104 protein-coding genes, 6 tRNA genes and 1 pseudogene (1 of these 111 only partly in view) are annotated in these 113,768 nt (G+C 41.4%); 86 read left to right on the top strand and 25 right to left on the bottom strand.

Features of this window, described 5'->3' with window-relative positions; translation table 11 throughout:
• The 5 genes from fadI to AUR67_RS18545 form a co-directional block, all read left to right on the top strand.
• On the top strand, nt 1-1,039 hold a 1,039-nt coding region (gene fadI, locus AUR67_RS18565), incomplete at its 5' end, for an acetyl-CoA C-acyltransferase FadI (protein ID WP_058586354.1).
• Nucleotides 1,039-3,264, top strand: coding sequence for a fatty acid oxidation complex subunit alpha FadJ (gene fadJ, locus AUR67_RS18560; RefSeq protein WP_058586353.1), 2,226 nt, complete (start codon nt 1,039-1,041; stop codon nt 3,262-3,264). The genes fadI and fadJ, both read left to right, overlap by 1 nt.
• Nucleotides 3,265-3,398: 134 nt before the next feature.
• Nucleotides 3,399-3,749 carry a type II toxin-antitoxin system RelE/ParE family toxin gene (locus tag AUR67_RS18555; RefSeq protein ID WP_058586352.1) on the top strand — a complete coding sequence of 117 codons (351 nt, stop codon included), beginning with the start codon at nt 3,399-3,401 and terminating at the stop codon, nt 3,747-3,749.
• Between the two features lie 5 nt (nt 3,750-3,754).
• The gene (locus tag AUR67_RS18550; RefSeq protein ID WP_054553216.1) at nt 3,755-4,057 is read left to right on the top strand and encodes a helix-turn-helix domain-containing protein; all 303 of its coding nucleotides are present in this window, start codon (nt 3,755-3,757) and stop codon (nt 4,055-4,057) included.
• Nucleotides 4,058-4,171: 114 nt separating this feature from the next.
• Nucleotides 4,172-4,702, top strand: coding sequence for a GNAT family N-acetyltransferase (locus AUR67_RS18545; protein ID WP_058586351.1), 531 nt, complete (start codon nt 4,172-4,174; stop codon nt 4,700-4,702).
• Nucleotides 4,703-4,715: 13 nt separating this feature from the next.
• Here AUR67_RS18545 and AUR67_RS18540 read toward each other — a convergent pair whose 3' ends face one another.
• The gene (locus tag AUR67_RS18540; protein ID WP_058586350.1) at nt 4,716-5,102 is read right to left on the bottom strand and encodes an MmcQ/YjbR family DNA-binding protein; all 387 of its coding nucleotides are present in this window, start codon (nt 5,100-5,102) and stop codon (nt 4,716-4,718) included.
• Nucleotides 5,103-5,292: 190 nt separating this feature from the next.
• On the opposite strand from AUR67_RS18540, the gene yeiP reads away from it, so the two are divergent.
• The 7 genes from yeiP (at nt 5,293) to AUR67_RS18505 (ending at nt 12,571) form a co-directional block, all read left to right on the top strand.
• A complete protein-coding gene (gene yeiP, locus AUR67_RS18535) occupies nt 5,293-5,865 on the top strand; it encodes an elongation factor P-like protein YeiP (RefSeq protein WP_055020721.1) in 573 nt (190 codons plus the stop codon).
• Between the two features lie 146 nt (nt 5,866-6,011).
• Nucleotides 6,012-6,740 (top strand): RDD family protein, encoded by a 729-nt coding sequence (locus AUR67_RS18530; protein WP_058586349.1) that lies wholly within the window; start codon nt 6,012-6,014, stop codon nt 6,738-6,740.
• Nucleotides 6,737-7,687, top strand: a complete 951-nt coding sequence (locus AUR67_RS18525; RefSeq protein WP_058586348.1) for a stage II sporulation protein M — start codon at nt 6,737-6,739, stop codon at nt 7,685-7,687. Before AUR67_RS18530 ends, AUR67_RS18525 begins: the two co-directional genes overlap by 4 nt.
• Complete coding sequence (locus AUR67_RS18520; protein ID WP_058586347.1) at nt 7,677-9,137, top strand: hypothetical protein; 1,461 nt, start codon at nt 7,677-7,679, stop codon at nt 9,135-9,137. The genes AUR67_RS18525 and AUR67_RS18520 overlap by 11 nt, the downstream gene beginning before the upstream one ends.
• On the top strand, nt 9,127-10,275 hold the full coding sequence (locus AUR67_RS18515) for a DUF4350 domain-containing protein (RefSeq protein ID WP_058586346.1): 1,149 nt from the start codon (nt 9,127-9,129) through the stop codon (nt 10,273-10,275). The genes AUR67_RS18520 and AUR67_RS18515 overlap by 11 nt, the downstream gene beginning before the upstream one ends.
• Nucleotides 10,272-11,255 carry an AAA family ATPase gene (locus AUR67_RS18510; RefSeq protein ID WP_058586345.1) on the top strand — a complete coding sequence of 328 codons (984 nt, stop codon included), beginning with the start codon at nt 10,272-10,274 and terminating at the stop codon, nt 11,253-11,255. Before AUR67_RS18515 ends, AUR67_RS18510 begins: the two co-directional genes overlap by 4 nt.
• Nucleotides 11,252-12,571 (top strand): DUF58 domain-containing protein, encoded by a 1,320-nt coding sequence (locus AUR67_RS18505; protein WP_058586344.1) that lies wholly within the window; start codon nt 11,252-11,254, stop codon nt 12,569-12,571. Before AUR67_RS18510 ends, AUR67_RS18505 begins: the two co-directional genes overlap by 4 nt.
• A gap of 75 nt (nt 12,572-12,646) precedes the next feature.
• On the opposite strand, the gene AUR67_RS18500 is transcribed toward AUR67_RS18505, so the two are convergent.
• Complete coding sequence (locus tag AUR67_RS18500) at nt 12,647-13,123, bottom strand: DUF4234 domain-containing protein (RefSeq protein ID WP_058586343.1); 477 nt, start codon at nt 13,121-13,123, stop codon at nt 12,647-12,649.
• 222 nt (nt 13,124-13,345) lie between these two features.
• On the opposite strand from AUR67_RS18500, the gene AUR67_RS21305 reads away from it, so the two are divergent.
• Nucleotides 13,346-13,540, top strand: coding sequence for a hypothetical protein (locus AUR67_RS21305; protein WP_058586342.1), 195 nt, complete (start codon nt 13,346-13,348; stop codon nt 13,538-13,540).
• Here the strand turns inward: AUR67_RS21305 and AUR67_RS18490 are convergent.
• Nucleotides 13,537-15,651 (bottom strand): EAL domain-containing protein, encoded by a 2,115-nt coding sequence (locus AUR67_RS18490; RefSeq protein WP_370317884.1) that lies wholly within the window; start codon nt 15,649-15,651, stop codon nt 13,537-13,539. The two genes, AUR67_RS21305 and AUR67_RS18490, sit on opposite strands and share 4 nt — an antisense overlap.
• Nucleotides 15,652-15,827: 176 nt before the next feature.
• Complete coding sequence (locus AUR67_RS18485) at nt 15,828-18,548, bottom strand: insulinase family protein (protein WP_058586340.1); 2,721 nt, start codon at nt 18,546-18,548, stop codon at nt 15,828-15,830.
• A 195-nt stretch (nt 18,549-18,743) separates the two neighbouring features.
• On the opposite strand from AUR67_RS18485, the gene sixA reads away from it, so the two are divergent.
• Genes sixA through AUR67_RS18465 form a run of 4 tightly spaced genes read left to right on the top strand, consistent with a single transcriptional unit; the run spans nt 18,744 to nt 20,811 of the window.
• Nucleotides 18,744-19,220 carry a phosphohistidine phosphatase SixA gene (gene sixA, locus AUR67_RS18480; RefSeq protein ID WP_058586339.1) on the top strand — a complete coding sequence of 159 codons (477 nt, stop codon included), beginning with the start codon at nt 18,744-18,746 and terminating at the stop codon, nt 19,218-19,220.
• Between the two features lie 49 nt (nt 19,221-19,269).
• Complete coding sequence (locus tag AUR67_RS18475; RefSeq protein ID WP_054562122.1) at nt 19,270-19,620, top strand: RidA family protein; 351 nt, start codon at nt 19,270-19,272, stop codon at nt 19,618-19,620.
• A complete protein-coding gene (locus tag AUR67_RS18470) occupies nt 19,604-20,080 on the top strand; it encodes an ASCH domain-containing protein (RefSeq protein WP_058586338.1) in 477 nt (158 codons plus the stop codon). The genes AUR67_RS18475 and AUR67_RS18470 overlap by 17 nt, the downstream gene beginning before the upstream one ends.
• Nucleotides 20,077-20,811: an SDR family oxidoreductase gene (locus AUR67_RS18465; protein WP_058586337.1), complete on the top strand. Its 735-nt coding sequence runs from the start codon at nt 20,077-20,079 to the stop codon at nt 20,809-20,811. Before AUR67_RS18470 ends, AUR67_RS18465 begins: the two co-directional genes overlap by 4 nt.
• A gap of 2 nt (nt 20,812-20,813) precedes the next feature.
• On the opposite strand, the gene AUR67_RS18460 is transcribed toward AUR67_RS18465, so the two are convergent.
• Entirely contained in the window at nt 20,814-21,734 is a 921-nt protein-coding gene (locus AUR67_RS18460) for an AEC family transporter (protein WP_058586336.1), read from the bottom strand.
• Nucleotides 21,735-21,758: 24 nt separating this feature from the next.
• Complete coding sequence (gene smrB / locus AUR67_RS18455) at nt 21,759-22,316, bottom strand: endonuclease SmrB (RefSeq protein WP_054562116.1); 558 nt, start codon at nt 22,314-22,316, stop codon at nt 21,759-21,761.
• A 101-nt stretch (nt 22,317-22,417) separates the two neighbouring features.
• Here smrB and prmB point away from each other — a divergent pair, with 101 nt between their 5' ends.
• Together prmB and aroC are read left to right on the top strand one after the other, a co-directional pair.
• Entirely contained in the window at nt 22,418-23,353 is a 936-nt protein-coding gene (gene prmB / locus AUR67_RS18450) for a 50S ribosomal protein L3 N(5)-glutamine methyltransferase (protein WP_058586335.1), read from the top strand.
• A gap of 65 nt (nt 23,354-23,418) precedes the next feature.
• Nucleotides 23,419-24,516 (top strand): chorismate synthase, encoded by a 1,098-nt coding sequence (gene aroC, locus AUR67_RS18445; RefSeq protein WP_058586334.1) that lies wholly within the window; start codon nt 23,419-23,421, stop codon nt 24,514-24,516.
• A gap of 68 nt (nt 24,517-24,584) precedes the next feature.
• Here aroC and AUR67_RS18440 read toward each other — a convergent pair whose 3' ends face one another.
• The gene (locus AUR67_RS18440) at nt 24,585-26,585 is read right to left on the bottom strand and encodes a fused MFS/spermidine synthase (RefSeq protein WP_058586333.1); all 2,001 of its coding nucleotides are present in this window, start codon (nt 26,583-26,585) and stop codon (nt 24,585-24,587) included.
• Nucleotides 26,586-26,715: 130 nt separating this feature from the next.
• Here AUR67_RS18440 and AUR67_RS18435 point away from each other — a divergent pair, with 130 nt between their 5' ends.
• A complete protein-coding gene (locus tag AUR67_RS18435) occupies nt 26,716-28,719 on the top strand; it encodes a winged helix-turn-helix domain-containing protein (RefSeq protein WP_058586332.1) in 2,004 nt (667 codons plus the stop codon).
• 13 nt (nt 28,720-28,732) lie between these two features.
• On the opposite strand, the gene AUR67_RS18430 is transcribed toward AUR67_RS18435, so the two are convergent.
• Complete coding sequence (locus AUR67_RS18430; protein ID WP_058586331.1) at nt 28,733-29,572, bottom strand: LysR family transcriptional regulator; 840 nt, start codon at nt 29,570-29,572, stop codon at nt 28,733-28,735.
• A gap of 101 nt (nt 29,573-29,673) precedes the next feature.
• Between AUR67_RS18430 and AUR67_RS18425 the strand changes: the two genes are divergently transcribed.
• The 8 genes and pseudogenes from AUR67_RS18425 (at nt 29,674) to AUR67_RS18390 (ending at nt 41,280) form a co-directional block, all read left to right on the top strand.
• A complete protein-coding gene (locus AUR67_RS18425) occupies nt 29,674-30,324 on the top strand; it encodes a glutathione S-transferase family protein (RefSeq protein WP_058586330.1) in 651 nt (216 codons plus the stop codon).
• A gap of 175 nt (nt 30,325-30,499) precedes the next feature.
• Entirely contained in the window at nt 30,500-31,663 is a 1,164-nt protein-coding gene (locus tag AUR67_RS18420) for a GGDEF domain-containing protein (protein WP_058586329.1), read from the top strand.
• A 944-nt stretch (nt 31,664-32,607) separates the two neighbouring features.
• Nucleotides 32,608-34,200: pseudogene (locus tag AUR67_RS18415) on the top strand (HD-GYP domain-containing protein); the annotation flags it as partial.
• A 122-nt stretch (nt 34,201-34,322) separates the two neighbouring features.
• Entirely contained in the window at nt 34,323-37,499 is a 3,177-nt protein-coding gene (locus tag AUR67_RS18410; RefSeq protein WP_058586327.1) for an HD domain-containing phosphohydrolase, read from the top strand.
• Between the two features lie 90 nt (nt 37,500-37,589).
• On the top strand, nt 37,590-38,159 hold the full coding sequence (locus AUR67_RS18405) for an elongation factor P hydroxylase (RefSeq protein ID WP_058586361.1): 570 nt from the start codon (nt 37,590-37,592) through the stop codon (nt 38,157-38,159).
• Nucleotides 38,149-39,291: an ATP-NAD kinase family protein gene (locus AUR67_RS18400; RefSeq protein WP_058586326.1), complete on the top strand. Its 1,143-nt coding sequence runs from the start codon at nt 38,149-38,151 to the stop codon at nt 39,289-39,291. Before AUR67_RS18405 ends, AUR67_RS18400 begins: the two co-directional genes overlap by 11 nt.
• Before the next feature lie 2 nt (nt 39,292-39,293).
• Nucleotides 39,294-39,572 (top strand): YfcL family protein, encoded by a 279-nt coding sequence (locus tag AUR67_RS18395; protein ID WP_054553188.1) that lies wholly within the window; start codon nt 39,294-39,296, stop codon nt 39,570-39,572.
• A gap of 148 nt (nt 39,573-39,720) precedes the next feature.
• The gene (locus AUR67_RS18390) at nt 39,721-41,280 is read left to right on the top strand and encodes an AbgT family transporter (RefSeq protein ID WP_058586325.1); all 1,560 of its coding nucleotides are present in this window, start codon (nt 39,721-39,723) and stop codon (nt 41,278-41,280) included.
• Between the two features lie 150 nt (nt 41,281-41,430).
• Here the strand turns inward: AUR67_RS18390 and AUR67_RS18385 are convergent, their stop codons facing one another.
• The 3 genes from AUR67_RS18385 to AUR67_RS18375 form a co-directional block, all read right to left on the bottom strand.
• Nucleotides 41,431-43,227, bottom strand: coding sequence for a DEAD/DEAH box helicase (locus tag AUR67_RS18385; protein WP_058586324.1), 1,797 nt, complete (start codon nt 43,225-43,227; stop codon nt 41,431-41,433).
• A gap of 147 nt (nt 43,228-43,374) precedes the next feature.
• On the bottom strand, nt 43,375-43,638 hold the full coding sequence (locus AUR67_RS18380) for a GrxA family glutaredoxin (protein ID WP_054553185.1): 264 nt from the start codon (nt 43,636-43,638) through the stop codon (nt 43,375-43,377).
• A gap of 118 nt (nt 43,639-43,756) precedes the next feature.
• Nucleotides 43,757-44,275 carry a TlpA family protein disulfide reductase gene (locus tag AUR67_RS18375; protein ID WP_058586323.1) on the bottom strand — a complete coding sequence of 173 codons (519 nt, stop codon included), beginning with the start codon at nt 44,273-44,275 and terminating at the stop codon, nt 43,757-43,759.
• Nucleotides 44,276-44,544: 269 nt separating this feature from the next.
• Between AUR67_RS18375 and AUR67_RS18370 the strand changes: the two genes are divergently transcribed.
• Entirely contained in the window at nt 44,545-44,991 is a 447-nt protein-coding gene (locus tag AUR67_RS18370) for an Hsp20 family protein (RefSeq protein ID WP_058586322.1), read from the top strand.
• 63 nt (nt 44,992-45,054) lie between these two features.
• Here the strand turns inward: AUR67_RS18370 and AUR67_RS18365 are convergent, their stop codons facing one another.
• The gene (locus tag AUR67_RS18365) at nt 45,055-46,605 is read right to left on the bottom strand and encodes a cryptochrome/photolyase family protein (protein WP_235591858.1); all 1,551 of its coding nucleotides are present in this window, start codon (nt 46,603-46,605) and stop codon (nt 45,055-45,057) included.
• Nucleotides 46,606-46,733: 128 nt separating this feature from the next.
• Here AUR67_RS18365 and AUR67_RS18360 point away from each other — a divergent pair, with 128 nt between their 5' ends.
• Nucleotides 46,734-47,507: a DUF4124 domain-containing protein gene (locus AUR67_RS18360; protein WP_058586321.1), complete on the top strand. Its 774-nt coding sequence runs from the start codon at nt 46,734-46,736 to the stop codon at nt 47,505-47,507.
• On the opposite strand, the gene AUR67_RS18355 is transcribed toward AUR67_RS18360, so the two are convergent.
• Entirely contained in the window at nt 47,502-47,963 is a 462-nt protein-coding gene (locus AUR67_RS18355; protein WP_058586320.1) for a globin, read from the bottom strand. The genes AUR67_RS18360 and AUR67_RS18355 overlap by 6 nt on opposite strands.
• A 243-nt stretch (nt 47,964-48,206) precedes the next feature.
• On the opposite strand from AUR67_RS18355, the gene AUR67_RS18350 reads away from it, so the two are divergent.
• From AUR67_RS18350 to purF, 22 genes are all read left to right on the top strand, one after another.
• Nucleotides 48,207-48,283 (top strand) — tRNA-Met (locus AUR67_RS18350).
• A 289-nt stretch (nt 48,284-48,572) separates the two neighbouring features.
• Nucleotides 48,573-49,028, top strand: a complete 456-nt coding sequence (gene rimP / locus AUR67_RS18345) for a ribosome maturation factor RimP (protein WP_054562099.1) — start codon at nt 48,573-48,575, stop codon at nt 49,026-49,028.
• Between the two features lie 38 nt (nt 49,029-49,066).
• Nucleotides 49,067-50,566 (top strand): transcription termination factor NusA, encoded by a 1,500-nt coding sequence (gene nusA / locus AUR67_RS18340; protein WP_058586319.1) that lies wholly within the window; start codon nt 49,067-49,069, stop codon nt 50,564-50,566.
• A gap of 25 nt (nt 50,567-50,591) precedes the next feature.
• A complete protein-coding gene (gene infB / locus AUR67_RS18335) occupies nt 50,592-53,249 on the top strand; it encodes a translation initiation factor IF-2 (protein ID WP_058586318.1) in 2,658 nt (885 codons plus the stop codon).
• Between the two features lie 110 nt (nt 53,250-53,359).
• On the top strand, nt 53,360-53,764 hold the full coding sequence (gene rbfA, locus AUR67_RS18330; protein WP_054553174.1) for a 30S ribosome-binding factor RbfA: 405 nt from the start codon (nt 53,360-53,362) through the stop codon (nt 53,762-53,764).
• A complete protein-coding gene (truB, locus tag AUR67_RS18325) occupies nt 53,764-54,708 on the top strand; it encodes a tRNA pseudouridine(55) synthase TruB (protein ID WP_054553173.1) in 945 nt (314 codons plus the stop codon). Before rbfA ends, truB begins: the two co-directional genes overlap by 1 nt.
• A gap of 110 nt (nt 54,709-54,818) precedes the next feature.
• Nucleotides 54,819-55,088: a 30S ribosomal protein S15 gene (gene rpsO / locus AUR67_RS18320; RefSeq protein ID WP_054553172.1), complete on the top strand. Its 270-nt coding sequence runs from the start codon at nt 54,819-54,821 to the stop codon at nt 55,086-55,088.
• 242 nt (nt 55,089-55,330) lie between these two features.
• The gene (gene pnp, locus AUR67_RS18315; RefSeq protein ID WP_054562096.1) at nt 55,331-57,460 is read left to right on the top strand and encodes a polyribonucleotide nucleotidyltransferase; all 2,130 of its coding nucleotides are present in this window, start codon (nt 55,331-55,333) and stop codon (nt 57,458-57,460) included.
• Nucleotides 57,461-57,588: 128 nt separating this feature from the next.
• On the top strand, nt 57,589-58,467 hold the full coding sequence (nlpI, locus tag AUR67_RS18310; protein ID WP_055021724.1) for a lipoprotein NlpI: 879 nt from the start codon (nt 57,589-57,591) through the stop codon (nt 58,465-58,467).
• A gap of 31 nt (nt 58,468-58,498) precedes the next feature.
• Nucleotides 58,499-59,653, top strand: coding sequence for a hypothetical protein (locus AUR67_RS18305; protein WP_161936945.1), 1,155 nt, complete (start codon nt 58,499-58,501; stop codon nt 59,651-59,653).
• A gap of 211 nt (nt 59,654-59,864) precedes the next feature.
• Nucleotides 59,865-62,657 (top strand): monovalent cation/H+ antiporter subunit A, encoded by a 2,793-nt coding sequence (locus AUR67_RS18300; RefSeq protein ID WP_058586316.1) that lies wholly within the window; start codon nt 59,865-59,867, stop codon nt 62,655-62,657.
• Nucleotides 62,657-63,001, top strand: a complete 345-nt coding sequence (locus tag AUR67_RS18295) for a Na+/H+ antiporter subunit C (protein ID WP_054553167.1) — start codon at nt 62,657-62,659, stop codon at nt 62,999-63,001. Before AUR67_RS18300 ends, AUR67_RS18295 begins: the two co-directional genes overlap by 1 nt.
• Nucleotides 62,998-64,515 (top strand): monovalent cation/H+ antiporter subunit D, encoded by a 1,518-nt coding sequence (locus tag AUR67_RS18290; RefSeq protein WP_058586315.1) that lies wholly within the window; start codon nt 62,998-63,000, stop codon nt 64,513-64,515. The genes AUR67_RS18295 and AUR67_RS18290 overlap by 4 nt, the downstream gene beginning before the upstream one ends.
• Entirely contained in the window at nt 64,515-65,051 is a 537-nt protein-coding gene (locus AUR67_RS18285; RefSeq protein WP_054553165.1) for a Na+/H+ antiporter subunit E, read from the top strand. Before AUR67_RS18290 ends, AUR67_RS18285 begins: the two co-directional genes overlap by 1 nt.
• A complete protein-coding gene (locus tag AUR67_RS18280; protein ID WP_054553164.1) occupies nt 65,045-65,314 on the top strand; it encodes a K+/H+ antiporter subunit F in 270 nt (89 codons plus the stop codon). The genes AUR67_RS18285 and AUR67_RS18280 overlap by 7 nt, the downstream gene beginning before the upstream one ends.
• 8 nt (nt 65,315-65,322) lie before the next feature.
• Nucleotides 65,323-65,655, top strand: coding sequence for a Na+/H+ antiporter subunit G (locus tag AUR67_RS18275; RefSeq protein WP_054553163.1), 333 nt, complete (start codon nt 65,323-65,325; stop codon nt 65,653-65,655).
• A 141-nt stretch (nt 65,656-65,796) separates the two neighbouring features.
• A complete protein-coding gene (gene truA, locus AUR67_RS18270; RefSeq protein WP_058586314.1) occupies nt 65,797-66,591 on the top strand; it encodes a tRNA pseudouridine(38-40) synthase TruA in 795 nt (264 codons plus the stop codon).
• A 158-nt stretch (nt 66,592-66,749) separates the two neighbouring features.
• On the top strand, nt 66,750-67,625 hold the full coding sequence (gene accD, locus AUR67_RS18265) for an acetyl-CoA carboxylase, carboxyltransferase subunit beta (RefSeq protein ID WP_058586313.1): 876 nt from the start codon (nt 66,750-66,752) through the stop codon (nt 67,623-67,625).
• Between the two features lie 25 nt (nt 67,626-67,650).
• Nucleotides 67,651-68,916, top strand: a complete 1,266-nt coding sequence (gene folC / locus AUR67_RS18260; RefSeq protein ID WP_058586312.1) for a bifunctional tetrahydrofolate synthase/dihydrofolate synthase — start codon at nt 67,651-67,653, stop codon at nt 68,914-68,916.
• 11 nt (nt 68,917-68,927) lie between these two features.
• Complete coding sequence (locus tag AUR67_RS18255) at nt 68,928-69,581, top strand: SPOR domain-containing protein (protein ID WP_054562088.1); 654 nt, start codon at nt 68,928-68,930, stop codon at nt 69,579-69,581.
• Nucleotides 69,582-69,895: 314 nt separating this feature from the next.
• The gene (locus AUR67_RS18250; RefSeq protein ID WP_036969851.1) at nt 69,896-70,390 is read left to right on the top strand and encodes a CvpA family protein; all 495 of its coding nucleotides are present in this window, start codon (nt 69,896-69,898) and stop codon (nt 70,388-70,390) included.
• Nucleotides 70,391-70,408: 18 nt separating this feature from the next.
• Nucleotides 70,409-71,935, top strand: coding sequence for an amidophosphoribosyltransferase (gene purF, locus AUR67_RS18245; protein WP_054562087.1), 1,527 nt, complete (start codon nt 70,409-70,411; stop codon nt 71,933-71,935).
• Between the two features lie 82 nt (nt 71,936-72,017).
• Here purF and AUR67_RS18240 read toward each other — a convergent pair whose 3' ends face one another.
• Nucleotides 72,018-72,617, bottom strand: coding sequence for a Yip1 family protein (locus AUR67_RS18240; protein WP_058586311.1), 600 nt, complete (start codon nt 72,615-72,617; stop codon nt 72,018-72,020).
• Between the two features lie 230 nt (nt 72,618-72,847).
• Between AUR67_RS18240 and miaE the strand changes: the two genes are divergently transcribed.
• From miaE to AUR67_RS18225, 3 genes are all read left to right on the top strand, one after another.
• Nucleotides 72,848-73,606, top strand: a complete 759-nt coding sequence (gene miaE / locus AUR67_RS18235) for a tRNA isopentenyl-2-thiomethyl-A-37 hydroxylase MiaE (protein WP_058586359.1) — start codon at nt 72,848-72,850, stop codon at nt 73,604-73,606.
• A gap of 239 nt (nt 73,607-73,845) precedes the next feature.
• A complete protein-coding gene (locus AUR67_RS18230; RefSeq protein ID WP_058586310.1) occupies nt 73,846-76,068 on the top strand; it encodes an EAL domain-containing protein in 2,223 nt (740 codons plus the stop codon).
• Between the two features lie 67 nt (nt 76,069-76,135).
• Nucleotides 76,136-77,974: a sensor histidine kinase gene (locus tag AUR67_RS18225; RefSeq protein ID WP_058586309.1), complete on the top strand. Its 1,839-nt coding sequence runs from the start codon at nt 76,136-76,138 to the stop codon at nt 77,972-77,974.
• Here AUR67_RS18225 and AUR67_RS18220 read toward each other — a convergent pair.
• From AUR67_RS18220 to AUR67_RS18210, 3 genes are read right to left on the bottom strand one after another with little or no spacing between them, the layout of a single operon-like run.
• A complete protein-coding gene (locus AUR67_RS18220; protein WP_058586308.1) occupies nt 77,967-78,764 on the bottom strand; it encodes a transporter substrate-binding domain-containing protein in 798 nt (265 codons plus the stop codon). The two genes, AUR67_RS18225 and AUR67_RS18220, sit on opposite strands and share 8 nt — an antisense overlap.
• 50 nt (nt 78,765-78,814) lie before the next feature.
• Nucleotides 78,815-79,549, bottom strand: a complete 735-nt coding sequence (locus AUR67_RS18215; protein WP_058586307.1) for a UDP-2,3-diacylglucosamine diphosphatase — start codon at nt 79,547-79,549, stop codon at nt 78,815-78,817.
• Between the two features lie 54 nt (nt 79,550-79,603).
• Nucleotides 79,604-80,095 (bottom strand): peptidylprolyl isomerase, encoded by a 492-nt coding sequence (locus tag AUR67_RS18210; RefSeq protein WP_054562080.1) that lies wholly within the window; start codon nt 80,093-80,095, stop codon nt 79,604-79,606.
• Nucleotides 80,096-80,272: 177 nt separating this feature from the next.
• On the opposite strand from AUR67_RS18210, the gene cysS reads away from it, so the two are divergent.
• Nucleotides 80,273-81,652 carry a cysteine--tRNA ligase gene (gene cysS / locus AUR67_RS18205; protein ID WP_058586306.1) on the top strand — a complete coding sequence of 460 codons (1,380 nt, stop codon included), beginning with the start codon at nt 80,273-80,275 and terminating at the stop codon, nt 81,650-81,652.
• 135 nt (nt 81,653-81,787) lie between these two features.
• Nucleotides 81,788-82,672 carry a DMT family transporter gene (locus AUR67_RS18200; RefSeq protein ID WP_058586305.1) on the top strand — a complete coding sequence of 295 codons (885 nt, stop codon included), beginning with the start codon at nt 81,788-81,790 and terminating at the stop codon, nt 82,670-82,672.
• A gap of 53 nt (nt 82,673-82,725) precedes the next feature.
• Here AUR67_RS18200 and folD read toward each other — a convergent pair whose 3' ends face one another.
• On the bottom strand, nt 82,726-83,580 hold the full coding sequence (folD, locus tag AUR67_RS18195; protein ID WP_054553151.1) for a bifunctional methylenetetrahydrofolate dehydrogenase/methenyltetrahydrofolate cyclohydrolase FolD: 855 nt from the start codon (nt 83,578-83,580) through the stop codon (nt 82,726-82,728).
• Nucleotides 83,581-83,921: 341 nt separating this feature from the next.
• Between folD and AUR67_RS18190 the strand changes: the two genes are divergently transcribed.
• From AUR67_RS18190 to AUR67_RS18125, 13 genes are all read left to right on the top strand, one after another.
• Nucleotides 83,922-83,998: transfer RNA gene (locus AUR67_RS18190), tRNA-Pro, on the top strand.
• Nucleotides 83,999-84,048: 50 nt separating this feature from the next.
• A tRNA-Arg gene (locus AUR67_RS18185) sits at nt 84,049-84,125 on the top strand.
• A 23-nt stretch (nt 84,126-84,148) separates the two neighbouring features.
• Nucleotides 84,149-84,224, top strand: a tRNA-His gene (locus AUR67_RS18180).
• Nucleotides 84,225-84,240: 16 nt separating this feature from the next.
• Nucleotides 84,241-84,317 (top strand) — tRNA-Pro (locus AUR67_RS18175).
• Between the two features lie 42 nt (nt 84,318-84,359).
• Nucleotides 84,360-84,436 (top strand) — tRNA-Pro (locus AUR67_RS18170).
• Between the two features lie 409 nt (nt 84,437-84,845).
• Nucleotides 84,846-86,150, top strand: a complete 1,305-nt coding sequence (gene tig, locus AUR67_RS18160) for a trigger factor (protein WP_058586304.1) — start codon at nt 84,846-84,848, stop codon at nt 86,148-86,150.
• A 273-nt stretch (nt 86,151-86,423) separates the two neighbouring features.
• Nucleotides 86,424-87,041, top strand: a complete 618-nt coding sequence (gene clpP, locus AUR67_RS18155) for an ATP-dependent Clp endopeptidase proteolytic subunit ClpP (protein WP_054562075.1) — start codon at nt 86,424-86,426, stop codon at nt 87,039-87,041.
• 135 nt (nt 87,042-87,176) lie between these two features.
• Nucleotides 87,177-88,460 (top strand): ATP-dependent protease ATP-binding subunit ClpX, encoded by a 1,284-nt coding sequence (gene clpX / locus AUR67_RS18150; RefSeq protein ID WP_058586303.1) that lies wholly within the window; start codon nt 87,177-87,179, stop codon nt 88,458-88,460.
• A gap of 143 nt (nt 88,461-88,603) precedes the next feature.
• On the top strand, nt 88,604-90,964 hold the full coding sequence (gene lon / locus AUR67_RS18145) for an endopeptidase La (RefSeq protein ID WP_058586302.1): 2,361 nt from the start codon (nt 88,604-88,606) through the stop codon (nt 90,962-90,964).
• A 197-nt stretch (nt 90,965-91,161) separates the two neighbouring features.
• On the top strand, nt 91,162-91,452 hold the full coding sequence (locus tag AUR67_RS18140; RefSeq protein WP_175580427.1) for an HU family DNA-binding protein: 291 nt from the start codon (nt 91,162-91,164) through the stop codon (nt 91,450-91,452).
• Nucleotides 91,453-91,610: 158 nt separating this feature from the next.
• A complete protein-coding gene (ppiD, locus tag AUR67_RS18135) occupies nt 91,611-93,512 on the top strand; it encodes a peptidylprolyl isomerase (RefSeq protein WP_058586301.1) in 1,902 nt (633 codons plus the stop codon).
• An 83-nt stretch (nt 93,513-93,595) separates the two neighbouring features.
• Nucleotides 93,596-93,994, top strand: a complete 399-nt coding sequence (locus AUR67_RS18130) for a GNAT family N-acetyltransferase (RefSeq protein ID WP_058586300.1) — start codon at nt 93,596-93,598, stop codon at nt 93,992-93,994.
• Nucleotides 93,991-94,332 (top strand): cupin domain-containing protein, encoded by a 342-nt coding sequence (locus AUR67_RS18125; protein WP_058586299.1) that lies wholly within the window; start codon nt 93,991-93,993, stop codon nt 94,330-94,332. The genes AUR67_RS18130 and AUR67_RS18125 overlap by 4 nt, the downstream gene beginning before the upstream one ends.
• Nucleotides 94,333-94,451: 119 nt before the next feature.
• On the opposite strand, the gene AUR67_RS18120 is transcribed toward AUR67_RS18125, so the two are convergent.
• Genes AUR67_RS18120 through pspF form a run of 6 tightly spaced genes read right to left on the bottom strand, consistent with a single transcriptional unit; the run spans nt 94,452 to nt 100,818 of the window.
• The gene (locus tag AUR67_RS18120; protein WP_054562070.1) at nt 94,452-95,213 is read right to left on the bottom strand and encodes an ATP-binding cassette domain-containing protein; all 762 of its coding nucleotides are present in this window, start codon (nt 95,211-95,213) and stop codon (nt 94,452-94,454) included.
• Nucleotides 95,213-96,205, bottom strand: a complete 993-nt coding sequence (locus AUR67_RS18115) for an oligopeptide/dipeptide ABC transporter ATP-binding protein (RefSeq protein WP_058586298.1) — start codon at nt 96,203-96,205, stop codon at nt 95,213-95,215. Before AUR67_RS18115 ends, AUR67_RS18120 begins: the two co-directional genes overlap by 1 nt.
• Nucleotides 96,206-96,207: 2 nt before the next feature.
• Entirely contained in the window at nt 96,208-97,101 is an 894-nt protein-coding gene (locus tag AUR67_RS18110; protein ID WP_058586297.1) for an ABC transporter permease subunit, read from the bottom strand.
• Nucleotides 97,088-98,122 carry an ABC transporter permease gene (locus AUR67_RS18105; protein WP_058586296.1) on the bottom strand — a complete coding sequence of 345 codons (1,035 nt, stop codon included), beginning with the start codon at nt 98,120-98,122 and terminating at the stop codon, nt 97,088-97,090. Before AUR67_RS18105 ends, AUR67_RS18110 begins: the two co-directional genes overlap by 14 nt.
• Nucleotides 98,122-99,729, bottom strand: a complete 1,608-nt coding sequence (locus AUR67_RS18100; RefSeq protein WP_054562066.1) for an ABC transporter substrate-binding protein — start codon at nt 99,727-99,729, stop codon at nt 98,122-98,124. The genes AUR67_RS18105 and AUR67_RS18100 overlap by 1 nt, the downstream gene beginning before the upstream one ends.
• A 15-nt stretch (nt 99,730-99,744) precedes the next feature.
• On the bottom strand, nt 99,745-100,818 hold the full coding sequence (pspF, locus tag AUR67_RS18095) for a phage shock protein operon transcriptional activator (RefSeq protein WP_054562065.1): 1,074 nt from the start codon (nt 100,816-100,818) through the stop codon (nt 99,745-99,747).
• 188 nt (nt 100,819-101,006) lie between these two features.
• Between pspF and pspA the strand changes: the two genes are divergently transcribed.
• From pspA to AUR67_RS18010, 16 genes are all read left to right on the top strand, one after another.
• Entirely contained in the window at nt 101,007-101,669 is a 663-nt protein-coding gene (gene pspA / locus AUR67_RS18090) for a phage shock protein PspA (protein WP_054562064.1), read from the top strand.
• Between the two features lie 57 nt (nt 101,670-101,726).
• Nucleotides 101,727-101,960 (top strand): envelope stress response membrane protein PspB, encoded by a 234-nt coding sequence (gene pspB / locus AUR67_RS18085; protein WP_036969793.1) that lies wholly within the window; start codon nt 101,727-101,729, stop codon nt 101,958-101,960.
• Nucleotides 101,957-102,358, top strand: a complete 402-nt coding sequence (gene pspC / locus AUR67_RS18080) for an envelope stress response membrane protein PspC (RefSeq protein WP_054562063.1) — start codon at nt 101,957-101,959, stop codon at nt 102,356-102,358. The genes pspB and pspC overlap by 4 nt, the downstream gene beginning before the upstream one ends.
• Before the next feature lie 62 nt (nt 102,359-102,420).
• Nucleotides 102,421-103,833, top strand: coding sequence for a YcjX family protein (locus tag AUR67_RS18075; protein WP_058586295.1), 1,413 nt, complete (start codon nt 102,421-102,423; stop codon nt 103,831-103,833).
• Complete coding sequence (locus tag AUR67_RS18070; RefSeq protein WP_058586294.1) at nt 103,830-104,864, top strand: TIGR01620 family protein; 1,035 nt, start codon at nt 103,830-103,832, stop codon at nt 104,862-104,864. Before AUR67_RS18075 ends, AUR67_RS18070 begins: the two co-directional genes overlap by 4 nt.
• Before the next feature lie 134 nt (nt 104,865-104,998).
• The gene (gene megL, locus AUR67_RS18065) at nt 104,999-106,180 is read left to right on the top strand and encodes a methionine gamma-lyase (RefSeq protein ID WP_058586293.1); all 1,182 of its coding nucleotides are present in this window, start codon (nt 104,999-105,001) and stop codon (nt 106,178-106,180) included.
• A 226-nt stretch (nt 106,181-106,406) separates the two neighbouring features.
• Complete coding sequence (phhA, locus tag AUR67_RS18060) at nt 106,407-107,204, top strand: phenylalanine 4-monooxygenase (protein ID WP_054553132.1); 798 nt, start codon at nt 106,407-106,409, stop codon at nt 107,202-107,204.
• A gap of 9 nt (nt 107,205-107,213) precedes the next feature.
• Complete coding sequence (locus AUR67_RS18055) at nt 107,214-107,558, top strand: 4a-hydroxytetrahydrobiopterin dehydratase (RefSeq protein ID WP_058586292.1); 345 nt, start codon at nt 107,214-107,216, stop codon at nt 107,556-107,558.
• Nucleotides 107,559-107,678: 120 nt separating this feature from the next.
• The gene (locus tag AUR67_RS18050; RefSeq protein ID WP_058586291.1) at nt 107,679-108,248 is read left to right on the top strand and encodes a hypothetical protein; all 570 of its coding nucleotides are present in this window, start codon (nt 107,679-107,681) and stop codon (nt 108,246-108,248) included.
• A 124-nt stretch (nt 108,249-108,372) separates the two neighbouring features.
• The gene (locus AUR67_RS18045) at nt 108,373-108,771 is read left to right on the top strand and encodes a hypothetical protein (protein WP_152996546.1); all 399 of its coding nucleotides are present in this window, start codon (nt 108,373-108,375) and stop codon (nt 108,769-108,771) included.
• A 479-nt stretch (nt 108,772-109,250) separates the two neighbouring features.
• Nucleotides 109,251-109,637: a hypothetical protein gene (locus AUR67_RS18035; RefSeq protein WP_058586288.1), complete on the top strand. Its 387-nt coding sequence runs from the start codon at nt 109,251-109,253 to the stop codon at nt 109,635-109,637.
• A 133-nt stretch (nt 109,638-109,770) separates the two neighbouring features.
• On the top strand, nt 109,771-110,055 hold the full coding sequence (locus tag AUR67_RS18030; RefSeq protein ID WP_058586287.1) for a hypothetical protein: 285 nt from the start codon (nt 109,771-109,773) through the stop codon (nt 110,053-110,055).
• An 83-nt stretch (nt 110,056-110,138) separates the two neighbouring features.
• A complete protein-coding gene (locus AUR67_RS18025) occupies nt 110,139-110,804 on the top strand; it encodes a hypothetical protein (protein ID WP_152996545.1) in 666 nt (221 codons plus the stop codon).
• A 139-nt stretch (nt 110,805-110,943) separates the two neighbouring features.
• Nucleotides 110,944-111,231: a DUF6959 family protein gene (locus tag AUR67_RS18020; protein WP_058586285.1), complete on the top strand. Its 288-nt coding sequence runs from the start codon at nt 110,944-110,946 to the stop codon at nt 111,229-111,231.
• A gap of 618 nt (nt 111,232-111,849) precedes the next feature.
• The gene (locus AUR67_RS18015) at nt 111,850-112,620 is read left to right on the top strand and encodes an RHS repeat-associated core domain-containing protein (protein WP_058586284.1); all 771 of its coding nucleotides are present in this window, start codon (nt 111,850-111,852) and stop codon (nt 112,618-112,620) included.
• Nucleotides 112,613-112,906 (top strand): hypothetical protein, encoded by a 294-nt coding sequence (locus tag AUR67_RS18010; RefSeq protein ID WP_058586283.1) that lies wholly within the window; start codon nt 112,613-112,615, stop codon nt 112,904-112,906. Before AUR67_RS18015 ends, AUR67_RS18010 begins: the two co-directional genes overlap by 8 nt.
• Nucleotides 112,907-113,688: 782 nt before the next feature.
• Here the strand turns inward: AUR67_RS18010 and AUR67_RS18005 are convergent.
• Nucleotides 113,689-113,768, bottom strand: partial view of an efflux RND transporter periplasmic adaptor subunit gene (locus AUR67_RS18005; protein ID WP_408003014.1) — the final stretch only. It continues 1,012 nt past the right edge of the window; 80 of the gene's 1,092 nt are visible here — the last part of the coding sequence; its start codon lies off the right edge, out of view; its stop codon occupies nt 113,689-113,691.

Raw genomic sequence — 113,768 nt, 5'->3', positions numbered from 1 at the left:
TGCTTATTCTGTTTCGCGTGCGTGTGCGACAAGTTTCCAAGCCATTGCTAACGTAGCCGAGTCAATTATGGCAGGCTCAGTGCAAGTAGGTATCGCTGGTGGTGCTGACTCATCGTCTGTATTACCTATTGGTGTTAGTAAAAAATTAGCGGGTAGCCTTGTTGATTTAAACAAAGCACGTACGCTTGGTCAGCGATTAAAGATTTTCTCTAAACTACGTTTAAAAGATTTACTTCCTGTACCGCCTGCGGTCGCTGAGTACTCTACTGGCTTATCTATGGGTCAAACAGCAGAGCAAATGGCGAAAACACATAGCATTAGCCGTGAAGATCAAGATGCCTTAGCTCATCGTTCTCACACCCTTGCAAGTCAGGCGTGGGCAGATGGTAAACTGAAAGACGAAGTAATGACTGCCCATGTTGCACCTTATAAGAGCTTTATTGAGCAAGACAATAACATTCGTCATAACTCAACAGTTGAAGGCTACGCGAAATTAAAACCAGTATTTGACCGTCAGCACGGCTCTGTTACCGCAGCTAACGCAACGCCATTAACTGATGGTGCCGCTGCGGTATTAATGATGAGCGAGAGTAAAGCAAAAGCATTGGGTTACGACATTCTAGGTTATGTACGCAGTTTTGCTTTCTCAGCAATTGGTGTACATGAAGATATGCTAATGGGTCCGGCGCACTCAACGCCAATTGCCCTAGATAGAGCAGGTATCACATTAGCTGATTTAGATTTAATCGAAATGCATGAAGCATTTGCAGCGCAAACACTGGCTAATATGAAGATGTTTGCGTCAGATAAATTTGCACAAGAAAAGCTAGGTCGCAGCAAGGCGATCGGCGAAATAAACATGGACAAGTTCAATGTATTAGGTGGCTCACTTGCATACGGTCACCCATTTGCGGCAACAGGTGCGCGCCTGATCACGCAAAGCTTACATGAACTTAATCGTCGCGGTGGCGGCTTAGCGCTTACGACTGCGTGTGCAGCGGGTGGCTTAGGCGCAGCCTTTGTATTGGAGAGTGCGTAATGACAGATTCAGTATTTAGTTTATCAGTGGCAGATGATGGCGTAGCCGTTGTAACCATTGATGTGCCGGGTGAGAAAATGAACACCCTGCGCAGCAGTTTTGCAGAAGATTTAAAAACCTTACTTAAAGACGCACAAGCGCAAGCAGTAAAAGGCATGGTATTTATCAGTGGTAAAAGCGATAACTTTATCGCCGGTGCTGATATTAAAATGCTTGATAGCGCCAATAGCCGTGAAGATGCATTAGCGTTAAGCGAAATGTGTCAGCAAGCATTTTTTGATATGAAAAAGCTGCCTTTCCCAACAGTAAGTGCTATTCATGGTGCAGCATTGGGTGGCGGTTTAGAGTTTGCTTTAGCGTGTGATTATCGCGTGTGTTCAGACAGCGATATCACTAAGCTTGGTTTGCCAGAAGTACAGTTAGGCTTATTACCTGGTGGTGGCGGTACTCAACGTTTACCAAAATTAGTTGGCTTGCAAAAAGCACTTGAGTGGATGCTTACAGGTAAGCAAGTGCGTGCTAAGCAAGCGAAGAAAACAGGCCTAGTAAATGATTGTGTACCACACAGTGTATTACTTGACGTTGCTAAAGAGTTTGCTCTGAAAGGTAAGGCGAAGGCTACTAAACCTAAGCTAGACCGTTTAAGTCAATTACTTGAGTCAAACCCATTTGGTCGCAATATTATTTTCAAAAAAGCACAAGAAAACGTGCTGAAGAAAACAGGCGGTCACTACCCGGCACCTTTAGCCATTATTAAAGCCGTTCGTGCAAGTGTTGAACTTGATCAGTTAAAAGCATACAAAACTGAAGCTGAAGGCTTTGCCACGCTGGTAATGAGTGATGAGTCAAAAGCATTACGCGGTATTTTCTTTGCAACCACTGAAATGAAAAAAGAGTGGCGTAATGATGATGCCCCAGCAATCGCTAAAGCGGCTGTATTAGGTGGCGGCCTCATGGGCGCGGGTATTGCCCATGTTAGTGCTGTAAAAGCGGGTGTTCCAGTGCGCATTAAAGATGTGGCTGAAAAGGGCATCAGCAATGCAATGAACTACAGCTACAAGATTTTAGATAAAAAGCAAAAGCGTCGTATTTTATCTAAAGCTGATCTACAACAAACCATGAACCGCATTACCGGTACCACCGATTACAGCGGCTTTAAACACATTGATATCGTTATCGAAGCCGTGTTTGAAGATCTTGCTTTAAAGCAGGGTATGGTGGCTGATGTAGAACGTGAGTGCCAAGACAACACGATTTTTGCAAGTAATACCTCATCATTACCAATTGCACAAATTGCTGCTGATGCAGCACGCCCAGAAAATGTAATTGGTCTGCATTACTTCTCACCTGTTGAGAAAATGCCACTTGTTGAGATCATTCCACATGAAGGTACGTCTGAAGAGACTATCGCACGCGTTGTTAACTTTGCCCGTAAGCAAGGTAAAACACCAATTGTGGTTAAAGATATGGCTGGTTTCTATGTAAACCGTATCTTAGCGCCTTATGTAAATGAAGCGGCTAATTTACTGCTAGCAGGTGAGCCAATTGAAAAGATTGACCAAGCATTGGTTGAGTTTGGATTCCCGGTAGGGCCTTTAGCGCTTCTTGATGAAGTAGGGATTGATATCGGTTCTAAAATTGCGCCAATCCTTGAAAAAGAATTGGGCGAGCGCTTTAAAGCCCCGGATGCCTTTAATCGCTTAATCGATTCTAAGCGTTTAGGTCGTAAGACTGGCCGTGGTTTTTATCTTTACGACAAGAAAGATAAAAAAGTGGATGAGTCAGTTTACGAGCTACTTGGTGTTACGCCATCACCTCGTTTAAACAAGAGCGAAATAGCTAAACGTTGTGTTGCGCAAATGCTAAACGAAGCGGTGCGCTGTTTAGATGATGGCATTATTGCAAGCCCGCGTGATGGTGATATTGGTGCTATTTTTGGTATTGGTTTCCCACCATTCTTAGGCGGTCCATTTAGCTATATGGATAAACTGGGTGCAGCACAAGTGAGCTCTGAAATGGCGACTTTTGCTAACTACAACCCAATTTTCACACCTTGCGATACGTTAAAAGCAATGGCTGAAAAAGGTGGTCGTTTTTACCAAGCAGAAAGCGAAGAGCCAGCAGTAGTTCAAGCTACGCCTGTCGATCCGGTTGAAGTAACCAAAGAAGTAGTTGAAGACGAGCAAGCGTCAGAAGATGCTGATACAGAAACGACTAAAAGCTAATTCTTTAAATTAGTTAATTTTAAAAGCCCTGCTCATTGAGCGGGGCTTTTTATTGGTTAGAAGTTGAGCGGATTAAATCTTGACTATAGGTTATTATCTATATAGATTTAAATCTATGGTCAAGGAGGGCTTATATGTGGTTAGTTGAAACAACCGACAGGTTCGATAATTGGTTTGACGCCTTAGATGACACAGACCGAACTAATGTACTTGCGTGTTTATTGGTTCTTCAGGAGCGAGGTCCTATGCTAGCAAGACCTTATGCAGATACAGTGTATGGTTCTTGTTTTAGTAATATGAAGGAGTTAAGGATTCAAAGTAAAGGGATTCCGATACGTGCTTTTTTTGCTTTTGATCCAAACCGTAAAGCGATTGTTCTCTGTGCGGGTAATAAAAACTCAAATGAAAAAAGGTTTTATGAGCAAATGATCCCGATAGCTGATAGTGAATATTCGGCTCACCTAGATAAGTTAGAAAAGAGGTAAATATAATGGCTAGAACACTGGAAAAGTTATTGGCGAATGAAAAACCAGAAGTGGTAGCCAAAGCTAAGAAAGCGGCGTCAGATATGCTTCTTAATATTCATTTAGCAGAGCTTCGTGAACATATGAAACTAACACAGGGCGAGATGGCGAAAGAGCTTGGCGTCAAGCAGCCAACGATATCTGACATGGAGAAACCAGGTCGTGACGTTAGATTATCATCATTAAAGCGTTATGTTGAAGCTGCTGGGGGTACCTTAAGACTTGATGTCGAGCTCCCGGACGGGAGTCATTTTGGCTTTGAAGTTTAACTAAGTTAAGTCTAAAAAATGTGGGCTTTTTTCTTCTATATTGGCCATAAGTGGTATTTAACTCACGAAATCAGTTTGTTATAACTAGGTTTATTTAATAAGCGATTAATCACCATGACTCTCACCACTGCGCGATTAACATTACGGCTGTTAAATGCCGATGATTGGCCATTGTTTTATACTTTGCATAATGATGCCGAAGTTATAGCTAAATGCTTCGATAAGCCCTCAGAGGCGCAGCTGCGAGCTAAGTTTAATGAACGCTTAAAGCCTTGGCAGCCAAACTCGAATTCACCTCTTTGTTTAGTTATTGTTGAAACCAGTACTGGTAAAGAGGTGGGTATAACGGGGTTTACCTCATCAACAGTGCCAGATAGTCAAGAAGTCGGTTATTTGTTGCTGCCTAATTTTCATGGTCGTGGCTATGCCACAGAGTCTTTGCAAGCAGTGCTTGATTACGCCAAATCAGAACATGCTGTACGTGAATTTAAAGCGGTTGTCACCGAGGGTAATATCGGTTCAGAAAAAGTACTTGAGAAATGTGGTTTTCAGTTAGTCGATAAGCAGCTAGATGCGTATGCTATTGGCGGTGTTTTGTATACCGATCATCATTTTCATTTAAGTTGCACTGATCACAGAGCGTGATCAGTGCGCAATTTTACAGATGAAGCTCAATCGCTTTTCTGTCTTTTTCTGGCATATTCGCAACCACTAAATCAAACGAATTATCAATCATTCGTTCAATCTCTCCTTGTGGTACGGTGCCGTCTAAAATAACCGTATTCCATAAACGTTTGTTCATGTGATAACCCGGGATCACCGACGGGAAAATATCACGCAGTGCTTGGGCTTCATCTGGGTCGCATTTCAGATTTAGCCACCATACAAGGTTTCCATCATCGTCTGTTTGGCCTTCTTTGCCCTCGGCAAGGGTGGCAAACATTTTATGATTCACCTTGTAAACGTCGACATCTTGGCCAAATGGTTGGGTGATCATCACCAATGGCTTTTTCATTAAATACTCGTGTACTGTGTGTTGATTCATGATCCAATCCTTGAAGTCATTTTTCGTAGTTATAAAGATAGCAGCTTTTTCGTAGTTTTGAGACAACTATTGTCATAATTTGCTGAAAAATCGAATAAATAACGGCTGCGAGTCAAAACTGTAAATTTTTATTGAACAAAAGCCATTACGTGGTAAATTTCTGTCATCAAAAAACGATAGGAATACACCCATGCCTAAGGCAAGTGAAGTTAAAAAAGGCGCCGCTATCGAGCATAACGGCCGTGTTTTAGTAGTTAAAGATATTCAACGTTCAGTACCACAAGGTCGTGCTGGTGGCAGTTTATACCGTATGCGTTTATACGATGTGGTAACAGGCGGTAAAGTTGATGAAACATTTAAAGACAGCGACATGCTAAAGCTTGCTGATCTCATTCGTCGTGAAGCTATGTTTTCTTACATCGACGGTGAAGAGTATGTTTTCATGGATAACGAAGACTACACGCCATATAACCTAAATAAAGAAGCGATCAGCGAAGAGATTTTATTCGTTAATGAAGAAACTCAAGGTCTTCACGTTATTGTGATTGATGGCTCGCCAGTTGGCTTAGATTTACCATCGAGCGTTGAGCTTGTAGTTGAAGAAACTGACCCTTCAATCAAGGGTGCTTCAGCAAGTGCACGTTCAAAGCCTGCACGTTTAACAACGGGTTTAACGATTCAAGTTCCTGAGCATATTTCAACAGGCGACCGTATTCGTATTAATACCGTTGAGCATAAATTTATGGGTCGCGCAGAAAAGTAATTTTGTAACCCCTTTGAAAACCGGCTTATAGCCGGTTTTTTTGTTTTGTTTGTAACGCGCTTATAACAAAATTCATTGAAAAAGGAACGAAAAACGCGCATTATTATTGGCTTACGAAAACAATAATAAATACCAGTAGTAGATTAATGTTGAACCACGGATTGGAAAACAGAGAATACATCAAACTCCCCGAAGGCGTTGATATCGCCATTACTCCCGCTGGCGTTGTTGCCCGAAGCTATGCCTACATCATCGATTTTATTATCCGTAGTTTGGTTTTACTTGCTGTAGGTACTGTATTTGCCTTTTTTGGCGATGCTGGGCAAGGACTTATATTAATTGCTTACTTTTTAATTTCATGGGGCTATAACATCCTGTTTGAAATGGAAAGTGGCCAAACGCCGGGTAAAAAACGCCTAAAAATTCGTGTTGTGCAAGACAATGGTTTACCAGCAAGCTTTTCGCAAATTGTAGTGCGTAACTTACTACGCCCAGCCGATATGCTACCTATAGGCTATTTCTTAGGCCTTGTGGTTATGTTGTTTAACAACCGTTTTAAACGCATTGGTGATTGGGCTGCAGGCACCATGGTTATTTACGACGATGAGTTAGCTACGCGCCCTGAATTATCTCAAGGTGAAGTGCATATTCCTACCATTAGCTTAACCACCGAAGAGCAATTAGCGGTGCTTGCTTTTGCAGAGCGTCATGATGAATTATCTGATGCAAGGCGCCGTGAGTTGGCAGCTATTTTAGCTGCACCGTTTTCTGCCGCAGAGCATGAGATTGAGGCGCAGCTCGTTAGCTATGCGCGCCAATTTGCTGGGCAAGTTCAACACGATAACGATTACCCGCAGCAGGAGGGTAAGCAATGAAGCAAGCTCAATTTGTAAAATCAAATAGTGTCAGTTGGGATGAGTTTGAAGCGCTTTGCGAACAAAATAGTGCAGAGTCTTTACCTGTTAATTTTCCTAACTTGTATCGCAAAGTCTGTAATGATTTAGCCATTGCGCAAAGTCGTCAATATAGTCCAGTGTTGATTGAGCAAATAAACAGGCTGGTGCAGTTAGGGCAGAAGCGCCTTTATTTATCTCGAAGCAATCAATTTTCTGAAATATGGCATGTGGCCCGCACGGCATTTCCGCGTGCACTGTATGAAAATCGTTTAATGCTTGGTATTAACTTATTGGCATTTTGGGGATTGGCCTTAATTGCTTTTATTTGGGTGACAATAGACCCTGATGCTGCGTATACATTTTTAGGGCAAGGCACTGTCCTTAATATCGAACAAATGTATAACCCTAGTGGTAGTGTTCAATCGGCGGAGCGCGGCGCATCGCAAGATCTGATGATGTTCGGGGTCTATATCTACAATAACATTGGTATCGCATTTCAGATGTTTGCAGGTGGCGTATTGTTCTGTGTTGGAGCTGCTTTTTTTCTATTGTTCAATAGTTTTTATTTTGGTGCTGTTGCTGCTCACATTGTGAATGTTGGATTTGAAGGGCCGTTTTTTTCGTTTGTAATAACCCATGGCTCATTTGAGTTAACCGCTATCATTATTGCCTCAGCGGCCGGGTGTCAAATAGGTTACGGCTTGCTAAACCCCGGGCAGTATACCCGTGCATATGCGATGAAACAGGCCGCACAAAAAGCGCTTCCACTGATTGTTGGCGCATTTTTGATGTTAGTCATTGCCGCTTTTATCGAAGCATTTTGGTCACCCCGTGATATTGCTAACGAAGTTAAATATTTAGTTGGCAGCGGTTGTTGGGCTTATGTTATTTTTCGCTTATACAGGGGAATGCGCTATGGAGCTTAATCGTCTTAGCTTCAATCCTCGCAAGCGCAGTGCTTACGAAACCTTTGATTTAACAGTGTTGCTAGTTAAGCAGCATGCTGTGGCATTGGTCTCTTTGTATTTGATGATGGTAGTACCCGTATTTTTGATTGTCGGTTTTTTATTAAGCTGGGGTATAGGTGGCTTTGTTGTTTGGTGGCTTAAACCTGTATTTGAGCGACCTTTGCTCGATTACATGTCAAAAGCGGTTTTCAATCAGCCAGTCAACATAATGAGTAGCTTAAAGTCACTCAAGCAGTTAAAAATCGCTGATATGTTAGCGCATTTAACCGTTTTTAGGCTCAGCCCAAACAGAGCATTTTTAGCCCCTGTAGAGCAACTTGAACGACTATCAGGTGAGCGCAAAACTAAGCGTAAGCAGGTGTTGTTTGCTTCAACTAAGCCTAAGCAAACATTGTGGATGCTGTTCTGTGTACATTTTGAGTTTATCTTATTGATGGGAATATCGGCACTGACAATTGCACTTGTGCCCCATTCATTCTCAGCACAAGAAGCCATGTACCAAATATTCGAAGCGCCAATCTGGGTTGAGATAGCGTTTAACTTTATTTATATCATCAGTATCTCGTTAGTGGCGCCGTTATTTGTTACCGGTGGATTTCTTGCTTATTTACACCGCCGAGTTGAACTAGAAGGCTGGGATATAGAGCTGGCATTTAAAAATATTCGCACCCGTCTTGCAGGCGTAGTGAGTGCTGTAGCATTACTTATGCTGACAACGTTTACACTACAACCATCAACAAGCTACGCCGAGCAAATCGATAAGCAAGCGGTAAAAGAGCAAGTTACTGCTCTTTATAATGAGCCTAATGTTATTGAAACTGAGACCACATGGGTGCCAAATATCGAAGCAAAAGCGAGTTCATCAGATAGTGACTGGTCATGGCTTATCGATGTGTTTACTGCCATTGGCGAAGTGTTTGGCGTGTTAGTTTGGGTATTGGTCGGCTTATTAGTTATTTGGCTAGTTTATTACCTGATGCAAAAGCGTGGCTTTTTTGCCAACTTAAGCTTGCCTGAGCGCAGTAAAGTGAATGAAGAGCCTGTTATCCCAACCTTATTTGCAGAAATTAAAAGCAAAGATTTACCTACAGATTTAATTGCCGCAGCAAAGCAGTGTTTTGAGCAAGGTGAGCACCGCTTGGCGCTGGCGTATTTGCTTCATCATGCGCTGAGTTGGGCGCAGCAACAACATGAAGTGCGCTTGCACCGCTCGATGACTGAGCGCGAATGTAAACGTGCAATCGATGCTAGGGTGCCAAATCAAGGGCAAGCAATTTTTGACCGCTTATTTTCTGCGTGGGTTACGGTTGCTTGGGGCCATAAAACCCCTGATATCGACTTTATCGAGCTGACAGAGCAAATTACGGCAATGACAACAGAGGCTAAGGAGCAAGCCCATGAAGCTTAAGGTTGTGCTCATAGCGGTGCTAGTGGTGTTTAGCTTATTTGTTATTGCTGGTATTGCTTCTTTAGATTGGCAGAAAAAAGAAATAGAAATTGGCTTTCATAGTGATGTGGCCAAAGATAACTTTACGATGGCTAAACGGCTACTTAAAGCCAACGGTATCGATTGGAATAAAAACAAACGCTTGGCAGAGCAAGCACAAAGTGATGAGTTAAACATAGACCCACAAAGTATCTTAATTTTGGATGAGGCGGTGCTTGCTGACTCTTACCAGTTAGATGTACAGCTTGCTGATTGGGTCGCTGATGGCGGACGTTTAATTTATGTATTAAACAGGCAACGTGATGAGCTGGCGATTGATAGCACAGTATTTTTTAGTCAGCTTGGCATCAATGTACAAAGTCAAGAAGATGTTTTTGAATATGATTTTGCGATGCTCAAAGAAGGGAATAAAAATAGTAATTTATCAATTGATGGAAACACTCAGCTTGACCTTGAGCTAAGCCGTGCCTTTTTTATTGAAAACTGCCCCGGTGTGAGTACCAATAATGATAACGGCGATACCTTGATGTGTGACTTTGCATTTGGTCAAGGTCGGGTCATTGTGATGCCATCGCTGTTACCTTTTACCAATTACCGACTTCGCCATCTGGATCATGGCAGTTTATTGCTTTGGTTAAGTAAAGGGGCTGAAAAAGTAACCTATGTACCTTACCTGACTTACCCAAATTGGTTTGCCAAATTATGGCACTGGAGCTGGCAATTTGTGGTGACGTTGCTGTTATTAATTGTGCTTGCGGTGTGGCATATCAGTAGTCGTATCGGCCGCTCTTATGCTCCTGACTTCGATATAAAAACCAGCTTTAATCAGCATATTCGAGCAGTAGCAAACTTTTATTCAGAGCATGGTCACGAAGCCGTGTTATTTACTGCACTCAAGAAAGATTTTTACGCCAAAGTAGAGTCGCGAGTGCCTAACTTTAAGATGCTTAGTGCTGAAAAGCAGGCGCAGATCATCGCTAATTTAACTCATTTTGAAAAACAACAGGTGGCTGAGTTGCTTGCTAGCAAGTTGCCTGAGTCTAAAGAACAACGAACAGAATATATAAAACGATTTAAACAATTAAGGAATGCCTTATGAGCACGGAATTAGACACTAATCGCATGAGCTTAGTTGAGGCAGCTGATGCAGTAAAACAAGTAAAGCAAAACATTTCGCGTGTGTTAGTTGGTCAAGATGCCATTGTTGAAGATGTGCTTACGGTGCTCTTTGCGGGTGGTCATGTGTTACTTGAAGGGGTTCCAGGGCTTGGTAAAACGCTACTGGTTAGAGCCTTAGCAAAAAGCTTAAATGTAGACTTTTCGCGCGTGCAGTTTACACCGGATTTAATGCCTTCAGATGTTGTTGGCCATAGTTTGTATGATATGAAATCAGGTGAATTTAATATCAAAAAAGGCCCAGCATTTACTAATATTTTGCTGGCTGATGAAATCAATCGTGCACCAGCTAAAACGCAATCAGCTCTTCTTGAGGTGATGCAAGAGCAACAAATTACCATTGATGGCGAGTCATTATCTATTGATTCACCGTTTATGGTATTAGCGACTCAAAACCCATTAGATCAAGAAGGGACGTACCCACTGCCTGAGGCTGAATTAGACCGTTTTATGATGAAAGTGGAGCTTGGTTTTCCTTCTCATGAATCGGAAGTTGAGCTTTTAAAACTGAATACACAAATTGTCTCTAATGAAACCAAAGTAGAGCAGCTCCCAGCGGTATTGGATGCTGATCGTATTGCGGAAATTAAACAGCTTTGTGCAGATATCCTAGTAGACGAACAAATACTGAATTATGCCGTCGATATCGTGCGTAGTTCACGAACTTGGCAAGGCGTATTGCACGGCGCAGGGTTACGTGCCTCAATTAATATCATTAAAGCGGCAAAAGTAATGGCATTAATGAATGGCCGTGACTTTGTAACTCCTGATGATGTGAAGTCAGTGTCTGTGAATATTTTAAGACACCGATTAATTTTATCGGCTGATTTGGAGCTGGAAGGGGTGTCATTTGATGAAGTGATCAATGCCATTTTAGCCAGTGTTGAAGCACCACGCTCATGAATCGCATTAAGCATAGACCTGCAAAACGCTTAGTACAATTAACAGCTTTGTTGCTGTTATTGCTGCTTGTCTGTGCCATTGCATCAGTTGACAGCTTAGTGCTAACGGCCTTGCTTTTAGTGCCTTTATTGCTCGCATTTGTAGATTATATGGCAGCGAAGTCAGAGCCTTTACTTGAAGTAAGTGCACAAACGAGTCTCAACATGGCTTTGTATCGCCGCCAAGCATTGCAGCTAGTGATTAAAAATAAAGCGAAGCATGCGACCATGCTAGATGTCAGTGTTCATTTAAGTAATTCAATTGAGCTGCAAAAGCCACAGCAAACGGTGTTTATAGATGCAATGCAACAAGCAAAGCAGAGCTTTAGCTTACGTGCTCACAAACGAGGCGATGCGCAGATCAGTGCCATTGAACTTAGGGTAGGGTCGCCATTTGGCCTTTGGCAAACAAACTGGTTAGCTGAGCAAGCAATTCAATTAAAAGTGTATCCAGATTTTAGCCGGGTTACTTCAAAGCAGCATTTAAATGGCGTAGTGAATAAGCCTATTTCAGGCTTAAAGCTCACTAAAAAGCGCGGTGATGGTATCGAATTTCAGCAACTACGCGAATATCGCCAAGGTGATAGTGTTAGGCAGATAGACTGGCAGGCGACCAGTAAGCGTCGAAAACTCATTTCTCGTGAGTATCAAGAAGAGCAAAATCAACATGTCATAGTGATGCTAGACGCTTCTAAAAAAATGGCCATAGAAGCCAATGAAGGCAGCCACTTTGATCATGCTTTAAATGCATTATTACTGCTGTCGCACACAGTTTTAAAGCAAGGTGATTGGTTTAGCATGCAAAGCTTTAATCAAAATCTGCGTTGGTTACCTGATGTAAAAGGTGCGCAGAATGTATCACGGGTAATGAATCACTTTTATGATCTATACCCAGATAAGAGCAGCAGTGACTATTTAGTGGCTGTGAACCAATTAATCGCTAAACGCAGTAAACGTTCTTTAGTGTTATTAGTTACCACCCTTGATGAGCAAAGCATTGATGAGTTAATGCCTGCAATTAAGCTACTACAAAAACACCACTTAGTGGCACTTATTAATATTAATAACCGTGCTGTAAATGAGGTGCTCGATGAGCCTATTGAAAAGTACGAAGATGCAACCAGTTACTGTGCAGCATTAGCACTACTAAATTCACATAAAGCCAATATGGCTAAGCTGAAAAAACAAGGTGTAATAGCCATAGACTGTAACCCTGAGCAGCTACTACCGCATGTGCTTAACACCTATTTAAATGTGAAGCACTCCGGGGCATTGTAATACCCCCTGATAGCAACCCGCAATAAAAAAGGCATTGAATTCAATGCCTTTTTTATTAGCTAATAAGCGAAACGATTATTTTTGATTATCAATAGCTTCGTTAATTTTGTATTGGAAATAAATAGCATAAAAGAAAAATGTCAGTATGCCACTTAAATGTACAGGCTCATTGCTACCTTCATTGATTAACTCTTTTAATGAAGTACGTAACGAGAAAATGAATACCAGACCAACAATAAGAGTAATCATTGAAATAATAGTAGAAAATACTTCAGGTATTGATGTAAACGCTACCGCAAAGTTGATTACGTAAAGGGCAATGTAACCATAAACTAGGTTTTGGTTAACTTGATGTTTAGCAAGCGCGTTTGCTTTGTTTGTGCGGCTTACTAGCCAGTAAATTGAGTAAATACCTAATGTGATAAGACTCAAAAAGAACACGCCCCAAGCAGAGAAGCGGTCAAAGTTTAAAATAGGTTTATTACCACCATTATTTTGCTGAGTAAGCTCAGCTTCTGGCGCTTCATAGATGTTGGCTGATTCTTCAGACATAACGATTCCTCATAATTATTTTTGTATATTCCTTTGTGCTGATAGCACGTTCCGATAATAGCAAAAAAGATTGGTTTTTGTACATCATTTCAACAGCCTAGCAAGTAAGGCTAAGTAGCATAAAGGTCAGTATAAATAAGCCTTATAGAGGGCATAGCATGAGTGAAGTTTTAAAGCCTGCTGAAATTATGTACACTGCCGCTGATTTTAATGAGGTGCTGTGTGTTATTTGTATTTTTGAGCTGTGTATTTATTTTAGTGATGTATTTAGAGTCTCTGTCTAAAGGGATGCCGGTAAAGCGTTGGATGCTGTTAGGTGGAGTGCTTGGGCCTGTCGCTTGGTGTTTGTTTAACGTGCATTATCGCCGCGCATTTGTGCGCCATGTTGGCCGCCAATCTTGTGGCTGGCGACCTTAAATTTCTGCTGTTTTTAACAGGCTCGGCGCAGATTTATCGAGTTGTTTTTGTAGGAAGGCGGTAAATTCAGGCTGAGACAGTGGCTTAGAGTAATAGTAGCCTTGAACCGTCTGGCACTTTAACTGCTCTAACATCACAACCTGTTCGGCTTGTTCAACCCCTTCTGCAACTACATGCAAATCAAGGTTATGGGCAATGGTCACAATTGAGTCAACCATATTGCGGCCACGCTCTGATTGCATATCATCAATAAAGGCTTTATCAACTTTCAAGGTATTAAGCGGGAACTGCTTAAGATAAGCTAATGAAGAGTAACCCGTACCAAAGTCATCCATCGCAAGGTGAATACCACGAGCACTGAGTGAGCGCATGACTGCAATTGCTTCGTTAGGGTCGTCCATAACCGTACCTTCGGTGATCTCAAGTTCGAGGAAGTAAGAGGGCAGTTCATTCTTTTGCAAAATCACATCAATACGAGTGGTTAAATCAGGTAAGCTAAACTGCTTAGCTGATAAGTTCACAGCAACACGACCGTTGAATAAGCCTTGATCTATCCATGCTTTTACATCGCGGCACGCTTTGTTTAAAACAACTTCACCAATTTCGATAATTTGCCCAGTTTCTTCAGCGATAGGAATAAACACTCCTGGGCTGATCACACCTTTTTTCGGGGTAATAAAGCGCACAAGAGCTTCCATACCATCGAGTTTACCTGTACGAATATTCATCTTCGGTTGGTAATACACTTCAAAGTGATCTTCTTTTAGGCCGTAACGCATTAAGTTTTCGATTTGTAAGCGTTTAACAGCTTCACGGTTCATAGTGTCGTTGAAAAACAGATAGCTATTGCCTTTTTTCTTGGCGTGATACATGGCAGTATCCGCATTTTTAAGTAATAGCTCTGGGGTATTGCCATCTTCAGGGAACAGCACGATCCCGACACTTGAGGTGATCACTAGCTCGTGACCCGCCATATTAAAAGGTGTGGCAATGGCGGCTAAAAAGAGTTTAGCCATGCGAGTAATGGTATGAATATCGTTGGTACCCGACATTACCAGTGCAAACTCATCACCGCCTAGGCGATAAAACACATCTTTTTCGCGGGTTAACTTATTAAGGCGCATCGCAAGCTTAGATAGCAAGCTATCACCAAGTTGGTGACCTAGAGAGTCGTTAATCTTTTTAAAGTTATCTAGGTCAAATACTAATAAAGCGTGATGGTTATCTTGTTTAGCGAGCTTTTTCAGGTTGGTGAAAAATAAGTTTCGGTTAGGTAAGCCTGTTGTGCGGTCGCGGTTCGATAAGTTATGTAATTGTGATTCGGCTTTTTTACGCTCAGTTTGATCAGAAAACACAACGACATAGTTACATATTTGGTTGTGCTCATTTTTGATTTCATCAATTGAAATTTCAATCGGTAACAGCTGCCTTTTCGCATTGCGAAGTTTAACCTCTTGCTGCCAATGCTCCGTGGCTTTTACGGTGGCTTTAATTTCATCCACATAGCTTTGGTCATAGCCATTTAAGGTAAAATCTTTCTTTAAATATTGCTCTCGGGTACCACCAAATAGCGTTAAGAAGCTTGGGTTTAAGTCAACCAACTTAAAGTTTTTATCGAAAATGGCGATGGCGTCAGTTAGCGACTCAACGCATTTAGCGAATAGGTTTAAACGGGCTTCTGTTGATTTAAGCTGAGAAATATCTCTTACAGTGCCTGTCATACGCAAAGGGTTGAGGTTTGCGTCTTTTTCGATGATCTTGCCGCGATCTAGTACCCAATGCCAACGACCGAGGCTGTCTTTAATCCGGTAACTTGCTTCAAAAAAGGCGGTGTGTTCGGCAAAGTGTTTTTTTAGGGCTGTTTCAACGTGTTGTAAGTCGTGTGGGTGAATCAATTCGCGGTTAGGGGGAAAGCCGCTGCTACTGTTTGTATCTGAGGTGTATTTATCATTAATTCGCAGCACTTCTCCGGTTTTAATATTCCAATCCCAGAGGGTATCGCCACTACCTTCTACGGTACTTTTTAAGCGATGTTCTGAAATACGCAGTTGTTTTCGAGAGCGCTTTAATTTGAAAATTATAAATAATAGGTACGGCAATAACAGCATCATAATAGCACTTGGAATAAGCAGCAATGTGCTCTGTTCAAGCTCTATGGGGCTGGCGGATGCTGAAAAAATCCCAGCCATACTTATTGTTAAAAAAGCAGAAATCATTTTTATTATTTTTATCATTAATGCATTACCGTAATTCGCACCAATTAATCTAATCTAAGCTCGCGTTCGAGTCAAAGAGAATGCGAAGAAAGGCTTGCTTTTGGCTGTTTTTTAGCCTTTGGCTCACTTAAAAGTTCTATTCTTGGCCTGTTTTCACTGAACGTTTCGGTAATATACTGCTGCATTTGAGTAAGGCTTAACTTATCAAGTGCCTCTAAAAGCTGTTGTTGCATATTAAATTCAGTATCGCGATTACCGATTGCTAACCATAAACGTTGCGAACGTAAGCGTAAATTTTTATCTTTCTCAGCAATGTGTGTAACAAGGCCTGCTTTGGTATCGAGCCATTGCTGCTCAGAAATGTTGTTTACTTGTGACACATAATTATTAATAAATTGCTGGTGACGCTGAAGTATCTCATCAGCACTATGCATAGGTGACTGCACGTAAAAAGCAATACCTGCACGGGTATTGAAAGGCGCATAGCCTGCACCAACTAAATAGCCGAGCTGTTGCTTGGTTCTTAACTCATTAAAATAATCTTGGTTTATTAAATGATTAAGTACCATCATTTGCACCTTTTCGGTGGTGTCATCCGTTTGTGCTTGATAGTAAAGCACCATCGCATGATCGCTGCAATTTAACGTGAAGCGCTGTTGATCTACTTCGGTTATATCGTTTAGTGGTCGCGTTAAATCAATAATTGTTGTGCTGTCGGCTAGGTGTTTAGTCACTTGCTTTTGGAACTTGAGTGCATCACTACGTTGCCAGTTACCATGTAAAAAAGACTCAACGTGCAAGGCTTTAAAAAACTCATTTCTAAAGCAATTAAATTGATGGAAACTCGTATCCTTTAAAGCTTGTGCTAAGGCATTAGGCTCTGGGTTCCATGGCATGATTTGCGCACCCAAAATACTAAATAGCTCACTAACAGGTTTGTTTTGATTGCTGTTTCGCCAGTGTCTAACGAGCTGCTTTTTATACTCTGCAAAGCGTTTTGCGCAGATTTCAACATTAAAGAGTGCTTCAAGTAACTCATTAACCAGCTCTAACTGACTCGATGAGAGACCCGCAGTATGAAGGGTTAAGCCACCTTGGTGCGAGGTTAAGTGATAACTAAGACCAGCCAATTCTGCTGGATAAAATTGCTCAGCAACACTGTCCATAAACAGGTCTGCAAATAAGCGGGTAAGGGCCATGTGTTTAACATCTTTAATCGCAAAGGTTGAGTCCATTGCTAAGTAAAAATGCCCTTTAGCTACTCTGAAAGTCGCGTCTTGCTTAAACCAAAAATCAAAGCCGTCTCTTGTGACTAAAAGCTCAGGTGATTTATTTGGCTCGTCTAATGGTAATAGTTCAACATCTTTTGTGAGGTATGGGTTAGCACTTGGTAAGCACATCTGTGGTAATGGCGTGTTTATTTCACTAAGCGCTTCTAACCAACTTGCTGAGATGTCTTCTACTTTATATGGGGTGTTGTACCAAGCTGTAGTGTGCTCAGGCTCAACACCAGGATGAATCAATACCAAGCGCATGTTATCAGGTGTTAGCCATTGCATGGCAATTTCATGAGCGCAGCGGTTAAAGCCTTCCATTAAATAATCGCCTTGCACATAGTTGGCTTCATCGTAATGCTGCATATTAATGCTTAAGTTACTCACCCAATCAATTAAGCGCGCTTTTTCTTGATTATCAAAGGCAATTTGCAAGAGGTTCTTTTTGTCTTGATAAAGACGCGGCAATTTATCGCAGTTTTGGTTAATTAAGCAGATATACTCAAACACCATTTCGACGATATCTTCATAGTATTCAATACCTTCATCAGTTAACGCCATACTGATGTTAAAATCTTTGAAATTACTGCCATTAATGCCACCACCCGCTGAAAGGGCATTGATCCAGCCTTGCTCTTTTAAAATAGAGTACAGTGACCCTTTGCCTTCGTAGCCAAGTAAGTGGGCAATAAAACTAACGGTTTTGTGACGATAAAAGTCATCTATATTTGGCATCGCAAAGCTAATAATGAGCTTTTGCATATGTTTATGTGGCTCAATATGTAACACCTTACCTAAGTCTTGTTTACGGTAAAGTGGTTGCTCTATGATCTCTTTACTTTTTGGCTGACCTTTAATTTCGCTAAATAACTGTTTTACCCAGGTGGTCATGGTCGCAATATCTTCATTGCTACATATCACCAGTGTCATCCACTGAGCCTGATAGTGGCTATCGAAAAAAGCACGTAGCTCATCACTGATACAGCCCTCACGATCCGCGAGGGTTTGCTGGTTACCGACCGAAAACTTTGCAAAAGGGTGCGCTGGGTTAACCGTTTCTTTATGAGCCTGATAAATACGGCGGCCGTCATCTTTTATTTTTAGTTTAAATTCTGCGTCTATAGCATTACGTTCTTTAGTTGTCTCTTTAGGATTTAAGAGTGGGGCAATAAAAAAACGACTGAATTGTGCCAGTGCCTCAGCAAACTGTTGGTTATTAATATCAAAGAAGTAGCAAGTGTGCTCAGTGCCAGTCCAGGCATTGGTGTTGCCACCAGATTGCGATACAAAATTAGAAAAACCGCCCGATTCTGGGTACAGGTCAGTGCCTAAAAAAAGCATATGCTCTAAAAAGTGCGCGAGACCTTGCCTATCAAGGGGGTCATCGAAATGGCCTGCGTTAATAGCCATTGAAGCCGCTGATTTTGTTGACTCTAAGTCTTGCACTAAAAGTACTTTTAGACCATTGTCCAGTGTTAGGGGTTGGTATGTTCTGTTATCATTGCGGCTGATATTCAAAAGATGCTCCTGAAAGAGTGCGTTAATGTCCTAACAACAGATGATATTTTCAGGAAAGCTAAAAAAGACAGAGCTACGAAAATCTACCTGAATATCATAAGCGGATGTTTAATGTATCTAGTGATGATATTCTAATATAGCGAACAATCAAGCAAACTGGCTACTGTTTTATATTCTTTAATCGGTTGATTTTTTATGAAAACAATCTTAATCATGCGCCATGGCGAAGCTACGCCAATGCAAGCAGATGATGCAGCAAGACAACTGACCGAGACCGGTCACCAAGAAGCCAGTCGAATGGGGCAGTGGTTAGCGACACACCATAAACCTGATGCTCTGTTGGTAAGTCCTTACATTCGCGCACAACAAACTGCTTTGGATGCGACGCAACATATTTCGTTACAATTTAATGAAACCTGCAGTGATATTACCCCTGATGGTGTACCGCAAATTGCTGCTGATTACCTAGAAACCCTGATTGCTATGCATCCAGACTGCAATACCTGGTTAGTCGTTGCCCATATGCCAATTGTTAGCTACTTAGTTGACCAGTTAAGCCCTGGTCACATGCCAATCTTCAATACTGGGGCGGTTGCTGTTATCGAATATGATGAACACAAACAGCGCAGTCACTACCTCAGTATTCACTCGCCAAATAACGTCGAAATCTAACAGTGGATTTGCTAAATTAGCGCCACTGTTAATTTTTTAAGTTCTTACTATGACAATCGAACGTTTACAAACCGGTGCGCGTATGAGCCGCATCGTTAAGCATAACGGCACAGTATACCTATGCGGCCAAGTTTGTGCTGATGCCGAAAAAGATATCACCGAACAAACTCAAACCATGCTAGATAAGGTCGAAGCGCTACTTATTGAAGCAGGTAGTAGCAAAGAGCACATGCTAAGTGCCACAATTTACCTGAAGAGCATGGAATACTTTGCACAAATGAACGCTGTTTGGGATGCATGGGTGCCACAGGGCCATGCACCAGCTCGCGCTTGTGTTGAGGCAAAAATGGCGCGCGATGCATTATTAGTTGAGATTTCTGTCGTTGCAGCCGTTAAGTAACGAGCAGCGTATCGCGCAGATGATTGCTCGCTTTAATGAGCAATCAGGGCGCGAAGTGATTGAACTGCCACATTGGCATTTTTGCGACAATGAGCAAGATGCCAATGACTGCGCATTGCTGGTTTTAAATGGCGTAAAACAAGCAACAACCCCTTCACTTTATTGGTTTAAAGCCAATAATGAAGCCCTTCCAGAAGTTGGTGATTTAGCCATTTTTACCAATTGGCAGGGACAGCCTCTCGGCATTATTGAAACCGTCTCTGTAACTATCACCCCATATAATCAAATAAGCGCCGATTACGCCGCATTAGAAGGCGAGGGCGACAAAAGCCTTGAGTACTGGCAGCGTGTGCATTGGGATTATTACCAGCGAGAGCTCGCAGGTACAGGCTATCAATGTCACCCAGAGATGCCATTGGTGTGTGAGCAGTTTAGGTTAGTTTACAAGGAGTCAGAATGAGCAAGAGTCCAGTGGTTCTTATTACCGGAGGCGGCCGCGGTATAGGTGCAGCGACAGCAAAACTGTTTGCTAAACATGGCTATGATGTGTGTATTAACTATAAGTCAGATCAAGCAAGTGCAGAGCAGGTCGCTGATGAGATAAATGCGCTTGGCGTGAATGCCTATTTGTTACAAGCTGATATTGCCGATGAGCAGCAAGTGCTCGCTATGTTCGCTAAATTAGATGCTCAGGTTTCGCGGTTAGATGTGTTAGTTAATAACGCAGCGATGATGATGCCGCAAATGCCGTTATTAGAGGTGGATGCTAAGCGTATCAACGCTATTTTAAGTTGTAATGTTACTGGCGCCTTTCTGTGCGCGCGAGAAGCAATAAAGCGTATGGACAAAGGCAGTATTGTCAATATTTCATCGGGTGCGTCGCGAACAGGCTCGCCAAATGAATACTTAGATTATGCCGCATCCAAAGGAGCACTTGATACCTTCACGATTGGCCTTGCTAAAGAACTGGCGAGTAAAGGTATTCGAGTTAATGGGGTGAGGCCAGGTCTTATTTATACCGATATGCACCGCGATGGCGGTGAGGCAAACCGAGTTGATAGGTTAAAATCTAAGTTGCCGCTAGGACGCGGTGGTGAGGCTGATGAGGTTGCCTCAGCGATTTACTTTTTGGCAAGTGAGCAAGCCTCATTCACAACGGGCAGTTTTATCGATGTATCCGGTGGCTTATAAAACTAAAGTAAAATACTTAACCAAATACTAAAGCTCACCACACTCAATACAGTTGAAAGAACGACGCTACTTGCCAGTGTCGCTTGGTGTTGCTTAATTTGATTGGCGATTAGATAAGCGTTGACCCCTAAAGGAGAGGCGCTTAAAAGTACTAACACGTGCAGTAATGATTGCTCTAGGTTGAATACGTTGCCTGCAAAAAAGTAGACCCCGCACGGTAATACAACTAGCTTGATGATGGTTGCAATGAGTGAGGCTTGTAAGTTGTCGGCCACTTTATAAAACGCAAGGTTCGCCCCTAATACAAATAACGCACAGGCAATGGCAGGTTTGGCAAGTAGACTCAGGCCATTTGCTAAATCATCAAAAAGTGTAAAGCCAAGTAGGTTAACAGCCAAGCCGCTACTTATGCTTAACACGACTGGATTCAGCAGCATGTTTTTAGCAAATGCTCGCCAAGAAAATGTTTGCTGCGATTTAGCGCTGAGCAAAAAGGTGAGGGTAAACAAAAGTGCGCTATGAAAAGTGATGATCATAAACACAATGCCGACCATCTGCTGCCCAAGTGCAGCAATAATAATAGGTAAACCTACCAGTACTGTATTTGAGTAACTACTGCCAAGGGCAAATACAGCATGACGTGACGGCGCAGATTGCTTGCTAATGAGATAGCGGTCAAGAACATAGCCGAGGGCGTAAATGGCCAATACCGGAATGTAAAAGCTCAAAAAGCCTGCAATAGACACACTATTTTGTAAATCGGCTTGGGCCATATTTAAAAATAGAAAAGCAGGCACACTGATATAAAAAGTAAACTTACTTAACCCTGCTATATGCTCTTTCGATAAAAACTTGCTTCGCGAGCTAATGTAACCACTTAACACGATAAAAATCAGTGGAAAGATAATCGAAAAAATATGCACTTTAGGCCTTATGATAAAAAGACGTTAGCGTCTGAACTCATCACTTTGTGGAAGATTAATTAAAATAAGTACTGCACCTTTACCACCAAATTCAAGAGGCGCTTGGTGCATAGCAATCACATCAGGGTGTTGAACTAAATATTGCGGTACCTTGTGTTTAAGTATGCGCTCACCAATACCATGTACAACACAAGCGCAATAGTAATGCTGCTTTTTACACTCATGAATTAAACCCGCCAACTCATCTTTGGCTAATTCTTTATTTAGGCCATGTAAATCAAGGGTTAAATCAGGTGGGTAATCTCCACGGCGAAGTTGCTTTGCTAAAAAGCTATCGTGACCTGGTTTGACATAACTTACGGTGCCATGAGTGTCGATGTCTGGTACATATTCATCAGAAAAGAAAAATTCTGCCTGATGTTGCTTTTTTTGCTGGGAAAATTGCTTCGCTTGTGACACTTTAGGCTTATTGGTGAATCGAATAGTGTCTTGTTTAAATGCTTTGGCACCACTGATACTCTGACGAAATAAGTCAATATCGTCAGTGCTAATGTGGTTGTTGGCGTGGGGATCTTTTTTCATGGCGGCAGTCTAAACAAAAAAACGCTAAAAATCGAGTAAAAACCAACTGAAAAGACGGTACAATACGCGTCAGAACAGACTTTGAAAGTTAAGGAACATACATGAACCATTTCCAGATAGAAGACGCAATTTTAGACGAGGCAATTGCAGAACTTTCAACGTTGCATGATTGGTTACGTTGGACAACCAGTCAATTTGCCAGCAGTGGTATTTTCTTTGGGCACGGCACAGACAATGCGTGGGATGAAGCAGTTAGCTTACTATTACCAGCATTAAGTTTGCCAATAGATGCGCCAAAAGAGTTAATGCATGCGCGTTTAACCAGCACCGAGAAAAACCGTTTAGCTGAACTAATTGCAGAGCGTATTAATGATTGTACGCCAGTACCGTACCTGACCAACACAGCGTGGTTTGCAGGTATGCCGTTTTATGTTGATGAGCGCGTGTTAATTCCACGTTCGCCATTTGCAGAGTTAATTAATAATCGCTTTGCACCTTGGTTAGAAGAGCCAAGCTCAGTAACGCGCATTCTTGATTTATGTACCGGCTCTGCATGTATCGCTATTGCACTTGCACAAGCATTTGAAGATGCACAGGTCGATGCGGTTGATATTTCATATGAAGCGCTCGAAGTTGCTGATATTAATATTAGCGATTACATGCTAAATGACCGTGTACTGCCAATTCAGTCAGACGTGTTTAGTGGTATTCCGGGTCAAAAATATGACCTGATCGTAGCAAACCCACCGTATGTTGATGCTGAAGATATGGCTGATTTACCTCGTGAATTCCATCATGAGCCAGAGCTTGGTTTAGCATCGGGTCATGATGGTCTTGATGTTACTCGTACCATCTTAGCTGAAGCTGCCGAGCATCTAACTGATAACGGTTTGTTATTTGTCGAAGTTGGCAACTCTATGGTACATATGGAAGAGCTGTACCCAGGCGCACCATTTGAGTGGGTTGAATTCGAACAAGGTGGTCTTGGTGTGTTTGTGATCAGCAAACAGCAACTTGTTAAGTATTTCGCAGATTAACAGCAGATTTTAAAAGCCGAGCCTGAGGGCTCGGTCTCAGTAGTCATTAGGAATGAGGAAAATTAATGGCAGGTAATAGCATCGGGCAACTATTTAAAGTGTCCACCTTTGGTGAGAGCCACGGCGTTGCATTAGGCGGCGTTGTAGATGGCACACCAGCAGGTCTTGAAATTAGTGAGGCCGATTTACAAATTGATTTAGACCGTCGCAAGCCGGGGCAAAGTCGTTATACAACACAGCGCCGCGAAAGTGACGAAGTAAAAATTCTTTCTGGTGTATTCGAAGGTAAAACCACAGGTACTAGCATTGGTTTACTGATTGAAAACACCGACCAACGTTCAAAAGATTACGGCAAAATTGCCGATGTATTTCGCCCAGGTCATGGTGATTATACCTATTGGCATAAATACGGTATTCGTGATTACCGAGGTGGTGGTCGCTCTTCTGCCCGTGAAACGGCGATTCGTGTAGCGGCGGGTGCAATTGCAAAAAAATACCTTAAACAATTTCATGGTATTGAAGTACGTGCTTGTTTGAGCCAGCTTGGGCCAATTAAAGCTGAAGATTACAACTGGGATGAAGTGGAAAACAATGCATTTTTCTTCCCTGATCCGAGTAAATTAGACGCGCTTGATGAATACATGCGCGACCTAAAAAAACAAGGTGATTCTGTAGGCGCTAAAGTTAAAGTGGTTGCTAAAAATGTGCCTGTTGGTCTTGGTGAGCCAGTATTTGATCGCTTAGATGCAGAGCTTGCACACTCATTAATGAGCATTAATGCAGTAAAAGGCGTTGAGATTGGTGACGGCTTTGATGTGGTTGAGCAAAAAGGCTCTGAGCACCGTGATGAATTGACTCCTGATGGTTTTACATCTAATCACGCGGGCGGTGTGCTTGCAGGTATTTCGACAGGGCAAGATATCATTGCTTCTATCGCACTTAAGCCAACCTCAAGCATTACCATACCGGGTAATAGCATTAATACCAGCAACGAAGCGGTAGAGATGATCACCAAAGGACGTCATGACCCATGTGTGGGCATTCGTGCAATTCCTATTGCTGAGGCGATGATGGCGATTACCTTAATGGATCACTTATTGCGCCAACGAGGTCAAAACCCACATGTAAGCCACGAACATGGACCAATCAAAGGTTCGATTTAAGCGCGACTTTAAATAAAGTAAACGCAGTTAATGAGCGCGATGATTATCATCGCGCTTTTTTATGCCTGTTAGAATTTTAATAAGGGGAGTAGACTGTGTTTGCTATCAGTCCACATTGCCAACTCGCTATGTGGGTAGCGTTTAATAGGCGACAAATCACTGATAGATACACGATTTAAAAAAGCCTGATTATCAGTTAACACCACCCAGTCTGAGCCTATGTCTGATGGGCTATGGCCTTGATAGCTAAACTTTAACATTGCCTTATTAAAATGTTGGCTATGTGCCTGTAATACAGGCAGTAAGTCGATATGATTATTTGAGATATGCACAATCAATACGCCATTTTCATTGAGCCTTTGCCAATAAAGTGACATTGCTTCTTGGGTTAGCAAATGTGCAGGAATTACATCACTGGAAAATGCATCAATAATTAAAACATCAAATACTTCGTTCGCATTATTTTTTAGCGCAATACGACCATCCCCTAAGCTGACTGTGAGCTTGGCTTCACTGTTTTCTAAATATGAGAAATAACGCTTTGCCATCTTGTACACATCAGGGTTTAGCTCAAAAAAGTGAATACTATCCTGTTGGTCTGCAAACCGAGCTAAAACGCCCGCACCTAAACCAATCACGCCAATGTTTAGTGCGCTGTGTTGCTTTAGTATGGCAAGTGACTTAGCGACACCAGTATGCTGGTGGTAATAACTTTGCCCAAACTGTTGGCTTGGATTTAGTGGCTCTGAGCCATGAATCGTGGTGCCGTCAATTAAGCGCCTTTCTTTTATTGATTGAGTGTTTATATCTTTAACCGCTAAATAGCCATAAAAGTTGCGGCTAGTTGCAACGTTATATTGGTTAAAGTTTACCGCTAAAAAACAATAGCATGCTAACCAAGTAACTGAGCTGGTTGCGAGAGTGAATTTGAGCTGTTTTGTTTTAGCTTTTGTTTGGTAGTAACACACAAAACTAAAAATAACCGCTAATGTAAGTAAATACTCGTCAATCTGGACAAATAGCAATGGGGCAATGAGCGTACTGAAAAGCGAACCTAACACACCGCCAAGGGCGATATAAAAATAAAAAATGGTAAATTGCTCGTTTTCAGGGGCTTTGTTTCTCAGTTCACCATGACAGATCATACCGGCGGTTAATAGAATCAGGCTGTAAATTATAAGCTGGGCTAGGGCATTGAATAAGCTGCCAAAATAAAACATTAACAGACCTGCAAAAGCCGAAAATATAAACACATATGCCCACACATGACGATGATAATTTGCTTTATTGGCAAACGTATAACTAAAGGTGAGCAAGTAAATTACAAGAGGTAACGACCAAAGTAATGGCATGGGAGGAATATTAGTGCTGATCATATGCGTGGTAGATACCAACATGGCTGAGCTTAAGGCACTTAATAACAGCCATTGACCTTTACCTTTTAAAAGCGTGAAAGGCCTAGTTTGAATAGATGCTCTTGATAAATCGGGTATTTTTTTTAGTAAAAATATTACTAGAAGTGCTAATAACAAGCAGTAGCTGATAAGTCCAAATAGCCAGTATGTAGTTTGCTGCTCTAAAGAAAATAGTAATTCATAAACGAGCGGGTAGCTCATTAATGCCAGTAAAGAACCCAAGTTTGAGATGGAATACCAATGGTAAGGCACCTGGGCTGAAGCAGTTTGCACATACCATCTTTGTAAAAGTACGCTAGTAGCGCTCAGTAGAATAAATATTGGACCAATTTCTATAAATAAATTAACAAACACCGCAAGCGTAGGCGGCCAATTTGTGAGATTTGGAGCTGCAAATTGTGTCACAACAATGAGTGTGGCAAAGGTGACTAAAACTATATGGGTGACTACCTGCAACTTAATATGAAAGCGACCCATTTTATGCGCATAGAAATAGCCAATAAGTAACATGACTTGATAAAACACTAAACTTGCTGACCAGATAGAGGCACCGCCACCAAATTGCGGGAGAAGTTGCTTTGAAAGCATCGGCTGAATTTGAAAAATTAAAAAAGCACTGATGAAAATAGAGAGCGTTGATAAATATTTATACATTGTTTTTATTACCTATTTTGAGATAGCAAAAACAATCCAATAGCCAGAGCAAAGTGACAATGGAGTAACCCTTGAGTTTCTCTTAAGAAAACCTTAATCTTTGATTCGTAAATATTTATTGGAGAAGTAAGTGGCGCGTTATCGAATCGGTAAATTTGCAATTGATGAGAGTCGATGTTTAATTTCATCGCAAGATTATGAGCAAATAGTCGAGCCAAAGGTCATGGATGTATTACATACCCTTTATTTAAATAAAGGTGAAGTTGTAAGCCAAGAAGTAATCTTTGCAAAAGTGTGGCCTAATGCTACCTATAACCCCAGTTCGGTACAGCGTTGTATCGCATTACTACGAAAAGCACTTCAAGAAGATGCCAAAAATCCGCAGTATATAATTACACACCCTAAGCGCGGTTATAGCCTTGAAAAAGTAACACAGGGGCAAAGCAAAAAACTAAAAGGGCAACATCTTGGGTTGCTGTTTGTTTTATTAATAAGCCTTATTGCTATTGCGTGGCAACTAATCCCTAAACAGCAAGATACTGCTCACTTTACCCAGTTGATGCCACTCACTTCGAGTGAACTAAATGAAGCTAATTTGTCACTTTCACATAGTGGTAAGTACCTTGCTTTTGTTCGAGGTAATAAAGGAAGTCAGCAGATTTGGATTAAAGAGCTTGCGACTGAGCGAGAGGTGAAGCTAACTGAAGACGCAGCAAGCTACTACGCTTTGGGGTGGTCTAACTCCGATAATGCGATTGCGTTTGTGAAAAGCGCAGAGCAGAAACAATATCTGAACACATTAAGCATTGATTTATCGAAATTTCAGCCGTTAGAACAAGCGACGGTGAGTGTTTTTAATGACACCGTTGTAACTAGTCACCACATCGATTGGCATGCTGATAAGCTGCTCTTTTACATAGAAAAAGATAAACTAAACAACGATACTCGACTCGTTTCACTTAACTTAGAATCTAAACAAAAGACACATTTACTAGCTGCTACACAGCAAGATTGGTTACTTGTTAATGCGTTATCGAAAGATGGCCGTAAAGTCGCAATGGGTATTGAAGCGGGGCAAAACAAATACCGTATTGATGTACTCGACCTTGGCAGTAAAAAAATACAAACTATTGCCATTATAGAAAACGGTATTCAAGGGTTAAGTTGGCACCCGAACAATCAAGCGCTATTAATTAGCCAACGAAATCAGCTTGTTAATCTAGAGCTAGATGGTGAGCTTCAGCTAATTTCATTTAATAATTATCAAATAATTCGTGATGCACAGTACACACCTGACGCTGAAGCCATTTTGATGGAGCTAGTGAATGTTGATGTAGATATTGTTAGCCAAACACGTGCTAACCCTGACACTCTGACCAAACTCGTAGATACCTCATCAATCGACTTTTTACCCGTGTTTTCGCCAGACTCAACGAAATTTGTTTTTGAGTCTCATCGTTTTGGATTAAAACAATTGTTTTTATACGATAATGGCAAGCAAACGCGCATTTTTGCTAACCCTGATAATCATGAGTTATTTGGCATTGTTTGGAGCCAGGACGCACGGCAGGTTTACACCGCAAGTAAAGATACATTGTTTAAAATTGATTTAAGCAGTGGTACTTATGAAACAATTCCTCACGGCAATCATTCTTTCTATTTGAGAGAAATGTATCACAATGAAGATGCGGTTTTAGTTTCATATCGAGCAGAGGATGGACAGACATTTCACCCTGCAAAATTCGATTTAACAAGCCTAACTTTGACACCATTTACTGGCTCAGGGAAACGTTTAAGCTGCTATGGCATGGATTTAGATGAGCAAGACCAGATCTATTTTTCAAATAGCAACGAAGTGTTCCGAGTTAATAGCCGAGGAGATACTGAGACTGTTTGGCAGGCAGCTAACAATGACATCATTGGTATATCTGTAAGTAATCAGCAATTAGCGGTCACTATGGAACATGCTGATACTATTAATTTCCAGCGTATTGATTTGGCAACCGCTGCAACAGAAAGTTGGCAACTAACTCAACCTAAGCAACATATGTTGATCAACAGTGCCCATGATTTAACAGAGTTTTTATACCTTACAGAGCCTAATAGAACTCGTAAGTTAGTAAAGCTTCTATAGCTTGGTATGCTTTTTACGTCTTAATCAAATCAACAAGCTGCTTAAGTTGCTCATGACAGAGTGGGTTGTGGGCGTGATTACCGTATAGCAGGACGATATCAATAACAGGCAGTACCGGAAGTGAGGTACCGCAGATCTCTTCCACACCCGATTGCATGCTTATTCGCGCCATACTGCCAATTGCCAGTCCCTGTTTAATCAAGCCATGTAACGCTCCCGCTGAGCCACAACAGGCAATAATATTAAAACGGCGTTCGGCTTTTAATAAACCCTCAATACTGGCTTGGTGAAACTTACAGTCTCGTTGAAACAAGGCGATAGGAAGTGGGGTTGAATCGTTAATCTCAAAAGTGGGGCTTTTCACCCATACGCCTTGGCTTGATTGTAATAAGTAGCCTTCTTCGCTGTCTGGCGAGCGAGTGGCAATCACTAAATCGAGCATACCTTGGTCTAGCTTGGCTCTAAGCTCAGTACTTGGGGCGCAGCTTATTTGTACATCCAGCGCATTAAACTGTTGGTGTAAGGCATCAACCAGCTCTGGTAGCAAAGAGTGGGCATAGTCGTCAGGACAACCAATGCGCACACGTAAATTGCCAGTGCCTGCTTTTAATTGCTTAAAGGCTTCATCATGAAGCGCTATTAATTGCTTTGCATAGCTTGCTAGCTGGTGGCCTTGATGGGTTAGCACCAGTTGACGACCTTGCTTTTCAAATAGCGGACTTGCAATGTCTTGTTCAAGCTTTTTCATTTGCATACTTACCGCAGATTGGGTTCTGCAAATTTGTGCTGCAGCGCGGGTGAAACTGCCTGTATCAACAAAGGCACAAAAAGTCCTGAGGGCATCAATATCCATAATGTATCAGCTTTTCTTATAGGTAGCATAAAAACAATTGGCGAGTAATTACCCAATTGCTGTTTTATAGTGAGCCTAATCTAAACGTTAAAGGAAGCACAATGCAATTATTTATTGGTAATAAAAATTACTCAACTTGGTCATTGCGGGTCTGGTATTTACTGAGTAAATTCAATATCTCTTTTACAGAGCAACAATTGATATTAGATACGCCTGAATTTTATGCAGCATTAAAAAGTAAGTTTCCAGTGCAAAAAGTGCCGGCTCTTATTGATGCTGAGTTAACCGTATGGGATTCACTTGCTATTTGTGAATACATCAATGATGCTTATCTAAATGGTGCTGCTTGGCCTAGTGAAATAGCCCAAAGAGCAAAAGCACGCAGTCTCGCGGCTGAGATGCACTCTGGTTTTGTTGCACTTCGTAATGAAATGCCAATGAATATTCGCGCTAAAAGGCATGTTGAATTATCAGAGCAAGCTAAAAAAGACATTGCGCGTATCGATGAGATATTTTCTGCTCAGCAGCAAAGTTACCCTAACGCATGGTTATTTGGTGAGTTCTCTATTGTTGATGCGATGTTTGCACCTGTGGTGCTGCGCTTCAAAACGTATCAGGTGGAGCTTTCGCATGTTGCACAAGCATATTGCCAGCACGTACTTAGTTGCCCGGTAATGCAAAATTGGATCAGCGAAGCCCTTAAAGAAACGGATATTGTAGACTGTGATGAAGCAGGTGAAGAAATCAACTAACTGAAATTTAGAATATTTTCCTATTTAATTTATTGCCTACTATACTTTTATTTGGGTTTTTTTGTCGTATTTTTATACAAAAATACTAGTTTAATTAATGAGCATACACTCTATACTAGAGTAGTTGCTCTTTAATCTAACACCCCTCACTTCCTTTCGTAGTAGGCATTTATTTATGGGCGCTTTTGCAGCAAAATTATTAAATCAAGATATGACGATAGAGCGCTATGCTTGCCAATTTAAATCGTTACAGGTTGAGCAAGCATTTTTGCAAAGTAAATTTGCTCAAGATAAAAAAATAGCTCAGTTTCTTACCTGTTTGATTGCAGTTGTTACTTTTTTGGTTACATTCTTTGACAAGATGATCATTCAAGCGAGCTTTTGGCCCGATATTGCCCTGATCGGTAGAGCCGTTACTATATCAGTTTGTTTACTAAGCGCTTTTGGTTTAGGTTTTATAAAAACTCCAGGGCAGTTAAAACCCGTGATTGTCGTGTTTATGGTGTTTTTATTTTTGAATATCCAGTTCATGGTTGTCACCTATGAGCGAAATTATATTTTGCACATGTTTTTTGATGTGATCATTTTGATCACCTTTTACTTTTCAACATTGTTATCTTTGAAGTTATCTTTGTTTTTAGGTGTTGCTTACAGTGTGTTCGCTGTGATTGTTATTTACTCCTATAAAGATATATCTATTCACTCATTTTATGTGGTGATCTTAGCGCATGTTGCGGCCAACTTAGCAGGCATGATCATGGCTGCTCATGAGCATATTATCCGTAGGGAGCTGTTTGTAAGGAATACTCAGCTTGCGCAACTTGCTCACGAAATGAAAACCCAAGCACTCAAAGACTCACTCACTCAACTGCCTAACCGCCGCGCTTTTGATAATGCTTTCCCAGAGTACCAAAGGCTCACTCAGCAGCAACAAGGTGAGCCAAAACAGGTCTGTGTTATTTTGGCTGATATTGATTATTTTAAACGTGTGAATGATACCCACGGCCACGAGGTGGGGGATGTTGTATTACAACGTTTTTCTGCTTTTTTAACTCACTCACTACGTACCTCTGATGATGTGTATCGCTTTGGCGGAGAGGAGTTTGTAATTGTACTACCACTATGCTCTGTGCCAGATGCAACGGTTATTATTAATAGTATGATCTCAAGGTTGAATAGTGAAATGTGCGAAGTTGGTGAGTTATCTTTACCAATTCGCGCAAGTTTTGGTTTAACTGTGATGAGAGAAGAGGAGCAAAAATCAGTTATCTCAAGAGCTGATGCTGCACTTTATCAGGCTAAAGATGCAGGACGTAATCAATTAGTTATTAAACTTTAATAGCTTAATTATGCGTTAAAACATGTACCTTATAGTCATTTCGGTATAATCTTTAATCATATTATTTTCTTATATTAGCAAGCAAGGAGTCGCGAATGCTAACACGCCACGATAAAGGGTATAAAATTTCAATTAGAGCCAGTGTCTTGCTGGTATTTGCCCTTGCAAGTTTACTCACAGGCGTGGTGGCGATTAGTTTGCATTATTACTTTAGTGAAAAGCTGATACTGCAAACTAAATCAGAACAATTTAAACAAACTAGCCAGCAAATAGCCGATCACATCACCCGAATCAACCAGCGTGCCGACAATACCTTAAGCGTGATGATCCACGACACGCGATTATTTTCGAATAGCCAAGATAATAAAGAGATTTTACAGCATGTATTGCTCGAAATTTTAACGCGCCATCCAGACTTTTATTCGCTTATTCTTGGTCATGCTAATGGCGACTTATTACAGGTTATTAATTTAAAAGGCTATGCCAAGCTTCCTTCATCGTTTCAACTTGATGAAGACGATCATTGGCTGGTGTATCAAATTACAGGGCAGGGCAGCGATCGTAAGCAAGTAACCACGTATTTAGACGAGTCGCTCAACGTTCGTAAAAGAGACATTAAAGCGACAGATTACGACCCGCGAACCCGTGTTTGGTTTCAGGATGCAATCAGTACTTCGGTGACGAAAACTGAGCAGTACGTGTTTAACGTATTTGATGTACCAGGTTATACCTATGCAATTAAATCAGCGCAAACAGGCGATGTATTAGCGATTGATATTGCCAGTGCAAGTTTGAATCATTTTTTAACCGCGCAACAAACTAAAATGAAGCACTTGGTTGAAAGTGAAATGTATGTTTATCGGGGTGATGGCGAGATTATTGCGAGCAGTAAAAATCAAAGCCATCAGCATAGTTTTGCTGATTTATCCCAGTTAGTTAAATTAGATGAGCAGCAATCTGGGCTTGCTAATAAAGCGCATCAATTTGGTAAAATGCTAAGCGTCCATGAAAAGGGTATAGAAAAGTACATGTTTGTGCTACCTCTGCCGCTCAGTAGCGATATGCAATCTGATGAAGTGGATTATTTTACCGTACTGGTATCTAAAGATGATGTGTTAGCGGTAATTAAAGAAAAAATACGAATTTCAATTTTAGTCACGGGTTTATTTTTACTTTTGCTGCTGCCCGTTTCATGGTTTTTTGCCTCTTCAATCGTTAACCCAATACTTAAACTAGTGGGTGAGAACAAAAAAATTCAACAGCGCGATTATAATGAGGTATCAACGCTTTCGAGCCATATTTTAGAAATTCATTATTTAGCTAGTTCGATGGTCGATATGAGTCGCTCCATTGAGCAACATGAAAATTCTCAAAAAGCGCTGATGGAGTCCTTTGTTGAGCTTATTGCGCAAGCCATTGATGATAAATCTCCCTATACGGCAGGGCATTGTGAGCGGGTGCCAGAGCTGGGTATTTGGCTTGCTGATGCAGCATCAGGTTCAACAGATGAGGCGTTTTCTGAGTTCAGCTTTAAAACCCCTGATGAGCGACGCGAGTTTCGTTTAGCAGCGTGGTTGCACGATTGCGGTAAAATCACCACACCAGAGCATATTGTTGATAAAGGCACTAAGCTCGAAACCATTTATAACCGTATTCATGAAGTACGCACCCGGTTTGAAGTGCTGCTGCGTGATGCAAAAATTGCTTACTATGAGCAACTATTAGCGCACCCAGAGCAGCAATCTGTGCTTAAGCAAAAGCTTGAGCAACAAACTGAAAAGTTACACGCAGACTTTAGCTTTATTGCTGCCTGTAATGTTGGTGGTGAGTTTATGGATGAAGCGCAGCTGTCTCGTTTACATGAGGTTGCTAGCATTAAATGGCAGCGCCATTTTGACGCAAGTTTAGGTTTATCACCCCTTGAAGAAATGCGTATGGCTGATTTGAAGAATCAGCATTTACCTGTCGAAGAGTCACTGCTAAGCGATAAGCCAAGTGATTTAATTCCACACGAAAAAGCCGTTGAGTACCCAGAGAGTTTGGGCATTAATATGGTCATTCCTGAGTATAAATATAACCTTGGCGAAGTGTATAACTTGTCGGTGGCGCGGGGCACGTTAACAGCGGAAGACCGATTTAAGATCAATGAGCATGTGATCAGCACAATTCGTATGCTTGGTAGTGTGCCATTCCCTAAAGAATTAGCGAAAGTTCCGCGTTATGCTTCAACCCACCACGAAACCTTAAAAGGCACCGGTTATCCACGAAAATTAACCGCTGAGCAGTTATCAATACCTGAACGTGTGTTAGTACTTGCTGACATCTTCGAAGCATTAACCGCAGCAGATAGACCTTATAAAAAAGCGAAACCTCTGAGTGTTGCTATTGATATTTTAGCGAAAATGGTCGATGACGATCACATTGACCGTGACGTATTTGAGCTCTTTTTAACTTCAGGCATATACCTAAAATATGCAAAACAGTTTTTACATGAGTCGCAAATCGATTCGGTCGATATACAAAAATATCTAAGGTAATTATTTGCTTATGCTTTAGGCTAATTTTGCAGTGTTTTTGTTTGTAATACAAAGTTATTGGTGTATAAAGATTATACAAGCTAATATTATTTACGAACAAAGCATTGCAAGGAGATGCATAAGTGCTGGTATCTGCTTTTCAAAAACTCAAACAAAAAATTCGTTTTTCGATTCGTCTTACCGTTGTTGCGGTGTTCGTATTAGCCACCTCATTAACAGCCCTGATTGCAATTAGCCTGCAATATTATTTCAGTGAAAAAATGGCTTTAGAAGCCAGTGTTAAAAACTTTAATTTAGCCACCGGCTCCGTTGCTGATTACCTTACAGGGGTGAATGAAAAGTCAGAAAACACATTAAGTGTGATGGTACAAAATAGCAGTCTTATCAGCGCCGACAGCGAAGATAAAAGCGAACTGAGAGATGTCATGAGCGAAATCATGCAGCTCAATCCATTGTTTTATGCCTTATATGTCGGCTATGAAAATGGTGACTTTTATGAATTAATTAATTTAGAAAGTAGTGAAATTGTTCGCCAGCAGTTGCAAGCCATCGAAGCGGATCGTTGGGTAGTGATCCATATTAGCGGTGAAGGTGTAGAGCGTGTTCAGCACACTCATTACTTTGATCAGCAATTTAATTTGCGTATCTCTCAAACAAAGAGTACCAGCTATGATCCGCGAGAGCGTTTGTGGTTTAAGCAAGCAAACTCGACCCGAGTCAATAAAACCAAGCCGTATTTTTTCACCCACCTACAAGCTCCCGGGCAAACCTATTCGATAAAGTCGGCAAGAGAAAACAGTGTATTGGCGTTAGACGTGAGCTTATCGAGCATTTCTGAGTATTTAAGTAAACAGCAAAGTAAAATGAGCAGCCAGTATTTAAGTGAGCTGTATATTTACAACAAAGAAGGTGAAATTGTTGCCTCTAACCAACAAAAAAATAGCTTATTATTGCCAAGGCTTGAAAAACTAGCTCTTACTGAAGATCAGCAAAGTGTATTAGCAAAGTACCCTTATTTGAGTGTGTCTAACGAAACCAATTGGCCACCAATGGACTTTAGTGTTGGCGGAAACCCAAAAGGCTATAGCATTGATTATATTAATGGTTTGGCTGAGTTGCTGGGAATTAAGGTGACTTTTATAAATGGTTTTACTTGGGCTGAGTTTTTAAGCCAATTTGCAAAAGATGAAATAGACATTATTCAGCCTATTTTTAAAACGCCTGCTAATGAGCCGCTTGGTCTTATGAGCCAAACTATGGCGACCTTACCGTTCAGTATCATTACAGCAAAAGGGTCCACACCAGTTGTTACCATGAAGCAGTTAGCGGGCAAACAGTTGGCTATAGGCGAGGGCTGGTCGGTGATTAAAGTGATCAAAGAGCACTTTCCCGACATCGATATTGTTGAGCTACCAAGTACAAAAGCGGTGCTTGATGCAGTAAGCGAAGGGCGCGTCTATGCTGGTTTAGATAACGAGGCGGTATTCAAATACACCCAAAAGCAGTTTTTTATAGATGGTATTCAGTACAATCAGCTCGATAGTTATAGCCACGATCTACTACCCGATACCCTGCATTTATTGTTTCATCCAGAGGATGCAGCGCTTAAAGACTTAATTGATATGGCAATCACTCAGTTGCCAAATTCGTACATTGCTGCTCTTGAGCGAAAATGGTTAGGGAGCGATGCCAGTCAGCAAACACAAGTAATTGGCACTGTGCCATATCCTGAGTTTTTAACTTTAATTACAGATGAAACAAACTTTGCCCATTTACGTTTGATGACCCTAAATGGCATTGAAAAGTACGTGTATATCACTCCGCTTTCAGAAGGGGGCATTAATAGCGATTACTTAGCGATAGTGGTGCCGAAAGAGGGGGTACTAAGCTCTACCCGTGAGAAAATTAAGCTCTCTATTTTTATCACTGCCGCATGCTTAATTATGGTATTGCCGGTGTCGTGGTTTTTTGCCTCACCCATTGTTGCACCTATTAAGACCTTAGAGGGCGAAAACTTAAAGATAAAGCGCCGTCAGTTTGACCAAGTTTCAACCTTAAAAAGCAGTATTAAAGAAATCAATAACCTGGCCACCTCTATGGTGCAAATGAGTCAATCTATTCAGCAGCATGAGCAAAATCAAAAAGCCTTAATGGAATCATTTATTGAGCTTATTGCGCAGGCCATCGATGATAAATCGCCCTATACAGCAGGGCACTGCGAACGAGTACCAGAACTGGGCATTATGTTGGCCAAAGCGGCCTCAAGCTCAGATGAACACGCTTTTAAAGAGTTTGCCTTTAAAAATAAAGACGAGCTAAGAGAGTTTAGCCTCGCAGCTTGGCTACATGACTGCGGTAAAATCACCACCCCAGAGCATATCGTCGACAAAGGCACTAAGTTAGAAACCATTTATAACCGCATTCATGAAGTGCGCACACGTTTTGAAGTACTTTGGCGAGATGCAGAAATCGCTTATTTAAAAGCGTTGCAAAGCTCACCAGAAAAGCAACCTGAGCTTGAAGCCGAGCTTGGCAAACGCCAAGCACAATTACGCAGTGATTTTTCGTTTATCGCAGCGTGCAATGTGGGTGGCGAATTTATGGATGAAGCAAGTCTTAAGCGTTTAGAGGCGCTAAGTATCATAACGTGGCAACGACATTTTGATGATAAAATAGGCCTTTCGCCAGTTGAAGAGCTGCGAGTTCACAGCAGCGATGAGCAGCTGCCTGTTACTGAAAAGCTGCTTTCAGATAAGCCTGAGCATCTGATCACCCATGATAAACCCATTGAGTATGATGAGCGCTTAGGCATTAAAGTGAGCATTCCTGAGTACAAGTATAATCTTGGTGAGCTGTATAACTTGCAAATTCAGCGCGGTACGTTAACAAACGAAGACCGCTTTAAAATTAATGAGCATATTATCAGCACTATTCGAATGCTCGATAATGTACCGTTCCCTGAAGAGTTAGCACGGGTGCCACGTTATGCCTCGACCCATCACGAAACTCTCAAAGGCACGGGGTATCCGCGTAAGTTATTTGCAGATGATTTATCGATACCTGAGCGTGTGCTGGTGCTGGCTGATATCTTCGAGGCATTAACCGCTGCCGATAGACCTTATAAAAAAGCCAAGCCACTCAGTGTTGCCATTGATATTTTAGCCAAGATGGTAGCCGATCAGCATGTTGATGAAGATGTGTTCAAATTATTTTTAACATCAGGTATTTACCTTGAATATGCAAAACGCTATTTGAACCCAGAGCAAATCGATGATGTTGATATCGCAAAATACCTGTAACTGAGGGCGGTTGCTTTTACTTTAGAGTGAAAAGTCCGTACAATTCGCCTCGTTTTTAGTGACGCTTTTAACGAGATGAATTCAAGCCGTATGCATCAGATTGCTGACTTAATCGCTATTTTTGAAAGCACCTTTTATCAAAGCCATAACACGCGTTTGATAAAGGGTGATGATGAACCTATTTACCTGCCTGCTGATGAGCAAACGCCTTATCACCAAATTGTGTTTGCCCACGGTTTTTATGCCAGTGCTTTACACGAAATTGCCCATTGGCTGGTGGCTGGTGAGGCACGCCGGTTAAAAGAAGATTATGGCTATTGGTATTGCCCAGATGGTCGTGATAAGCACCAGCAAGCTGAATTTGAAGCAGTTGAAGTAAAGCCCCAAGCTATAGAGTGGGCGCTCAGTACTGCAGCAGGTTTTGATTTTAATGTATCGGTTGATAATTTAAATGGCGAGCAAACCTGTCGATTCGATTTTCAAGCGCGAGTTCACCAGCAAGTGTTGAGCTTTTTAGCATCTGGCTTTAATCAGCGCACAACAGCACTTCTTAAAGCATTGAGTGATTTCTATAAAACCCCATGGCCACTAACGGCTGCTCAGTTTACGTGGCAGCGTGATTTTCATGGCAACCCAGGAGCTTTATCTGATGCAGTTTAAATTAGGTTTGATTGTAAATCCGGTTGCCGGCTTAGGTGGCAGTGTCGCACTAAAGGGCAGTGATGGCGCAGATACCGCTGCAAAAGCAATGCAACTTGGTGCGGAGCCAAAAGCAAACTTACGCACCCGAGCGGCACTTGAAGTGCTGCTTGCCCATCAAGATGACTTAATCATTTACACTGTAAACGGTGAAATGGGCGAGCAAACGGCAAAGCAACTAGGCTTTCAAAGCCAAGTTATTTACCAAACAAACGATATCACCACCCCAGATGACACAGAGCAGGCTGCCAAGCTATTAGTTGAGCAAGGTGTCGACCTTATTTTATTTGCGGGTGGCGATGGTACTGCCCGCAATATTTGCCATGCGGTTGGCGATAGCACTCCTGTATTAGGTATTCCTGCAGGCTGTAAAATCCATTCTGGGGTTTATGCTATTACCCCAAAAGCAGCTGGGCGTGTTGTTGAGATGCTAGTTAAAGGTGAGCTTGTAAGCCTTGGTGATGCTGATGTGATGGATATCGACGAAGAAGCATTTCGTGAAGGCACGGTAAAAGCTAAGCGCTTTGGTGAAATGCAAGTGCCGAGTGAAGTACGTTATGTACAGGCAGTTAAAAATGGCGGTAAAGAAACCGATGAATTAGTGCTTGCCGATATAGCAGCCTATGTTGTTAGTGAAATGGATGAAGACTGCTTATATGTGATGGGCAGTGGTTCTACAGTCGCGGCAATTATGGAAGAAATGGGTCTTGAAAATACCTTGCTGGGTGTAGACTTAGTGGCAGACCAAGAGCTTATCGCACAGGATTTAACTGCTCAGCAATTACTTGAACTCACGCAAGGTAAAGAAACCAAATTGGTGATCACCTTAATTGGTGGCCAAGGCCATATCTTCGGCCGAGGTAATCAGCAATTAAGCCCTGCATTAATCCGTGCGGTTGGTCGTGATAACATTATTGTTGTAGCCACTAAAACTAAATTACAGGCTTTAAATGGCCGACCACTGATTGCCGATACGGGTGACAGTGACTTAGACGATGAATTAAGTGGTTATATTCGCGTAACCACAGGTTTCAATGACCATATTATGTATGCAGTGGGTCATCAAGATGGGCTGCACCCAGAGGAGAAGTAACAATGAGTTTAGTAAGTTATATTGATGCAGCGCAGCAATATTTTGATGATTTAGTTGATAAAGCAACAGACGACGAGCTATTTGCTGGTGGTTATTTACGTGGTCACTTTGACTTAGCTGTAGGCTATGCACAAGTAGAAGAATTAAACTTATCGATTGATGAGTTAAACAATCAAGTTGAATCTAGCCTTGTAAAAGCTTATCGCAACGGTGAGCTAAACGAAGAAGATAAAGAGCTTGTTGTGCGCCTGTGGGATGAAGTTAAAGCTCTTGCAGCTTAATCTAATTAAATAAAATTCTGTAAAGCGACCTGTGTCGCTTTTTTTACATTATCACTTTACCTTTATCAGGTAATTTCATTAACTTAAAATTTACCTTAGTAGTTAGATACGTTAAGGTTAACGAGATATTTTTCCAGGGAATTTGAAAATGAATAACAATAATGATGTGCAGGCACCAAGTGGTGCAATCGCACGTTTTCTAAATACCATAGAAAGGGTAGGTAACAAGCTACCTGATCCGGCTATTATATTCTTAGTCGCCATGCTACTTATTTGGTTTTTATCTTGGCTTTTCTCGGGTACTACATTTGATGCAATCGACCCGCGCACTGGCGAAGCCATCGTTGTAAATAACCTATTAGCAGGGGACTCCCTTGCCACCTTCTTATCTTCGATGGTTAAAACCTTCACTGGCTTTGCGCCGCTTGGTGTAGTGCTGGTTGCTATGTTAGGTGTTGGTGTTGCTGAGCATTCTGGCTTTATCAATACCGGCCTTAAATTAATGTTAAAAGTAACGCCTAAGCAGCTTTTAACACCGTCTATTATTTTAGTGGCGATTGTCAGCCATACCGCAACTGATGCCGGTTACGTGTTAGTGATCCCACTTGCTGGGGTTATTTTCTATGCGATGGGGCGTCATCCGCTTGCAGGTATTGCAGCTGCGTTTGCAGGGGTAAGTGGAGGCTTTAGCGCAAACTTTATTCCGTCAGGGATTGATCCGTTACTGCAAAGCTTTACCCAAAGTGCGGCGCAAATTATTAACCCAGATATGGCGATTAACCCGCTTAATAACTGGTTTTTCACCTCAGCTTCGAGCTTATTTATTATCTTATTAGGCTGGTATATCACAGATAAAATCATCGAGCCGCGTTTACAAAACACGCCACTTGATGGAGATACCGAAGACCTACCTGCCTTTGATGAAGCACGCAGTGATGAAAAACGTGCGTTCTATATTGCAAGCACAGTGATGATTGCAGGCCTTGCTCTACTTTGGTTTGTATCAGCGCCAGCCGACTCAGCAATGCGAAGCAGTGATGGCTCGTTAACTAATTTCCGCTCACCATTAATGCAATCAATTGTGCCACTTATCTTCTTACTGTTTTGGATCCCTGGTGCCGTCTACGGTTTTGCCGTGGGTACCTTCAAAAGCTCTAAAGATATGATAGATGCAATGAGTAAAGCGATGAGTGGTATGGCTTACTATATTGTTATGGCGTTCTTCTGTGCGTTATTTATTGCTGCATTTAGTAAATCAAACCTAGGTGCATTACTTGCAATTGAAGGTGCACAACTATTAAAAGCAATGGCTCTGCCAAGTTCAGTCACGGTAGTAGGCATTATCTTCTTAACGGCGTTCGTGAACCTATTTGTTGGCTCAAGCTCAGCAAAATGGGCGCTATTAGGGCCAATCTTTGTACCTATGCTTATGCAACTGGGTATTTCACCTGATTTAACGCAAGCTGCGTACCGTGTAGGTGACTCAAGCTCGAATATCATCACGCCACTAATGCCATACTTCCCACTGGTTGTTGTGTACTGCCAAAAGTATGTAAAAGGCACAGGTATCGGCACCTTAATTGCGATGATGTTACCGTATTCAATCGCCTTCTTAATCGGTTGGAGTATCTTCTTACTCGCGTACTGGGGCTTAGGCATTCCACTAGGTCTTCAATCAAACTACGCATACCCAGCCATCGGCTCATAACGATTAGAGTAACAAAGCCTCAGCATTCCAGCGTGAGGCTTTAAAAAAACTGAAGTCTGATAGCTGACGGCTGACAGCTTTACTACAAACACAAAAAAACCTTGTCACTCGCATGACAAGGTTTTTTATTGCTTACAGCTTAAGCTTCGATTAGTTCGCAGTGAAGCTCACAGGACGACGCTCTTTACGAGGGCCACCACGTTTTTCACCACGGTCTTTGAAGTTACGCTTCTTGTCACCACGATCACCACTTGGGCGCTCAGAGCGAGGAGCCGCAGGACCTTGGTCTTGCGTTAGCGTCATATTCATCGGACGTTTACAGATAAATACCTTTTGGAAGTGATCAAGTACATCTTTTGGCATGTTCTGTGGTAACTGTACCGTACTGTGATTGTCATGTAAGCGAATATCACCAATGAACTTGCTTGAGATATCAGCTTCGTTAGCAATCGCACCAACGATATTTTTAACTTGTACACCGTGCTCACGACCTACTTCGATACGGTAAGTATCCATAGGACCCATGTTACGGCTGTTGCGCTCACGCGGCTCACGAGGTTTACGCTCGCGTCCTTGGCGATCACCACGTTCATTGCGACGACGCTCATTGCGTTCGCCACGTGGTTGAACTTTAACTTCTTCAACCTTGATTGGTGATTGTTGCTGCGCTAAACAAAGTAATGCACCTGCTAAATCTTCAGTACTTAGCTCAAGTTTCTCTGCCATGTTAGCAGCAACTTGATTAAAGAAAGTGATGTCTTTGTTTTCAAGAGCAATTGTAAGCTTGTCTTGAAGTGCTTTAATACGCTTTTCTTCAACAACTTTAGCTGTTGGTAAATCAACTTGTGCGATATCAGATTTCGTATGACGAATGATATTTTTAAGTAAATAACGCTCGTTATGTTTTACGAAAAGAATCGCTTTACCTTGACGACCCGCACGACCAGTTCGGCCAATACGGTGAACGTAGGCTTCTGAATCTTGTGGAATATCGTAGTTAATTACTAAGCTTAAACGGTCTACATCAAGACCACGTGCAGCAACGTCTGTTGCAATAACGATATCAACTAGGCCGTTTTTCAAACGATCTACTGTGCGTTCACGTGCTTGTTGGTTCATGTCACCATTAAGTGGTGCCGCAGAGAAACCTTCGCGCTCAAGTAATTCAGCTAACTGTACCGTGTCGTTACGTGTACGTACGAAAACAATTGCACCATCGTATTGTTCAGCTTCTAAGAAGCGAACGATTGCTTTGTTTTTGTGTACGTGTGCATTCCAAAATACTTGCTCAACTGTTGATACAGTTGAGTTACGCGCAGAAATATGAACTTGCTCAGGCTCATTCATGTACTTGCTGCTGATATTTTGAATTTGCTTAGGCATGGTCGCCGAGAAAAGACATGTTTGCTTTTCACGTGGCGTTTTCTCCATGATGCTTTCTACATCATCAATGAAGCCCATGCGTAACATTTCGTCTGCTTCATCAAGAACAAGGGCTTGTAAGCTCTCAAACTTGATTGTGCCACGGTTAATGTGGTCAATTAAGCGACCTGGCGTTGCAACAATGATTTGCGCGCCACGACGAAGTGCACTTAGTTGGATGCTATAGCTTTGGCCACCATAAAGGGCTAAAACTTCAACACCACGAGTATGCTTAGCATATTGTTCGAATGCCTCAGCTACTTGGATCGCAAGTTCACGCGTAGGCGTTAAAACAAGGATCTGTGGCTGCTTCACAGACGGGTCAATATTATTTAGTAACGGCAGTGCAAATGCTGCTGTTTTACCTGTACCCGTTTGCGCTAGTCCCAGTACGTCCTTTCTTTCTAGCAATAACGGTATACATTGAGCTTGGATTTCAGATGGAGTCTTGTAACCCAACTCTTCAACTGCTTTAAGGATTGCAGGAGAAAGATTTAGAGATTCAAACGTGACTGGTTCTGACATTAATACGCCTCAACGAATTTAAAGAGGCGCGCATTGTATAGGAAATACAATGCAATTGCTTGTATAAATTACAACTAATTTGTATGTGGTTGATGTTGGTCATAATTTAATCAGTTTAAAATTACCAAAATCAACCACGTTTACAATTTATTGATATAACCCTAAATTTTCTTTAGCGTATGCTTCGAATTCAGTGAAGCCACCAATGTGGGCTTGGTCAATAAAAATCTGTGGTACAGTTGGGCAAGGTTTGCCTGCAGACTGTTCTAAATCTGCTTTGCTGATGCCTTCTTTAATGATGTCGATATAACGGTATTTAAAATCGTCACGCTCATTTGCTAGTTTTTCAGCAACGTCTTTTGCACGTACACAGTATGGGCAGCCTTCACGGCCAAAAATTACAGTTAACATATCGCTCTCCTCGATGTGAATGTGTTTATCTGGTTATCATCTTAACGAATTAAATGAATAAAAACAGCGCATAAAATCGATTGCACTGTTCTGTTTTTTCTCACTAAAAGCGATTGAGCTAATCAAGTGTGCGCATCCTGAGGCCAAGTTCTGTTGAGTAACCCATAGAATGCGCAGTAATTGCCAACTGCTCATCAATAACATAATAAGTTGGGTAGGCACTGATTTTATAATCTTGGCCTGTACTTTTACTGCCTAGTAACACCGGCATTGTTAATTCGAGTGAATCAGTAAACTGTTTAACTTCAGCAATATTTTGGTAATCGAGGGCAATTGCTATGGCATTTAACTTACCTTGCTGATGAGCCTTTTCTAAATTTGGCATACTGTAACGACAAATTGAGCACCAAGGCGCAAAGAAATACACCACTGTTTGCTTTCCTTGTAATTGTGCAATGGTCATCCGCTCTGTCGGGTCTTTTAGCGTAGCTAAATTAAAATAGGGGGCAGGAGTTTTATCAGTTGAGAGTAAATTACGTTGCTGAAATGCGGTCACGGCATACACAACGACTGCCATTAACACGACATTTTTTAGCACACTGATAAATTTTTTTAAAAAAGTTGGATTTTTTTTCATTGTTATTTTGTACGTTGTTAGCCCTTTAAAATCAACTTATTCAGACCAGTTTGAGGGGGGTAAAATTTCAATTATTTTAAAAAAATTGCAATTTTTTTTGCTAAAAATCTTGAAAAGATTTTACCCGCCCATAAATAGTTTAGTGAGGACGCCTGATGGGTCCCAAACAAACTAAAGTAATTGAAATATATAGTATTAATTTAACTTTGTTAGCACTGGTTCAATAGAAGAGTACTAACAAAATATCGCTTAAATATGAGGATATAATTATGCGTACAGTAGACTTATCACCACTTTATCGTTCATTCATCGGTTTCGATCATTTAGCATCATTAATGGATGCGGCAGCTCGCACTGACAAGCAGCCAAGTTTTCCTCCGTACAACATCGAAGCACTCGATAAAGACAAATACCGTATCACTATGGCTGTAGCCGGTTTTAGTGACAGTGAATTGACCATTGAGTCAGAAAACAACACATTGAAAGTCAGCGGTACTAAAGCTGATAAACAAGATAATGCTGAACGTAAGTTCATTCACCAAGGCATTGCAGAGCGTAACTTTGAGCGTAAATTCCAATTAGGTGACCACGTTAAAGTGCTTGGTGCGGACCTTGAAAATGGCTTACTAAGCATCGATTTAGAGCGTGAAATTCCAGAAGCTTTAAAACCACGTAAAATTGAAATCGGTAATGGTAAATTACTCGAAAACCAGTAATTACCAACAGCATTGTTTCCCCTAGTTAGTTTTGCCGCCTCATTTGAGGTGGCTTTTTTGTTGTTAAAGCTTTTCTAAATTATCCAAGCACCAGTTAGCCCGTTTGAGAGTGGCTTGCTGTACAGATTCATCCTGTTTATACCAGTTGTTATAAATCATACCGATACGTGGGTTTTGTGAAAGCCGTTGTTCGTGCTCTAACATAAAATGCCAATATAGGCTGTTGAATGGGCAAGCATCCTCAGTGGCTTTTTCTTTAATGTTGTAGCTACAATGTTTGCAGTAATCACTCATTTTGTTGATGTAATTTCCACTGGCTGCATAGGGCTTAGTGGCAATTAATCCCCCGTCAGCAAATTGGCTCATTCCCCGAGTGTTGGGCATTTCTACCCATTCTATGGCGTCGATATAAATACCTAAATACCATTCATCTACTTCACTTGGCTCAATAGCGGTTAATAAGCAAAAGTTACCCGTGATCATCAAACGTTGTATGTGGTGTGCATAAGCTGTCTGCAGGCTTTGTGTAATGGCATGGTGCATACAATTCATGTTTGTTTTGCCATGCCAAAAATAGTCGGGTAGGGCACGCTTTGCATTTAAGGCATTTTTGCTGGCGTAATCAGGCATATTTTGCCAATAAATACCACGTACATACTCGCGCCAACCGAGAATTTGCCTGATAAAACCTTCAACTTGCGCAATATCAATAGGTTGCTTATCAAAGCTAGTTAACACTTGCTCGATGACCTGCATCGGGTGCAGCATTTTAGTATTAAGGGCAAACGATAAACGGCTGTGATACAAAGACCATTGGTACTGGGACTGGCATGTCATGGCGTCTTGAAACTGACCAAAATGAACCAGTAAATGGTCGCAAAAAAAATCGAGTAACTGCTTTGCTTCAGCGCGAGTGGTTGGCCAAATTAACGTTTCGCTGCAGTCACCGAAGGTGCTTACTTTGTGCTTTTCTATTCGTTTAAGGATGTGGCTAACATCGTGACCGAAACACAAAGGTTCTGGAATTTCTTTAAGATCGTTCGGTTTTAACTTGTTTCTATTTTGTTGATCAAAATTCCATTTGCCACCACGAGGTTGGTTATCATCGTCCATTAAAATATTAAAACGTTTGCGCATAGCACGATAAAAAAACTCCATTTTTACCGGCTTATTTGGCTTAAAGTGCTGGTCAATATCATTAAAAGGTAGTAGAAAATGTTCCGAATCAACTGCATTGACATTAAATTCGCTCTGCTGTGAAAAGTCTGCAAGTTGCTTTTTAAGGCGGTATTCGTCTGGGTATTGGTACTCAATATTTTGGCACTGATAATGCTTAGCTAACCGGGTCAGTAGCTCTGGTAGTGAGTCATCACCTTGTGTGTCATCGAGTGTCAGATGCAGGCAGTTTAAATTCGCTTTTGTCAGTGCATTAGCAAAGTTTTCCATTGCAGCAAAGAAGGCGACCACTTTTTGCAGGTGGTGCTTTACGTAGTTGGTTTCTTGTTTTAATTCGGCGATGATATAAAGCGTGTCTGGTTGTGATTTTTCTTTAAACCAGCTGTGGCTTGCATTAAGTTGATCGCCAAAAATAAATCTTAAGGTGGTGTATTGCACTTCTAATAGCCTTTGCAGCAAGTAATTTAGGTAACTACGAAGCAATCACAAAGATAGATCGATAAATATAGTCTATAAAAGGTACATTAGTGGCATTTTTAATGAGTCATTACTAAGGAAGGGTCGAGATGAAAATTAACTTACATTTACTATTTATAAGCCTGTTAGTTTGCCCTTTGGCCCACAGCACTGTTTATCACTGTGAGAAAAACGGTGTTGCTGAATTTAGCCAACAGCCCTGTGGCAAAGATGCAAAGTTGATTACCATTAAAGAACAAAATCCACACCTTTCGGGCGCGTCAGATAATGCTGTACAAGCATCAGTTGGTAAAGATACCGCAGAGGTCGACCGTTATATCCGCTTAAAGCAAATCGATGCGCAAATAGCAGAACATAACAATAAAATTGACACATTCAAGCTTAAAATGAACAGGGAAATAGTGGCTTTATCTGAGCAATCAGATGCTCAGCTACGTAACTTAGTGGGGGCTAAAAAACAAGCTGCAATCGCCAAACAAATGACCGCAGTATCTGAGCGTTACGGCGTGCTTATCGACAGTGAGCAGCGCAGTATTGATAGACTCACGGCTGAAAAATACAGTTTAACTTCATCTGCAAATACGGTTGCTAATAATGAGGTTGCTAGTTTTATTCGCTCAAAACAAATTATGCGTAAAATTTCAGAGCATGAAAATAAAATTGATACCTATCAAAGTGAGTTAAACATGCAAATGTCAGAGCTTGAGCAACAACTAAGTAGCCGCCCTCGTAATTTAGCTGATGCGAATAGCGATAACGCACTAGCTGACAAAATGACAGCTTTAACGAGTCGTTTTAACACCTTAATCGCCATAGAACAAAAACAAATAGATAGGCTCAACAGCGAATTGACCAAGCTATGAGCTTAAGCGTGCTGGGCAATAAGCGCTAAACGACACCACATTTGAATAAGCAAACAAGTAACTTTTTACGATGTTGGCAAATATTCTCGTAGCTTGCAGCCAAGCTTGATGTAATTGCGTACTAATGTGATGAATATACGACTTGCGAGTATCAATAAAGGCTTCGCAAAGGGTATCGATATCCTCAAATGACACGTTTAAAAAGCTCAAGTTATTCGCTAAATAATGAATAAACGGCGTGACTTGCTGTAAGTCATCGAGGTGACTTACTACTTTGTTGAGCGCACAGTAAAGAATATAGCTCCGCTTAGTTATGCTTTCTTGCTCAGGCACTGTCATGGTTAATTGACGAGCACTAAGACTGCGATGATATGCGCTTGTAAACTGATGAAAATCCGGTTTTAGCAATTCAATATCTTGTAGTAACAGTCTTTTTTGAAATGAAGATAGACTCATAGTAAATCGCTTAATAGCCAAAGCTATAGGTTGTTCTTATTATATGACTAAATATAGACGAGAATTTTCAGTTATGGGAAATTTTATGACAAGGCTGTCATAAAAATTTTAGGCAAAAAATAGTCTAACTAATTCATGTAGGAAGGTTGCTAATTGAGCGCTACATGCTTATAATAGCCGCCATTGAATTGAGGTGTTTAGCACTCGATTAAATGATATTAAGTTACTTTTAATATCTATTGGCGCGGGATGGAGCAGCCTGGTAGCTCGTCGGGCTCATAACCCGAAGGTCGTCGGTTCAAATCCGGCTCCCGCAACCAAATACATGCTAAGGCATTGTAAGTGTACTTAGTATGCACAGTAATTTTTACTGTATGAAGTCGCGCATTCTGGTAATGCGCGTTTTGCGTTTAGGCTATCTAGTTTAATTTAGTCAGGTGACTTACTCGCAACCAAGCTTGGCCCTAGGCCACACAGTTTTATGCTTTAGGTGTGACGCCCCGCTTGGTTCGGGGCGTTGTTGTATCTGCTTGGCGGTGATTTTAAATCATTATTAAACTCAGTATTTCAGGGCTATATGCCCTTTTTTTGTTTGTATGGAGGATTTTCGTGACAAAACTTGAGCAAGATTTAGTAGCCATGCTCTCACCGGCCGTTGAAATGTTAGGCTTTGAGTTACATGGTCTTGAGTTTGTGCAAGCTGGTCGCCACTCTACATTACGTGTTTATATCGATCACGATGCAGGGATTACGGTTGACAATTGTGCCGACGTTAGTCGTCAAGTTAGCGCAATTTTAGATGTCGAAGACCCAATTACAAATGAATATGATTTGGAAGTTTCGTCTCCTGGTGTTGATCGTCCATTATTCAAACAAGATCACTACGAGAAGGCGCAAGGAGAAGAAGTACGCGTGCGTACAAAGCTTCCGCAAGATGGTCGTCGTAACTTTAAAGGCGATTTAGTATCAGTTAGCAGTGATATGATCACACTTTCAGCAGATGGCGCTGAGCATATGATTATGCTTAGTAACATTGAACGTGCGAACATCATCGCAAAGTTTTAATTCGAGTGCGAAGGAATAGGGCAAGCGAGGCATAACCCATGGCAAAAGAAATATTATTGGTTGCTGAAGCCGTCTCCAATGAGAAAGCGGTTCCAAAAGAAAAGATTTTTGAAGCGTTAGAGTTCGCATTAGCGACTGCAACAAAGAAAAAACACGATGGCGAAATTGAAGTTCGCGTATCAATCGACCGTAAAACAGGTGATTACGACACGTTCCGTCGTTGGAAGATTGCTGAAGTTCTTGAAGATGGTTCTTTAGAAAACCCTTACAGCGAAATCACACTTGAAGCGGCTCAGGTTGAAGACGAAAGCCTACAATTAGGTGATTACGTTGAAGAACAAATAGAGTCAATCAAGTTTGACCGTATTACAACACAAATGGCTAAGCAAGTTATCGTACAAAAAGTACGTGAAGCTGAGCGTGCATTAGTGGTTGAAGAATACAAAGATCAACAAGGCGAATTAGTAACAGGTGTTGTTAAAAAAGCAACCCGTGACGCAATCGTACTTGACCTTGGTAACAATGCTGAAGCGGTTATCTACCGTGATGATATGTTACCGCGTGAAAACTTCCGTCCAGGTGACCGTATCCGTGGTCTTCTTTACGAAGTTAAGCCAGAAGCACGTGGCGCGCAGTTATTTGTAACGCGTTCTAAGCCAGAAATGCTAATGGAACTTTTCCGCATTGAGGTGCCAGAGATTGGCGAAGAGATGATTGAACTACGTGCAGCTGCACGTGATCCAGGTTCTCGTGCAAAAATCGCGGTAAAATCTAACGACAAACGTATCGACCCAGTAGGTGCGTGTGTTGGTATGCGTGGTGCACGTGTACAAGCAGTTTCAACTGAGCTTGGTGGTGAGCGTGTTGATATCGTTCTTTACGATGACAACCCAGCGCAATTCGTTATCAATGCAATGGCGCCAGCAGAAGTTGCGTCAATCGTAATGGACGAAGATACACATTCAATGGATATCGCTGTTGAAGCAGATAACCTAGCACAAGCAATCGGTCGTAATGGTCAAAACGTTCGTCTTGCTAGCCAGTTAACTGGTTGGGAATTAAACGTAATGACAGTTGATGACATGCGTGCGAAGAACGAAGCTGAATCAGATAAGCTAATCAACTTATTCACTGAATACCTAGATATTGATGATGAGTTTGCAACATTACTTATCAACGAAGGTTTCTCAACACTTGAAGAAGTGGCTTACGTACCGGCATCAGAATTCTTAGAAATCGACGGTTTAGATGAAGAAACAGTTGATATCTTACGTTCACGTGCAAAAGACGCATTAACAACGAAAGCGCTTAAAACTGAAGAAAGCCTAGAAGGTGCAGAACCTGCAGAAGACCTACTAGCGCTTGAAGGCTTAGAGCGTCACCTTGCATTTGTTATGGCAAGTAAAGGTGTAATAACACTAGAAGACTTAGCTGAGCAAGGCATTGATGAGTTAGTAGACATCACTGAACTTTCAGAAGAAGAAGCTGGCAAGCTGATTATGGCTGCGCGTAACATTTGTTGGTTCGCAGACGAGTAATTTATTAACGGAGGTATTACACACTATGGCAGAAGTAAATGTTGAAAAACTAGCCGGAGATATTGGTACAACTGTTGATAAATTACTACAGCAGCTAGAACAAGCCGGTATTTCTAAAAAAGCAGGTGATATGGTAACTGAGTCTGAAAAGTCGACGTTATTAGATCACTTGAGCAAGCAGCACGGCGGCACGGGCTCAGAAGGCCCAGCTCGCATGACTTTGCAACGTAAAAGCAAAAGTACGCTAAGCGTAACTGGCTCTACAGGTAAAGCGAAGTCTGTGCAAGTTGAAGTACGTAAAACACGTACTTACGTTAAGAAAAGCGCCATTGAGCAACAGCAAGAAGAAGAGCGTTTAGCTGCAGAAGAAGCTGCACGTAAAGCAGCAGAGCTTAAAGCCCAGCAAGAAGCTGAGGAGCTTAAAGCGAAACAAGAGGCAGAGCGCAAAGCGAAAGAAGAAGCTGAGCGTAAAGCCAAAGAAGAGGCTAAACGTAAAGCTGAAGCTGAGCGTAAAGCGAAACAGAAGCAGATGACCCCAGAGCAAAGTGCTAAGTCTGAACAAGATCGCGCCGAAGCTGAGCGTCTGCAAAAAGAAGCAGAAGAGGCCGCATTGAGAAAAGCTGAAGAAGAAGCGAAACGTCAAGCAGAAGAGGCAAGAAAGCTAGCTGAAGAAAATGAAGCTCGCTGGAAAAAGGAAGAAGAAGAGCGTAAGCAGCGTGAAGAAAATGCTGATCACCACCTTACGACTTCAACTTACGCACGTGAAGCAGAAGATGAATCTGATGCACGTGAAGAGAATAGCGCTCGTCGTAAGAAAAAGAAAAAAGGACCTCAAAAAGATAAACACGCTGCCGGTCCTAAAGGTAAGAAAGGCAAGCTTAAAGCACCAACGTCTTTACAACATGGTTTCCAAAAACCAACGGCTGACGTGAAAAACGAAGTTCGTATCAGTGAAACAATCACTGTTGCTGAGCTTGCATCACGCATGGCAGTTAAAGGTGCTGAAGTTGTTAAAACGATGATGAAGATGGGTGACATGGTTACCATCAACCAAGTGATTGACCAAGAAACAGCGCAGCTTGTTGCTGAAGAAATGGGTCACAAGGTTATTATCGTTAAAGAAAACGAATTAGAAGAGAAAGTTCTAAACGACCGTAGCGAAGAAGGTAAAGCGATTCCTCGTGCACCGGTTGTAACAGTAATGGGTCACGTTGACCACGGTAAAACGTCAACACTTGACTACATTCGTTCAGCAAAAGTTGCTTCTGGTGAGGCCGGTGGTATTACTCAGCACATTGGTGCATACCACGTTGAAACGAATGGCAACATGATTACTTTCTTAGATACTCCAGGCCACGCCGCGTTTACATCAATGCGTGCACGTGGTGCTAAAGCAACGGATATCGTAATCCTAGTAGTTGCTGCGGATGATGGTGTAATGCCACAGACTAAAGAAGCGGTTCAGCACGCGCGTGCTGCAGGCGTTCCTTTAATCATCGCAGTAAACAAAATGGATAAAGAAGGCATCGACCCTGATCGCGTTAAGAACGAGCTGGCACAATTAGACGTTATCCCAGAAGAGTGGGGTGGTGAAACACAGTTTGTACACATCTCTGCGAAAACAGGTTTAGGTATTGATGACCTACTTGAAGCGGTATTAATGCAAGCTGAGCTACTTGAGCTAACTGCACCAGCTGAAGGTATGGCTGCAGGTGTTGTAATTGAATCGCGTCTAGATAAAGGTCGTGGTCCAGTTGCGTCAATCCTAGTTCAGTCTGGTACGCTTAACCAAGGTGATATCGTACTTTGTGGTCTTGAATATGGCCGTGTACGTGCGATGAAAGATGAGAACGGTAAAGACATCAAGTCTGCGGGTCCATCTATCCCAGTTGAGATTTTAGGTCTATCTGGTATCCCTGCTGCTGGTGATGAAGCAACAGTAGTTAAAGATGAGCGTAAAGCGCGTGAAGTAGCACTTTACCGTCAAGGTAAGTTCCGTGAAGTGAAGCTTGCTCGTCAACAAAAAGCGAAGCTTGAAAACATGTTTACGAACATGGCTGAAGGCGATGTATCAGAAGTTAACATCGTTCTTAAAGCTGACGTACAAGGTTCAATTGAAGCAATTGCTGATTCATTAACTAAGCTTTCTACTGATGAAGTTAAAGTGAAGATTGTTGGTTCAGGTGTAGGTGGTATCACTGAAACTGATGCAACTCTTGCAGCGGCGTCTAACGCAATCGTTGTTGGCTTTAACGTACGTGCTGATGCATCAGCTCGTAAAGTAATTGAGTCAGAAAACCTAGATTTACGTTACTACAGCGTAATCTACAGCCTGATTGAAGAAGTTAAACAAGCGATGTCAGGTATGCTTGCACCAGAATTCAAGCAAGAGATCATTGGTCTTGCTGAAGTTCGTGACGTGTTCAAGTCACCTAAGATTGGTGCAATCGCAGGTTGTATGGTTACTGAAGGTATCGTTAAGCGTAGCGCGCCTATCCGTGTACTTCGTGATAACGTGGTTATCTATGAAGGTGAACTTGAGTCACTACGTCGCTTTAAAGATGACGTACAAGAAGTTCGTAACGGTATGGAATGTGGTATCGGCGTTAAGAACTACAACGATGTTAAAGTTGGCGACCAAATCGAGGTATTCGAGACGGTTGAAGTACAACGTTCACTTTAATTTCGTTTAAGTTATTGCTTTAAATGGGGGCCTAGCCCCCATTTGTGTATTCGTAATTAAATTAACTTATTCTTTAACATCAATAAGTTATTATTTTAGAGTGAAATGAAATGAGAGAATTTTCTCGCACTGATCGTGTTGCACAGCAAATTCAAAAAGAGATTGCTGTTATTCTTCAACGCGAAATCAAAGATCCACGCTTAGGCATGGTGACAGTGTCTGCGGTTGAGGTATCTCGCGACTTATCTTACGCAAAAGTATTTATCACAGTGTTTAATACTGATGATGAAGATAAAGCCAAGCAAAGCGCTAAAATCTTAAATGAAGCAACGGGTTATATTCGTTCTTTATTAGGTAAACGTATTCGTGCGCGCATCATGCCTGAGTTACGTTTTGTGATCGATAACTCGCTTATGGAAGGTATGCGTATTTCAAACTTGGTTGACTCAGTTATTCGTGAAGACAATGCCAAGCATGTAGACGAAGATGACAGCGAAGAAGGCACTAAAGACTAATGGCTAGACGCAGTAAAGGTCGTGCTATTGACGGCATCTTATTACTTAATAAGCCGCAAGGTATTTCATCAAACAAAGCATTGCAGCAAGCAAAGGGAATTTACTTTGCTCAAAAAGCAGGCCACACCGGTGCGCTTGATCCGCTCGCGACGGGTATGCTGCCTATTTGTTTTGGTGAAGCGACTAAGTTTACCCAGTTCTTGCTTGATACTGACAAAACCTATGTTGTACGCGCCAAACTTGGTGAGCGAACCACGACCTCTGATTCAGATGGTGAAGTGGTTGAAACGCGCGACGTATCGGTCACCCGTGAACAATTAGCTGAGCAAATTGCCAGTTTCTTAGGTGAGTCGGATCAATACCCTTCGATGTACTCTGCGCTAAAATACCAAGGTCAGCCTTTGTATAAATATGCCCGCGAAGGTATCGAAGTGCCGCGTAAGTGTCGAAAAATTAATGTATTTAGTTTAACGCTTGATGAGTTTGATGAAGCTAATAACGAAGTACAAATGACGGCACATGTGTCTAAAGGCACTTATATTCGTACTATTGTTGACGACTTAGGTGAAAAGCTTGGCTGTGGTGCGCATGTCATCATGTTACATCGCAGTGCAGTTGGCCATTACCCAAGTGAGAAAATGGTCACTCTTGAGCAACTTGAAGAAAAGCTACAGCAAGCAAAAGCAGACGATGTTGCGCCTTCAAGCTACCTAGATGAGCTACTATTGCCAATGGATACTGCTTTGGTTGATTTACCTGTGATTGAGATTACTCAAGAGCAGGGCGTGGCATTTAGTCATGGTCAAACAGTCGTGATTGGTAAGCCTGTACCAGATGGTGTGGTAAAGGTAATGGCTGATGGGGTGTTCATTGGTACCGGTGAGCGTCATAAAGACGGTCATTTAAAATCAAAGCGTGGCTTATCAAATCAACTGCCTGAGTAAAGATTACCTTGTAGTTATTAGCAAAGCTGGGTAGAATACGCCCCGCTCAATCGTTTTGGCTGAATTAGTGATCGGCTAAAACACAATTTAAATTAATTTTTGGAGTTACTATGTCACTAAGCAATCAAGAAAAAGTTGAAATCATCGCTAAATTTGCACGCGCTGAAGGCGACACTGGTTCACCTGAAGTACAAGTTGCACTTCTAACTTTCGATATCAACAAGCTTCAAGGTCACTTTGCTAGCCACAAGCACGACTTCCACTCACGTCGTGGTCTTCTTCGCAAAGTAAGCCAACGCCGTAAACTGCTTGACTACCTTAAAGGTAAAGACATTGCACGTTACACTGCGTTAATCCAAGAGCTTGGCCTACGTCGCTAAGAACTAGATTACGAGAAAAGGGGCTATTTAGCCCCTTTTTTTGTGCGCGCATGAAAGGTATACTAGCGCACACCTAGGTAGTGGATACTGCTTAGATATCAAAAAACATCATTGCCAATTGTAGTACTTAATCGTGTTTTCATAAGCACAATTAAGTACTGTAATTGGTACTTTGATGGACTATTTTTTACCAATTCGGAGCACAGCTCTGAGTTGCTTTTACATTTAAAGGACATTTTTAAGTGCAAGCAATTATTAAAGAATTTCAACTAGGTCAACACACAGTGACTCTAGAAACTGGTGCAATCGCTCGTCAAGCAGACGGCGCAGTACTAGCAAGCATTGGCGATACTTCAGTATTAGTTACTGTTGTTGGTAAGCGTGATGCACAACCAGGTCAAGACTTCTTCCCACTAACAGTTAACTACCAAGAGCGTATGTACGCTGCGGGTCGTATCCCTGGTGGTTTCCTTAAGCGTGAAGGTCGTCCTAACGATGGCGAAACACTTATCGCTCGTCTAATCGACCGTCCAATCCGTCCACTTTTCCCAGACGGTTTCGTAAACGAAGTACAAGTAATCGCGACAGTTGTTTCTGTTAACCCAGAAATCCAACCTGACATGGTTGCTATGATTGGTACTTCAGCAGCACTTGCTATCTCTGGTATTCCATTCAATGGTCCTATCGGTGCATCACGTGTTGGTTTCATCAACGGTGAATACGTACTTAACCCAACACTAGCTGAGCTTGAAGAAAGCCAATTAGACCTAGTTGTTGCTGGTACTGATAACGCAGTACTTATGGTTGAATCAGAAGCTGAAACACTATCTGAAGACGTAATGTTAGGTGCGGTTGTTTATGGTCATGAGCAATCTCAAGCTATCATCAACGCAATCAACGAGTTCAAAGCTGAAGCTGGTAAACCAGCTTGGGATTGGACTGCACCAGAGAAAAACGTAACACTTGCTGAGAAAATCTCTGCAATTGCTGCTGATAAAGTAGGTGAAGCATACCGCATCACTGACAAAGTAGCGCGTAAAGAAGCACTAGGTGCAGCGAAAGAAGAAGTTGTTGCTACATTAACAGCTGAACTTGCTGAAGGCGAAGAGCTAGATACGCAAGAAGTTGGCAAACTATTCGGTTCTTTAGAAAAAGAAATCGTTCGTGGCCGTATCATCGCTGGTGAAAAACGTATCGATGGTCGTGAACCAGATATGGTTCGTGCACTAGACGTAATGACAGGTGTTTTACCACGTACTCACGGTTCTGCAATCTTCACGCGTGGTGAGACGCAAGCACTTGTAACTGCAACGCTTGGTACTGAGCGTGATTCACAGTTAATCGACGACTTAACAGGTACTAACAAGCATCACTTCATGCTTCATTACAACTTCCCTCCGTTCTGCGTAGGTGAAACAGGTTTTGTAGGCTCTCCGAAGCGTCGTGAAATTGGTCACGGTAACCTAGCTAAGCGTGGTATTGCTGCGGTACTACCTACACTTACTGACTTCCCATACTCAATCCGTGTTGTTTCAGAAATCACTGAATCAAACGGTTCATCGTCTATGGCATCAGTATGTGGTACGTCACTAGCACTTATGAACGCAGGTGTACCAATCAAAGCATCTGTTGCTGGTATCGCGATGGGTCTAGTTAAAGAAGGCGACGATTTCGTTGTTCTTTCAGATATCTTAGGTGATGAAGATCACTTAGGTGACATGGACTTTAAAGTAGCGGGTACTTCAAACGGTATCACTGCACTACAAATGGATATCAAGATCGAAGGTATCACTAAAGAAATCATGCAAATCGCTCTTAAACAAGCGAAAGCAGCACGTCTACACATCTTAGGTGTTATGGACGAGGCGATTGCAGCACCTTCTGAAGAGTTATCTCAATTCGCACCACGCATCTACACAATGCAAATCCCTGCGAAGAAAATTGCTGAAGTTATCGGTAAAGGTGGCGCAACTATCCGTCAACTTACTGAAGAAACTGGCACAACGATCGAAATCGAAGATGACGGTACAATCAAGATCGCTGCAACTGACGGCATCAGCGCAAACGATGCAATCAAGCGTATCGAGCAATTAACTGCTGAACTAGAAGTCGGTACTATCTACACTGGTAAAGTTGTACGTATCGTTGATTTTGGTGCGTTCGTTAATATCCTTCCGGGTAAAGACGGTCTAGTGCACATTTCACAAATCAGCACAGAGCGTGTTAACAACGTAACTGACCACCTAAGCGAAGGCCAAGAAGTTAAAGTTAAAGTTCTTGAAGTAGATCGCCAAGGTCGTGTACGTCTAAGCATCAAAGAAGCAATGGAACCAGCTGCTGAAGAAAAAGCAGAAGAGTCTAAAGACGCTTAATGATGATTGAATAACCAGTTATTTGCTGGATATAAGAAAAAGGGGCTGTTTAGCCCCTTTTTTTATGCTTTAATGAAACCTATCCGCTTCGCCTTTGTCTACAGAGAATTCAGGTATTAAGGAATTTAATGATTTTTAAACACTTAGCATTGACCGCTGTGGCTATTTTTTCTTTAAGTGCATGTCAAACAACTTCACAACCTGAGTCAGTCCCTATTGTTAATGTGCCTTTTACTGCACCATTAGCACCTGATTTTCGTAACGAAATTACGATTGCTCGCTATTCTGAACTACTAAACCGTGCTGATTTAAGTGCCGAGCAACAAGCCAAACTTTATTACGATCGCGGTGTATTATTTGACAGCTTAGGTATGTCGACCTTGGCGCGTATTGACTTTAACCGTGCGATTAAGCTTAAACCAGACCTAGCAGAAGTGTATAACTTCTTAGGCATTCATCACACACTAATGCAGCAGTATGAACAAGCTTATGAGTTTTTTGATTCGGCGCTTGAGCTTAACGAGCAGCATGAGTATGCCTATTTAAATCGTGGTATTGCCCTTTACTATGGTGACCGTCCATCACTTGCACAAGATGATTTACAGCAGTTTTTAAATCGTTCGCCAAGCGACCCTTACCGTGTGCTATGGCTTTATTTAGCTCAATCAGAAGCTGATAAAGCGCAGGCCTTAATTGATTTAAAAGCTAACTCGCAGGGGGTTGATGAGTCTCAATGGGGTTACCAACTGTTGGCACTTTATTTAGGTGACATCAGTGAGTTTGAGTTTTTATCTGGCATTATTGAAGGTGTAACTTCAGAGCAAGAGTATGCGCACCGCTTATGCGAAGCTTATTTCTACCTAGCGAAGATGCATCAAGCGGCGGGTGATAACTATCTTGCTGCCGATTACTTTAGACTTGCCCTTGCCACCAATGTGCATGAGTTTGTTGAATACAAATATGCCCGCTTAGAGCTTGAGTTAATGGCTGGTGAAAACGCAAGCTAAGGTTTTTTTTACTGTTATTCTAGTACTGAGCTTGGGTTTTGTATCAAGCTCAGTGTCTCGTTTTATTCCCGCTTACGCTTATTACGCAAAAACTATTCCTTCACAAGCAACAGCTATCTATCATTTGGCACCCAGCGCCATTAATTTGCAGCATTTAGTGCTGAGTAACTCACAGCTTCGTCAGTTAGCAACGCTTAATGATAGTAATGCGGCGTATCAGCTTGCGCTCAGATTTTTGCAGCAACAAGATTACACTGCAGCAAAATTATGGTGGCAGCCTTACTTTGCTAAATTCAATTCAGCTCAGCAACAAACCTTAGCGGAGCAGCTAGTCAGAGCAAACCAGTGGCTCGATATAAGTTACCTAGGTAAAGCTGGTAAGTTACCTAAGGGAAATGCCAAGCAAGCTTGGCTGTTGCAGCAACAAATGCCGCCAGCTCAAATTGACCCAGCTTATGCGCAGCAACAGCAATTAGCCTTATCAACATCAAGTATACAAGCAAGCAGTCAGTGCCAATTTAATGTTTTAATGATGACAGATCATTACAAGGGCATTGATACTTTAAAGCAGTATAAGCAGCAATACAGTAAAGCGCCTGAGCCTGCAAAAGGCAGCTTTTGTTTTACTGACGTTGTTTATGTTGCTGATAAGTTTAGTTGTGATGATAGTAGTGGGGCGCTTAAGTGTAACTGGCAAAATGCGGCAGCGCATCCGTGGCCTGAAGGTTTTGACTTTATTGTCATGATGTCAAAGCGAGGGGCTGCTAATGTGCTTGGCGGGATTATGCATATCAATTCATCGCAATCTTACGCGGTATTTTTACATGAGCTAATGCATTTTAATGGCTTTGAAGATGAATATGTTTTAGCAGATCAAAAACAACAGTGGCTATGTAAGCAACAGGGGCTGGTTGCGCCAAATCTGTTTATTGCAAATAAGGTATCCCCACCAAAAGGCTGGCAAAAAAGTATCGCTTGTAGCAATCAGCTAGCCTATAAACCAAGCCCTAATTGGTCGATTATGCAGTACCAAACTATGAGCCTGTCTGATCAATATCGAGAACTTTGGCTAAAACAAATTAACCAGCCCTTAACAAAGCCGATTCGGTTTTCTGAATATTTTGCCTTTTTAGGCTTAAAGCCAGTGTTTACAACAGCTTCCAAAGAGCAGAATTTTTCTGACTAATCGTCTATTTATTGCTATTTTAGTATGCGAAGTGGTTAAATGTTGTGCGAATAGGTGTGTCTCCTATAGACAAAATAGCACCTGATCAGTATAACTATACGCATTGTAAGCTTTTTTTGAAGCCAACTTTTAACCATCCAAATGAACAGTACGCAACTAATTAAAACTAGAGCGGTATTGATATTCTTATGACACTAAAAGGCTCCTAATTATGACTTTGCTCTGGATACCCCTGTTATCCTTAATCGGCAGTGTTATTTCATCCTGCACTTCAAAACTAACACGTAACCAAAGCACTGCTTTGACCATGTTAGCGCCTTTGATTGCCCTTGGAATTGTATTTTCGTATACCCCTGCAGTCTTTTCTGGTGAAACAATTCGCTACACTGCTGAGTGGATCCCTCTTTTAAACATGCAAGTCTCGTTTCGACTTGATGGTTTAACGTTACTTTTTCTATATATGATCTTGGGTATTGGTACCCTGGTGATTTTTTATGCGCGTTATTACTTGAGTAGTAGCGACTCAATGCCAAAGCTATACTGCTATTTAATGCTATTTATGACCGCAATGGTCGGCATCGTGATGTCGAATAATGTGATCCAGCTGTGGTTTTTCTGGGAGCTCACCAGTATTAGCTCGTTCTTATTGATTAGCTATTGGTGGCATAAGTCAGAAGCTCGCAAAGGCGCGCGTATGGCACTTGCTATTACTGGTGCCGGTGGTCTTGCGTTACTAGCTGGTTTATTACTAATTGGTGATATTGTTGGTAGCTATAATCTTGATGTGATTTTAGCAAGCAAAGCGCTTATTCAATCTCATGCACTTTATGAAGCTGCGCTGGTATTAGTGCTACTAGGTGCATTTACTAAATCTGCACAATTTCCATTTCATTTTTGGTTACCACATGCGATGGCGGCACCGACACCAGTCAGTGCCTACCTACACTCTGCAACCATGGTTAAAGCAGGTATCTTTTTATTAGCGCGTTTTTATCCTGCGCTTTCAGGTACAGATACATGGTTTATCTTAGTGGCAATGACGGGTCTGGCGACTTTATTGGTTGGCGCATATATCGCGTTATTTAAGCATGATTTAAAAGGCTTACTGGCGTATTCAACAATCAGCCATTTAGGTTTAATTACCTTACTGCTTGGTTTAGACACTGAGCTTGCTACAGTGGCTGCTATCTTCCACATTATTAACCACGCAACCTTTAAAGCGTCGTTATTTATGGCAACGGGTATCATTGACCATGAAACTGGCACCCGTGACATGCGTAAACTTAATGGTATGTGGCGATTTATACCGTATACCGCTACACTTGCTATGGTGGCAGCTGCAGCTATGGCGGGCGTGCCACTGTTAAATGGTTTCTTGTCGAAAGAAATGTTCTTTGCCGAAACACTACATCAGCAAGTGCTTGGCTCTATGTCTTGGTTAATTCCAGTGTTAGCGACTATTGCTGGTGCACTCTCTGTCGCGTATTCAGCGCGCTTTATTCACGACGTGTTTTTTAACGGCGACCCAATCGATTTGCCAAAACAGCCCCATGAGCCACCACGCTATATGCGTGTACCAATCGAAATTTTGGTTGTGCTGTGTTTACTCGTCGGTATGTTCCCGCACTTCGCAGTAAGTGATATTTTAGCTTCGGCGTCTTATGCAGTGCTTGGCGATGCTGCTCCTGATTATAAGCTATCTGTATGGCATGGCTTTAATTTACCTCTGTTGATGAGCTTTATTGCAACAAGCGTGGGTGTGATGATTTATGTGCAGCGTAAGCACCTGTTCCACTTCCAAGCTTCATTGCCAACTCTGAATGCTAAAAAAGGCTTTGAGCGTGGCTTATATAGCTTAATTAAGTGGTCACAAGAAAAGATTAAACGAATCGAAAATGGCTCGTTACAGCGTTATGCCTTTGTGATGATTGCTGTGGTGCTTATGTGTGCGGGCTGGCCTTTATTTGAAATGCGCCAGTTAGCAGGAGCAAGTGAGTTAACGCCAATCGATTTCCATAATGCTATTGGTGCTGGCTTACTAATAATTGGTGCGCTGGCAACGGTTATTTGGCACCGTTCACGAATGATATCTTTGATTATGATTTCAATCGTAGGCCTGATGGTATCTGTTGCATTTACTCGATTCTCGGCGCCAGATTTAGCGCTGACTCAGTTAACGGTTGAAGTTGTCACCGTAATGCTACTGATGCTTGCACTGTTCTTTTTACCACAGCGTACTCCGAAAGAATCAAGCTCACTGCGTATTCTGCGTGACCTAGGTATCTCATCGGCAATTGGTGTGGTTGTGGCGAGTATTTGTTATGCGCTTCTGACAAGACCACTTGAGTCAATTTCTGACTTCTTTGTTGCCAATGCAAAGACTGGCGGTGGTGGTACTAACGTTGTAAACGTAATCCTCGTTGACTTTAGGGGTTTTGATACCTTAGGTGAAATTACCGTACTAGGTATTGCTGCATTAGGTATTTATAAGCTTCTTATTAACTTGCCGCTGTTTATGCCAGCAAGTGATAGTGAAGGGCGCCCATGGGCAAGAGAGCGTTACCCAATTCTACTGTCGAGTATTTCACAAAGCTTGTTACCACTGGCATTACTTGTGTCTGCGTATATTTTCTTACGTGGTCATAACTTACCAGGTGGTGGCTTTATTGCAGGGCTAGTTACCGCGATTGCATTTATTTTGCAATATATGGCTAATGGTTCGCACTGGATTGCAGACAGATTTGACGTGAATTATCGTAAGATTATTGCGTCAGGTATTGCTATTGCATTGTTTACAGGTCTTGGAAGTTGGTTCTTCGAACGTCCATTCCTAACAACCTGGTTTGATTATTTTGATATTCCGCTAGTCGGCAAGACAGAACTTGCTAGTGCTATCGTATTTGATTTAGGTGTGTATTTAACTGTTGTAGGTGCAACGCTGATGATTTTAGCAAGTTTAGGTAAATTAACTGCTGATACACCCAAGCAAGAGGTAAATATTTAATGGAAGTATTGTACGCATCATGCGTCGGCGTGCTGGTTGCATGCGGAATTTACTTAATATTGCGGGCTCGTACCTTCCCAGTGGTACTCGGCCTGACTATGTTGTCGTATGCAGTTAACCTGTTTTTATTCTCTTCAGGTCGCTTAACTATTAACAAAGCCGCTGTACTTGGTACAGGCAGTGAGTATGCCGATCCACTCCCTCAAGCGCTGGTTTTAACAGCCATTGTAATTGGCTTTGCGATGACCGCTTTTGTGGTTATTTTAGCGATTCGTGGTCGTGCAGACTTGGGTAATGACCATGTTGATGGCCACCTTGTTAAATCATCGAAGGAGCAAAAATGATTCAGCATTTAGCTTCTTTACCAATTTTAATTCCGATGTTGGCAGGGGTTATTTTACTCATGCCGCCATGTGGTAAAAACTTACATATTCGTCGTGTTTCGTCGGTTATTTTGTCGATTGTCACACTATTGGTCAGCGCTTATTTATTATTTCACGTAAATAGTACTGCACCGCTTGTTTATGCAATTGGTGATTGGTCTGCACCATTTGGTATTGTGCTGGTTGCCGATAGGCTAGCAACGCTACTGGTGCTACTTACCAGTTTCCTTGGTGCGGTTGTCGTGCTTTATAGCTGTGCAGGTGATGATAAAAAAGGGAGCTTTTTCCATCCGTTAGTGCACTTTTTAGTGTTAGGCGTAAATGGCGCCTTTTTAACTGGCGATGTATTTAACCTGTTTGTATTTTTTGAAGTGCTATTGATTGCTTCGTATTCATTATTGATGCATGCCGGCAACAAACAAAGCACTCGTGCTGCACTGCAGTACGTCATTTTAAACCTGATTGGTTCAAGCGTATTCTTAATTGCGCTGGGTGTACTTTATGGTGTGCTAGGCACATTGAACATTGCTGATTTAGCGCAAAAAGTACCACAGCTGACGGGCGATGATGTTTACCTTGCCAAAATTGGTGGCCTGCTGTTAATCGTGGTTTTTGCGTTAAAAGGCGCGTTATTACCGTTACATTTATGGCTACCGAATACCTACGCCAGTGCAATGCCATTAGTTGCTGCATTATTCGCGATTATGACCAAGGTCGGTGTGTATGCCATGCTGCGCGTGTATACCGTAATATTTGGTGATAATGCTGGTGAGCTTGCTCATATGGCACAGCCTTGGTTATGGGGCTTAGCACTTGCGACCATAGTGATGGGTGGTATTGGTGTGTTAGCAAGTCAAGATTTTAGAAAGCTTATTGCGAATCTGGTTGTTGTATCTGTAGGTACTTTAGTGGCATTGGTTGCGATTCAAAATATCTCTGCAACAGCTGCATTACTTTACTACTTAGTGCATTCAACCATTATTTGCGCTGCACTATTCTTAATTGCGGATTTAATTGCTCAGCAACGTGGTAAAGTTGCTGACCGGTTAGTTGCAGGGCGCGCCGTTGCACAGCCATATTTACTTGGTACTTGTTTTGTAGTGGCTGCGCTTGCTGTTGTGGGTATGCCACCGTTATCTGGCTTTGTCGGCAAGGTATGGATTTTAAAGAGCACGCTAGATAGCGAAAAAGCCATGTTGTTTTGGCCAATATATCTAGTTTCGAGTTTAGCGTTATTAGTGGCGGTTTCACGAGCCGGTACCAGCTTATTTTGGGATCACACCCATAAAGACAGTGAAGCAATTGAAGGCACCAAAGCACACCCTGTTAAAGTGATAGCTGTAGTTGCATTACTTGCGTGTTCACCATTAATGGTTGTATTTGCAGGACCGATTTCAGACTATATGTTAGCAACGTCAGAGCAGTTGTTTGATATCAATACTAGCATCAACGCTGTATTACAAGGAGGCCAATAATGCGTTTAGAAGCTCGCTTTCGTTGGTTGCCAACACCATTTCGCAGTGTTTTATTATTCATTGTATGGCTGTTGTTAAATAATAGTGTGTCGCCAGGACATCTGTTTTTAGCTGCATTTTTTGCTATTACTATTCCGTGGATCACATTCCCATTTCGTGATCCACAGCCTCTTATTGTAAGGCCAGGTCTTGCGTTTAGGCACTTATTGTTAGTGCTGTACGATATTGTGACTGCTAACTTACAAGTTGCTCTGTTGATCCTTGGACCAACGAAAAAGTTACGCCCAGGTTTTATCAAAGTACCATTGGATTTAAGCCATGAAATGCCAATCACTATTTTGGCAAGCACAGTATCTTTAACACCGGGTACTGTGAGCGCAGAGGTTTATCCTATTCCTGAGTCACTCGAAGAGGGCGAAGAAATTCAGCAGCGCTACTTATTGATTCATGTACTTGATTTAGCTGATGAACAAGCGTTAATTAATACTATTAAGCAGCGCTACGAAGCACCGCTTAAGGAGATTTTTCGATGCTAGATACCGTTTTTCTAATTGTTTTTGCAATGATCGCCATATCTTTATTGTTAAACCTATGGCGTTTAATTGTTGGGCCGTCGGTACCTGATCGTATATTGGCTTTAGATACTATGTTCATAAATACCATTGCTTTAATTATTCTTTATGGCATGAGCATGGGCACCGATTTATATTTTGAAGCCGCATTATTAATCGCCATGCTTGGCTTTGTGAGCACTGTAGCGGTATGTAAATACCTGCTCCGTGGCGATATTATTGAATAAGGTAGCAAATGATGAGTGAATGGATTGTATCAATCTTATTATTAATTGGTGGTTGCTTTATTCTTATAGGTTCAATCGGACTTGTGAAAATGCCTGACTTCTTTATGCGCCTGCACGGTCCAACTAAAGCAACAACGCTTGGCATGGCATCATTGTTAATTGCTGCCATGGTGTATTTTAGCTACACCCACGATGGCATCAGTGTGAAAGAAATTTTGATTTCAATTTTCTTACTGATCACCGCACCTATTAGCGGCTATATGCTGATCAAATCAGCCATCCACCACAAGCTTCGTGCTAAAGATGGCACCAAGGGCCTCGATAACATCGAAGAAGATTAATACTAGCTCGCAACTATAGTTAAGCGAATTGGTGTGATATCTGAGTAACCAGAACAATGTGATCTACTACAGTGGCTTTTATTGCGCTCGTAGATCGCATAAAATGCCCCGTCATTTAGTACAGTAGGTAAATAGAGCATTATGCGAGTAGCACTTGGAGTAGAGTACAACGGCGCGCGTTACAGTGGTTGGCAACGTCAATCACACGTCAATAGCGTACAACAAGAAGTAGAAACGGCGTTGTCGCGTATTTGTAATCATCCAGTCGAAATTGTTTGTGCAGGTCGCACCGATGCGGGTGTACATGGCACTGGGCAGGTGATCCATTTTGATACTCACGCTGAGCGTGAAATGGTCGCGTTTACGATGGGTATGAATACCTTACTGCCAAAAGATATTGCTATTCGCTTTGCCAAGCCTGTAAGCGAAGACTTTCATGCTCGTTTTAGTGCCACAGCACGTCGCTATCGCTATGTGATTTATAATTACACCTATCGCGGCGCTATCATGAGTGAAGGGGTGACCCATTTTCATCACCCATTAGACGAAACTAAAATGCAAGAAGCCTGTCAGTATTTAATAGGTGAGCATGACTTTACTTCGTTCAGAGCACTACACTGCCAAGCAAATACAGCAAATCGTACTATTCACCATTTATCGGTAAAACGCCAAGGTGATTATGTGATCATTGATATTAAAGCTAATGCGTTTTTACATCACATGGTACGAAACATCACCGGGTGTTTGATGGACATTGGTCTTCATAAGCATGAACCTGCGTGGTTAAAAGAATTACTTGATTTAAAAGAGCGCGCTAAGGCAAGTGCAACAGCAAAAGCCGCTGGCCTTTACTTAGTTGATGTGGATTACCCAGAACATTTTGGCATTCCTAAAACACCTTTAGGGCCTTTGTTTTTACCTGATTCAGACAGTTAGTCTTAAGTCCACGACTACTAAGACCAGTTTTTTATATCGTCTGCGGGTAATTCATGTTTTAATTGAAAAAATCTGTCTGTTTATTTGTTATCAGAAACACAAGCGAGTGTTTCCAATTAAACAGACTGCGACACAGAACAGCATTAAGAGAGTTGCAAATGAGTTGGTTAGAAAAAATCTTACCTAAAACGACTAAATCGTCAGGTCGTAAAGAAATCCCTGAAGGGGTTTGGGCTAAGTGTACAGACTGTGATTCAATTTTATATAAAGCAGAATTAGAAAAAGCACTCAACGTGTGTCCTAAGTGTGATCACCACATGCGTTTAAGTGGCCGTAAACGTCTTGAAAACTTTTTAGATGATGCTGATCGCCAAGAAATTGGTGCAGAGCACGAACCAAAAGACGTATTAAAGTTTAAAGATTCTAAAAAATACTCTGACCGTATTACCCAAGCACAAAAAGTAAGTGGCGAGAAAGACGCACTTGTAGCAATGAAAGGCCGCCTAAAAGGCATTCCTGTTGCTGCTGTTGCTTTTGAGTTCTCGTTTATGGGTGGTTCAATGGCGTCAGTAGTAGGTGCTCGTTTTGTAGAAGCTGTAGATCAATGTTTAGAGCACGACATGCCACTTATTTGTTTCTCTGCATCAGGCGGCGCACGTATGCAAGAAGCTCTTATGTCATTAATGCAAATGGCTAAAACAAGTGCTGCACTTGCAAAAATGAGCGAAAAAGGCTTACCGTTTATTTCAGTATTAACTGATCCAACAATGGGTGGTGTATCTGCATCACTGGCAATGCTTGGTGATGTAAACGTTGCTGAACCTAAAGCGCTTATCGGTTTTGCGGGTCCTCGCGTAATTGAGCAAACAGTTCGTGAAACGCTTCCTGAAGGTTTCCAACGCAGTGAATTCTTGCTAGAGCATGGTGCAATCGACATGATTGTAGACCGTCGTGAAATGCGTGACACCCTTGCACGTATCTTAGCGAAATTTATGAACTTGCCTTCTACTGAACAAGAGCATAGAGTAGCGTAAATTTCAGCTTAACTGATTAAACGCTATGACAGAAATCCTTCCTAGCCAATCATCAAGCCTTGATGATTGGCTTTGTTATTTAGAAAGTGTCCATCCTGCTAATATCGAAATGGGTTTAGAGCGCGTAGAACGCGTGGCAAACCAAGTCGGCTTACTCGATACATCAAGCAAAATAATCCTAATTGCAGGTACTAATGGTAAAGGGACCACAGCCCGTTGCCTTGAAAGCTTATTACTTGCACAGGGTTACAGTGTCGGTACTTATGCTTCGCCGCACCTTATTCGTTATAACGAGCGCGTACGTATTAATGGCCAAGAGCTTGACGATCAATTCCATGTTGATGCTTTCGATATGCTTGAAAAAGGCCGTGGTGACACGCAGCTCACGTATTTTGAGTATGGTACCCTAGGCGCACTTGCTATTTTTAAACGTCACGCCGTTGATTATGTGCTGCTAGAAGTGGGGCTGGGTGGCCGTTATGATGCGACTAATATCGTGAACCCGCATGCTTGTGTGATCACCACCATAGATTTAGACCATAAAGAATACCTAGGCGATACTCGTGAACTTGTTGGTTACGATAAAGCCGGTATTTTCCGTACCAATACACCGGCTATTGTTGGCGATTTAGCGATTCCGCATACAGTGACTGATTATGGTAATGAAATTAACGCTGATATGGTTCTATCAGGCCGTGACTTCATATTCACAGAAGATAATGAAGGCTTTAACTGGCAGTACCAAGGTAACGATTGGCGCTTAGCTAAGCCCGCTATCCCTTGTCAAAATGCAGCAACCGCGTTGACCCTACTTGCAAAACTTGAGCTATTGCCAAGTGAGCAACAAGTGCGTGATTGCTTGGCGAATCTAATTGTAGAAGGGCGCTTTCAGCAGTTAAGTCAGCAGCCGCTTGTTTTTACCGATGTTGCACATAATCCTGAGTCAGCTCGATATTTGGCACGCAAATTAAGCGTGTATAAAGATCAAGGGTTTAAAATTCATGCATTAGTCGCTATGCTTGCAGATAAAGATAAAGTGGCTGCAATGTCGGCCGTGGCAAATGTTGTTGACCAGTGGTCGTTAGCAAGCTTAGATTGTTTTCGTGGCGACAAAGTTGAGAATCTTGCTAAAGCACTAGCCGAAACCACATCAACAGCGCCTAGTACGCACTATGAGAGTGTTGAAACTGCGCTAGATACGTTATTACCAAATGTTGATGAAAACACGTTAGTGATTGTGTTCGGTTCGTTTATAACTGTGGCTGCAGCCATCAATTACTTTAAAAAATAGAGAGGAAATCGGTGAACGCAGGGTTTATTAATCGCTTAGTAGGCACCACGATTGTGGTTGTGGCGGCTATTGTCTTCATTCCAAACATTTTGGATGGTGAGAAGGTTCATTATAAAGAAGGCTTTAAAGCTATTCCTGAACGCCCTGAGTTCACTACGATAGACTTGCAAGAGGTGATTGATAATAAAGTCGCCTCTGCCGAGCAACCTTCGCAAATCCCGGTTGAAGATACGCAAGCAAACGATGCTGATCTTGTCGCAAATGAAACCCAGCAAATTGATACTGCACCGCAAATGGTTGAAGCTTCAACTGATGAGCCGGTAATTAACAAAGCTGAGCCGAAAGTTGCAGTGCAAGAGCCTGCTAAGCCAGCTGCTAAAACGCCTGAGCCAACCCGTAAGCCAGAAGAGAACCTCACACAAATGGCTTATGTTATTCAACTGGGCAGTTTTTCTCACGCACCTAATGTGAAATCACTACAAGAAAAATTAAAAGCGAATGGTTTCAAAACCTTCACTCGCCCAATCAAAACCCCGAACGGCACACTGACAAAAGTCTTTGTAGGTCCTTCACTTAGCAAGAAAGAGTTAGAAAGTAAGCTTCCTGAGTTAAAGCAGTTAACCAAGTTAAACGGCAAAGTTACTCAGTTTGAAATTACAAAATGATCTGGCATTTTCCAAATACCCAAACCACCTGTAGATCCATGATTCAGCGCTGTCACAGGGTTTTCAATACAAGGCGGGGCGATGCAGGAATGTAGGTACCTTTCAAATTGCCACAACACAGTAGTGGAAGCCCTGTGAAGCGCCCGAAGGGCATGGCTAAAACGCATTTATTCTGCGTTATTGATTTTGACAAGGGGACACCATTCCCTACAATCAATGCCTTGCCTAAATGCGTTTTATCTCATGCTGAATTCTTGCATCCACAGGTGGTTTGGGTATAGAATGCGCCCCAAATTAACGACTAGTTGGTTCTTATGATCTGGGTTGATTACGCCATACTTGGCATTATTGCACTATCCACTATCATCGGCTTAATACGTGGCTTTGTAAAAGAAGCAATGTCATTAGCTGTATGGGCTGGCGCATTTATCATCTCTAGTTTGTTTTACCAATATTTAGCATCCTTCCTAACAAGTATTTCAGAACCCCTTTTAAGAAATGCAGCCGCAATAGCCATATTATTCTTTGCGACACTCCTGTTGGGTGGGTTACTAAACTATATTTTAGGTGAACTTGTACAACGTACTGGTTTATCTGGCACAGACCGTGTTTTCGGCATAGTGTTTGGTGCTCTTCGTGGCGTGTTGGTCGTAAGCGCGTTACTCTTCTTTCTTGATGCTTTTACCGGTGCACCTAATACGCATTGGTGGGGCAACTCTATTTTGATTCCAGAATTTGGCTTTGTTGTTGAGTGGTTCTTCTCGTACCTCGAAAACAACTCGAGCTTTTTAAATTCTGTAAACCGTTAATCGGCGAGGATAAATTTAATGTGTGGTATCGTTGGCATAGTCGGAACTTCTCCTGTTAATCAGGCGTTATATGACGGCTTAACTGTTTTGCAACACCGCGGTCAAGATGCAGCTGGCATCATTACCATTGAAAACAACACGTTTAGCTTACGTAAAGCCAATGGCCTTGTAAAAGATGTATTTCATACCCGTCATATGAAACGTCTGCAAGGTACAATTGGTATTGGCCATGTTCGCTACCCGACAGCTGGTTCTTCTAGCTCGTCTGAAGCGCAACCTTTCTATGTTAACTCGCCATTTGGTATCGCACTTGCGCACAATGGTAACTTAACAAACGCAGAAGCATTAAAGCAGCAATTATTTTCAGAAGCTCGCCGTCATGTTAATACAACATCTGACTCTGAAATTTTACTTAACATCATGGCGCATGAATTAAGTAAATCGAACAAGCTAAAACTTGATGCTGAAGATATCTTCACTGCGGTAACTGAAGTGAATAATAAAGTAACCGGTGGTTATGCAACGATTGCAATGATCATTGGTCACGGTATTGTTGCGTTTCGTGATCCGAACGGTATCCGCCCTCTAGTATTTGGTAAGCGTGAAACTGCAAACGGTACTGAGTACATGTTTGCATCAGAAAGCGTTGCTTTAAAAACAGATGGCTTTGAGTTTGTACGTGACGTTGCACCAGGTGAAGCAATTTACGTAACTGAAGATGGTCAACTTTTCTCGCAAGCGTGTGCTGAAAAAGCAACTTACTCGCCGTGTATCTTTGAGTTCGTTTATTTTGCGCGCCCAGATTCAACAATTGACCGTATGTCTGTTTATGCAACACGTGTAAACATGGGTACTAAGTTAGGTGAGAAAATCGCGCGTGAATGGGCTGACAAAGACATCGACGTGGTTATTCCAATCCCAGAAACATCATGTGACGTAGCACTTGAGATTGCATCAGCTCTTAACCTGCCATACCGCCAAGGTTTTGTTAAAAACCGCTACATTGGCCGTACGTTTATCATGCCAGGTCAAGAAATGCGTAAGAAGTCAGTTCGTCAAAAACTGAATGCCATTGACCGTGAGTTCAAAGGTAAAAACGTATTACTTGTTGATGACTCAATTGTTCGTGGTACAACGTCAGCGCAAATCGTTGAGATGGCTCGTGAGTCAGGTGCTAAGAACGTTTACTTCGCATCAGCAGCACCAGAGATTCGCTTCCCGAACGTTTATGGTATTGATATGCCATCGGCAGCTGAGCTAATTGCTCATGGCCGTGAAGTTGAAGATATCAACGCAAGCATTGGTGCAGATGGTCTTATCTATCAATCGCTAGATGACTTAATCTCAGCAGTAAGCCAAGAAAACCCAGAAATCACCCGTTTTGAAACATCAGTATTTGATGGTCAATACATCACTGGTGATATCGATCAAGATTACCTAAACCACATTGACCGTTTACGTAATGATTCAGCGAAATCAACTCGTGAAAATGCGATGTCAGCAAGTTTAGAGTTACATAACCAAGAAGAAAACAGCGCTGATTAATCAGCCTTGATTTGATTGGTATAAAAAAGGAGCTTTACAGCTCCTTTTTTGTTTATGGAAAGAAAGGAAAATAACAATGAACTTAAGTAAACATAGGGTGGACAATTCCGTTAGTCCATAAAATAGCTGTGGCAGCTAAAATAATTACCAGTAAGATCAGCCCACAGGTGACTACTGAACTGGCATAGATAAAACCTCGCTCTTCAGGAATGTGCATTAAAATTGGCACCCCTGTGTAGAGTAAGTAAACAGAGTAGGCCAACGCTACAAGGCCTACACACACCACAAACCAAAGCTCTGGTAAGAATGCCGCAAATGAAGACATAAATACTGGCGTTGCTGTATAAGCTGCAAGCTCTAGGGTTTGTGTAAAGGTGGGTTTTGCACCAAAGGTCACTGCCATCCAATGAGCTAAGTATGCCAGTGCAAAAACGCCCGCAATTAGTGCAAAGTACATCGCAACCGCGATAAGTAATGCACTATCATGGGTTAAATATACAGCCTCACCTGCACCAATACTCCAGCCCAAATAAACTGATGAATAGTAGCCCATTATTGAAGGAATACAGGCAATGAGTAAAATGTGCGATAAGCTATAGCGCAAGCTTTCGTGACGGTTATCAATTGTCTGCCATTCTTCGAGTGGGTGAGCGTATAAGCCCCATAAGTGGTTTAGAATCATAATTATTGCCCCTGTAAAAAAGGAATATGAGCTGTTTTATTTTTGTACAGCTTTGATTAAGTTATGGTTCAGTAATTAAGTCTTGTCAAGAAGCTGAAATAATCGACATAGTCGATTAAATGTAACTCTTTAGTGCATATAGAAAATTACTTTGCACTGATGTGGGTCATGGAATGCGGGCTAATTTATGTGATAAAATCGATTTAAGATTTTTGATGAGAAGTTATTCAGTGCCTTATTCTGATTTATTAGCGCCCATTCATTCTTTTTTAAAGTGCGAAACACCCGATGAGTGGATTGCTGCGGCAACCAAAAAAGAAAACTTAGATGTGGTTTTAATCGACCATCTTATCTGTGAATTAAAAGCAGCTCAGTCTGCTATGTTTTTAATTCGTAAGTACGCGGTTGATAAAGAAAGCAGTGATGCGTTGCTTGAGTGGTTAAAACCATTTGAAACACTTATTTATAAGCGAGAAGGGGATTGGCGTGAGCTTGCAGATAAAAACAAGCTGACTAAATCAATGATCCCAAAATCGAATTCACCTTATGGGCAAGATCTCATTGATAAAATGGTGATGCTCATCAAAGAAGAACTACATCACTTTTATCAAGTTCTTGAGATCATGGATGAGTACGGTATTGAATATAAAAGCATTACACCATGCCGTTATGCAAAGGGTATGCTGCGCCACGTAAAAACTTACGAGCCAGATGCCTTGGTAGATAAGTTAATTATCGGTGCTTACATCGAAGCCCGATCGTGTGAGCGTTTTGCTAAATTAGCCCCACATGTTGATAAACGCTTAGGTGATTTTTATATTTCACTACTGCGCTCTGAAGCGCGTCATTACCAAGATTATTTAACTCTTGCGCAAGAAATCAGTGAGTTTGATATTACTGAGCGTGTTGAATTTTTTGGTCAGCTTGAAGCTGAGCTTATTTCAACCCCAGATGAAGACTTTAAATTTCACAGCGGTGTGCCTGCATAATATATTAAATCAGAGCGCCTGTTTGTTGGCGCTCTTCTGCTTAATCTCATCAACCCCAGCCTTGTTAATCGTTAAGGTTTGAACCTATTCAAATTAACTAATTCTCATTATTTTTCTAATACTTATTTGTTTATTGTTTTAGTAGATAATTTGTACCTTTTAAAATTTTGCACTACCTTTGACCTAGATTGCTATTAACATTCGTAAAATAGAATCATAAGTTGTTAAAAGGAGAATTCATGCGTGATTCTAATGTGCCTTTCGAGTTTAAAGAGGATGCTTCTGAACAATCGCATACTCAAAAAACATGGAAAATATTAACGGTTGAAGACGACTTAGACTACCAACAAGCATTATTAAATAGTTTTAATGCCATATCTCTTGATAGCAATGAGTCACTGGAGCTACTAACGGCAAATTCAGTGTCAGAGGCATCGTCTGTGTTATCGCGTCACAAAGACATCGCTATTGTATTTCTTGATGTGGTGATGGAAGAGGATGATTCTGGCCTTAGGCTTGTAAATACCATTCGTCACGTTTTAGGCAATAACGATATACGCATAGTGCTATTAACAGGACAGCCAAGCTTTGCCCCTGAACCACAAGTAATGCAATCGCTTGATATTGACGAATACTGGAATAAGTCAGACATGACGGTAGATAAGCTTAAATCTATTGTTAGTAGCCATCTTCGTACGTATCAATACATTTCGCAAATCTCAAATGCTAAACAAGGACTGCAGCTTGTACTCGATGCGGCAAGAAGCATTAATAGTAAACACGATATACGTGCGTTTTCTCATGCGGTGCTAGATGAAATAGGTAAAATTTTGCATTTATCTAAGGGAGGCGGTGTATTATGTGTTGGTAATGAAAAGCACTTTGATAAACACCCCAAAGTTATAACTAGTATCGGCTGCTATAGAGGGCTTGATGGTAAAGAGCTCAGCAAAGATGTGCTCTCTGAAGAAGCACAGCAATCTTATATCTTAGCCAGAGATAAAAAAGAGCATGTGTTTTCTGAGCATTACAGTGTTTTTTATTTTGATACCGCAGACGTTGATATTAGCTATTACATCACGATTGTTAAATCAGATGTTCCCATCGACGAGCATAATGTATTTTTACTAAAAGTGTTTAGTGAAAATGTCAGTACTGGCTTTTCGAATATTGCGCTGATGAACCGCCTGACGGAGCTTGCATATACCGATATAACGCTAAATATACCTAACAGAAACTGGTTACAGCGCGAAATCGATAATATGAACAAATACGAACAAGCTGAAACTCAGTTAGTGGTATTTGAAATACTCCAGTTTGACGAAAAGTCTTTTCGGTTTGGTCATGAATTTTGTAAAAAAACACACCTCAAACTGCGCGAGAATATTTTGCAAGCCTTAGCGCCGTATCACCCTAGAATTGCTGTATTTAAAAGTGATTGTTTAGGCGTTTTAGTGTCAAGCAACGCATTTGAAGATGAAAGCATTGTTGACTCTTTAAAACGTCAATCTTTTGAAATTGATGGGGTGAAACAGTTTTTAGATGTGCGTATTTTAATCATGCAGCTAATCGCTTTTGAAGAACATAGTGCTGAGCATATCTTTAACCTTGCTGAATCCACCCTCAACGAAGAGAACACACAAAGAGCTGAGCTGCTCTATTATACATTAGATAATACCAAAGCTATTACACGGCGCTATGAGCTAATGCAGGAGTTGCGCACAGCAATACGTAACAAAGAGCTCCAAGTAGCCCTGCAACCCAAGATTAATTTAACCACAAATGAAGTGATTGGTTTTGAAGCACTGGCGCGATGGCAAAGAGACGATGGATCATTTGTTAGGCCCGATGAGTTTATTGAACTTGCCGAAACTGCGGGGCTTATCAGTGAGTTAGATAAGCTTATTTTCGTTAAAATAATGCAAATAACTAAGCAATTTTCAGAGCAGGGCTTTAGCCTGCCAATTGCGTTTAATGCATCTACGTTTGATTTGTTAGCCGATGATTACTTTGTTGAGATTGCAGCTCGTCTTGAAGAGTATGGCATTCCACCTTCGTTACTTGAGCTTGAAGTAACAGAGACCCAAGCGATTTTTGATTATGAAAAAATCAACGCATGTTTAAATCGCTTTGCGGGTTTAGACATGAAAATTAGTATTGATGACTTTGGTACTGGCTATTCGTCACTTGCCCATATTAGTGAAATACCTGCGCAGATAATAAAAATAGATCGCTGCTTTGTAACCGATATTCAAGAGTCAAAATCTAACCAACACATTATCGAAATGATTATGTTGCTGGCAGAAAAATTTGGCTTTGAGGTAACGGCTGAGGGCATTGAAACAGAAGCCGAGCACAACTGGCTAATTGAAGCTGGGTGTAGTATAGGGCAGGGCTACTATTACGCAAAACCCATGTTTTATGATGATGCATTGCAGTGGCTAAAGGACAGGCCTAGATAACTATTATGATAGCAGTAACAAGCCAATATAAGTCACTGAAAAAAGTCTACTTTTTAAATTTATGGTCATGGCTGCTGTTAGCTTATTATTAAGCTTAATGGTTTATGTGATTCAATATCAAATACAAAAAAGTAGTGTCACGCTTTTGCAAGATAACACCTTACTTGCCGCTCACAACACCTTAAGCAGAGAGCTTGGTGATGTACGTAAAGTGGTAAAATTGCTGGTGGCCGATGACATATTAAAGCAAAGTGAAGAAAACGCATTACTTGAGCAACAAATACAAACCCATTTTGTGAACTTTGGTTTAGCTGCTGAAAACATTTCTCAAATACGTTGGCTAGATAGTGAAGGCCAGGAAAAGTATCGGGTTAACTTTAAAGCAGGAGAAGCAGAACTAGTACCAACGCAACAGTTACAAAATAAAATTAGCCGTTATTATTTTACCGAGGGTATGGAGCACAGGAAGGGTGAAGTTTATATCTCCCCAATAGATTTAAATGTAGAGCGCGGCTCAGTTGTTACACCCTATGAGCCGACATTAAGAGCATCTTATCGAACCACAAGTGATAACTTCATTCTAGATGGGCTAGTGGTTGTCAATTTTGACCTGTCGAAAACCTTACAGCAGATAAAGTCACTCAGCAGCTTACAAGCACAAATACAATTAATTAATGGCGCAGGTTATTGGTTGTTACACCCAAAGAAAGATAAAGAGTGGGGGTTTATGCTGGAGCAACCGATGCTGACACTCGGTAACGAAGATAGCTCATTATGGCAAGTCATCACTCAACTGCCGAAATCTCAGGATCTTATTGCATCGCATAGTCATGCAACTAGCTTTTTAAAAATGACCTTAGGTAATAATAGCGCAAATGGTACAAACGATATTATTGTACTGGTAAAGGCAGATGGTTCAGTGCAAAAAGCACTTATTTTACGATCTTTTATTATCGCTTTAGCTTGCGCTGTCAGCCTGATATCAATTTCTGGCCTATATTTGCAGCGCAGTTACCGAGACCAATGTAAGATTATTAAAGCCAGAGCGCACTTAGAGCACGAGCAGCAAGAGCTCTTAGCGGCCAATACTAAATTACAACGTTACATAAAACAGCAGCATCAACTACAAGGTGAGCTTATTGAAGCACAAAGGTTGTCATCACTGGGTTTAATGGTGGCAGGTGTTGCCCACGAAATGAATACACCATTGGGCGGTGCTGCTATTTCACTATCGAATGCACAATTAATTAATCAACAACTCAAAGATAAAATAGATGAGGGCTTTACTAAGCAGTTTTTAGAATCAAGCGTAGTAAAAGTTGCTGATAACTTAAGGCTATCTCAAGTAAACTTAGAAAAGGCTATTGATCATGTGAAAAGCTTTAAAGAAATGGCCCATGATCGGTCAAACGATCAATATATTAGCTTTAATGTCGAAAAAGTCATCGATGATCTACTACTTGGTTTAAAATCCCGCTTTAAAGCCTCAAAAGTAACTATAGACACTAAAATCGATGTCAAAAAAGACATTATTAGTCGCCCAGGGATTATTTCTCAGGTTATCGAGAGTTTAATCGTTAATGCAATTTCTCACGCCTTTGATGAGCTTGATAACAAACAAATTCAATTACATGCACATTTAAATCAACAAGGTGACCTTTGTATTAGCGTTTCTGATAATGGTTGTGGGATTGATGACTCTTTACGCAGTAATCTATTTGACCCCTTTGTTACTACATCGAGAAACCATGGTCATACAGGGTTAGGTTTGTACCTTGTGCATGAATGGGTTACGAGTGTTCTTAACGGAAAGATCCAGCTAGTTGCAAAGGAAGACCTACCTGAAGGCATCGCAACGCAGTTTAAGATTACCTTGCCACGCTTGAAAAAGAACAAAATTAGTTAGCATAGGTTTTTTCGTATAGCTGTGTAATATGGCTAATTTCTTTTTCATTCAGTTCATAATGCTTCAGTATCTCTAAAAGCTTGCCTGACGCCGTAATTGCTTTAAGACCTAAAGATAAACTTTGCTGAAAAAGCTCAGCCTGAGGGTGATTTTTATCAGCAATCACATGTAAGTGTTGTGTAGCAAGGTAAGGGGGAACGATTTCTAGCTCTGTTTGCTTTGCTCGCTGTAAGCGTTCGCTATTATTGAGCCAATACAAGGCAACCTCTTTTGTGCCTGCAACTAAATCAACACGACCATGCTTTAATAGCAACAAGCTCTCAATCAAGCTACTTGTGGTTGTTACGCTAAGGTTTGGGTGGTGCTCAAATTGCTCACTTACCACATAGTCTTCACCTTTACTGATTGTATATGGCTTTAATGAATACAAAGAGCCAGTATAAGTTATCTTGCTATCAACACGCTTGAATAACACGGTATGCGCGGTTGCTAATGAGGCTGAATATAGAAAATCTCTCGCTCTTTGCTTTGTATAAAAAGCACCTAGCACTGCAACACGTTTATGGCGTTTGGCAAGCTTTAGAGCACGTCCCCAGTGGGTGTATTCAATGGTGGCTTGATGTTTTTGTGTTTTCAGTGCTGCGACGATTACTTCGTGCAGCCAGCCCGGCTTGTTTGGCTTATCAATAAAATAAGGAGGAAACGGCTCTGTGACCAATTGCCAAGTTTGGCAATTGATTGAAAAGCTAATTAGTAAACAACAACATAAAAGGCTTAACCGACTCGTCATAAAGAATACTTTTTTTGACAATACTGGTTAAAGCATAGTTAAAATATTGGCTATTTAAAGGGTGTGTGGACTAGTTTTTGCTGCTCTGGAGTAGCTCTTAAGTATGAACCTTGCTCATACCAGTCACCCAGTACAGTGCGGGTTAGCGTTTTACCTGCCTGATTGTAGTGATGCACATTAGGGCGGTGGGTATGACCGTGGATCATATTAGTAACCTGATGCTTTTCAAACATGGCTAGTACCGCATCTTCAGTCACATCTAAAATCTCTAACGCTTTGCCTGCTTGGCTTTGTTTTGATTTTTCGCGGGCGTTGCGGGCAATTTTCTTACGATACCAAAGCGGCATAGCAAGCATTAATTTTGGCCACCACCAACCACGGCTTTTTTTGCGAAACTTTTGATATTCAATATCTTGAGTGCACATTTCATCACCGTGCAAGATAACAGTTGGAGTACCGTATAAATCAATAACAACTTGTTCAGGTAGTAAAGTCATACTTGCGCTTTTTGCATAGTCTTCTCGCATAATGAAATCGCGATTGCCATGAATAAAAAACACCTCAGTACCACTTTCACTGACTTGGCTTAAACGTGCGGCAACACTCTTTGAAAGGTCAGTTTGATAGTCATCACCTACCCATACTTCAAAAAAGTCACCCAAAATATACAGTGCATCAACGTCATCATTAATAATCTTGTTATCAAGAAAATCAAAAAATGCCGCAGTGATGTCTGGGCGGTTTTCTGTTAAATGGAGATCGGCAATAAAATAACTTTGTTTCATGGTTACTCGCAAAAAAGCGGGCAAAGGCCCGCTTAAAAAGACTAAACGATTAAATTAGCTAACCGTTACTTTTTCGATGATTACATCTTCAAGAGGTACGTCTTGGTGGAAGCCAGCGCTGCCAGTAGCAACACCTTTGATTTTGTTTACCACGTCCATACCTTCAACAACTTCTGCGAACACGCAGTAGCCCCAGCCTTGTGATGTTTCACTGCTGAAGTTTAAGAAGTCATTGTCGTTAACGTTAATGAAGAACTGCGCAGTCGCTGAATGTGGATCCGGCGTACGTGCCATTGCTAATGTGCCCACTTTATTTGCAAGGCCATTATTTGCTTCGTTTTCGATAGGGTTGTTTACTTCTTTTTGAACCATACCCGGCTCAAAACCACCGCCTTGTACCATAAAACCATCAATTACACGGTGGAAGATAGTACCGTTGTAAAAGCCAGCATTAGCATACTCTAAGAAGTTTTTAACTGTGTTTGGTGCATCGCTTTCGTGCATCTTGATAGTGATGTCACCAAAGTTTGTGTGTAGTACAACCATGAGGTTTCCTATATCAGGTTTAATAATGGGGCTATTTTATAGTAGTTGTCTTTGATTAACAAAGAGCTTGTTTAAAACGATTAACAAAGTGCTTATTCAATTGATAAAGCGCTAGAGCAGTGGCTTTGCAAGTGTTACCATAGAGAATCTCGAAACACCGTTAAGGACATTTTATAAATGGTACAAATTTACAACACACTTACGCGACAAAAAGAGCAGTTTAAACCCCTTGTTGATGGCAAAATCGACATGTACGTGTGTGGTATCACCATTTATGATTACTGTCACATTGGCCATGCTCGTACTTTCGTTGGTTTTGACGTGATTGTGCGTTACCTACGCCACATCGGTTACGATTTAAAATACGTTCGTAACATCACAGATGTAGACGACAAAATCATTAAACGTGCTAACGAAAATGGTGAGTCAATTAATGATTTAACGACTCGTATGACCAAAGCAATGCATGAAGATTTCGACAGCTTAAATATGCTGCGTCCGGATGTTGAGCCAACAGTAACCAACCACATGGATGAAATAATCGCTATGGTAGAGCGTTTAATTGCCAAAGGCCATGCGTATGTTGCTGCAGACGATGATGTATTGTTTGATGTATCAACCTTTGAGCAGTACGGTGCTTTATCACAACAAGACCTAACCATGCTACAAGCTGGTTCTCGTGTTGAAGTTGCACAAGATAAGCAAGATCCACTTGATTTCGTACTTTGGAAAAAAGCCAAGCCAGAAGAGCCGTCATGGTCTTCACCATGGGGTGAGGGTCGTCCTGGTTGGCATATTGAATGTTCGGCAATGAGCTCTAAGCACTTAGGAGAACATTTTGATATTCACGGTGGTGGTTCAGATTTACAGTTCCCGCACCATGAAAACGAAATTGCTCAGTCATGCTGTGCAAATAACGGCAAGTACGTTAATACGTGGATCCACACAGGTATGGTTCAGGTTAATAAAGAGAAGATGTCTAAGTCTTTAAACAACTTCTTTACCGTACGTGACGTATTAAAAGAGTATGATGCTGAATCAGTTCGTTACTTCTTAATTTCAGGTCATTACCGTAGCCAGCTTAACTATTCGCAAGAAAACCTTGAGCAAGCGCGTTCGTCACTTGAACGTATTTATACTGCACTGCGCGGCGTAACGCCAATCGAATGCGATTTAGCTAGCAATGAATATGTGGCTAAATTCAGAAAAGCGATGGATGATGACTTCAACACCCCTGAAGCACTACCAGTATTATTTGAATTAGCAAAAGAGCTAAACCGTGTTAAAGACAGCGATACAGAGCAAGCAGGTAAGCTAGCTTATGTACTACGCAGTGTTGCAGAGGTACTAGGCGTTGCACAACAAGACCCAGAAACCTTTTTACAAGGTGGCCAAGCTGACGACGAAGTAGCTCACATCGAAGCGTTAATCGCTAAACGTAATGAAGCCCGCGCAAGCAAAGATTGGGCGGCAGCTGATGAAGCACGCGATGCATTGAATGCGCTTGGTGTGGTACTTGAAGATTCAGCTGGTAAAACAACATGGCGTAAAGCCTAAGTATCCATCGAATCATGACTCATTAAAAAGGTTGCCAACGAGGCAACCTTTTTTGTTTTTAATCAATATAGCTATTGACCTCAACTGTACTTGAGCTTTTACCTTGCCATCTCTTCGTATTAACAAGGACAGACATTGAATATTTTACTTGCCATGATCCCCGCCTTTTTATGGGGCACCACCTATGCAGTGACCAAATATGCCACACCTGATTGGCCGCCACTTTTATTAGGCGCATTACGTGCATTACCTGCAGGGCTATTACTTTTATTGCTTAAACCTAGTTTGCCAACCCGTTCGCAGTGGCCAAGTTTGTTAACGCTAGGTGCTGTGAATATCGCGCTGTTTTTTGCCTTTATTTTTATCATGGCGGTAAACCTTCCAGCAGCTATAGCAGGGGTAGGGATGGTGTCTGTGCCGGTTGTGGCTTTGTTATATGCTTGGCTTACTAAAGGGCAGCGCCCTGCAAAAATTCAAGCATTCTGTGCTATGGCGCTGGTGGTATTGGCGTGGTTGTTGTTTGACCCAGCACACGTGACATTAAATGTATTGGGAGTGGCTGCTTTATTTGGGGCCTTACTGACTATTGTGATTGGTAGCACCTTGGTACAGAGTTTGTCGGTGCATATTCATTGGTGGGTTGTGCTTACCTGGCAGTTAATCATTGGCGGCACTATTTTATTATTGGCTGCGTTTATTGATGGCAGTTTACTTCACCCAGAGCAATATCAAGTGGTATTTGAGCCTATCTCAGCGCTGCAATATTCTGCGCTATTTTGGTTAATCGTGCCCAATACCGCCATCGCTTATATTCTGTATGTTTGGTTATTAGGGCGTATGACTGTGGCTGAGTTCTCATTCGGCACCATAGCCAATCCAATCGCGGGAATCGTATGCGCTGTTTTACTCATAAACGAACAATATCAAGACTGGCAATACCTATTGATGTTTATGATGATTGTGTTTTCAGTGCTCCCCCAGATGCTAAAACTTAAGCAGTTCAAACTTCAAAAAACTTAAAACCAAAAAAAGGCTGCCCATTGGCAGCCTTTTTTTACGAACATAAATTTTTGTTAGCTGTGGTACTTTTCACACGCTTCAAGGGTGTTTTCGATTAAGCTTGCCACAGTCATTGGGCCAACACCACCTGGTACTGGTGTAATGAAATGTGCTTTTTGTTCAGCGATATCGTATTCAACATCACCAACAAGCTTGCCAGATTCAAGGCGGTTAATGCCTACATCAATTACGATAGCACCTTCTTTAACCCAATCACCCGGAATGAATTCAGGTTTACCAACCGCAACAACTAATAAATCAGCGCGGCGAACATGAGTTTCTAAATCTTGAGTAAACTTATGACAAACCGTTGTTGTACAGCCTGCAAGTAAAAGCTCAAGTGACATAGGACGACCAACAATGTTTGACGCACCAACAACGACTGCGTGCATACCTTTGTAGCGAACACCGGTAGAGTCGAGTAGGGTGATGATGCCCTTCGGCGTACAAGGACGAAGTGCCGGCATACGCTGAGCTAAACGACCAATGTTATAAGGGTGGAAACCATCAACATCTTTATGTGGTGTGATGCGTTCAAGAATTTTTTCAGCATCAAGACCCTGAGGTAAAGGTAACTGTACTAGAATACCGTCTACTTCTTTGTCTTCGTTTAGTTGATCTATTAATGCAAGTAAATCTTGCTCAGTTGTGTCGCCAGGTAAATCGTAAGACTTAGATACAAAGCCGACTTCTTCACATGCTTTACGTTTAGAACCAACATACACTTGGCTAGCTGGATCTTGACCAACTAACACTACTGCTAGTCCTGGAGCGCGTAATCCATTCGCTACACGCTCTGCAACTCGCTCTGCTACATTGCTGCGTACTTGTTTAGCTATTGCCTTACCATCGATGATGTTTGCCGTCATGGGTGACCTTTAATTGGGGTTAGTTAACTTGATACTGATACATCTAAATATGATTATCCAATAAAGGGGGCGTGGATACACAAATCATGTTTGTTTGATCATATTTATTTATGTTGCGTATTTTCGCAGAAAAGCATCATAGCGCCAAGATGCAATCTTATATAAAGCGCTACTTTATAAAAAAGAGTTCAAATTTTAGCTTATATTTGCAATATTTAACCATTATGAACTAAAAGTGACCGATTGAATTATTTTCTTAAAAAAATGTTTGACCTGACTCGGTCAAATCACTATTATGCACCCCGTTGTTAACGAGGTCACTCGCAAACAACGGTAAGCATCGGCGATTAGCGCAGTTTGGTAGCGCACTTGGTTTGGGTCCAAGGGGTCGCAGGTTCAAATCCTGCATCGCCGACCACTTTACTCTTTGTAAATGGTGCTTACAGGCAAACTTATGAAGTTTTCGATGCGCCCGTAGCTCAGCTGGATAGAGCAACGCCCTTCTAAGGCGTTGGTCGAAGGTTCGAATCCTTCCGGGTGCGCCATTTGAAAATATGTAAATGCCGTGGTGATTGTAGCTCAGTTGGTAGAGCCCCGGATTGTGATTCCGGTTGTCGTGGGTTCGAGCCCCATCAGTCACCCCAATTTACTCTAAGATATCGGCGATTAGCGCAGTTTGGTAGCGCACTTGGTTTGGGTCCAAGGGGTCGCAGGTTCAAATCCTGCATCGCCGACCACTTTTAATAAGTGGTCTTTATTTTCAAAACTTCTCTCAGTATCGGCGATTAGCGCAGTTTGGTAGCGCACTTGGTTTGGGTCCAAGGGGTCGCAGGTTCAAATCCTGCATCGCCGACCACTTTTAAAGATTTATGGTCAAAGAACGATTGGTTTGGGTATATCCAATTCAGTCGCAGGTTTAAATCCTGCATCGCCGACCACTTCTCAATATCTAAATACATCCTTTATTCAGCTTAATTCTCCTTTGTTATTTTGTTCCGTTCGTTTTTTACGCATTTAAACGCTGATTGCTGCTATATACGCCAAATAATTGCCCCCCAGACTCGACTATCATAAATATTAGGTTATAATGCCGCGTCTATTGTTTAACATAGTGCCCATAGGGGCAAAGCAGCAATGGTATCTCATGGTTACAATGCGCCGTTTTAAGTTGAAATATTCAGCGTTAAAACTTGCTATCACTCATGGAGATCACCTTGTTTGTAAGGAAGGCGAACAGTCGCCAAAATTGAAGATTGAGGTAAATCATGCAAGTTTCTGTTGAGACGACTCAAGGCCTTGAGCGCCGTCTGACCATCACCGTTCCTGCAGAGAACGTTGAGACTGAAGTAAAAAAACGCTTACAACAACTGTCTAAAACCCAGCGTATCGATGGTTTCCGTCCTGGTAAAGTACCAGCGTCTATCATCAACAAGCGTTACGGTGCTGCAGTACGTCAAGAAGTTGCTGGCGAATTAATGCAACGCAACTACATCGAAGCAATCGTTTCTGAAAAAATTAACCCAGCTGGTTCACCTACTTTCGCTCCTAAAGCGTTAGAAGCTGGTAAAGATTTAGAATTCGATGCAACTTTCGAAGTTTACCCAGAAGTTGAAATTCAAGGTTTAGATAAAATCGCTGTTGAAAAACCAGCTGTATCTGTAACTGACGAAGATCTAGCTAACATGCTAGAAACTCTACGTAAGCAACACGCTTCTTGGGCTGAAGTTGACGCAGCTGCAGGCGAAAACGACCGTGTAACTATCGACTTCGTTGGTTCTATCGAAGGCGAAGAGTTCGAAGGCGGTAAAGCTGAAGACTTCCCACTAGAACTTGGTCAAGGTCGTATGATCCCAGGTTTCGAAGACAACATCGTTGGCAAAAAAGCGGGCGAAGAAGTTGTTGCTGAAGTAACTTTCCCTGAAGAGTACCACGCTGAAAACCTTAAAGGTAAAGCAGCTACTTTCGCAATCACTGTTAAGAAAGTTGAAACTCAAGAGCTTCCTGAGCTTAACGACGAGTTCGCAACTAAATTCGGTGTAGCTGAAGGCGGTGTTGACGCTCTTAAAGAAGAAGTTAAAAAGAACATGACACGTGAGCTTGACCAAGCAGTTAAAGCTAACGTTAAAGATCAAGCTATCAAAGGTCTTTTAGCTAACAACGAAATCGAAGTGCCAAAAGCGCTAGTAGATCAAGAAATTGATGCACTACGTCAGCAAGCTGCACAACGTTTCGGTGGAGACGCTAAAAACATGCCTGAGCTTCCGGCTGAATTATTCCACGAGCAAGCTGTAACTCGCGTTAAGACTGGCCTATTACTAGGTGAAGTAATTAAAGCGAACGAGCTTAAAGTTGACGACGCTAAAGTTGAAGAGTTAATCGCAACGGTAGCTTCTGCATACGAAGATCCAACTGAAGTAGTAGAGTACTACAAATCAAACGATCAGCTTATGCAGCAAATGCGCAATGTAGCGATGGAAGAGCAAGCAGTTGAAACTATCCTAGCTAAAGCAAACGTGACTGACGTTGAAAAAGCATTCGACGACATCATGAATCCACAGCAAGGTGCTTAATAAGTCATTGACTTAAGCTCTCGCTAGCGATTAAATGGCTCGTGTTACCCTGTATTTATACAGCGTACTCGGGCCATTTTAGTTTGTGGTATCAGTTTCAAAAAAACCAACAATACTGATGTTATTTCAGAACTTTTTTCGACTAGGATTGAATTTGTTCTGATAAGTTCCTATATAGTTATAAAGATTGAATAGACAGCTTAATTTACATTAGTATAAATGTGCTTTCCTTATAGTAAGGATGAGTCGCAGCGGATAAGGAATTAAATAAGAATGAATAGCGGTATGATAGACCCTCTAAACGCACTAGTCCCAATGGTTGTTGAACAAACAGCTAAAGGTGAGCGCTCATATGATATTTACTCACGTCTTTTAAAAGAGCGCATTATTTTCTTAACTGGCCAAGTAGAAGATAACATGGCTAATTTGATTCTTGCGCAAATGCTGTTTTTAGAATCAGAAAACCCAGAAAAAGATATTTATCTTTATATTAATTCGCCAGGCGGTTCTGTAACTGCGGGTATGGCAATTTACGATACAATGAATTTTATCAAGCCTGATGTAAGCACAATTTGTGTTGGCCAAGCGGCAAGCATGGGTGCATTTTTGCTATCAGGTGGCGCTAAAGGTAAGCGTTTTTGTTTACCTAACTCACGTGTAATGATCCACCAACCATTAGGTGGCTTCCAAGGTCAGGCATCTGACTTTGAGATCCATGCCCGTGAAATTTTATCAATTAAAGATAAGTTAAACCGTTTAATGGCTGAACATACTGGCCAGCCACTCGATGTGGTTTCTCGTGATACAGACCGTGATAACTTTATGACTGCTAGCGAAGCAGTTGAATACGGCCTAGTTGACTCAGTATTTTCAAGCCGCGATTCGAAGTAATCTGAATAGCTAATAATAACGTATTGTTAGCTATCACCCTTTACTATGCGAAAACTGATATTCTTTGATATAGTTAAACATAGTGAATTAGCAGTAGCCCAGTGCTACTGCCAACGTAATAAATGAGGTAGCTGAATGTCTGACACTCCTACAGACGGCGACAAAAGTAATAAATTGTTATACTGCTCTTTCTGCGGCAAAAGCCAGCACGAAGTTCGCAAACTAATTGCTGGTCCTTCAGTATATATTTGTGATGAATGTGTAGAGCTGTGTAACGATATTATCAGGGAAGAAATCAAAGACATTGCGCCGAAGCATAATGCGTCTGATAAACTGCCTGTGCCGAAAGAAATTCGTGATCACTTAGATGATTACGTGATTGGCCAAGACCACGCGAAAAAAGTGCTGTCGGTTGCGGTATACAATCACTATAAACGTTTACGCAATCAAACAATCAATGCAGATATTGAGCTTGGTAAGAGTAATATTCTATTAATTGGTCCTACAGGTAGTGGTAAAACATTACTCGCTGAAACAATGGCTCGTTTACTTGATGTACCATTCACGATGGCCGATGCAACGACACTAACTGAAGCAGGTTATGTAGGTGAAGACGTTGAAAACATCATTCAAAAGCTACTGCAAAAATGTGATTACGACGTAGAGAAAGCACAACGTGGTATTGTTTACATTGATGAAATCGACAAGATTTCTCGTAAGTCTGACAATCCATCGATCACCCGTGACGTATCGGGCGAAGGTGTACAACAAGCCTTACTTAAGCTAATTGAAGGTACGGTTGCATCTGTGCCACCACAAGGCGGCCGTAAACATCCACAGCAAGAGTTCTTGCAAGTTGATACTTCTAAGATACTATTTATCTGTGGCGGTGCGTTTGCTGGCCTAGATAAAGTGATTGAACAACGCAGCCATAAAAATACCGGTATTGGTTTTGGTGCTGAAGTTAAGCAATCATCAGGTAGCCGTAGCATAAGTGAAACATTCAAAGATGTTGAACCAGAAGATTTAGTGAAATACGGTTTAATTCCTGAGTTTATTGGTCGTCTTCCGGTTGTTGCGACACTTACAGAGCTAGATGAAGCGGCGCTTATTCAAATCTTAAGCGAACCAAAAAATGCATTAACCAAACAGTTCTCTGCATTATTTGCGATGGAAGATGTTGAGCTTGAGTTCCGAGAAGATGCACTTAGCGCAATTGCTCATAAAGCAATGGAGCGTAAAACAGGTGCTCGTGGCTTACGTTCAATCGTTGAAGGCGTATTACTTGATACTATGTATGAATTACCTTCAATGGATGATGTTAGCAAAGTGGTTATTGATGAAACCGTTATTAAAGGTGAATCAGACCCAATTTTGATTTACCAAAGCGGTAACCAAGATAAAGCTGCATCAGAATAAAGCTGTAATAGTTTAAAAGTTAAGCAGTTGAACACGAAAAAGGAGCCAAAGGCTCCTTTTTTTATAAATATGTTGAACTTTCCCTTACATATCCCCATATACTTGAGTAATCTTTAAAATAAATGAAGTGCGAAGAGAATATAATGACGCTTGAGAGAACAGATCGAGTCGAAATCCCCGTGTTGGCACTGCGCGATGTAGTGGTTTATCCACACATGGTGATCCCGCTATTTGTTGGTCGTGAAAAATCAATAAAATGCCTAGAAGCGGCGATGGACAAGGACAAACAAATTTTCCTAGTGGCGCAAAAAGACGCCTCTGTTGATGATCCGCAGCAAGATGATATCTACCGTGTTGGCACCATTGCCACAGTACTTCAGTTATTAAAGTTACCTGATGGCACCGTTAAAGTGCTTGTTGAAGGCACACAACGTGCAAGCGTTGAAACGTTTTTAGATAACGATGATTTCTTTGTGGCAGAAGCACAGTTCATCGAATCAAGCCATATCGACGAGCAAGAACAAGATATCTTTATTCGCAGCGCAATTAGCCAATTTGAAGGCTATGTAAAGCTTAATAAGAAGATCCCACCTGAAGTACTTACTTCTGTGTCTGGCATCGATGAAGCTGCACGCCTTGCTGATACCATGGCAGCACACATGCCGCTTAAGGTACCTGAAAAGCAAAAAGTACTTGAGATTGCCGATGTGACTGAGCGTCTTGAATACTTAATGGCACTGATGGAAGGCGAGATTGACTTACTGCAAGTTGAGAAAAAAATCCGTACCCGCGTGAAAAAGCAGATGGAAAAGTCGCAGCGTGAGTATTACCTCAACGAGCAAATGAAAGCGATTCAAAAAGAGCTTGGCGAACTTGATGATGTACCCGATGAATTCGAAGCAATTAAAAAACGCATCGAAGAGTCTGGTATGCCTAAAGAAGCGCAAGAAAAAGCGAACGCTGAGTTATCTAAATTAAAAATGATGTCGCCGATGTCGGCGGAAGCAACCGTCGTGCGCTCGTACATTGATACGCTAATTAATGTACCTTGGAAAAAACGCTCTAAGGTGAAAAAAGACTTAGCTGGCGCACAAAAGATTTTAGATAGTGATCATTACGGCTTAGATAAAGTTAAAGAGCGTATTATTGAGTATCTAGCGGTGCAGCAGCGCACTAATAAGCTAAAAGGCCCAATTTTATGCTTAGTGGGTCCTCCTGGTGTAGGTAAGACTTCACTTGGTCAGTCAATCGCACGCTCTACAGGTCGTAAATATGTGCGTATGGCATTAGGTGGCGTTCGTGATGAAGCGGAAATCCGTGGTCACCGCCGTACTTACATTGGTTCTATGCCTGGTAAGTTAATCCAGAATATGACTAAAGTTGGTGTAAAGAACCCACTATTCTTACTTGATGAAATCGATAAGATGTCATCAGATATGCGTGGCGACCCTGCATCAGCATTACTTGAAGTACTTGATCCTGAGCAAAACAGCCATTTTGCCGATCACTACTTAGAAGTTGATTACGACTTATCAGATGTGATGTTCGTGGCAACATCAAATAGCTTTAATATCCCAGGTCCGTTATTAGACCGTATGGAAGTTATTCGCCTATCGGGTTACACCGAAGACGAGAAGCTAAACATTGCTAAACAACACTTGATTCCAAAACAAGTTAAGCGCAATGGCTTAAAAGAGCATGAAGTTGAAATTGCTGACAGCGCAATTATTGGCATTATCCGCTACTACACACGTGAAGCGGGCGTTCGTAACTTAGAACGTGAAGTGTCAAAACTATGCCGTAAAGCAGTTAAAAACATCCTGCTTGATAAAGACACTAAAAAGGTCCTTATCGACAATAGCAACCTTGAAGAGTTCTTAGGTGTACAACGCTTTGATTATGGTAAAGCTGAAGACGGTGACCGTATTGGCCAAGTAACGGGTCTTGCGTGGACTGAAGTAGGTGGTGATTTACTCACTATTGAATCTGCAGCTGTACCAGGTAAAGGCAAACTAACTTACACAGGTTCGCTTGGTGATGTAATGCAAGAGTCAATTCAGGCAGCGATGACGGTTGTTCGTAATCGTGCTGAAAAACTTCGCATTAATAGCGACTTCTATGAGAAACGTGACATTCATGTTCACGTGCCAGAAGGTGCAACACCAAAAGATGGCCCAAGTGCTGGTATTGCCATGGTAACTGGTTTGGTATCGAGCTTAACGGGTAACCCAGTGCGCTCAGATGTAGCAATGACAGGTGAAATCACATTACGTGGTGAAGTATTACCAATTGGTGGCTTAAAAGAGAAGCTATTGGCAGCGCATCGTGGTGGAATTAAAACCGTTATTATTCCAAAAATTAACGAACGTGACTTAAAAGAGATCCCAGACAACGTATTAGAGGGCCTTGAAATTCACCCAGTTACATGGATTGATGACGTTTTAAAACTGGCTTTGAAGCACCCAGTTGAGAGTTTTTCTGTCGAAACTGAAAAAAACCAGTAAAAAACCGCAAAAAAGTGCATTTAGGGGCTTTTCAAATACAAAGGGTATGATAAGTTAAGCACTAGTTTTCAAGCCTAGGCCTTATGTGGCCTAGGGTTGAGAAAAATATAATAAACTGAGCATAAACTTAATTTGCTCATAAATTTTCAAAACAGTGATGTTATTTTTTATAAAAACAATCGCTCTTGATAATAACAATGAAAGAGGATGATATTGTGAATAAATCTCAATTAATCGATCAAATCGCAGCTGACGCTGACATTTCTAAAGCGGCTGCAGGTCGTGCACTAGATTCATTCATCGAGGCTGTTTCAGGCGCTCTTAAAGATGGCGATTCAGTAGCGCTAGTTGGCTTTGGTACTTTCTCTGTACGTGAGCGTGCAGCGCGTTCAGGTCGTAACCCGCAAACTGGTGAGACTATCCAGATTGCTGCAGCAAACATTCCTTCTTTCAAAGCAGGTAAAGCGCTGAAAGACGCAGTAAACTAATCATTAAAGATTAGTTGGTGAGAGATACCTAATCACACTTAAATTGAATTTAGGTAACTTATCACCAGTTACTTCAAGTGAAAAAGCGTATCTGGTAAGATACGCTTTTTTTACATGAGCAGGGTTAATTTGTACCTGATCAGAATAGAGATAGATAAATGCTTGAGAAAATCAGAGAAGGTTCGCAGGGACCTGCAGCCAAAATTATTTTAGGCGCGGTGATTTTATCTTTTGCTTTAGCTGGGATCGGTGGTTATTTAGGACAAACCACAGAGCAACCCGTTGCAGAAGTAAATGGAGTTAAAATTAGCCAAACCGAATTCAGCCGTGCATACCAAAACGAACGTAACCGTTTAGAACAACAATTTGGTGAATACTTCGCACAAATCGCTGCTGATCCAAATTACATGGCACAAATTCGCCAAGGCGTAATCGACCGTTTAGTACAACAAGAATTGCAAACTCAACTAGCGGCAGAATTAGGTCTTCGTGTAAGCGACGAAAGTGTTCGTAAAGCAATTTTAGAAATGCCTTACTTCCAAGTAGGCGGCCAGTTTAGCAACGACCGCTACTTACAAGTTATTCGTCAAATGAATTTCCAACCAGATGCTTTCCGTGAATATTTACGTGAAGACATGACACGCAGCCAATTAGTAGGTGCTGTTGCTGGTACAGATTTCATCTTAGAAAATGAATTAAACAACAGCGTTGCTCTACAACAGCAAACGCGCAGTATTGATTACTTAGTTGTTGCTAAAGAATCATTACAAGCAGGTATCGAAGTAACAGAGCAAGAAATTGCTGATTACTATGAGTTGAATCAACCGCAATTCTTAGCACCAGAGCAAGTGTCTGTAAGCTACATTGACTTAAATGCAGCTACCTTAACGCTTGACTCAAGTGTTTCAGAAGAAGATATCAAAGCTTACTATGATCAAAACAGTGCACAATATGTTGAGCCTGAAAAACGTCGTGTATCGCACATCTTAATTGATAACAGCGAAGACGATGATGCAGCAAAAGCGAAAGCTGAAGAGCTACTAGCGCAGTTACAAAACGGTGCTGATTTTGCTGAGCTAGCTGAGTCATCTTCTGATGACATAGTGAGTGCAGAAATGGGCGGCGACCTAGACTGGATTGAACGTGACATGATGGACCCTGCGTTTGAAGATGCAACGTATGCACTTGAAAGCAAAGGCGACATTTCTGACGTTGTAGAATCAGAGTTTGGTTATCACATCATCAAACTTACTGATATTCAAACACAGCAAGTTAAACCATATGCTGACGTAAAAGATGAGCTTCGCGCTGAACTTGAGCGTACTAAGAAAATTAATGCGTTCTATGAAAAGCAAACTCAAATGGGTGAGCTTGCGTTCGAAATTTCAGACACTTTAATTGATGCAGCAGAAGCAGCAGGCGTTGAAGTACAGAAAACAGAACTTGTTACTCGCAATGCATTACCTGAGCCGTTAAACAACCCACAAGTTGTTACTGCTATTTTCTCACCTGAAGTGTTAGAAGATCGCATGAACTCAGAAGTAATTGAAGTAGGCGATGAGCATGCTGTTGTTGTTCGTGTAAACGATCACAAAGCTGCTACAACGAAAGCACTAGTAGATGTTTCTGAGCAAATTAAGGCGACGTTAGTTTCACAAAAAGCATCGGAGCTTGCTAAAGAAAAAGCACGCACTCTATACGCTGAGATCGAAGCTGGTAAGAGCCTAAACGAAGTTGCACAAGCTGAAGGCCTAACAGTACGCCAAGAAGCTGCACTTGCTCGTCAAGCTTACACAGTGTCACCAGCTATTGTTCAACAAGCTTTCAAAATGGCTCACCCACAAGGTGCACCAGAGGTTGAAGTTGTTGACCTAAACAATGGCGATGCGGCAATTGTTGCGCTAAAAGCAGTTAATCCAGCGACTGAAGTTGAGATTAATGAGCAACAAAAGCAAAACATCACTATGGCTCAAGTGAATAAAAACTACATGGTATTTATTGCAGCACTAAAAGCACAAGCTGAAGTGCAAGTACCGCAAGCGACTCAAGCTGCTGAATAATTAGCAAAATGAGTTAAATAAAAGGCGCCTACTGGCGCCTTTTTTGTTACCGTTAAAGGTAATGCAAATTACTAGGAGCATTTATGGAGTACAGTCTAATAGAGCAGCTACCAAGCGCAGAAGAATACTGTGATATGCGCCTTAAAGCTGGATTATCAGCACGTTCATTAGCGGCTGCGAAAGCGGGATTGCCAAACTCTCTTTATGCTATTTGTATTCGCAAAGACGATAAGTTGATTGGCATGGGCCGCGTTATTGGTGATGGCGGTTGTAATTTTGAAGTGGTTGATATTGCTGTATCACCTGAATATCAAGGGCAAGGGTTAGGGCGTGTCATAATGGAACATGTTGACCGCTACATTGAATCTGCCGCCTTTGAAGGAAGTTATGTCACTATGGTCGCTGACAAACCTGGCTTTTACGAAAAGCTTGGCTACAAGTTTGTCGCACCACAAAGCCAAGGGATGTATAAAAAGTTTTGAGTATCATAGACAAACACAACACAGATCATTACACATGGGGTAACAATTGCGACGGTTGGCATTTGGTAAAGTCTAATGCGCTGAGTGTTATTCAAGAGCATGTCCCAGTAGGTGGGGCTGAAGTAAAACACTATCATAAACATGCCGAACAATTTTTCTTTGTACTTAGTGGCTGTGCCACCATTGAACTTGATGGCCAAATACACAAACTCACTGCGCAACAAGGTTTGCATGTAAGTGCTGGGCGAGTACATCAGCTAAGTAATCAAGGTACTGAACCACTGCATTTTATTGTTACATCTACACCACCAAGCCATGGTGACAGAGAAGAAGTGTAAAAGTAGCAAGGGGAAAGAGTAAAGTTAATTGGGGTATCTGCTTACTCGTGTAGGAGGCGTTTTAACGCCGAATCAAACTGATAGCTGATAGCTGATAGCTGATAGCTGACAGCTCACTATCAGCAGTTCAACAACTTCTGCGTCACGTTTGATTGCGGGTTTTGGAAAATCGCTTCGGTTTGGCCGTATTCAACAATCTCACCGTGATCAAGTACCACAAGTTGGTCGCTAATATGACGCACCAAACTTAGGTGATGAGTGATAAGCACATAGCTAAGGCCAGTATCTTTTTGTAGGCGTAGTAATAAGTTTACCGTTTGTGCGCGTACAGACGGGTCTAGAGACGATAACGCCTCATCGAGCACTACAACCTTAGGGTCTAAAATTAAAGCCCGTGCAAGCGCTATACGTTGCAATTGTCCACTACTAAACATATGCGGGTAATAGTGCTGATGATCTAACAGCAAACCCACTTTTGCGAGGGTTTGTTTTATTTTATCTTCACGCTCTTCTTTGTTTAGGTCAGTGTTGTACTGTAAGCAGTCGTTAAGCATGTCGCCAATGGTTAAACCAGGATTCAACGACGCTTCAGAGTCTTGGAAGATCATACGAATATGGCGACAGTCGTTATCACGTAAGCCATCATTTTCGATGATATTACCATCGAGTAGAATTTGCCCTTTGTCGGCGTTATCGGCTCCTGAGAGTAATTTAGCTAAGGTACTTTTGCCTGAGCCGGTTTCCCCGATAATTGCAATGGTTTCACCTTGCCCTAAGCAAAACGAAATATCTCTTAAAACAGAGAATCGTTTTCGTGAAAACAAGCCTGCACGCAGGTTAAAACTCTTTGATAACGCTTGAACTTTGAGCAGTGGTTGCATTATTTCATCGCCTTAATTAATGGGAAATGGCAGGCATAACTATGACTATGATGCTTGGTCAATTTCGGGGTAACAACACATTCTTTTTGTGCTTGTGGGCAACGTGGGCCCAAGCGGCAGCCTATTGGCAAATGCTGCAAGGTCGGAATGGTGCCTTTTAAAGCATAAAACGGCTCTTTGTGAGCAAGCCCTTGCTCGTAGTCGGGCAAGCTTTTTAACAGTGCTTGAGTATAGGGGTGATATGGCTGACTAAAAATGCGATTAGTTGGGCCAGCTTCAACCATTTGCCCACAGTAAAGAACATGCATGCCATGAGACCACTCTACAATTTCTTCAAGTTCGTGAGAAATCATCAAAATCGACATGTTCTTTAGCTGGTTCAAGCTTTTTAACAGTCTAAATACTTGCGCACGCGTGGTGCTTTCAAGGGCGGTAGTTGGCTCATCGGCAATCAATAGTTTAGGAGTACGCGCAATGGCCATGGCAATCATCACTTTTTGACAAATACCTTCAGAGAGCTCATGAGGGTAGCTGTCGAGTACCTTTTTATGATCTTTAATACCGACCTTATGGATTAACGCTTTTACTCTGTCTTTACGCTGTTTATTTCGCTTTAAGAAAAAGCCACTGGTCGCTTGCGCAGGCAGGGTCTCGGCAATTTGGTCAAATATCTTGGCAGTTGGATCTAGGCAGCGACTTGGATCTTGGTAGATCATTGCAATGTCTTGACCTACGAGTTTACGGCGTTGCTCGTTAGATAGGCGCATTAAATCAACACCACGCCAGTGCATTCGGTCTGCAGTGATGTACCAGCGTTTATTTAAAACCCCAACAATGGCTTTTGCAATTAAGCTTTTACCTGAGCCAGACTCGCCAACTAAAGCATGCACTTCACCTTCTTTTAAGGTCATGCTGACTCTATCAACCGCACGAATAACAGTATCTGAGGTGCGTAACTCTATCGTGAGATTGCGAATATCGAGTAATTGCATAATTAGTCGGCCTTACGTTCTTTAAGCACTTGGCGTAAACCGTCACCTACTAAATTGGTAGACAGTACTGCTAAAAATAATAATACGCCCGGTAAGCCAACAGTCCAAGGGGCAAGGTAAATTAAACCCAAGTTTTCAGCCAAAATGGCACCCCATTCTGTGGTTGGGGGCTGTGCGCCCAATTTTAAAAAGCCAAGTGCCGAGATATCCAAAATAGCCGTAGAAAGCGCCATGGTAAAAATAACCACAATATGCTCGTAAATATTCGGGAAGATACCGCGGGCGAGAATATGCCAGTTTGACGCACCATCCAGTTTAAATGCCGTGATGTAATCTTTGTTAAGCTCTTCAACAATTAAGTTACGTACCGAGTGAATAAATTGAGGCAGTAAGGCTAAAATAATCGCCCATACTGTATTCATTAAGCCCGGGCCAAGAATCGCAATAATAATGATGGCTAGTAACAGCGATGGAATAGATAACGTAATATCAAGCAAGTGATTCAAAAAGCTTGAGCGAATACCCCGACTGATCCCAGCAAAAGTACCTACTAATACCCCAATTACTGTGGTGATCAAAGCGGCGACAACCGACAAACCAAAGGTGTAGGTTGCACCATTCATTAAGCGCGATAACACATCTCGGCCTAAATCGTCGGTGCCTAATAAAAAGCGTACGTCACCTGCATCATGCCACGATGGAGGTAACAGCAGAGCATCGCTGTGTTGCTGGTTCACGCCATAAGGTGCAAGGAGTGGTGCAGACACGGCCAGTAACACTAACGCAATAAACAACCATAAACCCACAAGGGCAGGGTGATTGGTTTTAAATTTTTTCCAAAATCGCGCTAACGGCGATTTATTCGACTCTTCAGAGAAAAAATTAAACTTTGCCATGAGCTTGGTTCCGCGATAATGGGTCGAATAAGGTATAAGTGAGCTCAGCAATAATGGTAGCTAAAATAACGAACATAGAAACAGCGAGTAAGCCACCTTGAATCGCAGGGTAGTCGCGCTGATAAATACTATCGATAAGCCAACGACCAATGCCCGGCCATGAGAAAATAACTTCGGTGATCATCGCAAGGGTGATCAAGGTACTAAACTGTAAACCTATTTGTTTAATAACCGGTAGCAACGCATTACGCAGAGCGTGGTGAAGGATCAGCTGTGCACGGTTTAAGCCTTTAGCGCGTGCTGTTTTAATGTAACTCTGATCGAGTACTTTCAGCATAGAGTCGCGGGTAAAGCGAACCAGTACTGTGGTCGGATACATGGCAAGTACAATGGTAGGCAAGGTTAGGTGGTGTATTGCATCTAAAAATGCCATGCCATCATACGGAAAGTCACCTAATATGATATCGATTAAAATAAAGCCGGTAATAGGTTCAATTTCGTAAAGTAGACCCATACGGCCCGACATCGGAAACCAACCGAGTTGCAGTGAAAACACCATGATCAACAATAGCGCTAACCAAAAAACAGGCATCGAGTAGCCAATAAGCGTGCCTGAGTTTATAAATTTGTCTGGCCAACGTTTGTAGTAAGCAGAAGCTAAAATACCACCCGGCACGCCCACAGCAACCGAGACAAATAATGCGTAAAGGCTAAGCTCTAACGTTGCAGGAAATAAGTCTTGAATATGCTGAAATACGCTTTCGCCAGATGCAAATGAAATACCCCAATCACCCTGAATAATACGCTCTAAAAAGGCAAAGTATTGCACTACGTAGTTTTCAGTAAAATGGAATTTGTCTTCTAAGGCACTGGTTTGTGAGAAGGTACTATTGGTAATACCGCTTAAGTTAGTTAGTGCATCACCCGGGAACAAAAAGCTCAATGAAAAGGTAAAGATACTCAGTGTCAGCATCATAAACATTAACAGTGCTAAGCGGCGCAGAATATAATCAAGGATCATTATTCTTTCCTCGCGTTAGCTAGTGAAATGCCACCAAAAGGGCTTAAGCTGATGCCTTTAACATCACTACTTGCTGCTTGAAAGCGCATACCATGGGCTATCGGTAAAATAGGCAGCTCTTGCACTATGATCCGCTGAGCCTGATTGTAGTATTGTTTACGCTTTTCAAGATCTGTTGTGTCTAAGGCTTGTGTAAGTAATAAATCAAACTCAGGGTGACACCAATTTGCTGGGTTTTTACCACTGAAAGTCGCAGTACAACTTAATAATGGGCTCATAAAGTTATCAGGGTCTGGCGTATCTGCAGCCCAACCAAGTAACACGCTATCGTGTCTATGTTCACCAATTCGTTGTAAAAAGGTATTCCACTCGTACTCGACGATATTAACGTTCACACCAATTTTGCGTAAATCACTTTGCATCAGCTCAGCCATTTTACGGGCATTGGGGTTATAAATACGGCTTACTGGCATGGCCCAAATATTCATATCAAAGCCATTTTTGTAGCCAGCTTCTGCGAGTAATGTTTTGGCAAGTGCAGGGTTAAATTCAGGCATGGCTTTTTGCGCTTCAAATGCCCAAGAAGCCGGAGGCAGTAAAGACTGCGCTTTAATGCCGTTCCCGTAATATACCGCTTGCATGATTTTATCGACATCAATGGCGCTTGCGAGTGCTTGGCGTACACGCACATCATCAAAAGGCGGGCGCTCTGTGTTAAAGGCCCAATAACCAATATTTAAGTTTTGCTCTTTTTGAACTTTAATGTCTTCACGTTGCGATAAAATACTTAGCTGTGCGCTGCTTGGGTGCGCAGTAACATCACACTCTTTGGTGAGCATTTTCGCAACGCGTGTGGTGCCGTTTGGCGTAATGTCATACACCAGTTGCTCAAGTACTACAGGGTGTTTCCAGTAGTCTGGGTTGCGGTAATAGCGAATTAAACGGTCGCGACGATATTCTTTATATACATAAGGGCCAGTACCCACAGGGTATTGGTCAAATAAGTTTTCTTGGTTTCGCGCTTTAAGCTGCATGGCGTATTCTTCGGATAACACCACGGCAAAGTCGGTTGCAAGGTTTGCTAAAAAGCTGCTTTCAGCATTATAAAGCTCAAACCGTACTTGGTAATCAGAAACACGCACAATGCGACGAATAAGCTGATCAATACCCACACTTTGAAAATAAGGGTAGCTGGCATCGCCAACAAAGTGATAAGGGTTATAAACGTCGAATAAGCGGCTGAAAGTAAAAATTACATCATCAGCGTTAAAATCACGGCTTGGAGTAAAGTATTTTGTGGTATGAAATTTAACCCCTTTACGGAGGGTAAAGGTAATTGCTTTGCCGTCTGGGCTAATTTTCCAATCAGTTGCCAGCTCTGCTTTAAACTCGGCAGACACTGGATCAATACTTAACAGGCGATCATAAAGCTGATTGGCGATAATATCGATAGTCGAACCTGTCGTTGTCACTTGCGGATTAAACGACACAGGGTTTGCTTCAGCGCAATAGACTAAGCCCTGGTTCTTTTGTTCTGTGGTTTTTTCTTCGTTATCTAGGCAGCCTACTAAGCACACCAAAGACAAAGCAAGTAACGGTTTAAACACCTGATTAGCCTCTAACTATTGCTGCTGATCTAATAAATTGTATTTTTTCAAATAGCCACGTAATTGATGATACGTTAATTCTAAGTGTTCTGCAGTTTTCTTTTGGTTAAATTGGCTATGTTCAAGCGCTTTTTTAATGACATCAATTTCAAAGTCGTTAGACAGCTGCTTTAAATTACAAGGAAATTGAATGTCGGGCTTATTGAGTGTCACAACGTCTTGATTTTGTGTCGTGGCGATAGGCGCAGCTTCGACGTTTGCAACAGGGGCACTGCTAACTGCAGCTTTAACGCGCTGTTTAGGTCTAAATTTACTCGCAAATGGATCTAAAATAATCTGGTGAACGGGAATATGTTCGTTACCATGACGATATAAACTACGTTCAACCACATTCTTTAATTCACGAATATTACCCGGCCACTCATAAGATTGTAGCGTTTCGATGGCGCTACGCGTAAAGCCACTAAATAGCTCCCACTCAAGGTCGCGGGCCATGTTAATTGCAAATTGTTCTGCCAATAACATGATATCTTCTTGGCGTTCACGCAGAGGGGGCAGGGTAATAACATCGAAGGCGAGGCGGTCGAGTAAGTCGCTTCTAAATTCGCCTTGCTCAGCAAGGGTTGGTAAGTCTTCATTGGTCGCACAGACTAAACGGGTATCGACTTTAACGGTTTGCTTACCACCAACGCGTTCAAATTCGCCGTATTCAATAACGCGTAGTAGTTTTTCTTGTACCATCGCTGAGGTATTGGCTAATTCATCAAGGAATAGCGTACCGCCATTAGCACGTTCAAAGCGGCCTTCGTGGCGTTTGCTAGCACCGGTGAATGCGCCACTTTCATGACCAAATAATTCACTTTCGAGCAGGTTTTCGTTAAGCGCTGCACAGTTGAGCTTTATATAGTTTTGGTCCCAACGCTTAGATAAGAAGTGCAAACGGGCAGCAATGAGTTCTTTACCCGTACCGCGCTCACCAATAATAAGGACTGGCTTTTCTAAACTGGCTAGTTGCGAAACTTGATCAAGTACACTTAAAAAACTGTCAGATTGGCCGAGTAAATTATCCTGTTGGCGAAATTGGCTCATATTCCCTAACTCTTAGTCATTTTTACTAAGATCTAGTGTATTTCATTATCTATGAGAACTAAAGAAATTTATAAATTTAGTTTAACTGTTTGAATATATTAAGTTATTCTAAGTTTATAAAAGTTGGCAAGCATATTGATACTAGATATACCAACTGATTAAGTTAAAACACCAAAGAGGTAAATGTTATGGGAATTTTTTCACGTTTTGCAGACATCGTTAATTCTAATATCAATGCCATCTTAGATAAAGCAGAAGACCCAGAAAAAATGGTTCGCCTGATCATCCAAGAGATGGAAGATACATTAGTAGAAGTTCGCTCTACATCAGCAAAAACACTTGCTGAGAAAAAAGAGCTAGTACGTCGCGTTGAAACTTTGAAAGTTCAAGTTGCAGACTGGCAAGAAAAAGCTGAATTAGCACTAAATAAAGATCGTGATGATTTAGCACGTGCAGCACTGATTGAAAAGCAAAAGTCAGCAGATGCAGTCGCAGCGGTTGAAACTGAGCTTGAGCATGTAGAGTCTCACATCGAGAAACTACAGCAAGAAGTCAGCACGTTACAAGAGAAGCTTGCTGATGCAAAAGCGCGTCAAAAAGCAATCATCTTACGTCAACGCTCTGCTGAGTCACGTCTTGAAGTTAAAAAAGCACTCGACAGCTCTAAAGTTGAAGACGCTTTAAACCGCTTCGAACGTTACGAAACTAAGATCGATGGTCTAGAATCACAAATAGAGTCTTATGATCTTGGTAAAAAATCATTAGCTGACGAAATTGCTGGTCTTCAGCAAGACGAAAAGATTGATGATGAGCTAGCTGAGCTTAAGAAAAAACTAGCAGATAAAAAATAATAAATGGGGGCATGTCCCCCAATGCTTAAACACATAACGGATTGACAGGAGAGTACCATGTTCGACGCAGAAGTTTTGATGGCACCGATTATTGTTTTTATGGTGGTTGTTGCCCCACTTTGGCTAATTTTACATTACCGTAGTAAAAAACAAGTGAGCCAAGGTTTAAGTGAACACGAGCACCGCCAATTATTAGAGCTTGCACAAAAAGCAGATAAAATGGCAGAGCGTGTTGAAACATTAGAAGCCTTACTTGATCAAGAGGCTCCGCAGTGGAGACGTAAAGTATGAGTACCAAACGCGAATTATTTAGAGACGCAGAGCGTGGCAAAATAGCAGGTGTGTGCGCAGGTATTAGCGATTACTTTAACATGGAGCTTTGGCTGGTACGTATTTTAGTCGTGACAGCAGTGCTATTATCAGGTGGTCCATTTATTGTTGTTGCTTACATTGCTGCTTGGTTTATTTTAGATAAAAAACCAGCAGAAAAAACAGAGAAAAGCACAGACAGCATTCACCAAGACCCGCTTGAAGTAAAATTTAAAGTATGGCAAAAAGGGGAACCACCTCGCCGTGCATTGCAAGACTTAAAAGATCGTCTTGCTCGAGTTGATGGTCGTTTACAAGAGATGGAACGCTATGTCACATCAACAGAATTTACGGTTAGCCGTGAAATCAACAAACTTTAAAGGATATATACGCACCTTGTTTGCATCGTGATACCCAGCGCAAATAAGGTGCTAGACACTTTATGAGCCAATCATTTGCAAAGAACACCTTTAATTCGTTAAAAAATAAAGCGGAAAAAGCCCTTCACCGTAGTTTAGATCAACACGTGAAATTAGCCGTCACAGGGTTAAGTGGCAGCGGCAAAACCGCTTTTATTACCGCCTTGGTTAAACACTTAACCAGTCAAGCTGACGAAAAAAACTTACCTTTTTTTGATGTGATGCGCGAAAAGCGTCATATCGCTACAAAAATTGTGCCGCAGCAAGCACTGACAATACCGACATTTGAATACACAAATGCATTATCAGCGTTATTACCTGTTGAAGGTGAGCCAGCTTGGCCTGCCTCTACCGAGCGTATAAATACGCTACGTTTAGCAATTAAGTACCAAAGTAACTCGGGGCTACGAGGTCACTTTGCACCGCAGTCAACGCTCTATTTAGATATTATTGATTACCCTGGTGAATGGCTACTTGATTTACCAATGCTAGAGCAATCATTTGCTGATTGGTGTGAGTCACAATACTCACTCTTGCAGCAAGCAGCACGCAACGAAAAAGCGAAGCCATTTTTAACAGCCCTTGCTGAACTTGATTTATCAGCCAGTGTTGATGAGAGCAAACTTGCTGATGTTGCAGCGCTTTATCAGCAGTTATTAGTGGGCCTTAAAAACGACACCAAACTTGCCATGCTGCAACCTGGTCGCATGCTGATGCCAGGCGAGCTAAAAGGAGCGCCGCTACTGCAGTTTTTTCCGGTTGCGAATGTGCCTGAAGACATAACCGAAGGGTCGAATTTAGCGCATCTTAAAAAGCGCTATAAAGCCTATGTAAAAGAGGTTGTAAAACCTTTTTACGAGCAGCATTTTCGTCATTTTGACCGACAAATTGTGCTGGTGGATGTGCTCAGCGCCTTGAATGAAGGCAGCGAAACCTTGCATGAGCAAAGCCGTGTTATTAACCAATTGTTGGCGCACTTTAATTATGGTGAAGCAAGCTTCTTTAAACGTTTGTTTAAACCAAACATCGACAAGCTACTGTTTGCGGCCAATAAGTCAGATCATATTAGTGCGCAATATCATAAAGATTTAGCGTTATTGCTTGATTCAATCGTGCATGACCAAACGAATCACTTAAAGTTCGAAGGCGTGCAAATCGAAACCATGGCAATGTCATCTATCTGCGCTACAGAGCCGCGCCAAGTGGCTGAAAAAGGCCAGCAGCTAGCTTGTATTTATGGCAAGCCTTTAGACGAGCAAGAATGGCTAACGTATTTACCGCCGCAGCCACCGTCACGCCTGCTCAACAAACAAGAGTGGCCAAAACAGGGCTTTGAGTTCTTATCGTTTTCGCCACTGCCATGCCCTGATAAACGGTTAAAGCATATTCGTTTAGATCATGTCATGCAGTATCTGATAGGAGATAAACTAACATGAGTGAGCAACCAAAGGAGATGAACTTTCAGGCAGGTCGCCGTATTTCAAGCTCTGCAAGCAACGAAGCTCCTGCAGAGGAGTTAACAGTTGCTAAAGTGATAGAAAACGCCGAATTTATCGACACTGAAGAAGAGCAGCAAGATAGCATTGAGCTTGAGCCTGTGTATAAAAAGTCGAAATGGCAAACTCTAAAAGGGGTGTTTGTTGTTAGCTTTTTAGTTTTAGTGTTACTAGAGTTTGCGATGTCATTGTTTGTGACGTTCCAGCAATCAATTATTTTAGGTTCGGTGTATTTAACGGCTGTTCTCAGTGGTGTGCTACTGATTGCCCGTGTTATTTGGCGCGAGTACCGCATGCTAAGAAGTTTGAAGCGCAATCAATTGCATCGAACCGAGGCCGACCGCTTACTCAATAGCGAGCAAGTAGGTGAAGCATTACCGTGGCTTGAAAAGCTTAATAAACATCAAACGCTTACTGGGTTTGAAGAGTTTAAGCAGCAAATAGCGAGTCATCATACCGATAAAGAAATCATGACCTTATATGCCGATAGCTTATTGGTAAGCCAAGATCAGCAAGCGAAAAAACTGATTAACCGTTTTGCTACTGAGTCTGGCTTATTGGTTGCGCTAAGCCCGTTGGCTTTAGTCGATATGATGGCGGTGCTATGGCGTGGCACTAAGCTCATTGAGCAAATTGGCCGTATTTACGGTATTGGTTTTGGTTATGCAAGCCGTATTAAATTGTATCGCTTATTAGTGAAACAAGTATTGTTTGTTGGTAGTGCAGAGTTAGTCTCAGATTTAGCGGCAACGGCACTAAGCGCTGAATTACTGGGGAAATTGTCGGGCCGTGCAGCGCAAGGGCTAAGTGCTGGTATTTTTACCGCGCGTATAGGGTATAAAGCGATGGAGCTTAGTCGCCCGTTACCTCGCTTAGAGCATAAGCGCAGCTTGCTAAAGGAAACTGCCAATAGTATTGCCCGTAAAATTGCCTCACGTACGAGCGACAAAGAGACCGAAAATACAAAATGACAACTTTTGTGTACAGTTAATAAAAACGGCTGAGTGATATTTAGCCATCTGAGCATCCGGCATGCTTGTGCATTGTGGGTATCTACGTTTTATTTATGAGTATGAAGTACTGATAATAAAAACGAGAACACACAATGACTAAGCATCACTTACATACACAATGTATTCACGGTCCAGAAAAACCAAATGACCCACATGGCGCACTGAGTGCGCCACTTTACCAAACCTCTACCTTCTCTTTTGCTAATGCAGCCCAAGGTGCAGCCCGATTTGCTGGTGAAGAGCAGGGCTTTATTTATACCCGTTTAGGTAATCCGACAACCCAAGAGCTAGAACAAAAAGTGGCTCAGTTAGAAAACTGTGAAGCTGCGGCTGCCACAGCGACCGGTATGGGGGCTGTGTCTGCGTCTGTGCTTAGCTTTTTACAACAAGGTGACCACCTAGTGGCATCAAGCGCGTTATACGGTTGTACCTTTGCATTTTTTGCTCACATGTTGCCGCGCTTTGGTATCGAAGTTACTTTTGTTGATATGACCAACGAAGCTGAACTTCGCGGCGCGGTTAAAGCCAATTCAAAAATGATTTTTGCTGAAACACCAATTAATCCGACCATGGCGGTGCTTGATCTAAGTTTAATTGCTGATGTTGCCAAGCAGCATCAACTGATAAGCGTTATCGACAATACCTTCTTAACGCCTCTGCTACAGCAACCTACCTCGTTTGGCATTGATATTGTGGTACATAGCGCAACTAAATACCTAAATGGCCATGGTGATGTGGTAGCAGGGCTTGTGTGTGGCACAGAGGAGCATATCAACCTGATAAAAATGTCGGTGCTAAAAGATATTGGTGCAACGATTAGCCCTCATGATGCATGGTTAATTAATCGCGGTTTAAAAACCCTTGCTGTACGCATGGAGCGCCACTGTGCAAGTGCCCAAGTAGTTGCTGAATATTTAGAGCAACACCCGTTAGTAAGCCAAGTTTATTACCCTGGGCTTAAATCACATCCGGGTCATCAATTTATTGGTTCACAGATGAAAGCCGCTGGTGGTGTTATTGCCTTTGAAATAAAAGGCAGCCTTGAAGATGGCGAAACATTTATAAATAACACCCAGCTTTGCACTCTTGCTGTGAGTTTAGGTGATGCTGAAACCCTCATTCAACATCCTGCATCGATGACACATTCGCCTTATACACCTGAAGAAAGAGCAGCTGCTGGGATCAGTGATGGCTTAATTCGATTATCAGTTGGCCTTGAGGATGTTAACGACATTATTAACGATCTTAAAACTGCATTTACATTCATTGGTTAGGTTGTAGTTTTAAGTTTACGGTTGCGGTTACTTTTATCCCTTTAAAAATAAGGTGTGTAAACTTTTGGATCTTTTGGTGTAATTTTAACTTTACGTTGGAGCTGTTTCTGCAAACCTTAGAAACAGCCTTAACTATTAAAATTTCGCTTACTTTTACATAGTATCGGCTTAACAAGTTAATGAGATTCTGATCAATGCTGATCAAGATTTAACGAAGAAGGTTATTATGGCTAAAGCAAGTAATTACACCTCCAAGCAACCTGATGAAAATGGGGTTATCCATTGGAGCGAAGAAGAAAATAAAATATGGTCTGAGCTAGTTGCTCGCCAACTCGCTTGCATAGAAGGTAAAGCCTGTGATGAATATTTAGCAGGTCTTAAGAAAATTAATTTACCAACAGATCGTATTCCACAACTTAGTGAACTCAACGAAGTGTTACTCGAAACAACGGGCTGGCAAGTTGCGCCTGTTCCGGCACTGATCGATTTTGATGAGTTCTTTCGATTATTAGCAAACAAGCAGTTCCCAGTAGCGACTTTTATTCGCAGCCGTGAAGAGTTTGACTACTTACAAGAGCCAGATATCTTCCACGAGATTTTTGGCCATTGTGCCATGCTTACCAACCCAGCATTTGCTGAGTTCACACACAAATATGGTCAGTTAGGTTATGCCGCAGAAAAGAAAGATCGTGTTTATTTAGCACGCCTTTACTGGTTTACTGTTGAGTTTGGTTTAATGCAAACCGAACAAGGTCTGCGAATTTATGGTGGTGGTATTTTATCAAGCCCAGGCGAAACACAATACGTGTACTCAGATAAGCCAGAAATCAATGCGATGAACGTGCTTGATGTATTACGTACACCTTATCGTATTGATATTATGCAGCCTGTGTACTACACCATTAACTCAATCAATGACTTATTTGATATTTCACAAATGGATATCATGTCGCTGGTGAGTAAAGCAAAAGAATTAGGGCTACATGAGCCAAAGTTTCCTCCTAAAGAAAAATTAGCAAGTTAAGGATTTATAATGTCTTCATTAAGCACACAAAAGTGTGAAGCGTGTCGTGCGGATGCGCCTAAAGTATCTGATGCTGAATTAGCAGAATTGATCAAAATGATCCCAGATTGGGTTCCTGAAGTGCGCGACGGCATTATGCAATTAGAGCGTGTTTACAAGTTTAAAAACTTCAAGCAAGCACTTGATTTTACCAATAAAGTGGGCGCTATGGCTGAAGAAGAAGGTCACCACCCAGGCCTGTTAACTGAGTGGGGCAAAGTAACTGTTACTTGGTGGAGCCACTCTATCAAAGGGTTACACAAAAATGATTTTATCTGTGCTGCTAAAACAGACGATGTATTCGCTGCACTGTAAATTTTAAGTTCTGCCCAGAACGATAAAAGGCGTAACCTCAGGTTGCGCCTTTTTGCTTTTTTAGAGCCCAAGAATTAACATTGAACTCTTATCTTTGCGAGAACACTAGAAAAGTAAATAATGAAAAACAAAGCGCTTATTCTGCCATTCCTACTCATTTTACTGCCCTTAATTGATAGTTTGTTTATCCCGCAAACATTTGGCATTCAATGGCACAGCCCTAAGCTGATGTATCAAATAGGCGTAGCACTGATGATTGTAAAGCTCACTATGGTTGCCATTGGGCTTTGGTTATTACTCAAAGCAAAGTGCCTTTATATGGAAGCCAGTAAATCGACCCGTATTCTTAAATTTTCAGTATTTTTACTCGGCGGCTTACAAGTGGTGATTATGACAGCAATATGCTTTTGGTATTTAGTAGCGGGCACGCAAGCGAAATATTTTATGCTGCAAGACAACATTGCTGTATTTACCGCTGATTATGGCGTATTTGCTCCGGTACATCATGAGTTCTCATTTATATGCTTTAATGCCAACGGTTTTTACCACATGCAACCAATAGCCCAGCTACCTTGGCTCGGAACCTTTACCTTTACTAGCCAAGATTCACGTTTGATCATTCAACATAAAAACCAAAGCGGCGCGAATACTCAAGAAATTTCATTAAAAGGGTATGGCTGTTTGCAATAAAGTTAGGAAGTGTTGGCTTTGTGAAAGGTGGTGCAATTATAAGTGGTTTTCTGAATACATGCTCTGCAGAAGCCATTATCAGCCATTTCTAAATCATAATTGTGACATAGCACATGGAGACAAATTGAATAGTTTAAGGATAGTAAAATACACTTTAGCCATGCTGGTTTTGAATACCGTATTAAGTACCTTTATCACTCTAATGATTGGAAGTGATAACTTAGCTTCACTCTCATTCGGTAAATATTTTACATACCAGTTATTACCATCTTATTTATTGAGCGCAGCTATTTATACCGTTATGGCTAAGCGCAATGTTGTAAAAGCTTGGAATTATGCCCTAAGTGTATATTTACTTAGCTTTATAGTGGGAACAATAATTGTATCGATACTATTACAAACGTTATTTATCCCACCTTTATGGTTTGTAGAAGTGCCTTTGAGTATAGCCTTTGCGATTGTTGGTACTGTCATCGGAATTAAGTTAGGTACTCTGGATAGTAAGGAAGCCAAAGGGCCCTGAACTTGTTTTTTCTTCTAAAAAGTCAAAAAAATTAAGAGCTTAATTTAAAGGTGGAATAAAGATGATTAAGAAACTGATAGTTATATTTTTCTTTTTGTTTCTTCCCATAATCGGTATTTTGTTACATGTGTTTACGCAGTTTCTACATCTATCTCAATGGGAGATTATAAACATCATCGTTTCTGTAATTTTTTCAGTGCTTTTTGTTATGAAGCAGTATTTGTTATCGAAAACGTTAGGAGCATTACTGGTTACCTCAATAGTCTCAAAAAATGCATACTTACTACTTGAATCTTCATATGAAATTACAACAGCTATTATGCAAGTAGGTTTCGTTATAGTTTATCAAGCTGCACTGGGCTTACTCGCTTTGTACTTTCTTCATAAGAAAACTAATTTGTAAAGTTGTCAGGTCTTGCTTTTTTCTTTCATAAGGCAAAAACAAGACTTGGCCCTCTTAAAACTTTAGGTTGGCAAATATGAATATTACAAAAGCATCAGAGTTGATGGCCCTTCACAGAGCCATTGTCGAGGCAAAGTTCAAAGAGTCGCACATTGATTCCGCCATTCCATATAGTGGGGTTATTGCAGATTTATCATCAAGGATTCTTGCGGATATTGTTCATACTCTGCAAGAAAACGGCGAGCACGATGAAGCGATTGGTTGGTCGTCATTAATTAAACTAAATGAAGATTGGCATGGCTATGAATGTATAAAGAATTGGATACGAGAAACTAGAAGTTGGATTGATATGGATGAGGAAGATAAATCACAATTCATTAAAGTTTTGTGCTCACCATACCAGGCATCAAAACATCAACTAAACAACTTAATTAAGTTTGGTGATACAAATTGTAAGGTTTAACTTTTTTGTACCCTGTAGCTGGTAAAAATAATAAGTTGTTTAATTTTTAAGGCTTAGGTCTTGTGCCTATTGAGTAAAAAGTCATAAGCAAAATCTAACCCAATAGATTGAAAAAATTAAAGGTTATAGATAAATGTCAGGTACAAAATTGTATACATTTTTAATGGATTGGAATGGCGGTACTTTCATATCTCAGTTTAGGGGTGACAATATTCAAGAAGCAACTAAGGGTTGGTTAAATCAATTAAGTATTGAAGAAATAAAAACATCTGAAAGAAGTCTTTCTTTGTTTAAGAGTAGCTTACAGGACGATTTACAGCCAATTGCAATAGAGGGTAATACATCTGTTTGGTGTCTTTCTGAATTCATAAGTGGTGAGTTAGCAATCATTAATATAATCGCCACTCTCGAAAAATAAAATTACTCTACTGGTTAGAGCAAATGGAGGGTGGAGCTACCTTTCGGCTTCTAAAAAGTCTAAAACTAAGAGGCAATAGATTTATGCCAAAGTTAAGTCAAATAGAACTTTACCTTGACGGTAATTATTCGGAAGAAGATAAAAAGGTGTTTCTTTTTAAGTCTCGTTGCTTGTGTAATTTTTGGGAAAGAGAAATCAGTAAACTCAAGTTTACCTCTAAATACTCACGAATAAATGTTTATGTGACAGATGGCAGTACAGAGATAAGGGTGCAGCCAATGAAAGTTGTGCCTTTCCTCGAAGTTGTAGTTCATTACCCGTTAGAGAAAATAAGCCATTTAAAGGATTCTCAGTTTCAACAGCATTACATAAGGATATTAGAAAAAGCTTTGTCGGCTGCTGTATCTGCAATGCCAATTCCTCTTGAACAAAGCTTGGGTATATTGCAACGGTTCGAAGCTAACAATTATAAGAATGAATGGGTTCAATCTGAAAAAGTATCGGCCAAGAAATCAATAGAATCTAAAGTCATTGCTACACTCTCAATGGATGAATTTAAATTAACTCAATTTGTTTATTTGGATTGCAAATTAGCAGATCAACTAATTATTGCTAAGACTCTACCAAGAGAACTCTTGTTTAATAGTTATCTAGGCAAGCTTTCTATATCAAAGGGCAATATTCTTGAATATAAAAAAGGAAAAAGTACATTGTCACAATTTGATCTTACATCAGCTAAATTTATTTAGTTTGTTTAACTAAGCGTATATGAAGTGGGCCGCTCTATCTTAGTACTTTAATAAGTAAAAAAACATGACCTGACCATCATAATATTGGTCTGGTAGACAAAGTGCTGTCCCAAATAACATATAAGTTGGAGAAGGGTATATGACAATTGAATTGCTCACTGAGCCTAGAAATTTTGCAGTATGTAAAATGGCTAAAAGGAAGTTTCCTGGGGTAGTATTTCAAGGAGATAGTCTTTTCGCAATGCACAACTTATTGCAAAAAGCACTTGTGGAGTTGAAACAATACACCCAGAACATAAACGATGAAGAATCTGTAGTTCACGATATAGAATATGAACTGGATAAAATTAAAAATATCTTAGAATCATATGAAGATGTATGTGAAAAACATGGTTATGACTTGCCATATATAAAACCAAAAATATAGAAATTTAGCTTTTTGCTTCCAGAAAATATGAAAAGCAAGATCTGATTTGTGCAGTTCTGCCAGCAGGTAGCGGTGCCGCTGAAGCAATAGGGGATGCAGTCAATGAATCATCAAATAGTAATACACCATCTATTAGAGATACTTTGGTAATTGGGCTGATGTATGTAACTGGACCTAGAAAGCAGTTGGTAATGCTATTGGCAAAGTCGCTGAAGCAGCAGAAGGTTCGTTTGGAGTATTAGACTTGCGACACAAATAACAAAGGATATCGTAAGAAAAACTGTTGATGAAGCAATGAAACCAAATAAAAAGTAGTATATGAAAAGTAAAAATATTTTTATAAGAGCAATAAAATATAGCTTAATCTCTTCAAGTATAATTTTATTACTTGTGCTGTACCGGATGCTCACATCCGAAGTTGTGGGAGAACCCTTAGAAATATTTTATCGACTTCTGATCACCTGTTGCGGGGTTGTACTTTCTATGTATTTTATATTTGTTTTATATCTGTACTTTAACCCAGATGCAGATAAACCAAGGAACAAAGATTAAAGTTATGTCCCTGCCTCCAAGTAACCAATAGGGTCAGTTCTAACCAATAGGAGAAAATGAAGGACCATGGTTTGCTTTTTGCCCTTGGTAAGTCTGAAGTGGCAATTTATTAGTGAAACGAATAGCTCAGGTTCAATAATAGCAACACATAAGTATGGCCCATTTGGAGAGCCGATTAATACCAGCTCATCGCGTTTCCGTTACACAGGGCAAATCTTACTTCCAGGTACTAAGCTTTATCACTACAAAGCACGGGTTTACAATCCGAAGCTCGGCCGCTTTATGCAAACCGACCCCATCGGCTACGAAGACGGCATGAACTGGTACGCCTATGTGGGGAATGATCCGATTAATAATTATGATCCAAATGGATTAGAAGTACGTGCAATATATGATCGTACCAACAACGTTCTATCGATTAGAGATTTAGATTCCAAGGAACGGATTGTAATTAACGCATTTTCTGGTGGCAATCCTTGGGGAAATCCAATAGAAGTCGGGGATTATGATATTTTGTATACACCAAGAAAAGATTTCTATAGGTTAGAGCCTTTGGATAGCAATTATGGCGATGATACTCACGATAAAACAGGCAGAGATTTGTTTAGATTGCATAAACCAGGGTTGACTATAGGCTGTATTGCTGCCGAAGACCAAGAAGGATGGGATCTAGTCGACTCAATTCTGCAATCAACGAAAACAACAGGAACAGAAGTTGATTCAAAGTCTAAAAATCCTTTTGCAGATAAAAAAGAAGACTCTACTAGGTATGGAAAGCTCAGAGTAGTTGAAGTCAGTGGAAGGCTTGAATCTTTAAAGTTGAATAAAAATGATTAAAAAAGTGCTTAGTATTTTAACTTGGCTAACAACCATTATATTAATTGCATATAGTGGATTAATATTGACTGAAATAGTTGGTTTGTTATTGAAAGGATATGCTTCACTTCCGATTATATTTATTTTTAATACAACCTATATTTTGGTTTTCCTCTTAAATATCTTTAACTTGCTTTCCTTCTTGCTTGGTAGGTTAAGTTACTGGAAAGTAGGGGGAATAATAAACGCCACTTTGCTTTTAACATGGTTTATTTCAGTTGCATTCAATGTGATTGAGTTAATGTAAGGTGGTGGAGTACTTTTGATTTAAAGCCTCGCTCGTGCGGGGCTTTTTAATGTCTGTAGTGTTCAGTCTGTCCAGCAGCCCGATCAGCATCTTCCAGTAGAGGTGTTCAGGGCTTGCCAGTGGGGTGTGCAGTTTGGGGCAGCGCCGCCAACTACAGCTGTATTATTGCCTCTGGTTACAGGCTGAATTGGGTGGTCCATTCCCGGCAGACATATGGTCGAAACTGAACAGAACCCCGGTCCAAAGTAAGCGGAACCGTGGTCGGTTAGGTGCGGAATTTCCAATATTTATATAAGTGTATTTATATCAACGTTGATAGTTCTATACTTGTTTGATGAAAATCATATTCTTGTTGAATTAGTTATATTTATTGGGTTAATCTTATTGTTTAATTTTACCTTTATTAGGTTTGAGAAAAAGAAAAGTGATAAAGGGTCAAATAAATAGGTCGCCTCTTATAATTCAATTCCATTAAATCTAAAGTGTTGTTTACAAAATTATCGTCATAACGTTTACCAAATTATTTATCATAAAATTTGGCAGGGTTATGACGGTTTTTCCCACGCTTTTATCGAACGATTTTTTAGCCAGGCCAAATTTCCACTATACGTTATCTCATACCCGGTCATAACATTTACCAAAAAAATAAAGGGGTCTTGTCTTGCTTTTTGCTTCCTAGAAAGTCAAAAACAAGCGCAACTCTTAATAATCATTACTACCCTTTATCATAACTGCCAGCTCTTAAAATATTAAATAGCTGGCAGTCATCTCAAGCCTAATAGTTATTGCTTTACCTGAACTTCGACTTCTTGCCCGGTTTGCAGTTGCTCGGCGCCGCGTACTGCGACTTTATCGCCCGCAT

It is taken from the genome of Pseudoalteromonas sp. XI10 (genome assembly GCF_001469895.1).
In the GTDB taxonomy this organism is placed as follows: Bacteria; Pseudomonadota; Gammaproteobacteria; order Enterobacterales; family Alteromonadaceae; genus Pseudoalteromonas.
Note: the sequence above shows the minus strand (reverse complement) of the source record. Positions and strands in the feature narration are given on the sequence as shown.

Bases quoted from the DNA above. Each gene is read 5' to 3' on its own strand.
- fadJ (WP_058586353.1), top strand. From the start codon at position 1,039: ATGACAGATTCAGTATTTAGTTTATCAGTGGCAGATGATGGCGTAGCC.
- AUR67_RS18555 (WP_058586352.1), top strand. From the start codon at position 3,399: ATGTGGTTAGTTGAAACAACCGACAGGTTCGATAATTGGTTTGACGCC.
- AUR67_RS18550 (WP_054553216.1), top strand. From the start codon at position 3,755: ATGGCTAGAACACTGGAAAAGTTATTGGCGAATGAAAAACCAGAAGTG.
- AUR67_RS18545 (WP_058586351.1), top strand. From the start codon at position 4,172: ATGACTCTCACCACTGCGCGATTAACATTACGGCTGTTAAATGCCGAT.
- AUR67_RS18540 (WP_058586350.1), bottom strand. From the start codon at position 5,102: ATGAATCAACACACAGTACACGAGTATTTAATGAAAAAGCCATTGGTG.
- yeiP (WP_055020721.1), top strand. From the start codon at position 5,293: ATGCCTAAGGCAAGTGAAGTTAAAAAAGGCGCCGCTATCGAGCATAAC.
- AUR67_RS18530 (WP_058586349.1), top strand. From the start codon at position 6,012: ATGTTGAACCACGGATTGGAAAACAGAGAATACATCAAACTCCCCGAA.
- AUR67_RS18525 (WP_058586348.1), top strand. From the start codon at position 6,737: ATGAAGCAAGCTCAATTTGTAAAATCAAATAGTGTCAGTTGGGATGAG.
- AUR67_RS18520 (WP_058586347.1), top strand. From the start codon at position 7,677: ATGGAGCTTAATCGTCTTAGCTTCAATCCTCGCAAGCGCAGTGCTTAC.
- AUR67_RS18515 (WP_058586346.1), top strand. From the start codon at position 9,127: ATGAAGCTTAAGGTTGTGCTCATAGCGGTGCTAGTGGTGTTTAGCTTA.
- AUR67_RS18510 (WP_058586345.1), top strand. From the start codon at position 10,272: ATGAGCACGGAATTAGACACTAATCGCATGAGCTTAGTTGAGGCAGCT.
- AUR67_RS18505 (WP_058586344.1), top strand. From the start codon at position 11,252: ATGAATCGCATTAAGCATAGACCTGCAAAACGCTTAGTACAATTAACA.
- AUR67_RS18500 (WP_058586343.1), bottom strand. From the start codon at position 13,123: ATGTCTGAAGAATCAGCCAACATCTATGAAGCGCCAGAAGCTGAGCTT.
- AUR67_RS18490 (WP_370317884.1), bottom strand. From the start codon at position 15,651: ATGATGCTGTTATTGCCGTACCTATTATTTATAATTTTCAAATTAAAG.
- sixA (WP_058586339.1), top strand. From the start codon at position 18,744: ATGAAAACAATCTTAATCATGCGCCATGGCGAAGCTACGCCAATGCAA.
- AUR67_RS18475 (WP_054562122.1), top strand. From the start codon at position 19,270: ATGACAATCGAACGTTTACAAACCGGTGCGCGTATGAGCCGCATCGTT.
- AUR67_RS18465 (WP_058586337.1), top strand. From the start codon at position 20,077: ATGAGCAAGAGTCCAGTGGTTCTTATTACCGGAGGCGGCCGCGGTATA.
- smrB (WP_054562116.1), bottom strand. From the start codon at position 22,316: ATGAAAAAAGATCCCCACGCCAACAACCACATTAGCACTGACGATATT.
- prmB (WP_058586335.1), top strand. From the start codon at position 22,418: ATGAACCATTTCCAGATAGAAGACGCAATTTTAGACGAGGCAATTGCA.
- aroC (WP_058586334.1), top strand. From the start codon at position 23,419: ATGGCAGGTAATAGCATCGGGCAACTATTTAAAGTGTCCACCTTTGGT.
- AUR67_RS18440 (WP_058586333.1), bottom strand. From the start codon at position 26,585: ATGTATAAATATTTATCAACGCTCTCTATTTTCATCAGTGCTTTTTTA.
- AUR67_RS18430 (WP_058586331.1), bottom strand. From the start codon at position 29,572: ATGGATATTGATGCCCTCAGGACTTTTTGTGCCTTTGTTGATACAGGC.
- AUR67_RS18425 (WP_058586330.1), top strand. From the start codon at position 29,674: ATGCAATTATTTATTGGTAATAAAAATTACTCAACTTGGTCATTGCGG.
- AUR67_RS18420 (WP_058586329.1), top strand. From the start codon at position 30,500: ATGGGCGCTTTTGCAGCAAAATTATTAAATCAAGATATGACGATAGAG.
- AUR67_RS18405 (WP_058586361.1), top strand. From the start codon at position 37,590: ATGCATCAGATTGCTGACTTAATCGCTATTTTTGAAAGCACCTTTTAT.
- AUR67_RS18400 (WP_058586326.1), top strand. From the start codon at position 38,149: ATGCAGTTTAAATTAGGTTTGATTGTAAATCCGGTTGCCGGCTTAGGT.
- AUR67_RS18395 (WP_054553188.1), top strand. From the start codon at position 39,294: ATGAGTTTAGTAAGTTATATTGATGCAGCGCAGCAATATTTTGATGAT.
- AUR67_RS18390 (WP_058586325.1), top strand. From the start codon at position 39,721: ATGAATAACAATAATGATGTGCAGGCACCAAGTGGTGCAATCGCACGT.
- AUR67_RS18385 (WP_058586324.1), bottom strand. From the start codon at position 43,227: ATGTCAGAACCAGTCACGTTTGAATCTCTAAATCTTTCTCCTGCAATC.
- AUR67_RS18380 (WP_054553185.1), bottom strand. From the start codon at position 43,638: ATGTTAACTGTAATTTTTGGCCGTGAAGGCTGCCCATACTGTGTACGT.
- AUR67_RS18375 (WP_058586323.1), bottom strand. From the start codon at position 44,275: ATGAAAAAAAATCCAACTTTTTTAAAAAAATTTATCAGTGTGCTAAAA.
- AUR67_RS18370 (WP_058586322.1), top strand. From the start codon at position 44,545: ATGCGTACAGTAGACTTATCACCACTTTATCGTTCATTCATCGGTTTC.
- AUR67_RS18360 (WP_058586321.1), top strand. From the start codon at position 46,734: ATGAAAATTAACTTACATTTACTATTTATAAGCCTGTTAGTTTGCCCT.
- AUR67_RS18355 (WP_058586320.1), bottom strand. From the start codon at position 47,963: ATGAGTCTATCTTCATTTCAAAAAAGACTGTTACTACAAGATATTGAA.
- nusA (WP_058586319.1), top strand. From the start codon at position 49,067: ATGGCAAAAGAAATATTATTGGTTGCTGAAGCCGTCTCCAATGAGAAA.
- infB (WP_058586318.1), top strand. From the start codon at position 50,592: ATGGCAGAAGTAAATGTTGAAAAACTAGCCGGAGATATTGGTACAACT.
- rbfA (WP_054553174.1), top strand. From the start codon at position 53,360: ATGAGAGAATTTTCTCGCACTGATCGTGTTGCACAGCAAATTCAAAAA.
- truB (WP_054553173.1), top strand. From the start codon at position 53,764: ATGGCTAGACGCAGTAAAGGTCGTGCTATTGACGGCATCTTATTACTT.
- rpsO (WP_054553172.1), top strand. From the start codon at position 54,819: ATGTCACTAAGCAATCAAGAAAAAGTTGAAATCATCGCTAAATTTGCA.
- nlpI (WP_055021724.1), top strand. From the start codon at position 57,589: ATGATTTTTAAACACTTAGCATTGACCGCTGTGGCTATTTTTTCTTTA.
- AUR67_RS18300 (WP_058586316.1), top strand. From the start codon at position 59,865: ATGACTTTGCTCTGGATACCCCTGTTATCCTTAATCGGCAGTGTTATT.
- AUR67_RS18295 (WP_054553167.1), top strand. From the start codon at position 62,657: ATGGAAGTATTGTACGCATCATGCGTCGGCGTGCTGGTTGCATGCGGA.
- AUR67_RS18290 (WP_058586315.1), top strand. From the start codon at position 62,998: ATGATTCAGCATTTAGCTTCTTTACCAATTTTAATTCCGATGTTGGCA.
- AUR67_RS18285 (WP_054553165.1), top strand. From the start codon at position 64,515: ATGCGTTTAGAAGCTCGCTTTCGTTGGTTGCCAACACCATTTCGCAGT.
- AUR67_RS18280 (WP_054553164.1), top strand. From the start codon at position 65,045: ATGCTAGATACCGTTTTTCTAATTGTTTTTGCAATGATCGCCATATCT.
- AUR67_RS18275 (WP_054553163.1), top strand. From the start codon at position 65,323: ATGATGAGTGAATGGATTGTATCAATCTTATTATTAATTGGTGGTTGC.
- truA (WP_058586314.1), top strand. From the start codon at position 65,797: ATGCGAGTAGCACTTGGAGTAGAGTACAACGGCGCGCGTTACAGTGGT.
- accD (WP_058586313.1), top strand. From the start codon at position 66,750: ATGAGTTGGTTAGAAAAAATCTTACCTAAAACGACTAAATCGTCAGGT.
- folC (WP_058586312.1), top strand. From the start codon at position 67,651: ATGACAGAAATCCTTCCTAGCCAATCATCAAGCCTTGATGATTGGCTT.
- AUR67_RS18250 (WP_036969851.1), top strand. From the start codon at position 69,896: ATGATCTGGGTTGATTACGCCATACTTGGCATTATTGCACTATCCACT.
- purF (WP_054562087.1), top strand. From the start codon at position 70,409: ATGTGTGGTATCGTTGGCATAGTCGGAACTTCTCCTGTTAATCAGGCG.
- AUR67_RS18240 (WP_058586311.1), bottom strand. From the start codon at position 72,617: ATGATTCTAAACCACTTATGGGGCTTATACGCTCACCCACTCGAAGAA.
- AUR67_RS18230 (WP_058586310.1), top strand. From the start codon at position 73,846: ATGCGTGATTCTAATGTGCCTTTCGAGTTTAAAGAGGATGCTTCTGAA.
- AUR67_RS18225 (WP_058586309.1), top strand. From the start codon at position 76,136: ATGGCTGCTGTTAGCTTATTATTAAGCTTAATGGTTTATGTGATTCAA.
- AUR67_RS18220 (WP_058586308.1), bottom strand. From the start codon at position 78,764: ATGACGAGTCGGTTAAGCCTTTTATGTTGTTGTTTACTAATTAGCTTT.
- AUR67_RS18215 (WP_058586307.1), bottom strand. From the start codon at position 79,549: ATGAAACAAAGTTATTTTATTGCCGATCTCCATTTAACAGAAAACCGC.
- AUR67_RS18210 (WP_054562080.1), bottom strand. From the start codon at position 80,095: ATGGTTGTACTACACACAAACTTTGGTGACATCACTATCAAGATGCAC.
- cysS (WP_058586306.1), top strand. From the start codon at position 80,273: ATGGTACAAATTTACAACACACTTACGCGACAAAAAGAGCAGTTTAAA.
- folD (WP_054553151.1), bottom strand. From the start codon at position 83,580: ATGACGGCAAACATCATCGATGGTAAGGCAATAGCTAAACAAGTACGC.
- tig (WP_058586304.1), top strand. From the start codon at position 84,846: ATGCAAGTTTCTGTTGAGACGACTCAAGGCCTTGAGCGCCGTCTGACC.
- clpP (WP_054562075.1), top strand. From the start codon at position 86,424: ATGAATAGCGGTATGATAGACCCTCTAAACGCACTAGTCCCAATGGTT.
- clpX (WP_058586303.1), top strand. From the start codon at position 87,177: ATGTCTGACACTCCTACAGACGGCGACAAAAGTAATAAATTGTTATAC.
- lon (WP_058586302.1), top strand. From the start codon at position 88,604: ATGACGCTTGAGAGAACAGATCGAGTCGAAATCCCCGTGTTGGCACTG.
- AUR67_RS18140 (WP_175580427.1), top strand. From the start codon at position 91,162: ATGAAAGAGGATGATATTGTGAATAAATCTCAATTAATCGATCAAATC.
- ppiD (WP_058586301.1), top strand. From the start codon at position 91,611: ATGCTTGAGAAAATCAGAGAAGGTTCGCAGGGACCTGCAGCCAAAATT.
- AUR67_RS18130 (WP_058586300.1), top strand. From the start codon at position 93,596: ATGGAGTACAGTCTAATAGAGCAGCTACCAAGCGCAGAAGAATACTGT.
- AUR67_RS18120 (WP_054562070.1), bottom strand. From the start codon at position 95,213: ATGCAACCACTGCTCAAAGTTCAAGCGTTATCAAAGAGTTTTAACCTG.
- AUR67_RS18115 (WP_058586298.1), bottom strand. From the start codon at position 96,205: ATGCAATTACTCGATATTCGCAATCTCACGATAGAGTTACGCACCTCA.
- AUR67_RS18110 (WP_058586297.1), bottom strand. From the start codon at position 97,101: ATGGCAAAGTTTAATTTTTTCTCTGAAGAGTCGAATAAATCGCCGTTA.
- AUR67_RS18105 (WP_058586296.1), bottom strand. From the start codon at position 98,122: ATGATCCTTGATTATATTCTGCGCCGCTTAGCACTGTTAATGTTTATG.
- pspF (WP_054562065.1), bottom strand. From the start codon at position 100,818: ATGAGCCAATTTCGCCAACAGGATAATTTACTCGGCCAATCTGACAGT.
- pspA (WP_054562064.1), top strand. From the start codon at position 101,007: ATGGGAATTTTTTCACGTTTTGCAGACATCGTTAATTCTAATATCAAT.
- pspB (WP_036969793.1), top strand. From the start codon at position 101,727: ATGTTCGACGCAGAAGTTTTGATGGCACCGATTATTGTTTTTATGGTG.
- pspC (WP_054562063.1), top strand. From the start codon at position 101,957: ATGAGTACCAAACGCGAATTATTTAGAGACGCAGAGCGTGGCAAAATA.
- AUR67_RS18075 (WP_058586295.1), top strand. From the start codon at position 102,421: ATGAGCCAATCATTTGCAAAGAACACCTTTAATTCGTTAAAAAATAAA.
- AUR67_RS18070 (WP_058586294.1), top strand. From the start codon at position 103,830: ATGAGTGAGCAACCAAAGGAGATGAACTTTCAGGCAGGTCGCCGTATT.
- megL (WP_058586293.1), top strand. From the start codon at position 104,999: ATGACTAAGCATCACTTACATACACAATGTATTCACGGTCCAGAAAAA.
- phhA (WP_054553132.1), top strand. From the start codon at position 106,407: ATGGCTAAAGCAAGTAATTACACCTCCAAGCAACCTGATGAAAATGGG.
- AUR67_RS18055 (WP_058586292.1), top strand. From the start codon at position 107,214: ATGTCTTCATTAAGCACACAAAAGTGTGAAGCGTGTCGTGCGGATGCG.
- AUR67_RS18050 (WP_058586291.1), top strand. From the start codon at position 107,679: ATGAAAAACAAAGCGCTTATTCTGCCATTCCTACTCATTTTACTGCCC.
- AUR67_RS18035 (WP_058586288.1), top strand. From the start codon at position 109,251: ATGAATATTACAAAAGCATCAGAGTTGATGGCCCTTCACAGAGCCATT.
- AUR67_RS18030 (WP_058586287.1), top strand. From the start codon at position 109,771: ATGTCAGGTACAAAATTGTATACATTTTTAATGGATTGGAATGGCGGT.
- AUR67_RS18025 (WP_152996545.1), top strand. From the start codon at position 110,139: ATGCCAAAGTTAAGTCAAATAGAACTTTACCTTGACGGTAATTATTCG.
- AUR67_RS18020 (WP_058586285.1), top strand. From the start codon at position 110,944: ATGACAATTGAATTGCTCACTGAGCCTAGAAATTTTGCAGTATGTAAA.
- AUR67_RS18015 (WP_058586284.1), top strand. From the start codon at position 111,850: ATGGTTTGCTTTTTGCCCTTGGTAAGTCTGAAGTGGCAATTTATTAGT.
- AUR67_RS18010 (WP_058586283.1), top strand. From the start codon at position 112,613: ATGATTAAAAAAGTGCTTAGTATTTTAACTTGGCTAACAACCATTATA.